This window comes from Frateuria terrea (assembly GCF_900115705.1).
GTDB classification, from domain to species: domain Bacteria; phylum Pseudomonadota; class Gammaproteobacteria; order Xanthomonadales; family Rhodanobacteraceae; genus Frateuria_A; species Frateuria_A terrea.
In genome coordinates this window covers 1-106,861 of the sequence record NZ_FOXL01000010.1, presented here as the reverse complement: position 1 = coordinate 106,861, position 106,861 = coordinate 1, and the positions used below count along the sequence as shown (strand labels likewise).

Below are 106,861 nucleotides of genomic sequence, written 5' to 3'. Positions count from 1 at the left end.
AACCCCTGCTCACCGCCTATCTCATGCGGGACGAGCTGAAACGGCTGTGGTTTTACCGTCGGCCGGGCTGGGCCAAGCAAGCATGGGAACACTGGCTCGAACAGGCCATGAGCAGCGGCATCGCCGCGCTGGCGCTGTTCGCGCAACGGCTCAAGGCCTATCTGCACGGCATCCTTTCCCGATGCCGGTACCCGCTCAACACCAGTGTCGTCGAAGGCATCAACAACACGATCAAGGTCATCAAGCGCCGGGCCTACGGCTACCGGGATCAGGACTATTTCTTCCTGAAGATCCGTGCCGCCTTCCCCGGCATTCCGCGATGAACCAAAAAAAGGCCCGCATCGCTGCGGGCCTTTTGTCGCCAGGTGCACGGGTCGGTTCTAGAACGGAATGTCGTCGTCGTCGAAACCGCCACCGCTCTCGGCCGGAGCCGGGGCGTTCTGGCGCGGGGCGCTGTCGTAGTCGTTACCGCCGCCGCGAGACTGGCCGCCGCTGTAGTTGCCGCCGCCCTGGCGTTGGCCGCCTTGCGGGCGCTCGCGGAAGCCACCGCCGCCACCGCCACCACCGCCTTCACCGCCCATGCCACCGAGCATCTGCATGTCGCTGGCGACGATGTCGGTGCTGTAGCGCTCGACGCCGTTCTTGTCGGTGTACTTGTCGGTGCGCAGCGAGCCTTCGATGTAGACCTGACGACCCTTCTTCAGGTACTCGCCGGCGATTTCGGCGAGCTTGCCGAACAGCTTCACCCGGTGCCATTCGGTGCGTTCCTGCTTCTCGCCGGACTGCTTGTCGGTCCACTGCTCGGAGGTGGCCACGCTGAGGCTGCACACCGCGGTGCCGCCGCCGGTGTAGCGGACCTCCGGGTCAGCGCCCAGGTTGCCGACGATGATGACCTTGTTGATGCCGCGTGCCATGGGGGTTCCTCGCTGTTCTGGCGGCCGGCGCGCGCCCGCCTCGTCAAGAAATTCCCGCCGGCGGGCCGGCGGGGCGATCCCTATCATACCGGCCCGCCCCTTCCCGCGCGCCGGGGGTGTGTACGCGTCCGCCGCGTGTCATTGGCGGAACCACCCTATCCACCTGTCGGCAGCCCCCGTCCCCTTCGCAGGGAAGATCGGGCGGTTCAGCTTAGGCGATCTCCTCAGACCGCCGGCGACGCGCGCTGCGGCGCTGGCGCCTCGATCTGCACCCCTTCGACCGCATGGCCGGCCGCGGCCCAGGCATCCAGCCCGCCGCGCAGCGGACGCACCTGGCGATAACCCTGTGCCTTGAGCAATTGCGCAGCACGGGCGGCAGAGAACTCGTTGGGACAGTTGCAGTAGAGCACCAGCTCGCGCTCGCGCGGCACACCGGCCAGCAGCGCATCGAGGGCGAGCGGATCGAAGGCGAGCGCGCCCGGTATGGCGCGGCCATCGAGTTCGCGCGAGCCGGCGGCACGCACGTCGAACACCAGCGGCGGCCGCGCCGAGCGCAGCGCCTGCGCCAGCTCGTCCACCTCGATCCGAGCCATGCGCAGCGCCACCAGCAACCGCCGTCGCTGCCACCATTTGAGCAGGATGTAGGCCGCCAGCAGTGCCCCCAGCAGTTCGACCGCCAGCGTGCCAGTACCCTCGAGCGCTGCCAGCACGCGCTCCACGCCGTCGGCGAACAGATAGCCCAGCGCCAGCGCCGTACCCGCCCACAGCAGCGAACCGAGCACGTCGAAAAGCAGAAACACGCGCGGCGCCAGGCCGATCGCGCCGACCAGCGGTGGTGCCACGGTGGACAACCCCGGCACGAACTTGGCGACCAGCAGCACCGGCGCGCGCCAGCGCTGGAAGCGCAGCTCCGATTGCTTGACGCAGGAATCGGGCGAGAGCGAGATGCGGCAGAGCGTACGCATGACGCCAGCACCGTAGCGGCGCCCGGCTGCGTACCAGGCGAAGTCGCTGATCAGGCAGCCGGCCAGCGCCACCAGCAGCACGCCCCACAGCGGCAACCGTCCGGCGGCGGACAGCGCGCCGGCCACCACCAGTGTCGGCACGGCCGGCAGCGGCAATCCGGCCTGCTCGACCAGCACGTTGAGGAAAACCAGCAGCAGGCCGTATTCGGCGATCAGCGCGACGATCTGGTGGGCCACGGTCCGGCTCAAGTTGGGTGGATGCCGCCGCACATGGGGGCGACATACACCCTACGCAATCCCGTCAGGCCGCCTGTTCGGCAAGGGTCCGCGCGGCGATGCGGCGGGCGCCGAACGCCACCAGCGGCAACCAGAGCAGCGTGGCGGCCGCGGCGCACAGGAACACGCCGCTCACTCCCAACCGGCCAAGCGCGATGCCGCCGATGGCGCCGCCGACGAACGCGCCGATGAACTGGCTGGTCGAGTACGCACCCATCGCGGCACCCCGCAGGTGCGCCGGCGCCAGTCGCGAGACCAGGCTCGGCAGTGCCGCCTCGAGCAGGTTGAAGGCCGAGAAGAACGCGGCGGCCGATACGCCCAGCCAGGCGACGTGCCCGCCGGACCGTGCGAAGCCCAGCAACGCCAGCCCGATCGCGGCCACGCACACCAGCACGATGCGCAGGCTCTGGCCGATTTCCTTCATCCGGTGCAGCGCCGCGCCCATCACGAAGGCGGCGATCGCCATCACCGGCAGGTACAGCTCCCAGTGCCGCTCGACCGGCAGGTGCAGCCGATCGACCAGCAGCAGAGGCAGGCCCACGAAACACGCGGTCAGCAGCAGGTGCAGGAAGAACACCGAACCGTTGAGCACCAACAGCCGGCTGTCGCGCAGCATCGCCAGCACACCGCCCAGGCTGGCCGCGGCGGGCGCCCTGGCCCGCTCGGGCGTGGGCACGATCAGCCACAGCAGCGCCAGCGACGCCAGCGCCAGCAACGAGGTTGCACCGAACAGGCCGGGCAGCCCGGCGACCGCCTCCAGCGGCGGCCCCAGGATCAGCGCCAGCAGGAAGGCCACGCCGATCGACACGCCGATGATGCCCATCACCTTGCCGCGCTGGTCCTCGCGGGTCAGGTCGGCGGCCAGCGCAGTGCCGGCACCGGCCACCGCGCCCATGCCCTGCAGCGCGCGGCCGACCACGATCCCCAGCAGGGTGTGCGACATCGCCGCGACAAGGCCGCCGACGGCGAAGATCAGCAGACCGATGGTGATCGCCGGCTTGCGCCCGACCCGGTCGGACAACAGCCCCAGCGGGATCTGCAGCAGTACCTGGCCCAGCCCGTATACGCCCAGCGCCAGGCCGATCAGCAGGCCGCTGGCATCGGGCATCTGCTTCGCGTAAAGCGAGAACACCGGCATGATCAGGAACAGCCCGAACAGGCGCAGGCTGATCACGCAGGCCAGGGTGAGCGCGCTGCGGCGCTCGAGCGGCGAGAGCTTGCTCACCGGGACGGCTGGGAAAGACGGGGCATCTGCCCATTATACGGAGCCGCTCCGGCATGCGATTGCGGCGCCATGTCGCGCCGCCGCACGCGCCGGGCATGGCCCTATAATCGCCCGTCTTGCCACCCGGACACCCATGCACCCGATGCCCGCCGACGCCAGCCGAACCGCCGACTTCGCCGCCGTGCGCGAGCTGGCCGCCGCCGACATGCAGCGTGTGGACGCGCTCATCCGTGCGCGACTGGCCTCCGACGTGGTGCTGATCAACCAGATCGCCGACCACATCATCGCCGGGGGCGGCAAGCGCCTGCGCCCGATGCTGCACGTGCTGGCCGCCGGTGCGGCCGGCTATGCCGGCGCCCAGCACGTCAAGCTGGCTGCGGTGATCGAGTTCATCCATACCTCTACCCTGCTGCACGACGACGTGGTCGACGAATCCGACCTGCGCCGCGGCCGCAAGACCGCCAATGCGCTGTGGGGCAATGCCGCCAGCGTGCTGGTCGGCGACTTCCTCTACTCGCGCTCGTTCCAGCTGATGGTCGAGCTGGACGACATGCGCGTGATGCGCATCCTGGCCGACACCACCAACACGATCGCCGAGGGCGAGGTGCTGCAGTTGCTCAACATCGGCAATGCCGACGTCGACGAGGCGGCCTACCTGGCGGTGATCGAACGCAAGACCGCCGTGCTGTTCGCCGCGGCCACCGAACTGGGCGGCCTGCTGGGCGGTCTGCCGGCCGACCAGGTCGCCGCGCTGCGCCGCTACGGCATGGAGCTGGGCTACGCCTTCCAGATCGCAGACGACCTGCTCGACTACACCAGCGATGCCGACACGCTGGGCAAGAACATCGGCGACGACCTGGCCGAGGGCAAGCCGACCCTGCCGGTGATCTACGCGCTCGGGCAGGCTACGCCCGAGGACGCGCTGGCGATGCGCCGGGCGATCGAGCACGGCGACCTCAGCGCGCTGGACCGCGTGCTCGCCACGATTCGCCGCTGTGGCGCTCTTGAGCGTACGCACGAGCGTGCCGTGGCGCACGCCGACGCCGCGCGCGAGACGCTCACCGCCCTGCCCGCGTCGCCGTACCGCGACGCGCTGGACGCCCTGGCCGCCTACGCGGTCGAGCGCAGCGCCTGAGAAACATGCGGGGCGCGCAGCCGGCCGCTCCCGCGGGCTGCGTCCCGTGCCACAGTCGCTGCGGGAGCCGCCGATGAGGCTGCCGTCGCCGATGCCGCGCGGCAGGCTGGCGGCCCTGTTACTGATGCTGGTGCTTTCGCAGTCGCTGCCCGCCGCCAAGCCGCCGCCTTCGGGCTGGTCACGCTGGGACAGTCCCGCCCCGAGGCAATGCGCACGGCCATCGGGAAGCTGCCGTGATGTGGCACGGCGCGCAACTGACGTTGACCACCAGCATCGGCGTGGCCCATCTCAAGCCTGGCGAGCGCACCCACGAACTGATTGCACGCGCCGACGCGGCGCTCTAGCAGCCAAGCGCGGTGGCCGCGGTCGCGTGTCCGCCGCGCCGTAGCGATGCAGCCGCATGGTGGGCTTCAGCCCGCCGCCGCCACCCCACGGGCCCTCAGGGCCGCTTGGCGAAGGCGGCATCCAGCCAGTCGCGCATCATCCGGTAGCTGCGCGCCGCGGCGCGGGCGTCGTACTTGCAACCGGGCGAGTTCTCGCCGACCTCGGTGAAGCAGTGCACGGCGTTGCCGAGCACCACGAATTGCCAGTCGGCCTGGCTGGCGCGCATCTCGTCCATGAAATGGCCGGCGTCGGGCATGGTGCCCTGGTCGTCGGCGCCGTTCATGGCCAGCACGCGTGCCTTGAAATGATCGGGCAAGGCCGGCTGGCCCGCCTGCAGGGCACCGTGGAAGGACACCACCGCGGCCAGGTCGGCACCGCTGCGCGCCAGGTCCAGCACCGCCGAGCCGCCGAAGCAGAAACCGATCGCGGCGAGCCGGCCGAGGTCCAGCGGCGCGGTGCCCGCCTGGGCCTTGAGCTGGGCCAGCGCGAGGTTGACCCGGTGGCGCATCAGCGCACGGTCGGAGTACAGCGGCTTCACCGCGGTCTTGGCCTGGTCGTCGTTGGCCGGCCGCACGCCCTCGCCGTACATGTCGGTCAGCAGGATCACGTACTGCTTGCCGGCGATCATCTCGGCCTTGCCGACCGCCTGGTCGTTCACGCCGTACCAGTTGGGCACCATCACCAGGCCGGGCCGCTTGCCCGCGCCGGCGTCGTCGTAGACCAGCACGCTGTGGAAGCGGGTGCCGCCGTCGGTCCACTCGACGGAGCGATGCACCATCTTCGCCGAGGCAGCGAAGGCCAGGGGAAGCGAAAGCAGGGCGAACAGGATGCGACGCATGATGACGGCTCCGCAGGGGTAGGGTCGGCGCTCCGCGCCAGGGTCCACGGCCTCCGGCCGTCGGTTGGGAATCAGCGACCCGCGGCGTGCGCGGCGAGGCGGCGCTTGAGCGGCGCCAGCCGGTCCGCCAGCCGCACGCCCAGCGCACGCGCGGCCACCAGCGGCGGCGCCTGCCAGGCGTAGATGCGGCCCAGCGCATCGAAGCTCCACGCGTCCAGCGTGTCGGCACTGCGACGGCGGCGCGCGTAGCGGCGCAGCACGTGCGGCGCGGCGATATCGCGGCCGGCCTCGCGCGCGGCCACCAGCGTATCGCGCAACTCCGCTACGTCGCGAAGGCCCAGGTTGACGCCCTGCCCGGCCAGCGGGTGCACCGCGTGCGCCGCGTCGCCAAGCAGCACCAGGCGTTCGGCCTGGTAGGCATCGGCAAGCTGCAGCTTGAGCGGGAAGGCGGCGCGGCGACTGGTCGCGAGCACCCGCCCCAGCCGGAAGTCGCTAGCCACGCCGAGTTCGTCGCAGAAGGCCGCATCGTCGAGCGACAGCACCCGTTGCGCCTCGGCCTCGGGCAGCGACCACACGATCGAACTGCGGCCGTCGGACAGCGGCAGCAGCGCCAGCGGCCCGCCGGGCAGGAAGCGCTGCCATGCGGTGTGCTGGTGCGGGCGGTCGGTGGCGACATGCGCGACCACGCCGCGCTGGCCATAGTCATGCCCGTGCGTGTCCAGCCCGGCCAGCCGGCGCAACGGCGAGCCGGCACCATCGGCGGCGACCAGCAGGCGTGCCGACAGGCCGCCGGCATCCTCTGTGTCCAGTTCCAGCACCACGCGGTCCTCCAGGACCTGGTAGCCGCTCACCTGGGCCGGACACAGGCGCTCCACGCCGGCCGCCTCCAGCGCCTGCCAGAGGGTCCATTGCACCAGGTTGTTCTCGGCGATCCAGCCCAGCCACGCACGGCCTTCGGTGGCTGCATCGAAGTCGATCGACGCACCTGCGGCGGCCTCCCACACGTGCATTCGCCGGTAAGGCGCGGCGCGGCGGTCGCGAATGGACGCCCAGACCTCCAACTCGGCAAGCAGCGCGACCGACGATGCGGCCAGGCCGACCACCCGCAGGTCGACCTCGTCCTGTTCACGCCAGATCGCCGGCGGCCGGGCCTCCAGCAGGGCAGTGGCGAAGCCAGCGCGGGCCAGTGCCAGCGCCGCGGCGGCACCGACCATGCCGCCACCGACCACCGCCACGTCCAGCATCGGCGCGCGGCGGCGCGATTCGGGCCGGTTCATGGCGTGCGCTCCAGCACGGCCTGCGGCGGCTCGCCGCGGAAACCCATGCCGCGGCGAAGCAGCGCATCCTTCAGCGGCGGCACACGGTCGCAGGCAAGCAGTGCGAGCGAGCGCAATGGCGCCAGCCAGGGCTGCGAGAGGCAGGCCAGCTGCACCAGACCATGGCTCATCGCCATGGTGCCTTCGCGATCCGGCGCCCGCCGCGCCGCGTAGGCGGCCAACATGCGCTCGTTGCCCGGGTCGCCCGAGGCCGCCACCAGTTCGGCCAGGGTCAATGCATCGCGCAGGCCCAGGTTGAAGCCCTGCGCCCCGATCGGGTGCACGGTCTGCGCGGCGTTGCCGACCAGCACGGCGCGTGGCGCGGTGAGGCGAGCGGCGGCGACGCGATGGATGGCATAGGGAAAGCGTCTTCCCGGGCGGCCGAGCCGGCCCAGCCGCCAGCCGAAACGGCGCTGCGCCAGCGCCAGATAGTGGGCATCGTCCATGGTCGCCACCTCCGCGGCCTGCGCGCCCGGCACGGTGAGCACCAGGCCGCAGCGGCCTTCGGCCAGCGGCAGCAGGGCGACCGGCCCCTCGTCGCTGAACCGCTCATAGGCGCAATGGCCGTGTTTGCGTTCGGGCGTGACCGTACAGACGAACAGGGTCTGGCCGTAATCGTAGGTGTCGGCGGTGATGCCAAGTCGCTCGCGGACGAAGGATGCGGTGCCGTCGGCGCCGACCAGCAGCGGCGTATCGATGTGGCGCACGCCTTCGTCGCCGTGTACCCGCGCGCGCCAACCGTCGGCCAATGGCTCGAACGCCTCGAGCCTCGCCGGGGCGAGGCGTTGCAACCGCGTGCAGTCCTCCAGCCGGCGCAGCAGCGCAGCGCCCAGCTCGCGCGCGGGCAGCGTCCAGCCCAGCGCATTGACGCCGGCGTCCCGCGCATCCAGCCGCACGCTGCCGAACTCGCCTGCCCGGCTGACGTGGATGTGCTCGATCGCCGTGGCGCGCCCGCGTGCGTGCGCCCACACGCCGATCGCCTCCAGTCCGTTGACGGTGGCGCGGGCCAGCGCCAAGTTGCGTTCGTCGTAGCTGGGCTGCGCATCGGCGCGTGGCGACGCGGCCTCGACCAGCATGGCGTCGACACCGGCCGCATCCAGCGCGATCGCCAGGCTGGCGCCAACCAGGCCGCCGCCGACGATCAGTACGGGCCCGCGTGGGGAATGGGGTGCAGTCATGTGCGGATGATACGGCCGAACACGCGGGCCTCGCATGGGCCGGACGGGCTTCGGCTAAACTATCCGTTCGCCTTCTCCACCTTCACGCCGCCTGCATACGGAGCACCCTCATGGCTATGACGCGAACCCAGCGCCTCGGCATCTTCCCGGCACTCGCCCTGGTGATGGCCGTTACCCGCGGCGCGATGCACCTGCATCATTTCGAGGCGCTTCCGGACGCGTCCTGGGGCGTGTTCTTCCTGGCCGGCTTCTGGTTGCGCGGCGCCGGCCGCTGGGCCTTCCCGCTGCTGATGGCCGAGGCCGTGCTGGTCGACTACCTGGTGATCACCAGCCAGGGCCTGAACTTCTGGAGCCACTACTGCGTGTCGCCGGCCTACTGGTTCCTGGTCGCCGCCTATGGCGCGCTGTGGCTGGGCGGCAGCTGGCTGGCCCGTCGCCAGGCCGGCCTCAAGCTCTCCACGCTGGGCCTGGCCGTGGCCGCGCTGCTGGTCAGCGAGGCCGCCTGCTTCGTGGTCTCCAACGGCAGCTTCTACTGGTTGAGCAGCAGCGTGCCGGCGCCGCGCAGCATTGGCGCGTGGTTCGAGAACATGGGCGACTGGTACCTGCCGTTCCTGCAGGTGACGGCGCTGTACGTCGGCCTGGGCGCCGCGCTGCACGTGCTGGTGTCGCAGATGACCCGTGCGCTGGCGCACGCCCGCCACACGCACTGATGGGCAACCGCCTGTCGAAGATCTACACGCGCACCGGCGACGACGGCAGCACCGGGCTGGGCGACGGTTCGCGGGTGCCGAAGGATTCGGCCCGCGTGGCCGCTTATGGAACGGTCGACGAACTCAACAGCACGGTCGGCATGGTGCTCGCTTGCGATGGCGTGCCGCCGGAAGTGCGCGAGGCGCTGACGCAGGTCCAGCATGAGCTGTTCGACCTCGGCGGAGAGTTGTGCATTCCAGGCATGGCGATGGTGCAGGACCAGGACGTCGCGCGCCTGGAGACCGTGCTCGATGCGCTCAACGAACCACTGCCGCCGCTGAAGGAATTCATCCTGCCCGGCGGCGGCATGGCGGCCGCCTGTGGCCACCTGGCGCGCACCGTTTGCCGCCGCGCCGAGCGCGAGGTGATCGCGCTGGCGCGCGTCGAGGCGATCAGGCCCCAGCCGCAGCGCTACCTCAACCGCCTGTCGGACCTGCTGTTCGTGATTTGCCGCGTGCTGGCGCGCGCCGGCGGCCACGGCGAGGTGCTCTGGCAGCACGAGCGGCGCCCGCGCGGCTGAAGGATCGCCGATGCTGCGGCTCTACACCCACCCGGCCTGCCTGCAGCACGACCCCGGCCCCGGCCACCCCGAATCCCCCGCGCGCCTGCGCGCCGTGCTGGCGGCGCTCGACCGGGACCGCTTCGCCGCGCTCGACCGCATCGAGGCTCCACTGGCCAGCACCGAAGCGCTCGAGCGGGTGCACGACCCGGCGTACGTGGCGCGCATCCTTGCCAGCGCACCGGCCGAGGGCGTCTTGCGGCTGGATGAGGACACCGTGATGTCGCCCGCCTCGGCCGAGGCGGCGCTGCGTGCCGCCGGGGCCGTTGTCGCAGCCGTCGACGCCGCACTCGACGAACGCGCCAGTCGTGCGTTCTGTGCGGTGCGCCCGCCGGGCCACCACGCCACCGCCGACCAGGCGATGGGCTTCTGCCTGTTCAACAATGTGGCCGTCGGCGCCGCGCATGCGTTGGCCGAACACGGCCTCGAGCGCGTGGCGATCGCCGACTTCGACGTGCACCACGGCAATGGCACGCAGGACATCTTCGCGCGCGAGCCGCGCGTGCTGTTCGTCTCCAGCCACCAGTCGCCGCTGTATCCGGGCAGCGGGGGCGCGGACGAAACCGGCGTGGGTAACCTGCTCAACGCCCCGCTGCCGCCGGGCACAGGCTCGCTGGCGTTCCGGCAGACCTGGGACGAGCAGCTGCTGCCGCGACTGGACGCGTTCCGGCCCCAGCTCCTGCTGATCTCAGCCGGCTTCGACGCCCACCGCGCGGACCCGCTGGCGCAACTGGAACTGGGGGCCGACGACTACGCCTGGCTGACCTCGCGGCTGCTGGAAATCGCGCGCGCCCATGCGGGCGGCCGCGTGGTCTCGACCCTGGAGGGCGGTTACGACCTCGATGCCCTGGCCACCAGTGCCGTCGCCCACGTGATGGCGTTGGTCGGCTGAGCTGAACGCAACCGCGCGCCGGTCACCCGCGAGCGCCGCCCCGCTCCCGCAGAGGAATGGTCGCAAAGCGCGGTTCCTGCCGGCCATGCGGCCTTTCTGCTAGCTTTACGCGTCCTGACGAACCCCGACAGCCCACCGTGACGCCGAGCCCCACGACCCTGCGCGCCTTGCCTCCACACCGCCTGCTGGCGGTCGCCGCCGCCCTCGCCTTGGCCGGCGGCCCGGTCGAAGCCCAGACCACGGCGCCCGCACAGCCGGCCGTACCGGCATCGGAGGCCACGGCCAGCCGCGAAACCGTTTCGAGCTGCCCGCTGGGTGCGTTCCATTGCCCCCCGCGGCCGGAAAGCTTTGCGCTGTGCCGCCCCAACGCGCTGCTGGAGTTCTACGACCCCGCGCTGCCGCGTGATCCCACGCTGCGCGAAAGCTCCGACACGGCCGTCGACGCCGCCCATGTGGACAGCTCCAATCGTGCGATCTACCGGCTCTCCGGCAACGTGCGTATCGAGCGCGCCGACCAGCTGCTGCGCGCCGACCGGGTCGACTACAACGACACCACCACCGACTACGACGCGCAGGGCAATGTGCGCTACCAGGAAGCCGGCGAGCTGCTGAGCGCCGACCACCTGCGCGGCAACAACCAGGCCAACCACGGCGTCGCCGAGAACGTGCGCTACCAGCTGCTGCAGTCGCGCGGCAACGGCACCGCCGCCCGGGGCGAGCTGCTCGACGCCCAGCACAGCCGCTACAACCAGGTGACCTACTCCACCTGCGACGTCGGCCACCACCTGTGGGAAGTGCGCGCCAAGAAGCTGAAGATCGACAAGGCGACCGGCGTAGGCACCGCGCACGGCGCGACCATGCGCTTCGCCAACGTGCCGTTCCTGTACCTGCCCTACTTCACTTTCCCGATCGACAACCGGCGCAAGAGCGGCTTCCTGTATCCGACCTTCGGCAGCTCGAACCGCTCGGGCACGATGTTCTCCATCCCGTACTACCTGAACCTCGCGCCGAACTATGACGCCACGCTGGAACCGCGCATCTACACCCAGCGCGGCACGCTGCTGGCGGGCGAATTCCGCTATCTGCTGCCCGGCAGCGCCGGCCAGTTCAACGCGGAGTACCTGCCGAACGACCATGGCGAGGACCTCAACGGCGGTTCGTCGACGAAGGGGCGCGACCGCTGGCTGCTGAAGGTCGGCGACAACACGCATCTGATCGGACCGTGGTCCTTTGCCACCAGCATCAACCGCGCCTCCGACCGCAATTACGTGCGCGACTTTGGCAACGACCTCTACACCTCGTCGGTAGGCACCCTGGCATCCAGCGCCTACATAGGCGGCGGCGGCAACTGGTGGAATGCCTCCTTTGGAGCCGACAGCTACCAGAACGTCGATCCCTACCTGCCCGACACGGTGGTGCAATACAAGCGCTGGCCGCGAGCCACGCTCGGGCTCGACCTACCGCTCACGCACTGGCTGGATTTCGGCGCACAAACGGAAGCCGTGGCATTCCGCAAGGATGGCGTGGTCGAGGGCGATCGACTGGACCTCTATCCGTACTTCGCCGCCGATTTCCGCGGTGCGGCCTGGTTCGTCAGGCCCAAGCTCGCCTACCGCTACACCGCCTACCAGCTCGACAGCGGCTACCAGCGCTACGGCTACGGCGGCTTGCTGGTCACCAACCAGGTTTCGCCATTCGACAAACGCTCGCCCAGCCGCGCCCTGCCCATCGCCAGCCTGGACACCGGCCTGATCTTCGACCGCTCGACCTCGCTTTTCGGAAAGACCTACACGCAGACGCTCGAGCCCCGGCTGTACTACCTCTACGTGCCCTATCGCCAGCAGGACGACCTGCCGTTGTTTGACACCAACAGGATGTCGTTCGACTACTGGCAGCTTTTCGCGCCCAACCAGTTCTCTGGCGCCGACCGCCAGATGAACGCCAACGACCTGACCGCGGCACTGACTACCCGGCTGCTGGACGACGACGGTGTGGAACGGCTCTCGGCCAGCATCGGCCAGATCCACTATTTCGCGCCGCAACGGGTGCAACTCCCCAACGGCCCGGTCACCACCGCAGCTCCCACCGACTGGACCCGCTCGGACTACGTGGCCCAGCTTGGCGTACAGCTGAACGACCGCTGGCGCCTCAACAGCCAGTACCAGTGGAGCCCCAACACCCGCCAGACCGACTTGGGCTCGCTCGAGCTGCAGCGGCGCATCGGCGCGGACGGCATCTTCAATTTCTCCTACCGCTTCCGCCGCAACCTGGTCGAGCAGTACGACGCTTCGGCGATCTATCCGATCTCCGAGCGTTGGCGACTGCTCGGCCGCTGGGTCTACTCGGTCCGCGACCAGCGCACGGTCGAGGCGCTGGCGGGTGTGGAATACGACAGTTGCTGCGTCGCGGTGCGCGTGGTCGGCCGCCATTACGTGGTCAGCAGCGGCCCGATCACCGAACGCGGCAACAGCAACAACGCAGTGATGTTCGAGCTGATCTTCAAGGGCCTGGGTGCCTTCAACGGCCAGACCGAGGACGTGTTGCGGCGTGGTATTCTTGGCTATCAGTAACGGCCTGGCCGCGAACTTTCCGGCGCCGTTGCGATCCACGGTTGTCAGGCCGGCCTGAACCGGCCGCACGCTCCGTTCCCTCCAACCATCGCCTTCAGGCGAGTGAAGGTTTCCGACCGATGAAGCACCCTTCCGCGCTGCTCCTCCTCGCGCTCGCCGCGGCCACTGCGCTGCCCGTCCAGGCGCAGCTGCTGCCGCAGGCGCAGGCCGATGCCACGGCCTCCGGCACACAGCCGCTCGACCGCATCGTCGCGGTGGTCGACGAGGACGTCATCCTGCAGAGCGAACTGGACGACGCGGTGCGCTCGGTCAAGCAGCAATACGCCAGCAACCCCGGCCAGCTGCCGCCGGACGACGTGCTCGAGCGGCAGGTGCTCGACCGCCTGATCCTGATGAAGCTGCAGGTCAACAAGGCCAACGAACAGGGCGTGCGCGTCTCCAACGCCGATGTCGACCAGGCCGTGGCCGCGGTCGCCCAGCAGAACCACATGACGCCCGAGCAGCTGCAGCAGGCGGTCGAGCAGAGCGGACAGAGCTTCGCCGCGTTCCGCAGCCAGCTGGCCGACCAGGTGATGGTCCAGCGCCTGCACGAGAGCGTCGTGCGCGACTCGGTCAACATCACCGACAGCGAGATCAGCAACCTGCTCAACAGTCCGACCTACAAGGCGGGCGAAGTGCATTTGGCACACATCCAGATATCGATTCCCGCCGGCGCCAGCGCAAGCGACATCCAGGCCGCCCAGGCCAAGGCACAGCAGGCGATCGACGCGATCAAGGGCGGCATGGACTTCAACGCCGCGGCGATCCGCTACTCCGATGCGCAGGACGCGCTCGAGGGCGGCGACCTCGGCTGGCGCAAGATGGACGAGATCCCGCCAGCCTTCGCCGACACCGTCTCCGGCATGAAGCCCGGCCAGGTCAGCCCGGCGCTGCGCGGTCCCACCGGCTTCCACATCATCAAGCTGGTCGACCAGCGCGCGCCCAGCCGCCAGGTGGTCACCGAGTACCACGCCCGCCAGATCCTGATCCGCCCGAGCGAACTGGTCACCCCCGAGCAGGCGCAGCAGAAGGCGCAGGACCTGTACAACCGTATCGTCGACAAGCACGAGGACTTTGCCAAGCTGGCGAAGGAGAACTCCAAGGATCCCACCACCGCCAATGCCGGCGGGGACATGGGCTGGTTCCAGCGTGACCAGTGGGGCGGCACGATCGCCCAGCAGCTGGCCCAGCTCAAGGACGGCGAGGTCTCCCATCCGTTCCAGAGCGAGGCCGGCTGGCACATCCTGCAGCTGGAAGGCACGCGCAAGAGCGACGTGACCGAGGAAAGCGAGCGCAACCAGGCGCGCCAGGCGATCGGCAACCGCAAGGCCGAGCAGGCCTATGACGACTTCCTGCGCCAGCTGCGTTCGGATGCCTACGTGAACATCCTGGTGCCGGCGCTGAAGGATCCGGACGCGCGGGACAAGGGCTGAGCAAGCCCTTGAGCGCCGGCCTGCCCCGACTGGCCTTGACCGCCGGGGAACCGGCCGGCGTCGGTCCCGAGCTGCTGGTACGCCTGGCGGCCACGCCGCTGGCGGCCGGGCTCGTCGCCATCACCGATCGCGGCCTGCTGCTGCGCGCCGCCAGCCGCTGTGGCGTGCCGCTCCAGCTGCACGAGGACGACGGCCGGCCACATGCGCACGCGGCCGGCAGCCTGTGGGTGCGGCATATTCCGCTCGCCGTCGAAGAGCGTCCGGGCCATCCCGATCCGCGTAACGCCCGCCACGTGCTGGCCACGCTGGTCGAAGCGGCCGACGGCTGCCTTGCCGGGCGCTACGCCGCCGTGGTCACGGCCCCGCTTCAGAAGGCCACGATCAACGACGCCGGCATCCCGTTCAGTGGCCACACCGAGTTCTTTGCCCAGCGCACGGGCACCGACGTGGTCATGATGCTGGCCAGTCCGGCGTTGCGCGTGGCGCTGGCCACCACGCACCTGCCGCTGCGTGCGGTGCCCACGGCAATCACCGGGGAGGCGTTGGAGCGCACGTTGCGCATCGTGCATGGCGAACTGAGGGGCACGTTCGGCCTGGCCGAACCGCGCATCGCCGTGCTCGGCCTCAACCCGCACGCTGGCGAGGGTGGTCATCTGGGCCGCGAGGAACTGGACGTGATCGAACCTACGATGGCGAGGCTGCGCGCGCAGGGCATGCATTTGCTGGGCCCACTGCCGGCCGACACCGCGTTCGTGCCGGCGCAGCGCGGACGCTACGACGCGGTGCTGGCGATGTACCACGACCAGGCACTGCCGGTGCTCAAGAGCGAGGCCTTCGACCGCACCGTCAACCTTACCCTCGGCCTGCCCTTCATCCGCACGTCGGTCGACCACGGCACGGCGCTGGACCTGGCCGGAACCGGCCGCGCGGATCCATCCAGCCTGATCGCCGCGACGCAGATGGCCATCGAACTCATTGCACATCGCGCCTCGACGTCCCCCTCTCCCCTTCGGGGAGAGGGCAAGGAGTGAGGGGCCAAGGCTTGCGAGACACCCCATGAACGCCCGCCCCAAAAAAAGCTTCGGCCAGCACTTCCTGCACGAGAAGCGTTACATCGAACGCATCGTCAGTGCCATTGGGCCACGCGCGGACGACCGCGTGGTCGAGATCGGCCCAGGCGAGGGCGCGCTCACACTGCCGCTGCTGGCCGCCGCCGGCCGACTCACCGCCATCGAACTCGATACCGACCTGATCCCTGGCCTGCAGGCCCGAGCGGACGGCATCGGCACCCTGGAGATCATCCACGCCGACGTGCTCAAGGTGGACCTCTCTGCCCTGGCGCAGCGCCTGGGCGTGCCGCGCGTGCGCCTTGCCGGCAACCTGCCTTACTACATCTCCAGCCCGATCCTGTTCCACTGCGTCGACCATGCAGCAGCGATCGAGGACATGCACTTCATGCTGCAGAAGGAAGTGGTGGACCGCATGGCTGCCGAACCGGGTAGCAAGGTGTATGGCCGTCTGTCGGTGATGCTGCAGCTGGCCTGCCGCGTGGAGCCTCTGTTCACCGTGCCGCCGGGTGCCTTCCGTCCGCCGCCGAAGGTCGATTCGGCCGTAGTACGGCTGGTGCCGCTGGCGGCCCACGAGCGCCACGATGCCGATCCGCAACGCGTGCATGCGATCGTCAAGGCGGCCTTCGCGCAGCGGCGCAAGACCTTGTCGAACGGGCTCAAGACCTTGCTCGACAGCGAGGCGATCGCCAGCGCCGGCATCGATCCCAGGACGCGGGCCGAGACCCTCGCGCCGGAGGACTTCGTTCGCCTGGCCAAGCTGCCGATCTGAGACGCGCCGCCTACACGCGCGGGCCTGCACACAGGCCGTACAATCGACGCATGAATCCCAAACCCTCCTACACGATCGACGTGCAGGTCGAAACCCGCTTCGTTCCCGATCAGTCCAAGCCGCACGACAACCGCTATGTGTTCGCCTACACCGTGACCTTGCACAACGCCGGCGACGTGCCGGCGCGCCTGCTCACCCGCCACTGGGTGATCACCGACGCCAACGGCAAGGTGGAAGAGGTGCGCGGCGAGGGCGTGGTCGGCGACCAGCCGTGGATACGTCCGGGCGACCGCTACCAGTACAGCTCCGGCGCGGTGCTGGATACCGCCGTGGGCACCATGCGGGGCAGCTACCAGATGCTTGCCGACGACGGCACCCGCTTCGACGCGCCCATCCCGCCGTTCACGCTGTCCATACCGCGCACCCTGCACTGATGGAACGCACAACCGAGGGTTCGTCTGCGATGGACCGGCTCTGGATGGACGAGTTCTGATGGCGACATATGCAATCGGCGACGTGCAAGGCTGCTATCCGGAGCTCTCGCGCTTGCTCGACAAGCTCAGGTTCGATCCGGCGCGTGACCAGCTGTGGTTCTGTGGCGACCTGGTCAACCGCGGCGGCCAGTCGCTGGAAACGTTGCGGCTGATCCACGGACTTCGTGAAAACGTGGTGGTCACCCTCGGCAACCACGACCTCAGCCTGCTGGCAATCGCCCAACGCAAGCCAGACGCGCAGTCGCGAGTCAACCCGGAATTGCGCGAGGTGCTGTTTGCCGACGATGCGCCGGTGCTGTTCGAATGGCTGCGCAACCAGAAGTTGCTGCACCATGACGAAGCGCTTGGCTGGGGTATGGTGCATGCGGGAATGGCGCCGTCATGGACGCTGCGCCAGGCGATGCGCGCGGCACAGGAAGTCGAGCGCGAGCTGTCCAGCCCCCGCCATCCGCGTCTGCTGCGCAACCTGTTCGGCAACCGTCCTGCGGCGTGGTCCAGCCGGCTGCAGGGCATCGAGCGCTTCCGCGCAACCATCAACACGATGACGCGGATGCGCTATTGCGACGTCAACGGCCGCATCGATTTCGAAGCCAAAGGCTTGCCCGGATCGCAGAAGCCAGGCCTGTATCCCTGGTTCGCGGTGCCGGGCATGCGCCGACGCGAGGTGAAGATGGTCTGCGGCCACTGGTCGGCACTAGGCCGCTTTGCCGGGCTGGGCGTATACGCGATCGACACCGGCTGCGTCTGGGGTGGCCAACTGACCGCCCTGCGGCTGGATGAAGAGGATCCCCAGTACATCGCGGTGAACGCCGAGCCGCACCGCAAGCGGCCACCGGGCGGGGGCGACTGAACCCGCACCGGCCCTCCCGGAAAGGAGGGCCGCCCGGCTCGCTTGCGGACGACTCAAGGCGAGCCCCGGCGCCCCCTCATTTCACCCCACCATGGATAAGCGGGGGAGGAGCACAGGCACAGGTCAGGCCAGTTGGCCGTGGCAGTGCTTGTACTTCTTGCCCGAACCGCAGGGGCATGGATCGTTGCGGCCGATCTTCGGGCCTTCGTGGTGCACGGTACCCGCGCTCGCCGGTGGCGGGGCATCGTTGCCCAATGCATTGACCGGTGCGCCGCCGCCGCTGGCCAGCATCTGCTGCTGCAGGCGCGCTGCCAGGCGCTGCTGCTCGGCCTCCATCGCAGCAACTTCTTCCTCGCTGCGGATGCGAATGCGGGCCAGCATCTGCACGACTTCGCTCTTGATGCGATTGAGCATCTCGGAGAAAAGCTCGAACGACTCTTGCTTGAACGCCTGCTTGGGATCCTGCTGGGCATAGCCGCGCAGGTAAATGCCCTGGCGCAGGTAGTCCATGCTCGCCAGGTGCTCCTTCCACGCGTTGTCGACCACCGTCAGCATCACGTGCTTCTCGAGCTGGCGCATCGTGTCGGCGCCGATCTGCGCCTCCTTGTCGGCGAACGCCTGGTCCATCGCCTCTCGCACGTGCTGGCGGATCTGCGCAGCGTCGAGCTCGTGCTGCTGTTCGATCCACGCCTTCAGGCCGGTGGCGATGCCGAATTCGCTCTCCAGCGCACGCTCAAGCCCGGCGATGTCCCACTGCTCGTCGATGCTGTCCGGCGGCACGTGGCTATTGACGATCGATTCGACCACGTCCTCGCGGATGTCATTGATGGTGGCCGAGACGTCCTCGCCTTCCAGCAGCTCGTCGCGCTGGCGATAGATCACCTTGCGCTGGTCGTTGGCAACGTCGTCGAACTCCAGCAGGTGCTTGCGGATGTCGAAGTTGTGCTGCTCGACCTTGCGCTGCGCCTTCTCGATCTGGCGGCTGATCATGCGCTCTTCGAGCGGATCGTCCTCCTTCATGCCGAAGCGCTTCATCCAGCGCACCAGGCCTTCGCCGCCGAAGATGCGCAGCAAGTTGTCCTCCAGCGCCAGGTAGAAGCGCGAGGAGCCCGGGTCGCCCTGGCGACCCGAACGGCCGCGCAGCTGGTTGTCGATGCGACGCGATTCATGCCGCTCGGTGCCGACGATGTGCAGGCCGCCGGCGGCGATGACCTGCTCGTGGCGCTTCTTCCATTCGCTCTTGACGCGCTGGCGGTCGACTTCCGAAGCGTCCGCCGGCAACGCGGCGAGCGCCGCCTCGAGGCTGCCGCCGAGCACGATGTCGGTGCCGCGGCCGGCCATGTTGGTGGCGATCGTCACCGATCCGGGGGCGCCGGCCTGCGCCACGATCTGCGCCTCGCGCTCGTGCTGCTTGGCGTTGAGCACCTCGTGGGGCACCTTGGCCTTGGTCAGCAGTTCCGACAGAAGCTCGGAGACCTCGATCGAGGTGGTGCCGACCAGCACCGGCTGGCCGCGCTTGTGGCAATCCTTGATGTCCTCGATCACCGCGCGGTACTTGGCCGCCTGGCTGAGGAACACGATGTCCAGGTTGTCCTTGCGGATCATCGGTTTGTGGGTGGGAATCACCACCACCTCCAGACCGTAGATGGTCTGGAACTCGTACGCCTCGGTGTCGGCCGTGCCGGTCATGCCGGCCAGCTTCTTGTACATGCGGAACAGGTTCTGGAATGTCACCGTCGCCAGCGTCTGGTTCTCGCGCTGGATCGGCACGCCTTCCTTCGCCTCGACCGCCTGGTGCAAGCCATCGGACCAGCGGCGGCCAGCCAGGGTGCGGCCGGTGAATTCGTCGACGATGATGACCTCGCCGTCGCGCACGATGTAGTCGACGTCGCGCTGATAGATGCCGTTGGCGCGCAGCGCGGCGTTGAGGTGGTGCACCACCGCCAGGTTCTTCGGATCGTAGAGGCCGGTCTCGGGCTCGATCACGCCGGCTTTCTGCAGCAGTTCTTCGGCGTGCGCCATGCCCTCTTCGGACAGGTGCACCTGCTTCTGCTTCTCGTCGACCCAGTAATCGCCCGCGCCTTCCTCGGTCGGCTGGCGCACCATGTGCGGCACGATCTTGTTCACCGCCATGTAGAGCTGCGGCGAATCCTCGGCCGGGCCGGAGATGATCAGCGGCGTGCGCGCCTCGTCGATCAGGATCGAGTCGACCTCGTCGACGATCGCGTAGTTGAGGCCACGCTGGTACCGCTGTTCCTTCGACAGCGCCATGTTGTCGCGCAGGTAGTCGAAGCCGAATTCATTGTTGGTGCCGTAGGTGATGTCGGCGGCGTAGGCGGCGTGCTTGTCGCCATGGTCCATGCCCGGATAAACCACGCCGACGGTCAGCCCGAGGAAATTGTAGAGCTTGCCCATCTGCGCCGAGTCGCGGCGAGCCAGGTAGTCGTTCACGGTGACCACGTGCACGCCCTTGCCTTCCAGCGCATTGAGGTAGACCGGCAACGTGCCCACCAGCGTCTTGCCCTCGCCGGTGCGCATCTCGGCGATCTTGCCCTGGTGAAGCACCATGCCGCCGATCATCTGCACGTCGTAGTGGCGCATGCCCAGCACGCGCTTGGCACCCTCGCGCACGACGGCAAAAGCCTCGGGCAACAGCTTGTCCAAGGGTTCACCCTTGGCCAGGCGCTCCTTGAACTCGGCGCTCTTGGCCCGCAGTGCCGCGTCGTCCAGCTTCTCCAATTCCGGCTCCAGCGCGTTGATACGCACGACGGTCTTTGAAAGCTGGCGCAGCACCCGCTCGTTGCGGCTGCCGAAAAGGCTGGTCAGGGCACGATTGAACATCGATCTTCCGTCAGTGAAGGCTCAAGGCCCGCGGCGGCCGCGGGCGAAAGGAGACATGTTACTACAGCCGCTCCAGCTGGCCGGGATGGCGACGGGGGGCGAGCGATTCAAGAGGTGGCGTGCGGATGCCGCACGCCTTGCGCAGGGGCGGGCGACGCACGCCTGGTCGGCAGGAGCTCGCTCGGGGCGGCCCCTGCAAGTTGACCACTTCGCTCTAGCGGTGGCTCTTCACATAGGCCAGCGGATTGACCACGCGACCCTTGTACCAGACCTCGAAATGCACGTGCGGGCCAGTGGAACGGCCGGTCGATCCGGCCTGCGAAATCACCTCGCCCACGTGCACGCGCTGGCCAGGATGCACCAGCAACTTGCTGTTGTGCGCGTAACGGGTCATGTAGCCGTTGCCGTGATCGATCTCGACCACCTTGCCATAGCCGCTGCGCACGCCGGTGAAGGTGACCATGCCTTCGGCGACGGCGTGGACCGAGGAACCGAACGGCACGGCGATGTCCAGGCCGGTGTGCCGTGCGCTGTGGCCGTCGAACGGATCCGGGCGCACGCCGAAATACGAAGAGATGTAGCCCGAAGCGGGCATACCGGTCGGCTTGAGGTTGGAATCGATCTTGGCATCCAGCAGCAGGCTCTGCAGCGCGGACAACTGCGCCTGCTGAACGTCGAACTGGCTTGCGAGTTGGTCGATGCCGGCATCCAGGGTCGGCGGCAATGCATAGGCGCTACCGGCCGAGTCCTCGAGGCCACCCACCGCGGGCTGCTGGTCGAAGTTGAACTCGTCCGGATCGAGCTTGCCGACCTCGGTCAAACGCTCGCCCAGCGCATTGAGGCGGGTGGATTGGGCTTCGAGCTGGCCCAGCTTCACCGCCAACGCATCGAGCTCACGCTGGGAATCCTTGCGTACACCCGCCAACTGGGTGTCCTGCCGATGGATCTGCTGCTTGAGCTGGTGGATTTCGGCCAGCGCACGATCGCGCGGACTGGACACGGTCAACGCCACTGCAGCGCCAAGCACGCCACACCCGATCACCGCCGCCAACGCCAGACCCGCCAGCCGCCAGCGCAACCGCCGCTGGTTGAGATCGAAGGTCCGGGGTACTTTCCTGGAGCGGGATACGAGTATGATCTGCATTGATTTTTTCACTTCAGATGACGGCACCATGCAGCGCGCCGATCGCCCCGCTCCCCGCCCCGACCGTGGCCCCAAACCACTGGCCGAGTGCGGTTCGTTCGCCTCGCTGGCCAAGAAGGCCGGTGAGCTGGATGCGTTGGATCGTGCCCTGCGCCAGACGTTGCCGACACCCTTGCGCGAGCAGGTGCGATTCGCCCACCTGCGCAACGGCCGCCTCGTCTTCCTGGCGTCCTCACCGGCCTGGGCGGCTCGCCTGCGCCTGATGCAGACGCAGATACTCGCCACCGCGCGTGCCATCGGCACGAGCGCCAGTTCGGTCACCGTGAAAGTGGCCCCCCTCCGACCGGCCCCAACGGAACCGAATCGGTCAAAACCGCTTTCGCCTGCCGCAGCCGTCCATCTCAAAGCCGCCGCAGCATCAATCACAGACCCTGAACTGAGGGGACTGTTCCTCGAGCTGGCGTCCATCGCCGAAACCGCTGGATTCCCGGTCGCCAAGGACTGACTGGCGCGGGGCGCCGTGCCTTCGCGAAGTGCCCGGCGGGCACCGATTCCCCCTTGCCGCCCCGTGGCGGTAGAAGGTTTATAGCACGGTGGTAGGGCAGGTACACCCCGGGATGTGGCCGTAGCGTGAAGCCAGGCGTGTTCCGCGGGCGGCTTGCGTCACAGAAATGATGAAGGCCGCCCCTTGCGGGCGGCCTTCGGGATTACGGCCTCGGCAGGGTCAGATCGCCTGGGCCGGATGTGCGTAGGAGATCGGCGAGACGGCGGGGTCGTCCTTGTAGACCACCTCTTCCCACGCGGTGGGATCGGCGATCAGCGTGCGCAGCAGCTTGTTGTTGAGCTCATGGCCCGACTTGTGCGCGTGGTAAGCGCCGATCAGGCTGTGGCCGAGCAGGTACAGGTCGCCGATGGCATCCAGGATCTTGTGCTTGACGAACTCGTCCTCGTAGCGGAGGCCGTCCTCATTGAGCACGCGGTAGTCGTCGAGCACCACGGCATTGTCCATCGAGCCGCCCAGCGCCAGGTTGTGCTCGCGCAGCATCTCGATGTCGCGCATGAAACCGAAGGTACGGGCGCGGCTGACTTCCTTGACGAAGGAGGTCGTGGAGAAGTCGATCTCGGCGCGCGAGGTGCGCTTGGAGATGATCGGGTGATTGAACTCGATCGAGAAACCGACCTTGAAACCCTCGAACGGCTCGAAGCTGGCCCACTTGTCCCCTTCCTGCACCTTGATCGGTTTCTTGATGCGGATGAAGCGTTTGGCGACGTTCTGCTCTTCGATGCCGGCCGATTGCAGCAGGAACACGAAGGGACCGGCGCTGCCGTCCATGATCGGCACTTCCGGCGCGGACAGTTCGACGATCGCGTTGTCGATGCCCAGCCCGGCCATCGCCGAGAGCAGGTGCTCGACGGTGGAGACGCGCACGTCACCCTTGACCAGAGTGGTGGACAGGCGGGTGTCGCCCACGCAGTCGGGACGCGCATGGATGTCGACCGGCGGGTTGAGGTCCGTACGGCGGAACACGATGCCCGCGTTAGGTGCGGCCGGACGCAAGGTCATGTAGACCTTGTCGCCGGTGTGCAGGCCGACGCCGGTCGCACGGATGATGTTCTTGAGCGTACGCTGCTTGATCATTTTTATAGGTACCAGTGTGGGCAGCAGCCAATCAGGGGACGGATGCTAACACAGTCTTAACCTGCAGCAATAGCAAACCGTACCGTACAGTCTGGTCGCCTCTTTAGAATTCCTTCATCCGTGATCCCGGTCACGAGAGGGGATCAAAAGCCCGTTACCTCAGATAGTTATCGCGACACGCCCCCGGCGCCGGGAGGACGGGTATCCGGCGCAAGGGGGCGGACAGGCCAGCGGATCCCTGCCGGCCGGTGCGCGCGCCGGTCCACGGCGCGCTGCCTTCACTTCCAAATCACCCATCTGGACAGTCACGAAAACCACACAGGCGATAGATGCCTGCCGGACAACGTCATGCACTGACCAGTCGATCTGGTGTTTTGTTCAATTTTCGCAAGAGTCCCGGTGAGTGCCGCTTAGTCGGCCTGGCGGCGCAAGAAGGCCGGGATGTCCAGGTAGTCGAAGCTGGGATCGGCGCCCTTTGCCGGCGGTTCGGCCTTGTGCGAGGCGACCACGTCCGGGGCGGCATAATCGACCACCTCGTTGCCGGTACCGGTACGCAGCACCACCGGGCGCGGGCGCTGGCGCATCTCCACCTGCTGGGTGGCGACCGGACGCACCGGCTGGCGGGTGGCGGCGGCACGGTTGAGGCCGGTGGCTACCACGGTCACGCGCACGTCGTCCTGCATCTCCGGGTCCAGCGAGGTGCCAATGACGACGGTGGCGTCTTCGCTGGCGAAATCGTGGATCACGCGGCCGATCTCGTCGAACTCGCGCATGGTCAGGTTCGGGCCGGCAGTGACGTTGACCAGGATGCCGCAAGCGCCATTCAGGTTGACGTCCTCCAGCAGCGGGTTGTTGATCGCCGCCTCGGCCGCCGCCTGGGCGCGATCGTCGCCGCGGGCGGTGCCCGAGCCCATCATCGCCATGCCCATTTCGGACATGACCGTGCGCACGTCGGCGAAGTCGACGTTGATCAGGCCCGGCGCGGTGATCAGGTCGGCGATGCCCTGCACGGCGCCCTGCAGCACGTCATTGGCCGCCTTGAAGGCGTTGAGCAGCGTGACCTCCCGGCCGAGCACCGACAGCAGCTTCTCGTTCGGCACGGTGATCAGCGAATCGACGTGCTGGGAGAGGTCCTCGATGCCTTTCATCGCCACCTGCATGCGACGACGGCCCTCGAACGGGAATGGCTTGGTGACCACCGCCACGGTGAGGATGCCCTTCTCCTTGGCCAGCTGGGCCACGACTGGGGCTGCGCCGGTGCCGGTGCCGCCGCCCATGCCGGCGGTGATGAATACCATGTCGGCGCCGTCGAGCATCTCCTCGATGCGCTCGCGGTCCTCCAGCGCGGCCTGGCGGCCGACCTCCGGGTTGGCGCCCGCGCCCAGGCCCTTGGTGACATTGGCGCCGAGCTGCAGGTGGGTGCGCGAGCCGCAGTTCTTCATCGCCTGCGCGTCGGTGTTGGCGACGACGAACTCGACGCCCTCGATGTTGGCGCTGAGCATGTGCGCCACGGCATTGCCGCCGCCGCCGCCCACGCCGATGACCTTGATGACCGCGTTGGGTGCCAGTTTTTCGATTAGTTCAAACATTTCCCGTCCTCCGTAGAGCTTCGTTGTCGTTGTAACCGCAGGTCCGGCGTCCTGCCGGCCTGAGGTGGTGGGCGAACCTCCATTCGCCCCGCGCTGGCGCTCCGCGCCAACGCTTAGAAATTCCTGGTGATCCAGCCGCGCACCTTGTCGACGAGGCCGCCGACACTGCCGCCGACCGGGTGGCTGATGCGCGCGCCGCCGGAGCGCGCGCCATGCAGCAGCAGACCCACGCCGGTCGAATGCAATGGATTGGCCACCACCTCGCCCAGGCCCGTGACGTGCTGCGGCACGCCAATGCGCACCATCTTGTGGAAGATCTCCTCGGCCAGCTCGAGCGCGCCCTCCATCCGCGAGGCGCCGCCGGTCAGCACCACCCCCGCGGCGACCAGGCTGTCGTAGCCGGAGCGGCGCAGCTCGTCCTGCACCATCTCGAAGATTTCCTCGTAGCGGGCCTGCACGCTCTGCGCGAGCGACTGCCGGGCCAGGCGGCGCGGCGGCCGGTCGCCGACGCTGGGCACCTGGATGGTCTCCTCGGCGTGGGCCAGCTGCGCCAGCGCACAGGCGTACTTGATCTTGATCTCTTCGGCATGCGCGGTGGGCGTGTGCACGCCATAGGCGATGTCGTTGGTGACCTGGTCGCCACCGACCGGCAGCGACTTGGTGTAGCGGATCGAGCCCTGCGTGTAGATCGCGATGTCGGTGGTGCCGGCGCCGATGTCGACCAGGCATACGCCCAGCTCGCGCTCGTCGTCGGTGAGCACGGACTTGGCGCTGGCAACCGCCGAGGGCACCAGTTCGTCGACCGACAGGCCGCAGCGCTGGATGCACTTGGAGATGTTCTGCACCGCGGCAGCTGCGCCTGTGACCAGGTGCACCGAGGCCTCCAGCCGCACACCGCTCATGCCGACCGGCGAGCGGATGCCGTCCTGGCCGTCGATCCGGTATTCCTGCGACTCCTTATATAGAACCTTGCGGTCGGCCGGGATCGCCACCGCACTGGCCGCCTCCAGCACCTGCTCCAGGTCGCCAGGAGTGACCTCGCGGTCGCGGATCGCCGCGGTGCCGTGCGAGTTCTTGGTCTCCAGGTGACTGCCCGAAATCGAGGCGAACACCGAGCGGATGTCACAGCCGGCCATCAGTTCGGCCTCCTCCACCGCGCGCTGGATCGAGTGCACGGTCGATTCGATGTCCACCACCGAGCCGCGCTTCATGCCGCGGGAGACGTGCGAACCGATGCCGATCACCTCGATCGGTTCGCCCGGCTCGTACTCGCCGACGATCGCGGTCACCTTGTTGGTGCCGATGTCCAGGCCGACGACCAGCTGCTTGTCGTTGCGCGTCTTCATAGGGTCAGGCTCATGTGCGGGGCGTCCCCGCGGCAGGTACGGCGGCGTCGGGCCAGCGCACGGCGAATCCATTGGTGTAGCGAAGGTCGGCGTAGGCGAAGGCGGCGCCGTGGCCGGCCATCACCTGCGGGTAGACATCGAGGAAGCGGCGCAGGCGCTTGCCGGCCTGGGCGCGGTCGCCCAGCACGATCTGCGCGCCGCTCGCGGTCGCCAGGCTCCAGCTGCCGCGCTCGGACAGCGCCACGCCGGCGACCTTCAGTGGCGTGCCTGCCACGGCCTTGAGGGCATCGGCATAGAAGCCCACGACCTCAGGCATCTGCGCATCCGGGCCATGCAGGTCGGGCAGCGGCGCGGTTGCCGCGTCCTTGCCGCCGTCGAACAGCACACCCTGGCGGCTGATCAAGCGGGTGCCATTCCAGCGCGCGAATGGCTGACGCTCGTAGATGCGCAGGATCAGCGTGTCCGGCCAACGCTTGCGCGCCTCCACCGATTCCACCCACGGCAGCGCCGCAACCGCCTGCTGCACGGCATCCAGGTCCAGCGCAAAGAAGCCGTGGCCGAGTCTCGGCAACACGGCGGCGCGGATCTGGTCCGCGCTCACGTGCTTGAACTCGGCCTGCACGGTCAGCTGCGTCACCGGCCAGCGGTCGGCGGCAAACCAGCCGCGCAACACGCCCACGACCGGCAGCACCACCAGTGCGATGGCCAGGCACCAGGCAACGAGGCGGATGGCTCCCCTCACAGGTCCTCCCGGAAGCTGGTTTCCAGCACGCGCCAGCAGACGTCCTCGTATCCGATGCCGGCAGCCTTGCCCGCCTTGGGCACCAGCGAATGCGAGGTCATGCCCGGCGCGGTGTTCACCTCCAGCAGCCAGTTGCGGCCGTTGCGGTCGCGCATCACATCCACGCGGCCCCAGCCATGGCAGCCGAGTGCATCGAAGGCCTCGAGCGCCAGTGCACGCAGCTCATCCTCGGCTGCGCCCTGCAGGCCCGGGCAGAGGTATTGCGTGTCCTCGGCGACGTACTTGGCGTTGTAGTCGTAGAACGTGCCCTTGGGCACGATATGGATCGAAGGCAGCACCTGCCGGCCGAGGATGCCGACGGTCATTTCGTCGCCCTCGATCAAAGTCTCCATCAACAGGTCGCCCGGGTACCGCGCGGCCAGCTCGACCGCGCTGTCGAGTTGCCCTTCCTCGAACACGCGGGTGACACCCACGCTGGAACCTTCGCAGGCCGGCTTGACGATCAGCGGGAAACCGATCTGCCTGGCCGCGGCACGGACCGCTTGCGCGTCGGCGCCCCGCGGCAGTGCCACGAACTTCGGCGTCGGCAGGCCGAGCGACTGCCACACGCGCTTGGAGCGCACCTTGTCCATCGACAGCGCCGAGCCGAGCACGCCCGAGCCGGTATAGGGCACGTGGAGCGATTCGAGCGCCCCCTGCAACACGCCGTCCTCGCCGCCGCCGTGCTGGCCGTGCAGGATGTTGAACACGCGCGCGAAGTGGCCCGCGCGCAGGGCATCGAGCAGCGCCGGGATGCCGTCGATCGCGTGCGCATCGACACCGCGGCTCTTCAGTGCCGCCAGCACGTTGCGGCCGGAGTCGAGGGAAACCTCGCGCTCGGCGGAGCTGCCGCCCATCACCACGGCGACCCGGCCGAACTGGGCGGGATCTGTGATCCTGGTGGGCGTGATCTTCGGTTGAGCGTTCACTTGGCAGTCCTCAGGTGGCCGGCCTGCGCGAGTTCCACCGCCGCCGCGCCGATGTCGCCGGCACCGAGCAGCAGCAGCAGGTCGCCATCACGCAGCAGCGTCGGCAGGGTGTCCTTGAAATCGCGCGGGTGTTCGACGAGCACCGGATCGACCTTGCCGCGCGCACGCACGGCGCGCGCCAGCGCGCGGCCGTCGGCGCCGGCGATCGGCGCCTCGCCGGCCGGGTAGACCTCGGTCAGCACCAGCACGTCGGCCTCGGCCAGCACGTTGGCGAAGTCGTCCAGCAGGTCGCGCGTGCGGCTGTAGCGGTGCGGCTGGAAGCCAACCACCAGGCGCCGGTCCGGCCAGCCGCCACGGGCGGCGGCGAACACGGCGGCCAACTCGCGCGGATGGTGGCCGTAGTCGTCCACCAGCAGCACGCTGCCCTGCTCGAGCCTGAGCTCGCCACGACGATGGAAGCGCCGGCCAACGCCCTGGAAGTTCTCCAGCGCACGGGCGATCGCCTCGGCCTCGACGCCGAGTTGCCAGCCGATCGTGGCGGCCGCCAGGGCGTTGAGCACGTTGTGCCGGCCCGGCAGGTTGAGCGTTACCGGCAGCGGTGCGGGCCGGCCGGGCAGCTGCAGGTCGAAGTGCATCTGGAAGCCGTCCTGGCGCACGTTGGCGGCGCGCACGTCGGCGTCCTTCGAAACGATGCCGTAGGTCATCACGCGGCGCGTGGTGTCCTTCGCCAGCTTCGCCACTTCGTCGTCGTCCACACACAACACGGCCAGGCCGTAGAACGGCAGACGGTGCAGGAAGTCGGCGAAGGCCTTCTTCACCTGCGCGAAGTCGCCGCCGTAGTTTTCCAGATGGTCGGCGTCGATGTTGGTGACTGCGGCGATCACCGGCGAGAGCAGCAGGAACGAGCCATCCGACTCGTCGGCCTCGGCGACCAGGTATTGGCCGGTGCCCAGCCGGGCATTGGCGCCGGCCGCGTTGAGCTGTCCGCCGATCACGAAGGTCGGGTCGTAATTGGCCTCGGCCAGCACGCTGGCCACCAGGCTGGTGGTGGTGGTCTTGCCGTGCGTACCGGCGATGGCGACACCCCGGCGGAAGCGCATCAGCTCGCCCAGCATCTCCGCGCGCGGGATCACCGGGATCCGCGCCGCGCGGGCGGCGACGAGTTCGGGATTGTCCTGGCGGATCGCGCTGGAGGTCACCACCACGTCGGCATCGCCCACGTGCCCGGCTTCATGGCCGATGCGCACGTCGATGCCGAGCGCAGCCAGCCGCTGCGCGGTCGGCGAGTTGGCCTTGTCCGAGCCGGACACGGCGTAGCCAAGGTTGTGCAGCACCTCGGCGATGCCGCTCATGCCCACCCCGCCGATGCCGATGAAATGCACGCGACGGAACGTGGTCATCAGGTCTTCGTGCGCGAGCAGCCGGCGGGGCGTCATGCAGCCACCCCCGGACATGCTGCGTCGAGGCAGGCGGCAGCGATCGTCGCGGCCGCGTCCGGTTTGGCCTGCATGCGCGCGGCCTCGGCCATGGCGACCAGCCGTGCGCGATCGGCGAGCAGCGCAGCCAGGCGCTGCGCGAGGTGTCGTACGTCCAAATCGCGTTCCTGGATCAGTTCGGCGGCGCCCGCTTCCACCAGCGCCTGCGCATTGCCGGTCTGGTGGTCGTCCACCGCGTAGGGGAATGGCACCAGCACCGCGCCCAGGCCGGCCGCGGTGAGTTCGGCGATGGTCAGCGCGCCCGCGCGGCAGACGGCGAGGTCGGCCCAGCCATAGGCGGCGGCCATGTCTTCGATGAACGGAACGACCTCGGCTTCGACGCCAGCCTGCGCGTAGGCAGCGCGGGCCTCGTCCACACCACGGCTGCCGCACTGGTGGCGCACGTGCGGACGCTGGTCGGCCGGTAGCTGCGCCAACGCCTGCGGCAGGGCGAGGTTAAGCGCGCGGGCGCCAAGGCTTCCGCCCAGCACCAGCAGGTGCGGCTGTCCGGTGCGTTCGCCTAGACGTACCGACGGCGAAGGCAGCGCAGCGATGCTCGCGCGCACCGGATTTCCAACCCATTCGCCGTTCGGCAGCGCATCGGCAAAGCCGGCCAGCACGCGACGCGCGAAGCCGGCCAGCTTGCGGTTGGTATAGCCGGCCACGCGGTTCTGCTCGTGCACCAGCAGCGGCGTGCCGGTCAGCCGTGCGGCCACGCCGCCGGGTCCGGCCACATAACCGCCCATCGACAGCACGCTGCGCGGACGCACGCGGCGCAGCACGCGCAGCGAGGCGACGAGCGAGCGCGCCAGCATCAGCGGCGCCAGCAGGCGCGTCTTCAGGCCCTTGCCGCGCAAGCCACCGACCGCGATCGTGTGCAGCTCGATGCCGTGTGCCGGCACCACCCGCGTCTCCATCCCGCCGGCCGCGCCCAGCCATGCCACCGGCACGCCTTGCGCGCGCAGCACGTCGGCCACGGCCAGGCCTGGAAAGATGTGGCCGCCGGTACCGCCAGCCATGATCAGGACGGGTGCGTTGGAGGCGCTCATGCTGCCACCGCCTCGCGCTCGCGCGGCGATGCCACCGCAGCATTGGCATCCGCCACGGCCATCGCCGGCATACGTGTGGCCATCTGGCGCGCATCCAGCGCGCGGTTGATTTCGAACGTGGCGCGCAACAGCACGCCGGCCATGGCGCAGGTCATCAGCACCGACGAGCCGCCCGAGGAAATCAGCGGCAAGGTCAGGCCCTTGGTCGGCAGCGCACCGAGATTGACGCCGATCGACACCATCGCCTGCAGACCCAGCATCAACGACACGCCGAAGGCGACGTAGCCGGCGAAGCGCTGGCCGACTTCGACGCCCTTCAGACCCAGGTACAGGCCGCGCCCCACCGCCAGCGCAAACAGGCCGATGACCAGCGCGATGCCTGCCAGACCAAGCTCCTCGCCAATGACCGCAAGGATGAAGTCGGTGTGCGCCTCGGGCAGGTAGGAGAGCTTGAGCACGCTCGACCCCAGCCCCACGCCCGTCCACTCGCCGCGACCGATCGCCATCAGCGACTGGGTCAGCTGGAAGCCGTCGTTGAACGGATCCTTCCACGGATCCATGAACGAGGTCAGCCGCTTCATGCGGTAGCTCTCGCTGGTCGCGGCGATGGCCAGCAGCGGCATCAGCGGCAGCCCCATCAGCATCAGGTACAGCGGCCGCGCGCCGCCGAGCCACACCATGCCGATGGTGACCGCGATGATCAGCGTGGCCGAACCGAAATCCGGCTGCGCGAGCAGCAGCAGCACGATGATGCCGGCGACCAGCACCGGCCGCAGCAATCCCCAGAACCGGGTCTCGACGCTCTCGCGGTGGCGCACCAGGAAGCTCGCCACATAAACGACGAGGATCAGCTTGACCGCCTCGACCGGCTGGAAGCTCAACACGATCAGGTTCAGCCAGCGCCGCGCGCCATTGATGCGCATGCCGAAGTGCGGCACGAACACCGCCACCAGCATCGCTCCGCCGACCAGAAGCAGCGGGAACGCGTATTTCTCCACCTGCTTAAGTTCGGTGCGCATGGCCAGGCCGGCCAGCACCAGGCCGAGCGCCAGGTAGAACAGGTGTTTCTTCAAATAGTAGAACGCGCCGATGTGCTGGCTGTCGGCCACGGCAATGGAGCTGGAGGTGACCATCACCACACCCAGGCCGGCCAGTCCGACGAGCGCGACCAGCAACGGCAGGTCGAAGCTGCCGCGCGGCCCTTGCCGCTTGATCGCCTGGCTGGAACCGAAGCCGAACATCGTCAGCGCACCTTCAACGTGGCAAGGCCGATCAGCACCAGCACGACGCTGATGATCCAGAAGCGCACGATCACCCGCGGTTCGGGCCAGCCCTTCAGCTCGAAGTGGTGATGGATCGGCGCCATGCGGAAGATGCGCTTGCCGGTCAGCTTGAAGCTGGCTACCTGCAGCATCACCGAGACGGTCTCGAGCACGAACACGCCGCCCATCACGATCAGCACGATCTCCTGGCGCACGATCACCGCCACGCAGGCCAGCGCCGCGCCGATGGCGAGTGCGCCCACGTCGCCCATGAATACCTGCGCCGGGTAGGTGTTGAACCACAGGAAGCCCAGGCCCGCGCCCGCCAGCGCGCCGCAGAAGATCGAAAGCTCGCCGGCACCGGGGATCGACGGGATGCCCAGGTACTCGGAGAACACCTTGTTGCCGGCCAGGTAGGCGAACACGCCCAGCGCGCCGGACACGAGCACCGAGGGCATGATCGCCAGGCCGTCCAGGCCGTCGGTGAGATTCACCGCGTTGGAGAAACCCACCACCATGAAGTAGGCCACCACCACGAACAGCACGCCCAGCGGCACGGCCACCTGCTTGAACAGCGGCACGTACAGCGCGGTCTCGGGCGGCAGCTGGGCGGTCTTGTAGAGGAACACCGCCGCCGCCAGCCCGAACACCGACTGCCAGAAATACTTCCAGCGCGAGGCCAGCCCGCGGCTGTCCTTCAGCACGAGCTTCTTGTAGTCGTCGTAGAAACCGATTGCGCCGAAGGCGATCAGCACCGCCAGCACGATCCACACGTAGCGGTTGTGCAGGTCGGCCCACAACAGCGTGGCAATGGCGATCGCCAGCAGGATCATCACCCCGCCCATGGTCGGCGTGCCGGCCTTGACCAGGTGCGTCTGCGGGCCGTCGCTGCGCACCACCTGGCCGGCCTTGAGCGCGGCCAGCCGCATGATCAGGCCCGGTCCCAGCAGCAGCGACATCGCCAGCGCGGTGAGCGCCGCCATGATCGTGCGGAAGGTGATGTACTGGAACAGGTGCAGGGCGGTGAAATGCCGTGCCATCCAGTCGGCCAGCTCAAGCAGCATTGATCGGGCCTCCGGAGGCGTCGTGGGATTGTTTGAGTGCGGACACCACCTGCTCCATGCCGGCCGACCGCGAGCCCTTGACCAGCACCGTGAGGCCGGCATGCAACTGCCGCGCGAGCGAGTCGGCCAGGGCGGCCTTGTCCGCGTGATGCTCGCTGCCCGCGCCGAAGGCCTTCGCTGCCGCCGCGCTCAGCGGGCCGACCGCGAACAGCCGCTCGATGCCGGCTGCCTTCGCACGTGCGCCGATGCCTTCGTGCAGTGCGCGTGCCTCGGGGCCAAGCTCGGCCATGTCGCCGAGCACCAGCCAGCGCTCGCCGGTGGCCAGCGCGAGCGTGTCGATCGCCGCGCCGACCGAGCCGGGATTGGCGTTGTAGCTGTCGTCGACCAGGGTCCAGCCGCCGGGCATCGCTTCGCTGCGCAGCCGGCCAGGCACGCCTGGCACGTGCTGCAGGCCGGCGACGATCGTCGCCAGCGGCACGTCCAGCGCCAGCGCGATCGACGCCGCGGCCAGCGCGTTGGCAATGTTGTGGCGCCCAGCCAGCGGCAGCGCCACCTCGGCCTCGCCCTCGGGCGTGCGCAACAGGAAGCGCGAGCCGTCGACGCGCTGCTCGAGGATGGTCGCGCCGACGTCGACGTGTCCATCCAGGCCAAAGTGCAGCGTCGCGCGCGAGCCGGCCAGGCCTTCGAAGAATCCCGCGAAGGCGTCGTCGGCATTGATGATCGCCACACCGTCGGCCGGCAGCGCCTGGTACAGGGCGCCCTTGGTTTCGGCCACGCCCTCGAGGCTGCCCATCCGCTCAAGGTGCGCCGGTGCAATGGTATTGACGAGGCCAATGTCAGGCCGCGCGATGGCGGCGAGATAGGCGATGTCGCCCGGCTTGCCGGCGCCCATTTCCAGCACCGCGTATTCGCTGTCGGCAGGCATCGCCAGCAGGGTCAGCGGCAGGCCCAGCTCGTTGTTGTAGTTGCCCGCATTGACGTGCGTGCGACCGTGGCGCGACAGGATCGAGGCGGTCAGCGTCTTGACCGTGGTCTTGCCGTTGGAGCCGGTGATACCGACCAGGCGCACGTCGCGCTGCGCACGCACTGCACTGGCGAGGTCGCCGATCGCCAATTGGGTGTCATTGACCAGCACCTGCGGCAGGTCGACATCGACACGGCGGGTGACCAGCGCCGCGGCGGCCCCTCGAAGCGCGGCCTCGCGCACGAAGTCGTGGCCGTCGACGCGCTCGCCCTTGATCGCCACGAACAACTCGCCCGACTTCAGCCGGCGGGTATCGATCGCCACCCCGGCCACCTGCAGGTCGGGGCCGAGCAGGTTGCCGCCAGTCCATACCGCGATTTCGGAGAGACGCATCATGCGTGGTTCTCCCGGGCCGGACCGGCGAGCGCAGCGCGGGCGACGGCGAGGTCGTCGAACGGGCGCTTGCCGGCGGCGCCTTCCTGGTAGGTCTCGTGACCCTTGCCGGCGATCAGCACCACGTCGTCGGCGCCGGCCTGGGCGATCGCCAGGCCGATGGCTGCGGCGCGGTCACGCTCGACCGTGGCGGCGCGCTGCATGCCGGCGCGGATCTGCGCCACGATGAGATCGCCGTTCTCGCCGCGTGGGTTGTCGTCGGTGACGATCGCCAGATCGGCCAACCGCTCGGCGATCGCGCCCATCTGGGGACGCTTGCCCGCGTCACGCTCGCCGCCGCAGCCGAACACGCAGACCAGCCGGCCGGCGCAGTGCGCGCGCAGCGCGGTCAGCGCCTGTTCCAGCGCATCGGGCGTGTGCGCGTAGTCGACCACCACCAGCGGATGGCGACCGTCGCCGCCGAGGCGGTTCATGCGGCCGTTGACCGGCGTGAGCGCCTCGACCGCCTCGACGATGCGTGCGAACGGCTCGCCCAGCGCGCCCAGGCAGGCCACCACCACCAGCAGGTTGGCCACGTTGAAGCGGCCGAGCAGCGCACTGCGGATCGCGTGCGCGCCCCATGGCGTGCGTAGTTCGAAGCATAGCCCCTCGGCCGAGGTCACGACGTCGGCCGCGCTGACGTCAGTCGTGCCGCCGATGCTGGTGCGCAGTATGCGCATGCCGTTCGGCAGGCGATCGGCGAGCGCGCTGCCGAAGGCGTCGTCCACGTTGACCGCGGCGGCTTTCACCCCGGGGAGGGCGAACAGCTTGGCCTTGGCCGCTCCGTAGGCTTCCATCGTGCCGTGGTAGTCGAGGTGGTCGCGCGTCAGGTTGGTGAACGCCGCGACCTCGAAGCCGACCGCACCGACGCGCCCCTGCTCGAGCGCATGCGAGGAGACCTCCATCGCCACGTGCGTCGCGCCCTGGTCGCGGAACCGCGCCAACAGCCGCTGCACGCTGATCGCATCCGGCGTGGTGCGTTCGCCCTCGTCGAGTGCGCCGTACAGGCCGGCGCCCAGCGTGCCGATGCTGGCCGCGCTGCGGCCCAGCCGCGACAGCGCCTGGGTGATCAGCTGCACGGTCGAAGTCTTGCCGTTGGTACCCGTGACGCCGACGATGTGCAACGCGCGCGAGGGGTGGCCGTAATAGCGCGCGGCGATTTCGCCCAGGCGCGCGTGCAGGTCGTCGATCCACAGCACCGGCACGCCGGGCGTGAAACCCGCCACCGCCGGCGCTTCGGCCAGCACCAGCGCGGCGCCGCGCGCCACCGCCTCGGCGGCGAAGGCGATGCCGTGCGCGCGGGTGCCGCGCAGCGCGACGAACGCCTCGCCGGATTGCACCTGGCGCGAGTCGAGGTTGAGGCCGCAGATACGAAGATCGCCGAGCGCACCTGCGTCGGCGAAACCGTCCAGCAACGTGGAGAGCGGGAGCGTCGTCACGGCTCATCCTCCACGGGCGCGTCATCGATCGGCGTGTCGGTGGGCGGCTTGCTGCCGGCCAGGCCGTTCGGACTCATCAGGGGTCCGCCGGCGTACCAGCGTCCGATGTTGTCCGGCGGCACGTCGAGCAGGCGGAGCGCGCCCTCCATCACCCGCGCGAACACCGGAGCCGACACCATGCCGCCGTAGTAGCTGCGCTTCTGCGGGTCGTCGATGATCACCACGCCGACCAGCCGCGGATGGCTTGCCGGCACCAGGCCGGCGAAGGCAGCGGTGTAGTTGGTGCGCGAATAGCCGCCTGCTGCGGCTTTGTGCGCAGTGCCGGTCTTGCCCGCCACGATGTAGTTGGCGATGCGGGCGGTGGTCGCGGTGCCGCCCGGGGCGGTGACCGTCTCCATCATCTGAACGATCTCGTCGGCCACTTGTGGCGAGACGATCGCCCGGGGGTCGTTGTCGGCGCCCTTGATGAAGCTTGGCGTATGCATGACGCCGTGGTCGCCAAGTGTGGCGTAAGCGTTGGCCAGCTGCAGCGGCGTCACGTTCAGGCCGTAGCCGTAGCCCATGATCGCCTGTTCCAGCGGGCGCCAGTCACGGCCGATGCGCAGCAGGCCGGAAGATTCGCCCGGAAAGCCGCTGTTGGTGCTGTTGCCGAAGCCGAAGGCGCGATAAGTGTTGTACATCAGCGCCGTATCGAGCGTCATGGCGATACGCGCCGCACCCACGTTGCTCGATTTGGTGATCACGCCGGTCGGCGTGAGCAGCCCGTAGTTGTGCGTGTCGTGGATGTCGTGTCCCTGGAAGTACCAGTGACCTCCGGTGGTGTCGATCAGCGGACTGGTCGGCGTGTACTTGCCGCTGGACAAGGCGGCAGCCATCAGCACCGGCTTGATCGTCGAGCCAGGTTCGATCAGGTCGGTGACGGCACGGTTGCGGCGGTCGGAGAACTTGCTGCCGGCCAGCGCATTGGGGTTGTAGGTCGGCAGGTTGACCATCGCCAACACTTCGCCGGTAGGCACGTCCAGGATCACCATCGATCCGGAGGCCGCGTCGAACTCGGTCAGCGCATTCTTCAGCTCGTTGTAGGCAAGGAACTGAATGCGCCGGTCGATGCTGAGGGTCAGGTTCTTGCCCGGCTTGGGTTCGCGCACCTGCTCGACGTCCTCCACCACATGGCCCATGCGGTCGCGGATCACCCGCTTGGCGCCAGGCTTGCCGGACAGCCAGTCGTCGAAGGCGAGCTCGAGTCCCTCCTGCCCGTGGTCGTCGATGTTGGTGAAGCCGAGCACGTGCGCGGTCACCTCGCCGGAGGGGTAGTAGCGGCGAAATTCGCGCTGCGCATTGATGCCCGGAATGTCCAGGTCCAATACCGCCTGCGCGGCCTCCGGCGGCATCTGCCGGCGCAGGTAGACGAATTCGCGATCGGCGCGCTGGGCCAGGTGTTCCTTCAGTTCGCCGGCATCGACGCCGAGCGCGGCTGCGAGGTCGGGAATGCGGTCGGCATTTTCCAGCACCTGCGGCGGATTGGCCCAGATCGACATCACCGGCGTGGACACCGCCAGCGGCTCGCCGTTGCGGTCGAAGATGGTGCCGCGCGAGACCGGGATCTTCACCTCGCGCAGGAAACGTGCGTCGCCCTGGTCCTGGTAGAACTGCTTCTGCATCACCTGCAGGTCGAACGCGCGCGCAACCAGCCCGAGCGAGGCCAGCGACAGCACGCCAACCACCAGCAGCATGCGCCGGCGCGGGCTGGGGCCGGCGCCGCGGCGGCGGCCACCGGGGGATGGCTGCATCGGCCGGCGCGGATTCATCGGCGCACCAGCTGGATGTCTTGCGGCTTCGGCGTGACCATGCCGAGCTTGCTGCGCGCTTCCTGGTCGATGCGCCGCGGCTCGGCCCAGGTCGCCTGCTCCAGTTCGAGCCGGCCGTACTCGACGTTGAGTTCGTCGCGCTGGTTCTGCAGGCGGGTCAGGTCGACGAACAGCACGCGGCTCTCGTGGCGCGTCCATACCACGCCGATCGCGCTGGCCAGCACGGCCAGCAGCAGGATCACCAACGCGACGCCGGCAAGCGCCCTCATGCGAGTTTCTCCGCCACGCGCAACACCGCCGAACGTGCACGCGGGTTGACCGCAAGCTCCTGCTCGGATGGAAAACGCGCCTTGCCGACCGCAGCCAGCCGCGCGGGCTTCGCCGCCACCGGCGGACCACGCCGGCTGCCCTGCACGCGACCGGAATGATCACGAATGAAGTGCTTGACCGCGCGGTCCTCCAGCGAGTGGAAGCTGATCACCGAAAGCCGCCCACCGACCTTGAGCCGTTCCAGCGCCGCATCAAGGCCGCGCTGAACGGCATCGAGCTCGCCGTTCACGCGGATGCGCAGGGCCTGGAAGCTGCGCGTGGCCGGGTGCTTGCCGGGCTCGCGGCGGCCGATGGTGCGCTCGATCAGCGCGGCCAGCTCGCCGGTGCGCGCGATCGGCGCCTCGGCGCGGCGCGCCACGATGGCACGGGCAATCTTGCGGCTGAAGCGCTCCTCGCCGAAGGTCCACAGCACATCGGCAATCTCGTGCTCGTCGGCACGGGCGAGGAACTGCGCAGCGCTCTCGCCCTGCGTGGTGTCCATGCGCATGTCCAGCGGCGCGTCGGCCATGAAGCTGAAGCCGCGTGCGGCCTCGTCCAGCTGGGGCGAGGAAACGCCCAGGTCGAGCAGCACACCGTCGAGGCCGGCGGCGGTTTCATCCCACTCGGCCAGGTCCGCGAAATTGCCGTGGCGGATCGACACGCGCGCATCGTCTGCAAAGGCCTCGCGGGCGGCGGCGACGGCGGCAGGGTCGCGATCCATGAGCAGCAGCCGGCCGTCCGGCCCCAGGCGCGACAGCACCGCGCGAGCGTGACCGCCGCGCCCGAAGGTGCCATCCAGATACCGCCCGCCTGCCTGCACGGCAAGGCCCTCCACCGCTTCGCCCAGCATCACCGGGATGTGCCGCAACTCGGCCACGCCGCACTCTCCCGTCCCGTCTTCGTCCCGCACCGAAAGCACCGCGCCTTAGAGGCGCAGGTCCGCCATGTCGTCAGTGATGTCGTCTTCGCCGAGGGTCTGGCGGATCTTGGCCAGGTGCGCCTGTTCGCTCCACAGCTCGAACTTGTTGCCCATGCCCAGCAGAACAGCTTTCTTCTCGATGCCGGCAGCGGCACGCTGGCTGGCCGGCAGCAGGACGCGCGAGGCGCCATCCGGCTCGACCACGGTCGCCGCGCCCACCAGCTTCATCTGCAGGTTGCGATGCGGCGCCTTGACCATGGGCAGCGCGTTGACCTGGTCGCGTACCTTTTCCCACTCGGCGTAGGGAAACAGCCACAGGCAGCCTGTCTCGAACGGGCTGTAGGTGACCACCAGCCGATTGGCGCAGGCGCCCGCGACCAGCTCCCGATACGCAGTCGGGATGGCCAGCCGGCCCTTGTCGTCAACGGTGATGGCGGTCTCGCCCTGGAACACCCGAGTGGACTCCACTGATTCCCACGATTTCACACAGGGTCCCACGATACGTCTCGCCTTTTGAGACGTCAAGGGAATTTTGCTTGCGAATCAAGGAGAAAGGCGGAAGTGTGGACGTATTTCCAGCCGTTTCGGAGGAAGGTCGGCAAGGTGATTGAAAGCTGGGGAAATTTCCAAATCGTTTGTGCGTCAGATCACGGGCTTTTCGTGACCGGCAAGGAGGGGACATGAACTACCCGTTCAGGCCCTGGCCCGACCCACGCGGGAGCGGGCCGCGCGGCCGGAACGAAAAAGGGCCAGGGTGGCGCGATCCCTCGCGCCACCCTGGCCCTTCCCTGGCGACGCGCGGAGCGCGCGCCGCCGCAAGAGGCGGAGCCGGCCTGTAAGCCGGGTTCTGTACGCCTTGCGGCGCGACAGTCATTCCTCTCGGCCAGGCGTCGCCACCTGGCTCCAGCGACCTACCCGGGAACAACGCGGGCCGCGTTATCGTTCCCCTATTCGGTCTTGCTCCGGGTGGGGTTTACCGTGCCGTGCGGCGTTGACCCCGCACGCGGTGCGCTCTTACCGCACCCTTTCACCCTTACCTGTGCCCTTGCGGGCCATCGGCGGTCTGCTCTCTGTTGCACTGGCCGTCGGCTCGCGCCGCCCAGGTGTTACCTGGCACCCTGCCCTGCGGAGCCCGGACTTTCCTCGACGCACTTGTGATGCGACGCGACTGTCCGGCCGACTCCATCGCCGATTGTAGTGGAATGTGATGCATGGGCGGGCCCTGTCGCGCCCACGCGGTCAGCCGACGGCAGGTTGAGCGGCTCACGATGCTTCGTACAGGCTCTTGCGCGGCGCGCCAGTGATGGCCGCGGCGAGCCTGGCGGCTTTCGCCGGAGACAACTCCTCACGCAGCAGCGCAAACACCCGCTGTCCTTCGGCCAGCCGCGCGTCAGCCTCTTCGCCGCGCCCGCCGATGAGGATCGCGCACTCGCCACGCTGCTGGTCCGGGTCGCCAGCCACGCGCTCGGCCAGCTCATCAAGCGGCTCGCCGATCACTGTCTCGAACAGCTTGGTCAGTTCACGCGCCAGCACGGCCTCGCGCGCGCCGCCGAACACCTCGCGCATGTCGGCCAGGCTTTCGGCCACACGATGGGAGGACTCATAGAAGATGAGCGTCCGCGGCTCGCCCGCCAGCTCCTGCAGGCGGCTGCGCCGTGCGGCCGCCTTCGGCGGCAGGAAACCCTCGAAGACGAAACGGTCGCTGGGCAGGCCGGCGACCGACAGCGCCGCGATGGCAGCACAGGCACCGGGCACCGGCACGCAGCGGATGCCTGCCGCGCGCGCCGCACGCACCAGGCGGAAGCCCGGGTCGCTGACCAGCGGCGTGCCCGCGTCGGAAATCAACGCGACCGATTGCCCTTCCAGCATGCGCCGCACGAGACCGTCGACCACCTCGCGCTCGTTGTGCTCGTGCAGCGCCACCAGCGGCACGTCGACGTTGTGGTGAAGCAGCAGCGGCCGGCTGTGGCGGGTGTCCTCCGCCGCAATCACATCGGCCGCGCGCAGCGTCGCGATCGCGCGCGCCGAAATGTCGTCGCGGTTGCCGATCGGCGTGGCGACCACCGACAGATAGCCGGGCTGGACAGTAGGCATCGGAACTCCGGGGCAGTGTGCAAAGGGCGCGCGGCACGATCGGCTATGATCGCTCACCATGTCGACCACGACCAAGGGACACTCCATGCGATTGCTCCGCGCCGCCGGCCTCGGCCTGCTGATCGCCTTGGCCTCAAGCGCCTGCGTGCCGACCAAGGTGACCCGCTCGCCGCAGGAACTGGCCGCCGCGCAGCACGCCGAGCAGCTCGCCAGCCAGGGCCAGTTCGACCAGGCCGTGCAGGCCTATCTCGATCTTGCGCGACAGACCGGCGACGCCGACCACTACCGCGTCATGGCGGCAGAGGTGTACCGCGAGGAAGGCGCCATCGACCAGGCCACGCCGCTGCTCGACCAGGTGCACCGTCCACGCCTGGAGGCCGAAGACGCCGCCCGCTACGACCTGCTCCGCGCCGAACTGGCGCTCGCCCACCACGATGCGCACACCGCGCTGCAGCTGACCACCCAGCCCACGCCGGTGCCATCCGCACTCGAACTGCGCCTGCTCGAACTGCGCGCCCGCGCCATGGAAGCCAGCGGTGACCTGTGGGGTGCCGCGCGCACGCGCGTGCAGATGGATCCGCAGCTCGAAGGCCTGGACCACACGCAGAATCGCAAGCAGATCCTCGACCTGCTCGGCCGCCTGGGCGTCGAACCGCTCAAGCGCCGCGGCACTGCCATGCACCAGGGCGACCGCATGCTGCCCTGGATCAACGAGGCGCTGACCCAGCTCGGCGTGCCGGTGGCGCAGCCACAGCCGGACCTCGACCAGCCGGTCGGCACCATGCTGCCCGGCGCCAACGCGAACGTGCGCGAGGGCTATCGCATGCCCGCGAACGTGGCGTTGCTGCTGCCGCTGGGCGGCAACTTCGCCGGCGCCAGCGGCGCGATCCGGCAGGGCTTCTTCGCCGCCTATGCCGACACCGCCCGCAACAACGCGCCACGTGCCAACGTAAAGGTGTACGACAGCGGCGGCAGTGCCGACAGCGCGCTGAAGGCCTACCAGCAAGCCGCCAGCGACGGCGCCCAACTGATCGTGGGCCCGCTCACCCGTGCCGAAGTTGCAGCGGTATTCGGCCAGGCGCAGCTGCCCGTGCCGGTGCTTGCGCTCAACCATCCGGACGACAGGAGCCTGCCCGCTGCCGGCGCCACCGAGTTCGGGCTGCTGCCGGAGACCGAAGGCGCGCAGGCCGCGGACCACATGGTCGAACGTGGCCTCCACGGTGCCTACGTGATCGTGTCCGACGACGACTTCGCACAGCGTGCCGCCGGCGCCTTCAAGGCAGAACTGGAAGCGCGCGGCGGACACGTCGCCGGCATGGCCACGCTGCCGCCCGGCAAGGTGAACTACGCCAATGCCATTGCCGGCCTCAACATGCCTACGTCGGCCACGCCACTGGCCGGTACCGAGCCCGCACCGGCCATGTCGGCACCGGCCGCCGCCGGCAGCGTGGCGGTCGTCCCTGCTCCCGTGCCGACGGGCGACACGGGCATCTTCATCAGCATGCGTCCGGAACAGGCACGGCTGCTGCTTCCGCAAATGCACATCGCTCACGTTGGGCTGCCGGTATTTGGCACCTCGCACATTTACGCCGGCGTGGACGACGCGGCGGCGGACCGCGACCTGGACGGGGTGGAATTCTCCGATGCGCCGTGGCTGTTCGATGCCCAGCCTGGCCTGCCCAACCACGATGCGATCGCCGCCCAGCTAACCGCCGCGCGCGGCACCTCGGCCCGGCTGTTCGCGTTCGGCATGGACGCGTGGAATCTGGTGCCCTATCTCGACTGGCTGCGCGACCATCCGGGCAGCTACCTGCCTGGCGCCAGCGGCCAGCTGGCCGCCGACCAGTTCGGCCGCGTACGCCGCGTACTGGTCTGGGCACGCTTCCAGGACGGCCTGGCGCGCCCGCTGACCGGCAGCCTGCAGCTGGATGACGTGCCCTCGGCAGCGCCACCGGTGAACGAAGGCAGCAGCACACCGATGCCTGCCACTTCCACTGGCGTGCCTCCGTCCAGCTCGACCGGCCTGCCGCCCGCGGACCACTGATGCGTGCCGCCGGCGAAGCGTTCGAACAACGCGCCTGCCGCGAGCTCGAACGCGCCGGCCTCAAACCGCTGGCCCGCAACTACACCACGCGCCACGGCGAACTGGACCTGGTCATGCGCGAGGGCGATACAGTGGTGTTCGTCGAGGTGCGTTACCGCGTGCGTGCGGGGCACGGCGATGCAGCAGCCTCGGTCACGCGAGCCAAGCAGGACAAACTGATCCGCACCGCGCAGCTCTGGCTGGCGGCGCATGCCCAGCACGCCAATCGTCCCTGCCGCTTCGACGTTGTGAGCTACGACGGACCCGCCGCCGACGCGCAGATGCACTGGCTGAAAGGCGCCTTCGAAGCCGACTGAGCTTTCGGTCATGCCACTACCCGATCCCTTCCTCCACGCACTGCAATCGATCTTCGGCGATGACGTGCACACCGGCATGGCCGAACGCCTCGCCTACGCCTATGACAACTCGCGCCTGAACGCGCAGCCCGACGCCGTGGTTTTCCCGACCGAGCACACCCAGGTCGAAGCGCTGGTGTGTGCCTGCCGCCAATACCGCATCCCGCTCGTCGCGCGCGGTCGCGGCAGCAACACCACCGGCGCCACGGTGCCGGTCGAGGGCGGCGTCGTCGCCAGCTTCGAGCGCATGAACCGCATCCTGCGGATCGATCCGGCGAACCGCCTGGCCGTGGTCGAACCAGGCGTGATCAACGGCGACCTGCAGCGCGCGCTGGCACCACATGGGCTGTTCTGGCCACCGGACCCGAGTTCCTCGCCCTGGTGCAGCATCGGCGGCAACCTCGCCTGCAATGCGGCAGGGCCGCGCGCGGTCAAGTACGGCACCCCGCGCGAGAACACGTTGGGCCTGCGCGCAGTCGCCGGCACCGGCGAAGGCTTCCGTTGCGGCACCTTCACCAGCAAGGGCGCCACCGGCTACGACCTCACCCGCCTGCTGATCGGCTCGGAAGGTACGCTGGCGCTGGTGACCGAAGCGACGCTCAAGCTCACACCCAGGCCATCGGCCATCCGCACGCTGCGCGCGACCTACCGGGACGTCGGCACCGCCGCACAGGCGGTGGCGCGCATCATGGGCCAGCCGGTGACGCCCTGCGCACTGGAGTTCATCGACGAGACTGCGCTCAAGCTCGCACACGCGCATGCCGGTAACGACGTACCGCTGGCAGGCGCCCTGCTGATGATCGAGGTGGACGGCGAGCCCGACACGCTCGACGCTGCCGTTCATGCGGTTTCCGCCGCCGCGCGCGGCGAGGGCCTGGAGTCCCTGCACGTGGCTACCACCACTGAAGAAGCCCAGAAGCTCTGGGCCGCGCGCAAGGCGCTCTCGCCGGCGCAACGCACGATTGCGCCGGACAAGATCAACGAAGACGTGGTGGTGCCGGTCAGCCGCTTGCCGGAACTGGTGCTGGGCATCCGGCAGCTGGCCGCGGAGCATGACGTGCTGGTCGTGACGTTCGGCCACGCCGGCAACGGCAATCTCCACGTCAACCTGCTACCGCGCGACGCCGCCGAACGCGAGCGCGCACAGGCCTGCCTGGCAGCGGTCTTCGCACGGGTGATCGAGCTCGGGGGCACCCTGTCCGGCGAACACGGTATCGGCCGGGCCAAGCGCGAGTTCATGCCACTGGCGCTGCAGCCGGCGACGCTGCACCTGATGCGCGAGGTAAAGCGCGCCTTCGATCCGGACGGCATCCTCAATCCGGGCAAGCTGCTGCCCTGACGAAGCGGGCGAACGCAGCAAGGATTACCATGCATCGTTTCGCCTCATGCTCCCCATGCCCCGCTCCCCGCTCGACCGGCTGCTCGCCGAGATCCGCGCCTGTCAGATATGCGCTGCGCAGTTGCCCGACGGCGTGCGTCCGGTGCTGCAGGCCTCCGCCACTGCGCGGCTGTTGATCGTGAGCCAGGCGCCGGGGCGCAAGGTGCACCTGAGCGGCGTGCCGTTCGACGACGTCAGCGGCGACCGCCTGCGCGACTGGCTGGGCCTGGACAAGGCCGCGTTCTACGATGCCGCGCGGGTGGCCATCGTGCCGATGGGCTTCTGCTTCCCCGGCACTGCGCGCGGCGCCGACCTGCCGCCGCGACGCGAATGCGCACCCACCTGGCACCCGCGGCTGTTGCCGCTGCTGAAGAAGGTCGACCTGACCCTGGCGATCGGCCGCTTTGCGCAGGTGGGCCTGCTCGGCCCGCTGGCCGGCGCCAGCCTGACCGATACGGTGCGTGACTGGCGCATGCACCTGGCCGGTGGCGTCCTGCCGCTGCCGCACCCGAGCCCCCGCAACCAGCTGTGGACCAAGCGCAACCCCTGGTTCGCGGAGGAGTTGCTGCCGGTGTTGCGCGAACGCGTCGCCCGCATACTGCACTCGTAGGATCAGGCGCGGCGGCCGAGGATGAGGTGCAGGCCGAAGGCCACGAATACCGCGCCTGCGAAACCATCGGTCCAGCGCGCCAGCCGCAGGTAGCTGCGGCGCATCGCCGGCAGCGCGAAGAACGCGGCGACCAGCGTGAACCACGCAAAGGTCTCCACCACGATCAGCACCCACAAGCCCCAACGCGCAGCGGCGCCTGCGCGGTCGCCCAGAAAAGCGGAGAAGACGCTGCCGAAATAGACCACCACCTTCGGATTGGCCAGGTTGGTCAGCAGGCCCGCGCGCAGCGTGGCCAGTTCGCCGCCGGGCGTAGCCATGACCCCACCGTGCAAGGCGGGCGCCGGCGCGAAGGCGCCACGCAGCATGCGCAAGCCCATCCACGTGAGATACAGACCGCCAGCGACGGCGATCAGCTGCTGCAGCCACGCCAACCGGTGCAATACCAGTTGCAGCCCGAGCAACGCCAACGCCGACCATAGGCTGATGCCGAGGGTGATGCCGAGCACGCCGAACAGCGCCTGGCGTCGCGAGCGACTGACTGCGGTCTGCGAGACAAAGAAGAAATCCGGCCCAGGACTGAACAGCGCAACCAGATGAACGATGGCGATGGTGAGGAACAGATCCATGGAGGGTCCGGGCGACGGAATGACGCGCAAGTGTAGGCCTCCGGGCTGCTTCAACATCATGCGACCGGTGAGAGTGCGCTGCGCCGTGCCTTGCCCACCCGCATCCCTTTCTCTAACCTGCCGGACTTTGCGGCCAGGGCGTTCGTCCCCGGGCTTTTTGCGGGGGGAAAGCACATGCGGGACTTTGCGCCATGAACATCAAGCTGCGCCTGATCGTGATGAACTTCCTGCAATTCTTCGTATGGGGTTCATGGCTCACCACCATCGGCGCCTACTGGTTCCAGACCCGCCACTGGGGCGGCGCCGAGTTCGGCGCGATCTTCTCGACCATGGGCATCGCCTCGCTGTTCATGCCGGCGATCACCGGCATCATCGCGGACAAGTGGATCAACGCCGAGCGCCTGTACGGCGTGCTGCACCTGGGCGGTGCGCTGATGCTGTTCGTGGTGCCCTCGATCGACAACCCGGCCACGCTGTTCTGGGTGATGCTGGTCAACATGTGTTTCTACATGCCGACCATCGCGCTTTCGATCACGGTGGCCTACAACGCGCTGAAGTCGGAGGGCGTGGACATCGTGAAGGTGTATCCGCCGATCCGCGTGTGGGGCACGGTCGGGTTCATCGCCGCGATGTGGGCGATCAGCCTGCTGCACATCGAGATGTCGCCAGGGCAGTTCCGCATTGCCGGCGTCGCGGCCGTGCTGCTGGGCCTGTACGCTTTCTCGCTGCCGCCATGCCCGCCCCGCGACACCCGCCACACCTCGATGATCGACGTGCTCGGCCTGCGCTCGTTCGCGCTGTTCAAGAACTACAAGATGGCGGTGTTCTTCCTGTTCGCGATGGCGCTGGGTGCCGCATTGCAGTTGACCAACGCCTACGGCGACACCTTCCTGCACGACTTTGGCAAGGTCGACGCGTACAAGGGCCTGATCACGGTGCGTTACCCGAACATCGTGCTGTCGATCTCGCAGATGTCCGAAACACTGTTCATCCTGGCCATTCCGTTCTTTCTGAAGCGTTTCGGCATCAAGAAGGTCATGCTGATCAGCATGGTCGCCTGGGTACTGCGCTTCGGCCTCTTCGCCTATGGCAATCCGGCCGAACTGCTGTGGATGATCATCCTGTCGAACGTCGTCTACGGCATGGCGTTCGACTTCTTCAACATCTCCGGCTCGCTGTTTGTCGAGGGCCAGGCCGACCCGCAGATCCGGGCTAGCGCCCAGGGCCTGTTCATGCTGATGACCAACGGCGTAGGCGCGGTGCTCGGCAGCTCCATCAGCGGCCAGGTGATCGAGCGTTTCTTCACCGCTACGGACGGTGCCCTGCAGTGGCACGGCATCTGGCTGACCTTCGCCGGATATGCACTGGTGGTGGCGGTGCTGTTCGTGATCCTTTTTCGCCACGAGCACATCCCGGAGAACGCGGCGCGGGCGAACCTGGGTCACCAGGCAGGCATTTGATTCTCCTGACACAGTCCATGCCGAGCGTTGGCGCAACGCGATCTATCCGCTGCATGCGGGTACCACCGGACCGGTCTGGCGCACCGTCGTGATCGCCTCCGGGCTGCTGCCGCGGTTCCTCCTGGTGACGGGCCTGCTGTTCTGGCGGGCACGCACGGAGCGCGCGACCGGGGCCGCACCCCGCTCGTAGAAGCGGCGGCGATACAATGGCAGGATGCAGATCGGCCCGTACCGCATCGACCCGCCCGTGGTGCTCGCGCCCATGGCCGGGGTCACCGACAAGCCCTTCCGCCTGCTGTGCAAACGGCTCGGCGCGGGGCTGGCCGTGTCGGAGATGACCACCGCGGACCCGAAGCTCTGGCACACCCGCAAGTCGCTGCACCGCATGGATCACGCCGGCGAACCGGAGCCGGTCAGCGTGCAGATCGCTGGCTACGACCCGGGCATGCTGGCCGAGGCGGCGCGTTTCAACGTGGCCAATGGCGCGCAGATCATCGACATCAATATGGGTTGCCCGGCCAAGAAGGTCTGCAACGTATGGTCGGGCTCGGCGCTGTTGCAGGACGAGCCGCTTGTGGCGCGCATCTGCAAGGCGGTGGCCGACGCTGTCGAGGTGCCGGTGACGTTGAAGATCCGTACCGGCTGGGATCACGAACACAGGAACGCCCTGAGCATCGCGCGCATCGCCGAAGACAGCGGCATCGCCGCACTTTCGGTGCACGGGCGCACGCGCGCGGACAAATACGAGGGCGAGGCCGAGTACGACACCATTGCCGCGGTGAAGGCCGCCGTACGTATCCCGGTGCTCGCCAACGGCAACGTCACCAGCCCCGAGCGTGCCCGCCACGTACTCGATGTGACCGGCGCCGACGCAGTGATGATCGGTCGCGGCGCGCAGGGGCGCCCATGGATTTTCCGCGAGGTCGCCCATTACCTCGCCACCGGCGAGAAGCTGCCCGAGCCCACGCCTGCCGAGGTGGCCGCGATCCTGCTCGGCCACCTGGAACACCTCTACGCCTTCTACGGCGAGCACGCGGGTGTGCGCATCGCGCGCAAGCATCTGGGGTGGTATGCCAAGGATCGGCCGGAGAACGTCGCGTTCCGGCATGTGGTCAACCGGGCCGAGGGCGCCGGCGAGCAGTTGCGCCTGACCGCCGAGTACTTCGCCGGTCTCGGCGAGCTGCGGCGTGCCGCGGCTTGACTTCTCGCCGATAGGAGCCCTCTCCCGGGAAGAGGGAGCCAGGCGCACGTTTAGCCGTCCAGCCGTCCGCCGCCTGAACGGGTATGAAACCTTCACCCCTGGGTAGTACGCTGGCCTGCAATCTGCCACGGCCGCGTGTATCATGCGCGGCTTCTTTATCTCTGTATCCGAAAGGAAGGATATAACCCGCGATGAGCAACTACCTCTTCACCTCCGAGTCGGTCTCCGAAGGCCATCCCGACAAGGTCGCCGACCAGATTTCCGACGCCGTCCTCGACGCCATCCTGGCGCAGGACCCGCGCGCGCGCGTGGCGTGCGAGACGATGGTGAAGACCGGCGTGGCCATCGTCGCCGGCGAGATCACCACTTCCGCCTGGATCGACCTGGAGGGCCTGACCCGCAAGGTGATCCTGGACATCGGCTACGACTCCTCCGACGTCGGCTTCGACGGCGCTACCTGCGGCGTGCTCAACCTGATCGGCAAGCAGTCGCCCGACATCAACCAGGGCGTGGACCGCAAGAAACCCGAGGAACAGGGCGCCGGCGACCAGGGCCTGATGTTCGGCTACGCCACCAATGAGACGAAGGACTTCATGCCGGCGGCGATCTACTACTCGCACCGCCTGGTCGAGCAGCAGGCCAAGATCCGCAAGAAGAAGAACTCCCCGCTGCCGTGGCTGCGTCCGGACGCCAAGAGTCAGGTGACGCTGCGCTACGAGAACGACGTGGCCGTCGCCATCGACGCCGTCGTGCTCTCGACCCAGCACGACCCGGGCATCAAGCAGAAGGACCTGGTCGAGGCGGTGCGCGAGGAGATCCTGAAGCCCGTGCTGCCGGCGAAGCTGCTGCACAAGGGCACCAAATTCCACATCAACCCGACCGGCAAGTTCGTGATCGGCGGCCCCGTGGGCGACTGCGGCCTGACCGGCCGCAAGATCATCGTCGACACCTACGGCGGCTGGGCCCGCCACGGCGGCGGCGCGTTCTCGGGCAAGGATCCGTCCAAGGTCGACCGCTCGGCCGCCTATGCGGCGCGCTACGTGGCCAAGAACATCGTCGCCGCCGGCCTGGCCGACCGTTGTGAGGTGCAGGTTTCCTACGCCATCGGCGTGGCGGAGCCGACCTCGATTTCGGTGACCACCTTCGGTACCGGCAAGATCGCGGACGAGAAGATCGAGAAGCTGATCCGCAAGCACTTCGACCTGCGCCCGTACGGCATCATCAAGATGCTGGATCTGATCCACCCGATGTACCAGCAGACCGCCAGCTACGGCCACTTCGGCCGCCAGCCCTACGAGATGAAGGCCGCCGACGGCAGCACCTTCACCGCGTTCTCGTGGGAGAAGACCGACAAGGCCGAGGCGCTGCGCGCCGACGCCGGGCTGGGTGGCAAGCGCAGGTAAGCGCACCCTTGGTCAACAAAAACCCGCGGCTCGCCGCGGGTTTTTTTTGTCCGTCTGCTGCCATGCGGCCGACGGCAACCTCAGTCGTCGCTACCTTTCGAGGTCGTCCGCTTCGACTTGCGATCGGCAAGTTGCTTGGCCGCGTGATGGTGCGGGCGGTGGCCGGAGCGACGGGCGGCACCGCGGTGTTTCACACGCCGCGGTGCCGAAGCGGGCGCCGGATCGGCCTCGGCGCTGGCGATCGGCGAGAGCGCGGCCAGCACGCGGTGGGCCACGCCGGTAGGCGGTTGGCCCGCGGCGGCCAACGCAGCGGCCGCTTCGCTCTGCTCGAAGCCGGCGTCGAGCAGGCTGGCCATCAACGAATCGCGCTTGTTGGCCGTGCGTCCGCCCAGCACCACGGCGAACAGCCGATGGCCATCGCGCACGGCGGTGGAAGCCAGGTTGAAACCCGAGGCCGCGGTGTAGCCGGTCTTCAGCCCATCCATGCCGTCGTAACGGTCCATCAGGTGGTTGTGGCCGTGCACCACGCGACCTTCGAAGGTGAACTGCGTGGTCGAGAAGTAGTGCGCGTACTGCGGGAAGTCCCGGTAGAGCGCCATGGCGAGCGTCAGCAGGTCGCGCGCGGTGGACACGTTCCTCGGATCGGGCAGGCCTGAGGCGTTGTCGAAGTGCGTACCGGCCATGCCCAGCAGTGCCGCCTGGGCGTTCATCATATCGGCGAAACCCGTTTCCGTGCCGCCGATGCTTTCTGCCGCCACGGTAGCCGCGTCGTTGGCCGACTTGGTCACCATCGCCAGGATGCAGTCCTGCACCGTGATGGTCTGGCCCGGGCGCAGGCCCAGCTTGCTCGGTTCCCGGTCGGCGGCCCAGCGGGACACCGGCAGGTTGTCTTCGAGGGTGAGGCGGCCGGCCTTGAGCTCGCGGAAGGTGAGGTAGAGAGTCATCATCTTGGTCAGCGAGGCCGGATAGTTCTGTTCGTCCGCGTTGACCTGGCCCAGCACGCGCCCGGTGGTGGCGTCGACCACGATGGCCGCCTGGCCGGCGTGGGCCACGCTGGCGACCAGCCACAACAGGGTGATGGCCAACAGGGCGCCGAGGCGGCTGGACGAAAACGATTCTGGACTCACACCGGTATTCCCCGCCGCCGACGACGACGTCATGTCACGTAGAGCAGACCTTAATCCAGGCCGGCTTCAATATCCACCGAAAAGCCATAAGTTGGTCGTGCAAATGGCTGTTGTTCCGCCCTTTTGTGGCGAGGTTGTGCAACGCGTCCTGTCGAGCCCGCCTGGCGGGTGCTTCCAAGTACTGCTTCGCTTCGCACCACCGGCGGGGCGTCCCGTGGGGGCTTCCCTCGTCGCATGCGGAAACGCACCCCGGGCGCACTACTTGCCGACTGCCGCCAGCGCTTCCTCACGCACGCTGCGCATGCCTGCGTTGAGGGTATCGGGCTGCATCGCGATCACCGGTTGCAGGTAGGTCGCTAGCACGTGCTTCGCGGCCGCGGTGTCGTGCAGCTTGAGCAGGGTGACGTACAGCCGCGAAGCGCTCTCGATGGTGTGCGCGTCGGTGTTGCCGAGCGTGCGGGCGCGGCCTTCCAGCGCCTTGGCGTGGGCATCGCGCGCCAGCGCCCAGTGGCCGCCTCCCGCCTCGATGCGCCCGACCAGGTCGTAGGTCGCCAGCGTCATCGGATGGTCGTCGCCAAGCTGGCGGCGCAGCGCCGCAAGCACCTGCTCGCCCTGCACGCGGGCCTCGGCATGTTCGCCGTTCTCGCACAACAGGCTCGCCAGGCTGCCGCGGGCGTACAGGGTACTGATGTGGTCCGGGCCCAGGCTGCGGGTGCGGCCCGCCAGGACCGCGCGCTCCATGGCAATCGCCTCGGCGTAGCGGTCCTGCTTGGACAGCAGCCGCACCATGTCCGTCATCGCATCGAGCGTGTGCGGGTTGTCGGGGCCCAGCACACGCCGGTCGCCCTCGATGATCGCCTCGAGCCGCGTGTGCACCTGCGCCATGGTGGCCGGATCGAGCGCCAGCCGCACTTCGTTGGATGCAGCCAGCGCGCGCGCCTGCAGGGTCAGCGGATGGTCGGGGCCCAGGCGGCGCTCGCGGATCGCCGCGACGTCCTGCGCCAGGGCCAGCGAGCGTTCGTATTCGTTGTCCTGCGAATAGAGCAGCGTGGCCAGCGTGAGCGTGGTGGCGAGCGTTTCGGGATGTTCGGCGCCGAAGGTCTGGCGGTACAGCGGAACCAGTTGTTCCAGTTCCGCGCGCGCGCGGTCGCGCTGGCCCAGCAGGGTCAGTGTCTCGACACGGTCGCGGCGCAGGCGCAGCAGGCCCTCGTCGGTGGCAGGCAGGCGGCGCGCCAGGCCGGCGTAGAGCGCCTCCTGCTGGTCCAGCGCCTGCTTGAGGTGGCCCTGGGCGGCGAGCACGCGCGCGCGACCGGAAAGCGCGGCCACCTGCAGGGGGTCGGCCTGCGGCAGGGCCGCGGCGGCCGGCAGCGCACTGGCGTACACGCTTGCCGCCTGTTCCAGCTGGCCGCCCCGGTAGAGCGCCTCGCCGAGGTCCACACGAGCGGAGACCAGCGCTGCCGCAGCCGCCGGCAGCTGCTGCTCGCGCACCTGTACCACCTTGCGCAGCTCGGTGGCCGCGTGGCCGTAGCTGCCGATGGTCAGCAACACGCGCGCCAGCGACTGGCGCAGATCCGCGCCGAGCAGCGGAGCATCGGCGAAATCCTTGTCCAGCCGGGCCAGCGCATGGCTCACCACGTAGGTATCCAGTGCGTCGCGCGCCGGCCCGGAAGCGGCGATGCCGGCGAACGCCTGCTCCAGCTGAGCGCGGTCCGTCGTCTGCGCCGGCATGCCATCGAGGCGCGCCAGGACCAGCGTGCGCTCCCCATGGGTCAACGCATGGCCCATCGCGTCGATGTCGACGCTCTGCAGCATCGACTGCTGGAAGTCGACCATGCGCTCCAGGTCGTGCTGGCGCTGCTCGGCCAGACGCTGCGCCGCGCGGGTCTGCGCCAGCGCCATCAGCGAGGCGGTGAGGCCGGCCAGCACGGCGGCCAGCACCATGCCTGCGGCTGCCAGCGGCCAGCGATTGCGCTGGGCGAATCGGCGCAACCGGTACCACTGCCGTCCCCGGCGTGCCTTCACCGGACGCCGCGCCAGGTAGTGACGAAGGTCCTGCGCGAACTCCGCGACGCTGGCGTAGCGCTGGCTGACCTGCCGGCGCAGCGCCTTGAGCACGATCGCGTCGACGTCCGCCGGAATCGAGCGCCAAGGGCGGTGCTGGTCGGCCGGCGCCTCCCGCAGGCTGCGGCTGGGCGCCTGCACCTGGCCGCCGACGATCGCGTTGGACAGCAGGTGCGGGGTGACCAGGTGCTGGTACGGCCGGCGGCCGGCGATCAGCTGGTAGAGCACCACGCCCAGCGAATAGACGTCCGCTGCGGTGGTCAGCGGTTGCTGTTCGATCTGCTCGGGACTGGCGTAGGCGAGCGTAAGCGCATGCGCCGCGGTCGCGGTCGCGAGCACCTGGCCGCCTTCCTCGATGATGCGGGCGATGCCGAAGTCGAGCAGCTTGGGCGTGCCGTCGGCGGTGACCAGGATGTTGGCCGGCTTGATGTCGCGGTGGATGACCAGGTTGCGATGAGCGAACTCGACCGCGTCGCAGACCTTCAGGAACAGTGTCACGCGCTCGTTGAGCGACAGTGCGTGCGCATCGCACCACTCGTCGATGCGCCGCCCCTCGACATACTCCATCGCCAGGAACGGCCGACCGCTGTCCATCATGCCGCCGTCGAGCAGGCGCGCGATGCCGGGATGCTCCAGCCGCGCCAGCAGGCGGCGCTCCTGGCTGAATCGCTCGTGCAGGATCGGCGAGCCTTCGTTGGCGGCGTGCAGGAACTTCAGCGCGACCTGCTGTGAAAAGCCCTCGTCGCAGCGCTCGGCCAGATAGACCATGCCCATGCCGCCCTCGCCGAGCAGGCGCACGATGCGGTAGTTGCGCGGCGCAGTGGCCTGCGCCTGGTGGCCGCTCAGGTCCGGCGCCGCCGCAGCCGGGGCAAAGGGCAGCGTCGCAGTGTGGGTGCGTTCGATCGCATCGAGCATCCAGCGCACTTCTCGCGCGAGCTCGGCGTCTTCGCCCACCTCTTGGTCGATCAGCGCATCGCGTGCGGACGCATCCACGTCCATCGCCGCCATGGCGATGCGCTTGGCCTCGACATAGCGGTCCGTCAGCTGCCTTGCCATGGCGACTCCCCCCGGGTCCGGACGTCCATTATGGCGCCGAATTCACGGAGGAATCACATTGCGCGCAAGGCGGCTTTCAGCGGCCCCGGTCCTTCCCTTGAGCAGGATGGCTAGACCTTGGCCAGGATCCGCACGTCTGCCGAGCCGCCGGCCCGGAATGCCACGGTGCGCGAGCCGATCCGCTCGAAGCCGAGGTCGATGCTGTCGCCGCCCACGTCCAGTTTGTGCAGGGTCAGGCGGTCGACGCCGGCGGGCAGGCTCGGGCGGTCGATGCGCACCTCGCCGCGGCGGCCATCGACGGTGACGCCCAGGCACGCCTGCAGCATCATGAACACCGAACCGGCCGCCCAGGCCTGTGGCAGGCAGGCGACCGGGTAGGCGATCGGCGGCTCACCGGTGGCGCGGGGAAAGCCGCAGAAAAGTTCGGGCAGGCGCATGCCGAAATGCACGGCCGCCTCGAAGGTCTCGCCGAGCAGGCGCACGGCATCGTCCCGCTCGCCGTAGTGCGCCATGCCGGCAGCGCAGATGGCCACGTCATGCGGCCACACCGAGCCGTCGTGGTAGGACATCGGGTTGTAGCGCGCCTGTTGCATCGCCAGGGTGCGCACGCCCCAGCCGCTGTCGAAGGGCGCCGAGCGGAACTGGCGGATCACCTTCCGCGCTCGCCACAGCTTGGGCAGGCCGACATAGAGCAAATGGCCTGCGTTGGAAGCGCGCACGCGGCACAGCGTGTCGTTGCCGTCGCGGGCGATGCCGTAGTTGCCCATCTCCTCGTCCCAGAACAGCTCCTCCACCGCCTTGCGCATGGCGAGCGCGCGGTGGCGCCACTGCGCCGAGGCGTCGTCGTCGCCCCGCCGCTCGGCCAGCCGTGCCATCGCGATCAGCGCGGCATAGACGTAACCCTGCACTTCCACCAGCGCGATCGGCGCCGGCGGGATGGTGCCGTCGGCGTGGAACACCGAATCCTCGCTGTCCTTCCAGCCCTGGTTGAGCAGGCCGCCCTTCTCGCCCTGAGCGTAGGTAAGGAAGCCGTGCGGGTCCTTGTCGCAGGTGCGCTCGATCCAGCCCATCGCGGCAGTGAGCGCAGGCCAAAGCTTGTCGATGAACACTTCGTCGCCGGTGCGCTCGGCATAGGCACCGGCGAGCATCACGTACAGCGGCGTGGTGTCGACGCCGCCGTAGTAGCGGCCGAACGGCACCTCGCCGAGCTCGGCCATTTCGCTTTTGCGCGTCTCGTGCATGATTTTGCCCGGCGCCGAATCGCGGAAGGCCGAGGTCTCGTGTGCCTGGTGCTCGGCGAGGTAGCCGAGCACGCCACGCGCCAGGCTGGCGTCCAGCCACAGCAGCTGCATCGCCGTGATGATGCCGTCGCGCCCGAACGGCGTGGCGAACCAGGGAATGCCTGCGCAAGGGTACGGCCCGGTGGGGAATTCGCTGACCAGCAAGGCGATGTCCGCGCGCGAGCGCTCCAGCCAGGCGTTGAACAGCCGCGCATTGCTGCGTGGGCGAGCCCCATGGCCGCGGCGCCGGCGCATCGCCCGGCGTGCCTTGGCGGCGGCGGCGCGGAAGCGCTCGCGGCTGGGTTGCGCGTGATCCGGGCCGATTTCGACATAGAGCTCGGTGTTGCTCAGGCGCGGCAGCACCAGCCTGAGTTCGGCCGAATCACCGTCCAGCCGGTCCGGCAACGTGGACAGGCAGATCACCGAACAGCGCGTGACCCCGTCCAGGCCGTCGTAGCGCAGCGCCACCGACGTTTCGCCGACCTTCGGTTCGTGCAACGTGCCGCGCTTCTTCCGCGACGTGCCGCGCACCTCGAAGATGTCGCGGAAGTCGGCACCGAAGCGCAGCGCCAGCGTCACCTGCACCTCGCTGTCGCCGTAGTTGACGCAGGCGATGCGCTCGTACAGGCGCGCGTCCCATAGAAAGCGCATGCGCTGCAGGTGGATCACGCCCTGCGGCGTGGCGCGCTCGCCCATCGGCGGCAATGGCTTGTTGGAGAGGTTGGCGGTGAACAGCACGTTGTCGTGGCTGATCGCGGCGCTGAGCAGCGAGGGCGGTTTGCCGCCCAGGTCCAGGGTGAAGTGCGACAGCATGCGCGTGTCGTTGTGGAACAGGCCACTGGCATCGCCGCGGATATCGCCGTAGGCGTCGCAGACGACGAAAGTATCGCCGGACTTCAACGAGTACTGCCCGCGTGAGGTGCCGGCCGAAGGGGTTTCGTCGTCCTGCGTCGCTTCGCTCATCGTGTCGCCTCCCGGGCCACCGGCCAGGCCGGCAGCGCCGGCGCGACGCGGCAACGTCGTTCGTAGAGATCCACATAGTTGCTGGCCATGATTTCGGCCGAGAAGCGCCGCTCGAACGCGGCACGTACCTGATGGCGGTCGACCTGTGGCAGTCGCCGCACCGCCTGCACCGCCTCGGCCTCGCTGCCGACGATGAAGCCGCTGATGCCCTCGTCGATCACCTCCGGCACCGCACCGCAGTTCCAGGCGATCACCGGGGTGCTGCAGGCCATCGCCTCGATCATCACCAGGCCGAAGGGTTCGGGCCAGTCGATCGGGAACAGCAGCGCCGCCGCATTGCCCAGGAAGCGCTCCTTGTCGGCCTCGCCGATCTCGCCGATGAATTCCACCAGCGGATCGTCCAGCAGAGGCTCGATTTCCTCGCGGAAATAGGCGCGGTCGGCCAGGTCGACCTTGGCCGCGATCTTCAGCGGCATGCCGCTCAAGCGCGCGATCGCGATGGCACGGTCGGGCCGCTTCTCCGGCGATATGCGCCCGAGGAAGGCCAGGTAGCCCCCGGACGGCCGCGGATGCGGGCGGTGCAGGCTCTCGGGCAGGCCATGGTGCACGGTGCCCGCCCAGTTGGCGAAGTGCAGCGGCTGGCGCTGGTCGTGCGAGATCGACACCAGCGGATAGTGGGGCCAGCGCCGGTACACCTCGCCGAGATCCTTCAGGTCGAGCCGGCCGTGCAGGGTCGTCAGCGTGCGCCCGGCGCAATCCTCGAACATCGGGAAATGCAGCATGTCGACGTGGAAATGCAGCACGTCGAACTCGTCGGCGCGGCGGCGCACTTCCTGCAGCATCGACAAGTGCGCGGCCAGCTCGGATTTCTGCTGCACCGGGTCGAGGCGGATTGCCTGGTCGCGCACCGCCACCAGTTCGGCACGCGTGCGCGCATCGGCGCTGGAGAAAAGGGTGACGTCGTGACCGAGCTCGACCAGGGTGTCGGTGAGCCAGGCGACGATGCGTTCGGTGCCGCCATAAAGCCGTGGCGGCACGGACTCGCAAAGGGGGGCGATCTGGGCAATGCGCATGAATATCCTCGGCGCCCGAAGCCTCCGAGGTGGCGGGCGCGTTAAAAGACTGTGCGCGCCGCAGTCCGCTGGAACGTATCCGCTCGACCGTATCGCCAGGTACGTATCGTCTAGAACATATCGTCTAGAACGTATCGGCTAGAATCGGCGGATGTCCCTGATCCAATTGCAGCGCGTCGATTTCAGCATCGGCGGCCCCCTTCTGCTTGCCGATGTCGACCTGTCGATCGAGCGCGGCGAACGCGTCTGCGTCGTCGGCCGCAATGGCGAGGGGAAATCCACTCTGATGAAGTTGATCGCCGGTCAATTGCAACCCGACGATGGTGAAGTGAGGGTGCAGAACGGCGTCATCGTGGCGCGGATGGCGCAGGAAGTGCCGCAGTCGACCGCCGGCTCGGTGTTCGATGTGGTGTCCGAAGGGCTGGGCGACCTGGGGCGGCTGCTGGGGCGCTACCACCATTTGCTGGCCGCCGGCCTGCACTCGGACGACTCGTTCGCAGTGCTGGGCGAGGTGCAGCACGAGATCGAGACACGGCAGGGCTGGGACCTTGACCGCCGGGTGAACGAGGTGCTGGTGCGCCTGGAGTTGCCCGGCGAAACCGATTTCGCCGCGCTGTCCGGCGGCATGAAGCGCCGCGTGCTGCTGGCGCAGGCGCTGGTGCAGAAGCCGGACGTGCTGTTGCTGGACGAACCGACCAATCATCTGGACATCGAGGCGATCGGCTGGCTCGAGGGGTTCCTGAAGTCCTTCGACGGCTCGATCGTGTTCGTCACCCACGACCGCAGCTTCCTGCGCGCGCTGGCCACCCGCATCGTCGAGATCGACCGCGGCGCGCTCACCGACTGGCCCGGCGACTACGACAACTACCTGCGCCGGCGCGAGGAGCGTCTGCACGCCGAGGCCCAGGCCAACGCGCTGTTCGACAAGAAGCTGGCGCAGGAGGAAGTGTGGATCCGCCAGGGCATCAAGGCCCGGCGAACCCGCAACGAAGGCCGCGTGCGCGCGTTGAAGGCGCTGCGCCGCGAGCGTGCCGAACGGCGCGAGCTGGTCGGCAACGCGAAGATGACACTGGCCAGCGCGCAGGCGTCGGGCAAGAAGGTGATCGAGCTCGACCATGTGCACCAGGCCTATGGCGGGCGTGTGCTGATCGACGATTTCTCCACCACCGTCATGCGCGGCGACCGCATCGGCATCATCGGCCCCAACGGCGCAGGCAAGAGCACGCTGCTGAAGATCATGCTCGGCGAACTCATCCCCGAGCGCGGCACGGTGGAGCTCGGCACCGGCATCCAGATTGCGTATTTCGATCAGCATCGGGTGCAGCTGGACGAGCGGCTCAACGCACTGGACAACGTGGCGCAGGGCCGCGAGTACATCGAGCTCGGCGGGCAGCGCAAGCACGTGATCGGCTACCTGCAGGATTTCCTGTTCTCGCCCGAGCGGGCGCGCGCCCCGATCACCCGGCTCTCCGGCGGCGAACGCAACCGCCTGCTGCTGGCCAAGCTTTTCGCACAGCCGTCAAATCTGCTGGTCATGGACGAACCGACCAACGACCTGGACGTCGAGACGCTGGAGCTGCTCGAGGAGTTGCTGACCGACTACACGGGCACTCTGCTGCTGGTCTCGCATGACCGCGCCTTCCTCGACAACGTGGTGACCAGCACGCTGGTGCTGGAGGGCGATGGCCAGATCGGCGAATACGTCGGCGGCTACAGCGACTGGCTGCGCCAGCGGCCCGCCACGCCGGTGCCTGCCGCGGCGAAGAGCCCATCCGCGCCGGTCGCGGCTCCAGCTCCGGCGCCCGCGCCCGCAGCTGCCCCGGCCAAGCGCAAGCTGAGCTTTAAGGACCAGCGCGAGCTGGAGCAGCTGCCGCTGCGCATCGAGCAACTCGAAACGCAGATCGGCGAGCGCAGCGCGGCCATGAACGAGCCTTCCTTCTTTCAGCAGGATGGCGCGGCCATCGTGCAGGCCAATGAAGCGCTCGCCCGGTTGCAGTCCGAACTCGACAGCGCCTACTCGCGCTGGAGCGAACTGGAGGGCTGAGCCTCCAGCCTTTGCTCCCTCTTTCCAGAGGGGGGTCAAACTGAGCCTTGCACTCCCACGCCTTTGCTCCCTCTCCACCCCGGGGAGAGGGCTGGAGTGAGGGGCCGCTCTTGCGAAAGATCCCACCCGCAGGCCTGCGTGTGCGTTTCGTAGAGCGCAAAGCTCGACTTCCCCGCGAGCCCCCGGCGCCTCACCCAACGCTCCCCCGAAGGGGAGAGGACGCAGAAGCCCGGTTTCAGCCGATTTTCAGCCCAGCGGCAGCCACAGGCACGCCAGCGCGCCTGGCTGGCCATCGCTGCGCACCGTCAATGCAACCCCGCCGTCGTGCGCCTCGGCAATCTGCCGTGCCAGTGCCAGGCCGATGCCGGAACCACCCGGCTTGGTGGTGAAAAACGGGACGAACAGATTGTCGCTGGCGCAGGCTCAACCGGTGTTCTGCAAGCCTTGCGAAACACCGTTGACGCAGGCGACCAGCGCGCGCAGCAGCGCCTCGTCCTGGCTGCCGCCGGCGCGCCAGCGCTCGAGCAGGTCGACGGTCAACAGGCTCATGGGATCGACGTAGGGATTGCGCAGGCGGATCGAGACCGCCAGGCGCGGGTTGTCGGCCAGCAACGTGTCGTCGCCCTTGAGCTTGAGCAGCCAGCGGCGGGTGCGCTCGAATTCCTCGCCGATCGACGCGAAGAACGGCGCGTGCAGGTCGCCGGCCAGGCGCGAGAAGGCCTCGGCGATGTCCAGGTCGCATTTGGCCAGCACCATCGCCACGTCGTCCAGCGCATTGGCGAGGAACGGCCAGTCGCGCGCCATCTCGATGAGCCCCGGTTCACCGAAGTCGGCGGCGCCCTGCTCCAGCGCGCTGCCCAGCCCGTACCAGCCGGTGATGATCGAGCGGCACTGGGTCCAGGCGAATACCCAGGGAATCGCGCGCAGGTCCTGCACGCCGCGCATGCTGCGGCGGCTGGCCGGGCGCGAGCCGAGGGTCATGCGCTCGACCACGTCGATCGGCGTGGCACTGCGGAAATAATCGACGAAGCCCTCGCGATCGACCAGTGCGCGGTAGTGCCGGCGGCTGTACGCGGCGAGCACCTCCATGCGCTCACGCCAGGCTGCTTCGCGCGGTTCCTCCTCGCGCGGGCGCAGCGACGCGCGCAGCACGGCGCTTGCCGTTTGCTCGAGATTGCGCAAGGCCAGTGCGCGGATGCCGTACTTGCGGTGGATCACCTCACCCTGCTCGGTCACGCGCAGCACGCCGGCGACCGAGCCGCGCGGCGAGGACATCAGCGCCGGCGCCATGCGGCCGCCGCCGCGGCTGGCAGAGCCGCCGCGGCCGTGGAAGAAGACCAGGCGAATGCCGACGTCCTTCGCCACCTCCAGCAGTTCGACCTGGGCGCGTTGCAGCGCCCAGCGCGAGGCCAGCGTGCCGCCGTCCTTGCCGCTGTCGGAGTAGCCGAGCATCACCCACTGGCGGTCGCCGCGCGATTGCAGGTGCGCCCGGTAGACCGGGTCGCCGAGCAGCGCCTGCAACGTGGCTGGCGCATGGACAAGATCGTCGATGGTTTCGAACAACGGCGCGATGTCGAGCGGTACCGAGCTGCCAGTTTCGTCGCCCGGCGAAACACGGGATGACGCGACGGGCGCCACCAGGCCGCCATAGCGTGCCAGGGCCAGCACGGCGAGCACGTCAGCCGCCGAGCGGGCCATGCTGATGACATAGAGCCCGATCGCGTCGTTGCCGTAGCGCCGGCGCGCATCGCCCAGGGTGACGAACACGTCGTAGAGGCCGGTCACCACTTCGGCGTGGCCGATCGCGAAGCGCGCCTGGCCCGCCGCATAGGCGGACAGCTGCCGTGCGCGCTCCTCCGCCGGCTGGTCGGGCCATGCGTCGTCGCCCAGCAGCGCGGCCAGCGCATCGTCATGCACGCGCGAGTCCTGCCGCACGTCCAGCCGCGCCAGGTGGAAACCGAAAGTGCGCACGCGCCAGATCAGCCGGCGCACGGCATAGGCACCGGCATGCAGGCCGCGGTGGGCGAGCAGGCTGCGGTCGATCAGCTGCAGGTCGTCGAGCAGTTCCGCAGGCGAGGCATAGCCTTCGGCGTGATCGTTCTCCCCGGTCGCCTCCAGCCGCGCGCCGATCAGGGTGAGCAGGCAGCGGTAGGGCATGTCGGCATGGCGCGGCCGGATGCGCGCGGCGGCCTGCGGGAAACGTTCGCGGTAATCGGCCAGGCGCGCGGCGAGCTGCGCATCGACCGCCACCCGCCCCTCGGTCTGGCTGAGCAGCCGCGCCAGCCCGGCCACGTCGGAGACGTAGTGCTCCAGCACGTGCGCGCGCTGGGTGGCCAGACTGGCGGCGATGGTGTCCGCGCCAACGTTGGGATTGCCGTCCATGTCGCCGCCGACCCAGCTGGCGAAGCCGAGCAGGCGCGGCAACGGCGTGGCTACGCCATAGACCGACTGCAGTGCGTCGGCGAGCGACTCGTACAGTGCCGGCACGATGCGGTAGATCGGATTGGCCAGGTAGAAGCCGACGTGGTGGTGCTCGTCCTGCACGGTCGGCCGCACCGGCGAGGCCTCGGCGGTCTGCCAACCGGTGGAGAGCGCCATGTAGATGCGGTCCTCGTCCTCGGCCCGCTCCTGCGGCGTGCGGCCCGGGTCGAAGCCGTCGACCAGCGCGCGCACGATCGCCTGCTCCTTCTCCAGCAGCGAGCGGCGCACCGCCTCGGTGGGATGGGCGGTGAACACCGGCTCGATCCACAGCCGCGCGAGCCAGCCCAGCAGTTCGTCCGCGCCGACGCCCTCGGCCTTGAGCCGGCCCAGCACGTCCAGCAGCGATTCGGGCTGCGGCGCGCGGCCTTCGCGCTGGTAGTCGCGGCGGCGGCGGATGCGGTGCACGCGCTCAGCGGTGTTCACCGCCTGGAAGTAGGTGGCGAAGGCGCGCGCCAGCGCCTCGGCCTCGTCGGTTTGCAGATCGTCCAGCGCGCCGGACAGCGCGGCCACGGGTTCGCCTTCGCGGCGACGCCGAATGGCGGCCTGGCGTACCGCTTCGACGCGCTCGAAGAAAGCCTCGCCGCCCTGCTCGGCCAGCATCAGCCCGACCAGCCGGCCGAGCCTGCCGACGTCCTCGCGCAGGGGACCGTCGTGCGGCAGGTAGTCGACGTCGCGGCTGGCTTCCATGGGGATCCTCCGGTGGGCGTCCGTGAAGACTACCGCAGGATGATGCAGTGCAACACGATGAACGGCGCGAGAGGGTTTCGTGCACGGTCGCGCGCGCCTGCCGCCGCGCCTGCATGGGGCCGGTGGCACGTTATAATGCCTCCCTTTCGTGCCCACCGAGGGGCGCTGCGACCGTCGTGCGACGGCCAGGCTCGGCGGACATGTGCAGCAACGGCGCTCACCCATGCGGACCTTCGCCCGCACCGGCGCAGGTTCCCCAAAGAACCGGAGACAAGCATGAACGCCGCCATCCAGGCCCACCCGAACCACGACTACAAGATCCGCGACATCTCCCTGGCCGACTTCGGCCGCAAGGAGCTGGACATCGCCGAGCACGAGATGCCCGGCCTGATGTCGATCCGCCGCAAGTACGCCCCGCAGGCCCCGCTCAAGGGCGTGCGCGTGACCGGCTCGCTGCACATGACGATCCAGACCGCGGTGCTGATCGAGACGCTCAAGGACATCGGCGCCGACGTGCGCTGGGCCTCCTGCAACATCTTCTCCACGCAGGACCATGCCGCCGCGGCGATCGCCGCCACCGGCACGCCGGTGTTCGCCTGGAAGGGCGAGACGCTGGAGGAGTACTGGGACTGCACGCTCGACGCGCTGTCCTTCCCCGACGGCAAGGGCGGCTTCCTGGGTCCGCAGCTGGTGGTGGACGACGGCGGCGACGTCACGCTGCTGATCCACAAGGGCTACGAACTCGAAAACGGCAGCGACTGGGTCAACACGCCCTCGGGCAGCCACGAGGAGCAGGTCATCAAGAACCTGCTCAAGCGCGTGCACAAGGAGCGCCCGGGCTACTGGCACACCGTGGTCAAGGACTTCAAGGGCGTCTCCGAGGAGACCACGACCGGCGTGCACCGCCTCTACCAGCTGGCGCAGGAAGGCAAGCTGCTGGTCCCGGCGATCAACGTCAACGACTCGGTCACCAAGAGCAAGTTCGACAACCTGTACGGCTGCCGCGAGTCGCTGGCCGATGGCTTGAAGCGTGCGATGGACGTGATGCTCGCCGGCAAGGTCGCGGTGGTGTGCGGCTATGGCGACGTGGGCAAGGGCTGCGCGCATTCGCTTCGCGCCTATGGCGCGCGCGTGGTGGTCACCGAGATCGATCCGATCAACGCCCTGCAGGCGGCGATGGAAGGCTTCGAGGTCAACACGGTCGAGTCGACCCTCGGCCGTGGCGACATCTACGTCACCACCACCGGCAACAAGGACGTGATCCGCTTGGAGCACATGCAGGCGATGAAGGACCAGGCGATCGTCTGCAACATCGGCCACTTCGACAACGAGATCCAGGTCGATGCACTGAACGCCTCGGGTGCCGCGCGCACCAACATCAAGCCGCAGGTGGACAAGTACACCTTCAAGGATGGCCGTTCCATGTTCCTGCTGGCCGAAGGCCGCCTGGTGAACCTCGGTTGCGCCACCGGCCATCCGAGCTTCGTGATGTCCAACTCGTTCTCCAACCAGACCCTGGCGCAGATCGACCTGTGGGCGAACAAGGACACCTACGAGCCCAAGGTCTACATCCTGCCCAAGAAGCTGGACGAGGAGGTCGCGCGGCTGCACCTGGAGAAGATCGGTGTGAAGCTGACCACGCTGACCGCCGAGCAGTCGGCCTATCTGGGCGTGCCGGTGGAAGGTCCGTACAAGGCCGAGCATTACCGCTACTGAGCGATCCGCTTTCGCGAAATGGGGCCGCAGCGATGCGGCCCTTTTTTTCGGCTCAACTTCCGGCAAGCCCCGCCCCGCACCCCCACCCTCTCCCGGAGGGGAGAGGGAGCCTGTCGATGGCGCACCGAGCACCCGGCGGCCGGCCGCGTTGATCCCTCTCCCGCGGGGGGGAGGATTGGGTGAGGGCTGCTCTGGCGACGAAGCCGCCGGTCCATCTATCGCTTCATCGCGATGAACGTATAAGATGCGCGGCACGCACCACAGGGACTCCGCCCGATGCCGGCCATCAGCTTCGAATTCTTCCCGCCCAAGACCGACGAACAGCGCGCGCAGCTCGACCGCGCCGCGCAGGTGCTGAAGGCATACGCGCCGGACTATGTCTCGGTCACCTTCGGCGCGGGCGGTTCCACGCTGAGCTACACCGGCGACACGGTGGCGCGGCTGCATGGCGAACACGGCCTTTCGGTGGCGCCGCACCTGTCGTGCATGGGCGGCACGCGTGCGGAGATCGCCGCGCTGCTGGAAGGCTATCGCGCGGCCGGCTACCGCCGCATCGTGGCGCTGCGCGGCGACCTGCCCTCGGGCATGGCATCGCCGGGCGACTTCCGCTATGCGGCCGAGCTGGTGGCCTTCATCCGCGAGCACTCGGGCGAGCATTTCCGCATCGAGGTGGCGGCCTATCCCGAGACCCATCCGCAGGCCGAGGATGCGCTGCGCGACCTCGCCCACTTCAAGGCCAAGGTCGATGCGGGCGCCGACGGCGCGATCACACAGTACTTTTTCAACCCGGATGCGTATTTCCGCTTCATCGACGACGTGCGCCGGCTGGGCGTCGCCGTGCCGATCGTGCCGGGCATCATGCCGATCACCAACTTCAGCCAGCTCAAGCGCTTCTCCGATGCCTGCGGCGCCGAGATTCCACGCTGGATCGCCAAGCGCATGCAGGCCCACGGCGACGATGCCGAGTCGATCCGCGCACTCGGTGCCGAGGTGGTGGCGCAGCTGTGCCGGCGTCTGCTCGAGGGCGGCGCGCCGGGGCTGCACTTCTACACGCTGAACCGAGCCAGGGCTACGCAAGCGGTGCTTGCGCAACTGCACTGAAGCATGCTCGCCGGGCGGCTATGCTCGGCCGATGTCGACGCTGCGCCTCGCCGCCCTGCTGCTGTTGGTCCTGATCGCCGTGCCCGCACGGGCGCAGACGCCCATTTACCACTGCATTGCTGCCGATGGCCACCCGGTGTTCACCGACCAGCCGTGCGCCAACCTGCAGGCGACGCCTGCACCGCCCTCGTCAGGCACCGATGCCGCGCCCTCGCTACGCCCGCCGGCCACTACCTGCGCGGCGGACGCGGAGGAGTTGCGCGCGGCGGTGGTCGACGCCTTTGCCAATCGCGATCCCAATCGCCTGGCCGGCCTGATCCTCTGGGCCGGCTACGGCGAGCACGCCGCGGTGGCGGACATCCGCTCACTGGCCGCGTTGATGCAACGGCCACTGGTCGGCATCGAGCTGCCGGACGATGGCAGTTCGCAACTGGTCGTCCATACGGCGGTGGACCCTGGCGAGGGCAGCGGCGACACGCGGTTCGCTATCGAGCCGCATGCCGGTTGCCTGTGGCTGCGCCGGCCGTAGGCACGCGCGGGGGATGGCGCCCGGCGCTATCATGAGCGGTCCCCTGCAAGGAGAATCGTGATGGCGCAGCAATACCCCGAGTGGATCTGGCAGAACGGCGCGATCAAGCCGTGGCGCGAAGCCACCACCCACGTGATGTCGCATGCGCTGCATTACGGCTCTTCCGTGTTCGAAGGCATCCGCAGCTACGCCACGCCCGACGGTGCGGCGATCTTCCGCCTGACCGACCATCTCAAGCGCCTGTACCAGTCGGCCAGGATCTATGACATGGTGCTGCCCTGCTCGCAGGATGAGCTGGGCACGGCCTGCCGCGAGGTGATCAAGAAGAACGGCCTGACCGCGGCCTACCTGCGCCCGGTGGCCTATCGCGGCCTGGGCGGTTTCGGCCTCTCGGCGGAAACACCGATCGACGTCGCCGTGGCGGCCTGGCCGATGGGCCCGTACCTCGGGCCGGAGGCGCTGGAACAGGGCATCACCGCCTGCGTGTCGAGCTGGCAGCGCTTCGCGCCCAACACCATCCCGGCCGGCGCCAAGGCCGGCGGCAACTATCTTTCCGGCCAGCTGATCGCGCGCGAGGCGCGCCGGCTCGGTTTCGGCGAGGGTATCGCGCTGGCCAATACAGGCCTGCTCAGCGAGGGCGCGGGCGAGAACCTGTTCCTGGTCTTCGACGGCGTGCTGCATACCACGCCGGCCAGCGCATCGATTCTTACGGGTATTACGCGCGATACGTTGAAGACGCTGGCGCGCGAGGATGGCATCGAGGTAATCGAGCGCGACCTGCCGCGTGAGTACCTGTATCTGGCCGACGAGGTGCTGATGTGCGGTACCGCGGCCGAGGTCACGCCGATCCGCTCGATCGACGGCAAGCAGGTCGGCAACGGCAGCGCCGGGCGTGTGACGCGGCGGCTGCAGGAGTTGTACTTCGGCTTGTTCGACGGGCGTACCAACGACCAATGGGGCTGGCTGGAGCCTGTCTGAGCGGAGTGCGGCGTCGCCGGGCTTTGGCTCACCGGAGCGAAAAGGCCGCCCAACCGGGCGGCCTTTTGTTTTGGGTCACGAGCTTTTCCGCGAGCCCCGGCCCCTCACCCGACCCTCTCCCCGGAGGGGAGAAGGAGCGGGCCTCCGCCAGCTGACGATCAGGCGGGTTCGAACACCAGGCTGGCGATGGCGCCATTGGCACCGCTGCGCGGGCGCATCGATACCTGCCAGCCGTACAGGTCGCACAGCCGGCGCACGATGGCCAGCCCCAGCCCGGCGCCGCTGCCGCCGGCGCCCTCGCCACGCACGCCGCGCTGGAACAGCCGCTCGGCGTCCTCCGGCTTGATCCCGGGGCCGGTGTCGATCACCTCGATGCGGCCGCTGCCGATCTCCACCCGCACCATGCCTTCGAGCGTGTACTTGATCGCGTTGCCGATCAGGTTGGTGAGCGCGACCGACAGCACCGACGCCGGCGCGTTCACACTCACCGCCTCGTTCACCGTCAGCTCGATGTCCAGCGGCTTGTCGCGCATCTGCGGTCGCTGGCTCTCGATCACGTCGGCGGCCACCTTGGCCACTTCGGTGGTTTCGCCGCGCGTGGGCCCGCGCCGCTCGGCGCGCGAGAGCAGCAGCAACGCCTCGATCAGCTCGGTGGCCTGGCGCGAAGAGCGCTCGATGCGCTTGAGCCGCTCGCGCAGCTTGTCGGTGAGGTCCGGCGAACCTTGCAGCAGTTCGGTGGTGCTGGCGATCACCGCCAGCGGCGTGCGCAACTCGTGGCTGACGTCGGAGTTGAATTCGCGGTCCCGCTCGACCATCGCGGTCAGCCGCGCGGCGTATTCGTCCAGCGCCAGCGCCAACTCGCCCACCTCGTCGTCGGCAAAGTGGGGGGCCAGCGGCTCGGCCTTGCCGGCCTTGCGGAAGTCGCGCAGCCGAGCGGCCAGTTCGCTGACCGGCTTCAACACCTTGCGCGAGAGCCACAGGCCCAGTACCAGCGAAAGCAACCCGAACAGGAACACCGCGCCGATCACGCTGATCAGCAGCTGCTGCTTGCCCAGTTCCTCGCGCGTGACGTCGTAGCGGACGAAGCTGATGATGCCCTTTTCGCGGTACACGGCCAGCTTGTAGTGATGCCGCTTGCCGTCTTCGCCCTGCTCGATGATGTCGTGCACGCCGTTGTCGTTGGCCAGGTTCTGCCACGACAACGGCAGCTTGTAGAGCGTGCGGTCGCTCTTGGTCGTGCCGGTCAGCAGGCGCGAACCGGGACCGGGCGCGTCCGGATGCTCCTGGGCGAAGTGGTTGGCGTACTTCGCATCGTCCATCAGGCTGGAGTTGACCAATTGGTCCTCCACCCGCGAACGGATGTTCAGCGCCGCAAACGCAAACAACGCGCTGAGGCCGAAGCCGAACAGCGCGAAGGAGACGATCAGGCGGAACCGCAGCTTACGCCTGGACAGCATCCGGCTCGACCATGCGGTAACCGATGCCGTGGCGGGTGTGGATCAGCGGCTTGTCGAACGGCTTGTCGATCGCCGCGCGCAGGCCGTGGATGTGCACGCGCAGGGAATCGCTGTCGGGCAGTTCCTCGCCCCATACGCGCTGCTCCAGGTCCTGCCGGGTGACCACCGAGGGGCTGGCCTCCATCAGCGCCTGCAGCAGCTTCAGGCCGATCGGGTTCAGCTGGATCGACTTGCCGTCGCGGCTGACGGTGAGCGTGTCCAGGTTGTAGGTGAGGTCGGCCACCTTGAGCACGCGGCTCTGCGGACCCTTGCCACGGCGCGCCAGCACTTCCAGGCGCGCGGCCAGTTCCTGCAGCGCGAACGGCTTGGTCATGTAGTCGTCGGCGCCGGACTCGAAACCGGTGAGCTTCTGCTCCAGCGCGTCGCGCGCGGTCAGCATCAGCACCGGAGTCTGCTTGTGCGCCTCGTGGCGCAGCTTGCGCGCCACGTCCAGGCCGTCCATGCCCGGCAGGGTGAGATCCAGCACGATCACGTCGAAATCGTGCACCACCGCCAGGTGCAGGCCGGTCACGCCATCGCCGGCGAAGTCGACCACGTGGCCGCGGTCCTCGAGGTAATCGCCGATGTTGGTCGCGATATCGCTGTTGTCTTCGATCACAAGGACACGCATGCGCCACTCCAAAGGCCACTGGCCCGCTTAAGGAAGCAAGCTTAACAAGCTTGCCGTACGGGCGGCCGGCTGCTGCGGCCAATAAAAAGGCCCAGATGCCCGACTCGCGTCGCTGCACCTGGGCCCAAGCTTACTGCCCCGATACCGAATCTGCCGGTTCCGGACCCAAGGCCGGCGCCAGCACATTGCAGTGGAGTCTTTATAGGGCCCGTCCGGTTACGGTGCAGTTAATCCCGGCTCACGCGCCTGTTAACCGACAGGCCCGGCGCGCCCGTTCTAGTGCCGCGGGCGTGAAGAAAAGCTCAGGCGCCCGCCTGCTCCTCCAGGTGCCGGATGATATGGCCGGAAACATCCACGCCGGTGGCCGTCTCGATGCCCTCCAGGCCCGGCGAGGCGTTCACTTCCAGGAGCAGCGGGCCGCGCCTGGAGCGCAGCAGGTCCACGCCGGCGATCCCCAGGCCAAGCGCGCCGGCGGCCCTGATCGCGATGCGCTTTTCCTCCGTACTGAGGGTCGCCTTCACCGCGCTGCCGCCGCGGTGCAGGTTGGCACGGAAGTCCCCGGGGCTGGCTTCGCGCTGCATGGCGGCGATCACCTTCTTGCCGACCACGAAGCAGCGCAGGTCACTGCCGTTGGCCTCGGCGATGAACTCCTGCACCAGGAAGTTGGCGTACAGCCCGCGGAAGGCCTCGATCACGCTCTGCGAGGCGCTGCGCTTCTCGGCCAGCACCACGCCGGTGCCCTGGCTGCCTTCGTTGAGCTTGATGACGTGCGGCGGCTCGCCGAGCATCGCGAGCACGTCGTTGGTGTCGTCCGGGTTGTCGCCGAACACGGTCACCGGCATGTCCAGCCCGTGCGAGGCGAGGATCTGCAGGGCACGCAGCTTGTCGCGCGCGCGCAGCACGGCGTCGGAGGAGTTGGGTGTGTACACGCCCATCATTTCCAGCTGGCGCAATACGGCGGTGCCGTAGAAGGTGGTGGTGGTGCCGATGCGCGGGATCACCGCGTCGATCTCGCGCAACGCCTTGCCCTTGTAGCGGATCGACACGTTGTCCGGGGCAATGCGGACGTAGCAGCGCAGTGGGTCGAGCACGCGCACCACGTGGTTGCGTTCGCGCGCGGCCTCGACCAGGCGACGGGTCGAGTAAAGCCGCGTGTTGCGCGAGAGGATCGCGATCTTCATGGGCACTGGCCGTGGTGGCGTTCGTGGACGAGCCGCAGCGCCGGCTCGGCGAACGCGGGTTGCGGACGTGGCAGGGTGTAGGAAAGCGAGGGATCGACCACGAAGCGCCCGAGCAGCGCGCTGCGGCCCAGCAGCATGGGAAACAGCATGTGCCGGCGATCGGTAAGGCTGATCTCGATGGAGAAGCGCTCGCCGGCCAGCAGCACCTCGCTGCGCACGAACCAGCGCTCGGTGCCGTGCCCGCCGGTGTCGGTGACCATCCGCCGGCCCGACGCGGGCGCTTCGCACCGCACCACGCGGCGCTGGTGCCGGCCGAGGGTAAGCGAAAAGCGCAGCCAGGTGGCGCCGTCGCGCTCGACGGCCTCCAGCGCATCCACGTGCAGCGCGCTCGAGCGCGCACCCGTATCGAGCTTGGCCTTGAGCATGCCGATGCCCAACTGCGGCAGCGCCAGGCGTTCCCGCCAACCAAGGGTGATCAGGTCTGTCATGGGCTGGGCACGGAGTGGAAAGCCCGTCACCTTCCACCGGCCAGGTGGAGCGAACGTGAGGTCAACCGCCGACCAGTTCGAGGTAGGGCGGAAGAGTGGCCACCGTGTTCGCCTCTGTCGGGCATGAATGCTTTCCACGGAACGAGGACGGACATCTGCCAATCGCCCGCTTCCGGCGCAGCCCGAGCGGTCCCCACCCGATGCTCCGATACGGCCGATTGCAGACCGGGAGCGGAATGGAGCGGGTGAAGGGAATCGAACCCTCGTCAGTAGCTTGGGAAGCTACAGCTCTACCATTGAGCTACACCCGCTTGTGGCCACTGATGGTAACCCGGGAAGCGGGAGTTGGGGAACGGGGTTTGCTCGGGCGACGATCCGGTTCATGCCCTGCCCGCACCGGGCATGAACCGCACATGGCGGCCGGCTGAACCGTCGGCCCACCCGGCCGTTGCGCAGTGGGCGGCCGGCCCATAATCGGTCATCGCCTCGTGAGGCTGGCCGTTCTATCGCGAGGACACGGCGGAGGAAATCCCATGCGTGCACCTTCGAAACTGCAGCTCCTCTGGCGCGCCTGCGCCGCCACCCTGCTGCTGTGCGCGGCCGGTGTCCTGCCGGCGCAGGCAGCGGCCGATACCGCGGGCGATCCGCCGGACCGGGTCGCCCGCCTTTCCTATATGGAAGGCGATGTGGGCCTGCTGCCTTCCGGCGCGCAGGACTGGGGCGAAGCCGGCATCAACCGCCCGCTGACCACCGGCGACCGGCTGTCCAGCAGCACCGGCGCGCGCGCCGAACTGGAACTGGACGGCGCCGCCCTGCGCCTGGACGGCGGCACCGACGTAGGCTTCCTGCAGCTGGATGACCAGCTGGCCCAGCTCGAGCTCACCCAGGGCACGCTCAGCCTCACCGTGCGCCAGCTCGACGAAGGCCAGAGCTACGAGATCGACACGCCGACCGTGGCGCTGGTGGTCGACCACCCGGGCAGCTTCCGCGTGGACGTCGGGGCCGACGGCCAGGCCACCCGCATTACCGCCTTCGACGGCAACGCCACGGTGTACGGCCAGAACGATGCGCAGCGGCTGGTGGTCGCCGGCCGCAGCTACCGCTTCGCCGACTCCGCGCTGGCCGACGTCGCCGTGGAAGACCTCGCCGGTGGCGACGACTTCGATGCCTGGAGCGACGAGCGCGATCGGCGCTACGCCGATTCCGACTCGCGCCGTTACGTTTCCGACGACGTGATCGGCTACCAGGACCTGGACCGGTACGGCGACTGGAGCAGCGATCCGGAGTACGGGCAGGTGTGGTACCCGGCGCACGTCGACACCGGCTGGGCGCCTTACCGGGACGGCCACTGGGCCTGGGTCGGCCCGTGGGGCTGGACCTGGGTGGACGATGCGCCCTGGGGCTTCGCGCCCTACCACTACGGCCGCTGGGCCTGGCGCAGCCGCGGCTGGTGCTGGGTGCCCGGCCCGATCGGCTGGCGCCCGGTGTATGCGCCGGCGCTGGTCGCGTTCGTCGGTGGCGGCCATTGGCGCGCGTCGGTGGGCAGCGGCGCCCCGATCGGCTGGTACCCGCTCGGACCGGGCGACGTCTACGACCCGTGGTACCGCGGCAGCCGTCGCTACTACACGCGGATCAACGTGACCAACATCCACATGCGCGACCGGGCGGTCAGCGAACGCGTCGACCGCCGCTACCGCGACTGGCACCGCGGCATCGCGCCGCCGGTGCGTGCGCTGCACGGCAAGGGACCACGCGGCTTCACCGCCGTGCCGGCGCGCAATTTTGCCAACGCCGACCGCGTGCAGCGGCATCGGCTGAACATCGATCCGGACAAGCTCGGCGGCGCCCGGCTGCTCGGCCGCGCGGCTACGCCGAAACCCACGCCACACAGCTTCGCGCCGCCGCGTCCGCCGCGCGCTGGCGCGCTGCCGGCACAGGGTTTTCGTCGCGCCGTGGTGGCACGGCATGCGCCCAGTGCCGAACTGGTGGCCGACCGCGCCACCCACGCCCGGCCGCTGGCGGCGCCGGCGCACGTGCGCGTGCTGCGCCCGCATGCCGATACGCTCCCGGCAGTCGCGCGCATCGTCCCGGCCCGTGGCCTCGGCCAGGCACGGGAAGCGCCCCGCGTCCCGATCCAGGCCGGCGGGCGCGACGTCCGCACCGCAGGCGTACCCGCTCGCATGGCGCCGCGCGAGATGCCGCTGCGGCCGGGCGAATTGCGCTCGGCGCGCTTCGTGCGTGCGCATGAGGCAGGCGAGCCCGCGCAGCCGCGCCCGGGCGTGAGTTTCATCTCCACCGCCCGCACCGATCGCGATCGGGCGGCACCGACGTTGCCGCAGGTGCCGCATTTCGAGCGTGCGGATGCATCGCGCACTCCGGTCCGCCGACCGGACGCGGAGGCCGGCCCGCGCTTCCAGCGTGCGCCGGACTTCGACGCCCGTGCCCGCGCGGCGCGCATCGAGGACGCACGGCGCGAGCCCATGCCGCGTCCATCGCCGGTACGCGGCATGGACCGCCCCACCCAGCCGGCGCACCTGCGCGCGCCGGATTTCGACGCGCAACTGCACGCCCGCGCGGCAGCCCCGCCGCCGCGCTTCCAGCGCTCGCCGGACTTCCGCCAGATGCGACCGATGCCGCACGCGGCGCCCATGCAGCGTTCAGCGCCGCCGCCACGCCAGGCGCAACCCGCGCAGTCGCAGGCGCCCGCGCCGCATCCCCGGCACGAGCCGGCGCATCGCTTCGATCCACAGCACTGATCGTGGAAGCGGCGCCCTCGCGGCGCCGCCGCTACAATGCGCCGCCCCGCGACATGGCGCGACCTTCGCAAGCGCCATGTCCCCCGCAATCCAGGCGCACGCCGTGACCGACCCGTCCGAACATCCCGACCGCCCCCCGCACCTTCGCCGCATCCGCAGCTTCGTGCTGCGCGAGGGCCGCATGACGCCGGCGCAGCAGCGGGCCTTCGATGCGCACTGGGCACGCTTCGGCATCGACTACCACGGTGCCGCGCAGGACTTCGACGCCCGCTTCGGCCGCATCGCCCCGCGCGTGCTGGAAATCGGCTTCGGCAACGGCGAGGCGCTGGCCTGGGCCAGCGAGCACGATCCGCTGCGCGACTACATCGGCGTCGAGGTGCACGGCCCCGGCGTGGGCCGGCTGATGAACGCGCTGGCCGAACGCGCGGCGGCGAACGTGCGCATCTACAAACACGACGCGGTCGAAGTGCTCGAGCACGAGATCGCACCGGGCGCGCTGGCCGAGGCGCGCATCTGGTTTCCGGATCCCTGGCACAAGAAGCGGCACAACAAGCGGCGCATCGTGCAGCCGGAGTTCGTCGCGCTGCTCGCCTCGCGCATGGCGGCAGGCGGCCTGCTGCACCTGGCCACCGACTGGCAGCCTTACGCCGAGCACATGCTCGAGGTGATGGAAGCCGCACCCGCGTGGCGCAATGCCATCGCGCCCGGCCAGTATGCGGAGAAGCCGGCCTGGCGCATCGAAACGCACTTCGAGCGGCGCGGGCTGAAGCTCGGACACGGTGTCTGGGACCTGCTCTATCGAAGGGCGTGATGCGCTGCTCCTTCTTCTCTGCGGGGATAGGCTCGGAGTGAGGGGTTGCGCTTGCCTCGGCCTCATCGTCCGAGGCTTTCCAACAGCCTTGCTCGATCAAGCGACCCGCGAGCCCCGGCTCCTCGCCCTGACCTCTCCCCCAGAGGGGCGAGGGTTCAAGAATGTGTCACCGCGCAAGCCCGTGGTTCACCAGCCACTGCAACGTGCCGCTTATACTGGCGGGCAAACAGGGACGGGCCCGGCCGCGTGAGGCATCCACTGCACAATCCCATCCGCTTCCACCACCAGCCCTTCCTGGACGCTCGCTAGTGGCCCTCGCGCTCACCCCCGAAATGATCCTGGTACTCGGGCTGGTGGGCTTCACCATGCTGATGCTGGTGCTGGAATGGATCCGCGCCGACATGGTCGCGCTGCTGGTGGTGGTGGTGATCGGCCTGACCGGGCTGATTCCTTCGGACCGCGTATTCAACGGCTTCGCCGGCAACGCGGTGATCGCAATCATCGCGATCATGATCATGGGCGCGGGACTGGACCGCGCCGGCGTGCTCTCGCTGACCGCCAGCTTCGTGATGCGCATGGCGCGCGGCAAGGAATCGCGGCTGGGCGTGGTGATCAACTCGGTCACCAGCCTGTTCAGCGCGGTGATCCCGAGCCAGGCGCTGGCCGCGCTGATGATCCCGGTGACCAGCCGCCTGTCCGCGCGCACCGGCGTGCCGATCTCGCGGCTGCTGTTGCCGATGGGCTTCTGCATCCTGACCGCGACCAACACCACGCTGATCGCCAACTCGCCGCTGATCGTTCTCAACGACCTGATCGCCAGCGCCAACGCGAACCTGCCGCCCGGCGCGCACACCATTCCGAAGTTCGGCCTGTTCAGCGTGACCCCGGTGGGCCTGGTGCTGGCGTTGCTCGGCATCGGATATTTCTGGCTGTTCGCCCGCAAGCTGCTGCCCGAGCGCGAGGACGAACGCCTGAAGGTGACCCCCGGCCGCACCGAGAGCTACTTCGCCGAGACCTACGGCATCGGCGGCGAGACGGCCGAGCTCACCGTCACCGCCGAAAGCCCGTTGGTCGGCATGAGCATCGGCGAGGTGGAGCAGTTGCATGGCGCGCCACTGATCCTGGCGATCAAGAGCGGCAACGATGCGCGCATGGCGCCGCCGGTCGACTACGTGATCTGGGTCGGCTCGGTGCTCGGCGTGCTGGCGCCACGCGAGGAGATCAGCCGCTTCGCCAACAACCAGCTGTGCAAGGTCTCGCCGCGCATGCGCCAGCTGGGCGAGTTGTTCAACCCGACCCGCGCGGGCATCTCCGAGGCGGTGCTGCCGCCGTCATCGCGCTTCCTCAAGCAGAGCGTGGGCGATCTGCGCCTGCGCAAGCGCTATGGCATCTCGGTGCTGGCGGTGAACCGCGGCGACCAGGTGTTCCGCGACGACGTGCGCGGCGTGAGCCTGCGCGCCGGCGACACGCTGGTGCTGCACTCGAGCTGGCGCGACCTGGCGCTGGCGACCGAGGACAAGGACCTGGTGGTCGTCACCGACATTCCCAAGGAGGAGCAGCGCCCCGGCAAGATCTGGCAGGCGGTGGGTTTCTTCCTGCTGGCCAAGTGCCTGGCGCTGTTCACCCACCTGGACCTGTCGGTAGCGATGATGACCGGCGCGATCGGCATGCTGCTGACCGGCGTACTGAACATGGACGAGGCCTACAAGGCGGTCAACTGGAAGACGATTTTCGTCACGGCCTGTCTCATTCCACTGGGCTGGTCGATGGACGCCACCGGCACCGCGGCCTGGCTGGCGCAGGAGGTGCTCAACCACCTCGGCGGCGCCTCGCCATGGATCCTGCAGACCTGCCTGGCGGTGCTCACGCTGCTGTTCTCGCAGGTCATGTCCAACGTGGGCGCCACGGTGATGATGGTGCCGATCGCGATCAGCGTGGCGGTGGCCACCGGCGGCAACCCTTCAGCGTACGCGCTGATCGTCGCGGTATCCTCGTCCAACACCTTCCTGCTCAGCTCCGGCCACCCGGCCCTGATGATGGTGGCTGGCCCCGGCGGCTACCGCGGCAAGGACTTTCTGCGCGTCGGCGTGCCGCTCACGCTGGCGATGCTGGTGGCCACGCTGGTGATGATCAATCTGCTGTTCCGCTGACTGATTCTTCACTGAATCGCCAAGCGGCCGGGACAGGCCCGCGGCGCCTTCCTTGCAGGCCGGCGGCGCCTGTCTCCCATTGACGTCAATTGCACTGGTGCCTGCCTAGTCTTGCCGGAAGCCTCCTCACGGGGGCCAGGGAACGGGGATATCCGGTTTTGCCTGCTAACGCGGGTGGTGCCGTGCCAACTGGTGGGAAAGAACCGCCTGCGGCATGGCCCAATCAGGACGATGGGACTAGCCACTATGCAGTACTCCCGGATACTTGTTGCATGTCTGACGGCCGCCTGCGTTTCGTCGCTGGCGATCGCCATCCTGTATCGATTCGCCGAGTCCTGGGGCTTGGTGGATCGTCCGGATGAACGCAAACATCACGTAGGCCACATCCCCTTGATCGGGGGCCTGGCGGCATTCATCGGCGTGCTTGCCGGTGCGGTGGTCGACGGCCAGGCGCACCTGTTCACCAGCACGCTGCTGGCCACGGCGGCGGTGCTGGCGGTGGTGGGCGCGCTGGACGACCGCTTCGACCTGAGCGTGCGCACGCGGCTGCTGGTGCAGACCGCCGCGGTACTGACCATGGTCGCGGTGACCGGCGTTCACATCCACACGCTGGGCCATCTCTTCGGCAAGGAATTCGAACTGGGCGTGTTCGGCATTCCGCTGACGGTCATCGCGGTGATCGGTCTGCTCAATGCCTTCAACATGATGGACGGCATCGACGGCCTGGCTGGCACGCTGGCCCTGGTCAGCATCGGCGCCATCATCATGTACCAGGGCCAGCCGCAGTGGCCTGGCGTGATCGTGCTGGTACTCCTGGCCGGTGCGCTGGTGCCTTACCTGGCAGTAAACCTGGGCCTGGTGGGGAAGAAGATTTTCCTCGGCGACGCCGGCAGCATGGTGGTCGGCTACATCCTGGCCTGGACCTTGATCCACCTCAGCCAGAGCGTGCCCGACAACGAGCTTTCCACGATCGACGTGCTGTGGTGCGTCGGCTTGCCGGTGCTGGACACGCTGGCGGTGATGGTGCGCCGCATCCGCGAGGGCAAGAGCCCGTTCAAGCCGGACCGCGGCCACATCCACCACATGATGCTGCGCGCCGGCCTGGGACCGCGCACCACGCTGGTGGCGCTGGTGATGCTGGCGATCGTTCTGGCGCTGACGGGCATGCTCACCCACTCGCTGGCGCCCGGCAGCAACCTGCTCGCCTTCGGCGCGCTGACGCTCATCTACGTCACCACCACCAACCGTGTGTGGCAGCGCCAGCAGGCCCAAGGGCCGGCTCCGCGTCCCCTGCCCGCGCCCGCCCCCGTGCATACGGCACATGGCATGCTGACCAGCGCCCGCGTCCTCGCCTTCCCGCAGAAGCCCACCCGTGCCGGCCTGGGACGGCGGCCGGATGACGGATCCAAGCGCGGCGCGGCGGCGGAATGAATCGGATCCACTGCTGCCGATTCCCCGGCCTGGCGTAGACAGCGCACCAGCCAGCACTCGACGCGTAGCCGACGAACCAACGTCGGCTACGCGTCAGCGTGCGGGCAAGGCAGGACTCGCCGGAAACCACATGCGCGACCACTGCTGCGCATGGTGTGACGGAAGCCTCAGCGCGTCGGTTCACTGCCCGCCGCTTCACAGCCCATCCACCCGATCGCACCTAGTTTTTTTGCCAGCGTGCTCGACAGCAGCGTGCGGGGATCCCGCGAACGCGCCATTTCCGAGGGAGTTCTCCGAGTGACCAGCAAACCCGGCCTGGCCATGCAGACCAGCGCTGCGGGCCGGCCCATCACATCGGCAGTGCCTGGCTGGCGACATCACCTGTACCGCTTGAGCCGCAGCCGTTTCCTGCGCAACGTTGCGGCGGTGGCGACCGGCACGGCCGCCGCTCAAGCGGTCACCGTCGCCTGCGCGCCGCTGATCGCACGCCAGTATGGCCCGGCCGCCTTCGGCGTCCTGGGCAGCTTCACCGCCTTGCTGGGCGTCATCGGTCCGATCGCGGCGCTCAGCTATCCCATCGCCATCGTGTTGCCGGCGCGCGAAAGCGATGCCCGTGGGCTGGCGTGGCTGTCCGTGGCGATCGCGCTGACCAGCTCGGTGCTGGTCGAACTGGCGGTATTCGTCGTCGGTGGGCCGTTGGTCAGGCTGCTGCAGCTTGAGGCGATCGAACCTTTCCTGCCATGGCTGGGGCCGGCGATGTTCCTCGCTGCCTGCCTGCAGGTGGTCGAGCAGTGGCGTATCCGCACCAAGCAGTTCACCCTGACCGCGCGCGTGGCCGTGCTGCAGTCGCTGCTGATGAATGGCGCCAAGGCGGTGGCCGGCTTCGTCCAGCCGCTTGCCGCCACGCTGGTCGTACTGGCCACGCTCGGCAATGGGCTGTATGCGACGATGCTCGCGTCCGGCATGCGTGGAAGTTTGTTTCGCCGTGCCGGGCCGGGGCAGACGTCGCTGCGCGAGCTGGCATGCCGGCATCGCGACTTCGCGCTCTACCGCGCGCCGCAGATCGGGCTCAATGCCGCGGCCCAGGGCCTGCCCGTGGTCATGCTCGCCAGCCTGTTCGGCACCAGCGCAGCGGGCTTCTACACGCTCGCGCGGACGGTGCTTTCCATGCCCTTCCGTCTCATCGGCAAAGCCGTCAGCGACGTGTTCTATCCGCGCTTCACCGAAGCCGCGCGGCACGGCGCGGACCTGCGCCGACTGTTGCTCAAAGGCACCGGCCTGCTCGCCGTGGCCGGCATCGTGCCGTTCGGTCTGGTGGCGGTGTCCGGCCCATCGCTGTTCCGCTGGGTGTTTGGTGCAGCCTGGGCGCCCACCGGCGAGTACGCGCGCTGGCTAGCCATCTGGCTCTTCTTTGGTTTCCTCAATCGCCCCAGCGTGGCCGCCATCGCCACGCTGTCCCTGCAGGGCTTCTACCTGGTCTACGAAATCGGCAGCGTGGTGTTGCGCGCAGCGGCCATCTACGCAGGCTTTGCCTGGTTCCACAGCGACGTGGCGGCGGTGGCCGGGTTCAGCCTGGCCGGCGCCGTACTTAACGCCGCGTTGATTTCGGCAACGTTAGCCTGCAGTGGAGGAAGCAGGGCCAGCGTGACCGCCGGCCTGGCCGTGCCGGGGAGCGCCGCAGATGACGCCCCGAGACATGACAAGGCGTCTATGACAACCACTCAACGCTCCAGCACGCGGGAGAAACTGGCCGGCTTGCTGGCCTATCTGCCTGACCCGATTTTCTACCAGTACAGGTATTTCATTACCCACCGCCGCCTCTGCAACTTCAGGCGTCCCCGGTATTTCTCGGAAAAGATCTTCCATCGGATGCGGCATCCGCGGCCCTTCTTTTCGCGCCTGGCCGACAAGCTCGCTGCACGTGGCTATATCGCCGATCGCGTGGGCGAGCGGTATCTGGTGCCGCTCTACCACTCTTGCGAGCGGGTCTGCGTCGATACGTTCGATCGCCTTCCCGACACCTTCGTGATGAAGTCGAACCACAGCGCGGGGCAGGTCTACGTGGTGCACGACAAGCGCCAGGAAGACCTCGAGGCGCTGGCGACCCTGGCCAACAGCTGGCTGGACGGCGGGGTCACCGTGCGCAAGCGCGAGAAGCACTATCGCGCGATCCCCCCGAGGATCCTGTTCGAGAAGGCGTTGCTGGAAGACGGCAATCCGCCGGACGACTACAAGTTCAACGTGTTCAATCCGGGCGGCGAGCGCGCACCGTTCGTGTTCATCCAGTACATGCGCGGGCGCTTCGTGCACCTGACGCAGGACCTGTTCCTGGCCGACTGGAGCCCCGCGCCGTTCAAGCTGCAGAACCAGAAGTGCCACGGCGCGCTGAGTCCGCGCCCGCCGCTGCTGGAGGAAATGCTGAAGCTGGCGACCACCCTGGCCGAGCCACTGGGCTACCTGAGGGTGGATTTTTACGTGCATGACGGGCGCATCTATATAGGTGAACTCACGCTCACTCCTGGTGCCGGCTACTACGTGTTCGCGCCGCGCGACTGGGACCTCTGGCTTGGCCAGCGGTTCGGCTGGCCTGAGGGTCCCACGTCGGACTCCGCCTCGAGAGGCAACCGCTCGTCTCGCGACTACGCCGCCATCGCGGGCACGGTCGAGGGGCAATGATGCCAACGCCATCCATTCACAACGATCGCCCGCCCGGTAGCCAGGACGGCAGCCGGCCGTGCCATGCACGACCAGGCCAAACCGACGCCATGCGACAGTCGCGCAAGATACTGGTGTACAAGGGCGACCTTCTGCCCTACTCGGAAACCTTCATCCGCGAGCAGGTGCGCATGCTTGTGCGCTGGCACGGCGTGCTGGTCGGCGAGCGGCTTCTCCCCGCAGGATTGCCGCTGGACGAGCTGGATGTGCGCCTGGTCGGTTTCCGCAACCGGCTGCTCCACCGCTTGGCCCGGGCCAGCACCCGGCTGGCGACGCTGCCGCCGAACAAGCTGGCGCGGCTGCGCGCCGAACGGGCGCAACTGCTGCACGTCCACTTCGGCACCGACGCATACCTGATCTGGCCGGTGGCGCGGCAACTGGACCTGCCGGTGCTGGTCACCCTGCACGGCTACGACATCCATACGGACCGCCAGTGGTGGGAGTCCGGACGCGGCGGCTTCGTCCTGCGCGGTTATCCGAAGGGCCTGCTGGCTATCGCGCGCGATCCGCGCGTGCACTTCATCGCCGTGTCGCGCGCCATCAAGAAGCGCGCGATCGAGGTCGGCATTCCCGCCGGGAAGATCAGCGTCAACCACATCGGCGTGGACACGCGCCGCTTCGTCCCGGGCGGCCTGCCGCTGGCGCAGCGCAACGAGGTGCTCTTCGTCGGCCGCCTGGTGGAAAAGAAGGGATGCCAGTACCTGATCGAGGCCTTCAGCCAGGTGCAGGAGCGCTTCCCGGAGGCGCGGCTGGTGATCGTGGGCAATGGTCCGCAGAAGCCGAGGCTGCGCGCGCTGGCCCAGCAACTAGGCGTGCGTGTCGAATTCGCCGGCTCGCTCTCGCCAGGGGAGGTATGTGAACGGCTGCACCGCGCGCGCGTGTTCTGCCTGCCGAGCATCACCGCGAGCAACGGTGACGCCGAGGGCCTGGGCATCGTGCTGCTGGAAGCCCAGGCTGCCGGCGTACCGGTGATCACCTCCGCGCGCGGCGGTGCCGACGAGGGCATCGTCCACGGCAGCACCGGCTTCGCGCATGCCGAGAAGGACGTGGCCGCCCTCCGCGACGGCCTTGCGGCCCTGCTGGGCAACGACGAACTGGCCGCCCGGTTCGGCGCTGGCGGGCGGAAGCACATGGTGGAGAACATGGATATCCGCGACTGCGTGGCACGACTGGAAACCATCTATGACCGCCATGCGTCCACCTACCAGCCGGTCGCCCACTCGCACGCGCTCGAGCCGGAGGAACGCGGATCGGCCGCTTGATATAGGAGAGTCTCTCGCGTGGGCCGCCCGGCCCCGATGCGCCGGCAGGCCGGCCCATCATCGGCGTCCGGAAGGCCTGCGCAAGAGCACGGAAGTCCCAAAAAGAAGGGTTGCATCCGGTTGTCGGGGAAACGTCGTTCTTTGCACGCCCGTGCAACCGTACAGCCGCCCACGATGTGACGAAACGGAGTGAAGCCATGTTCATATCGGACAGAATCGTTTTTCTCGAGCTGCAGAAAACCGGATGCACGCACATCCGCGACCTGCTCGACGAGCTCGTGGGTGGAAGACTGGTCGGCAAGCACAACCAGGCGAGCCGGCGCCTGTTTTCCGAGGGGAGGATCTTCCTGGGGTCGGTCAGGGACCCGTGGGACTGGTACGTCTCGCTGTGGGCCTTCGGCTGCCACCGCAAGGGCACGGTGTTCGGCAACGTGACCAAGCATGGCATCAAGTTCAAGGGCCGCGGCTGGAGGACGAACCCGCTGTCGGCCGTTCACGAACTCCTGCAAAGCCGGCCCAACCGGATCGCGGACAAATGGAGGCGCACCTACCAGGACGTCAACGACCCCGGCGCCTTCCGCGAATGGCTGCACATGATGCACGACAAGGAATTCCGTCCGGACGTCGAGGGCTATGCCCAATCCGGCGTGGGCCAGGTCACGGGCTTCCTGACCTACAGCTACCTGAAGACGTTCGCCTGCAAGAAAGGCAACATGGATGCATTGAATGCCATCGCCACCAGCGACCAGCTGACCGATTACGAGGCAAGCAACTGCTTCATCGACTACTTCGTGCGCAACGAGCACCTGGAATCCGATCTGCTGGACGCACTCAAGAGCGCCGGATTCGAGTTCTCCCCGGCGACCGAAGCGAAAGTGCTCTCCCGTCCCAAGACCAACACCACGAGCCGGAAGCGGAAACTCGACTACTACTACGACGCGCCGTCGGAGCAGTTGATCGACTACTGGGACAGGCTGGTCGTGGAGAAATTCGGTTACGCGGTCCCGAGCATGAGGGAACACCCTGACGAACAGGCTCCCATCCAGCTGGCCAGCGGCACGCCGGCACGTGGTTCGTCGCTCGCGGCCAACTGAAGCAACGGCGGCTGCCGGATAGCGCCGACCACGGAGGACCGGGCGACGCCATGGATGGCGCCGCCTCAACCGCCCCCTCGCGCTCACGGGTCCGGGCGTACCGCTTGCCGCTCGCTTTGCTTTGGCAGGCAACGCCTGCTGTGTTCGGGAACGTGGCTACCGCACCGTCGAGCAAAAAAAACCCGGCGCACCTCCGTTGGATCGGAGATGCGCCGGGGTTTTGATGTCACCTCGGCAAGACCAAGACGTCCCGAAGCCTCGCCGTGGGGCGCCTACCCGGCCTACGGCCGGGAGGTTCCCGCCTCCATCTCATCCCAGCAAGGTATCGATCACCCGCTGCGCCAGCTCGTCCACGGCCAGCCCCTGTGTCTGCAGGTGCAGCTCGGGCTGCTCCGGACGCTCGTAGGGCGAGTCGATACCGGTGAAGTTCTTGATCTGGCCGGCGCGGGCCTTCGCGTACAGGCCCTTGGGATCGCGCTCGGCACACACCTCCAGCGGCGTGTCGACGAACACCTCGCGGAATTCGCCGTTCTCGAACAACCGCCGCGCCATGCCGCGTTCGCTGCGGAACGGGCTGATGAAGGACACCAGCACGATCAGTCCCGCGTCCACCATCAGCTTCGACACCTCGGCAACGCGGCGGATGTTCTCCACGCGATCCTCCTCGGTGAAGCCCAGATCGCGGTTGAGGCCGTGGCGCACGTTGTCGCCGTCGAGCATGTACGTGTGGTAGCCCATCGCGTGCAGGCGTTTCTCGACCACGTTGGCGATGGTCGACTTGCCCGAGCCGGACAGTCCGGTGAACCACAGGCAAGCCGGGGTCTGGCCCTTGATGCGCGCACGGGCCGTGCGGTCGACGTCGGTGTGTTGCCAGTGGATGTTGTCGGCGCGGCGCAGCGCGAAGTCGAGCGTGCCGGCGGCGACGGTGGCGTTGGTCTGCCGGTCGATCAGGATGAACGCACCGAGCTCGCGGCAGTCGGCGTACGACTCGAACGCGATCGCGTGGTCCAGGCCGAGGTTGCAATAGCCCACCTCGTTGAGTTCCAGGCGCTTGGCCGGCCGCTTCTCCTGCGTGTTCACGTCGACGCGGTGCTTGATCTCGGTCACCTGCGCCGTGACCAGGCGCGCGCCGATCTTCATCCAGTAAGGGCGGCCGGGCAGCAATGCGGCGCCGTCCATCCACAGCACGTGCGCGGCGAACTGGTCGGCCACCTGCGGCGGCGAGGAGATCGCCGCGATCACGTCGCCGCGGCTGATGTCGCGCTCGTCCTCGAGTTGGATCGCCACCGCGTCGCCGGCGACGGCGCGCGGCAGGTCGCCATCGGGCGTGACGATGCGCGCCACCCGAGAGCGCACGCCGCTGGGCAGCGCCACCACTTCGTCGCCCGGGGCGATCGCACCGGCCACCACCTGGCCGGCATAACCGCGGAAATTCTGGTTGGGCCGGCACACCCACTGCACCGGCATGCGGAAGCCGAGCTTGCTCACGGCGCGCTCGACCTGCACCGTCTCCAGGTGCTCGAGCAGGCTGGGCCCGTTGTACCAGCCCATCGCCTGAGAGCGGTTGGAGACGTTCTCGCCGTGCAGCGCGGACAGCGGCACGGCGGTGACGTGCTCGATGCCCATCTGCGCGGCGACCACGCGGTAGTCGCTCTCGATGCGCTTGAAGGTGCTCTGCGCGTAGCCGGCCAGGTCCATCTTGTTGACCGCCAGCAGCACGTGGCGGATGCCAAGCAGCCCGCAGATGTAGGTGTGCCGCCGGGTCTGCGTGAGCAGACCCTTGCGCGCATCGACCAGCACGACGGCGAGGTCCGCGGTGGACGCTCCGGTGGCCATGTTGCGCGTGTACTGCTCGTGCCCCGGGCAGTCGGCAACGATGAACTTGCGCTTGTCCGTGCTGAAGAAGCGGTAGGCCACGTCGATGGTGATGCCCTGCTCCTGCTCCGCGGCCAGGCCGTCGACCAGCAGTGCGAAATCCAGCTCGCCGTTCTGCGTGCCGTGACGCAGGCTGTCGCCCTCGAGCGCCGCGAGCTGGTCGTCGAACAGCAGCTTGGTGTCGTACAGCAGGCGCCCGAGCAGGGTGCTCTTGCCGTCGTCCACGCTGCCGCAGGTGATGAAGCGCAGCAGGCTCTTGGTCTCGTGGCGCTGCAGGTAATCGTCGATCGCGGTGACGGCGGCGCTCGACTGGCTGTCGGTGGTCTTAAGATCCATCAGAAATACCCTTCCTGCTTCTTCTTTTCCATGGAGGCCGAGGCATCCTGGTCGATGATGCGGCCCTGCCGCTCGGAGGTGCGCGCGATCAGCATTTCCTGGATCACCGCTGGCAGCGTGTCGGCCTCGGACTCGATCGCCGCGGTGAGCGGGTAGCAGCCGAGCGTGCGGAAGCGCACCTTGCGCATCTGCGGCACCTCGCCGGGTTCGAGCGGCATGCGGTCGTCATCGACCATGATCAGCTGGCCGTCACGCTCGACCACCGGCCGCTCGGCGGCCAGGTACAGCGAGGGCACCTCGATGTTCTCGCGGTAGATGTAGAGCCAGATGTCCAGTTCCGTCCAGTTCGACAGCGGGAACACGCGCACGCTCTCGCCCTTGTGGATGCGCGTGTTGTACAGGCTCCACAGCTCCGGGCGCTGGCTCTTCGGATCCCAGCGGTGCTGCGCGTTGCGGAAAGAGAACACGCGCTCCTTGGCGCGCGATTTCTCCTCGTCGCGGCGCGCGCCGCCGATGGCCGCGTCGAACTTGTACTGGTTGAGCGCCTGCTTGAGCGCCTGCGTCTTCATGACGTCGGTATGCACGGTGGCGCCGTGGCTGAACGGGTTCACCCCCTGCGCCACGCCTTCCTGGTTGGTGTGCACCAGCAAACGGCAGCCGGTCTCCTTCGCGCGGCGGTCGCGGAAGGCGATCATCTCGCGGAATTTCCAGGTGGTGTCCACGTGCAGCATCGGGATCGGCGGCGGCGCGGGGTAGAACGCCTTCAGCATCAGGTGCAGCAGCACCGAGGAATCCTTGCCGACCGAGTAGAGCATCACCGGGTTGGCAAATTCCGCGGCCACCTCGCGCATGATGTGGATAGCCTCGGTTTCCAGCCGCTTCAGATGCGATGAAGTGGCGAGTGACTGGATGTCGGCAGCGCCGGCGCGCGCTGCGGCGTCGCTGCGCGGGGTGCCGTTCTGATCCGGAATTGCAGCCAGGGCCATGGGCATGTTTCCTTGTCCGTGTGAAGACGCCAAAGTCGGCAATGCTGGGACTTTAGATATGGCGCCGTGAAAGAAATTGATAGATTCCCGTTATGCGCGCCAGCTATATCGGCCGCAAGCGCGATTCAAATTCCGAGCGAAAGCGCCAATCGGTTGGCGAGATAGGTTTTGGCTCGTTCGCGCCTGGCACGCCGTGAAGGATGGCGCGCCTCGAGCCGTTCGTAGCCGAAATCCTCCAGCACTGGGCCGGCGACCATATTCGCTAGGGCGATCTCGTAATCGGTGATCTGCGCCTTCCACGCCTCCAACGGCTTGTGCGAGACGCCGCCGAAAGCTTCGTTGCTGGTGCTGTTTCCCTGCCAGTGCTCACCCATCGAGGTGGGCCGCGTAAGCAGGTCCAGGTAGTCGATGTCCAGGAACGAAGCCACTTGGCGCATGGTCGCGGCGATGTGGCCGAGCAAGTCCTCGAAGCGGATGCAGAGGTAATCGGGTACCGCCAGCCGGTTGGTGAACAGGTGGTGATAGGAGTTGTGCAGGGAGCACGCCATCGGCCACAGATAGGGGAAGTTCCCCGTGTTCGCCTGCAGCATGCGGCGCAGCGCGACCACCGTGGCATAGGGATTGCGGACGATGTGGATGAAGCGCGCGCCGGGGAAATAGCGCGCAAGGACGTAGGCAAACTCGGCGTGTTCCACCGACTTCTCCACCAGCATGGACCCATCGCGCGGTGGCGTGCCGGCTGCGGCTTCATAGGCCGCGCGCATGTAGCCCATGAAGAACGCCGGCATGTCGGTCGGATCGAGGGCGCGCAGGCGCGGTTCGAGCACTTCCATGCGGTAGGCGAAGCCCGGTGCGTCCGCATACGGGTTGCCCGGGCGGGTATCGAGGCGGATCTGGTCGAGCATCCGTTCGACCAGTTCGTTGCCCTCGAGCCCGTGCGGCAGGTTGCGTCGACGGCGGTAGTTCACCCAGTGGTCGGTGAACTGGAACAGGTGCGTTTCCTTCGGCAGCACCGCCAGTTCCGGATGGCCGTCCAGAAGGCTGCGCAACAGGCTGCTGCCGCTCTTGTGCGAGCCGAGCAGGAATACCGGCGGGCGTTCGCCCGAAGGGCTCTGGCAAGTTTCCGGCGGCGTACCGCGCGGGTCCCTGCCGGCAGCCGGGATGGGCACAGGTCCGCCGGACGGGCGCCCTTGTCCGCCGTCGCGGTCTGCGAGCGAGTTCCAGTTCATGGCTCAGGGTTCCTTGCCGTAGCCAAGCGCCGACATGCCGTCGGCACACAGGTTTTCGATGGAGCGCAGGTTGGCGGCACCGAAGAAGGTCTCCAGCGCCGTGTGGTGGCCGCCGCGCAGCGGGAACGATCCGTCCACCGCGCCGCTGATGTCGGCCACCACCGGCATGTCGAGATCGTCGGCCAACTGTTCGATCACGCCGGTCTTGTCGGCCACGACGTCCTCATAGCGGACCAGGTGGATGGATGAGCGCGCGTCGAGGTAGCTGCGTACGCCCAGGCTCCATCGCTGCGCCAGCCGCGCGACGTAGTTGCCCCGTGTGATGCCCAGGCCATGGCCCTCGAAGATGGCCCGCCAGCGCTGCCGGCTGGCCGGGACGTAGCCATCGCGTGGGTCGAGCTCCTTCAGGTCGCCAGGGATCCCGAGGCGATGAAGGATGCTGCGGATGTTGTCGCGGGGGTCGCGCACGACGAACACCTGTTTCGATTGCGGAAAGCGCTCCTTCAGCTGCCGGTAGAGGAACGCAAAATCCGGGTCCTTGACGATCTCGGCCTGGAAGTAGGCGCCGAACCGGTCCACGAACTGGCCCGCGGTCAGTCGCCCCTCGAGGATGTCAGGCAGCAGGAACCCCTGCGCGTCGTAGTGCGCGACGCGCCAGAACGGGTCGTTGCTGGACTCGGTCCCGACGGCCTTGGCAAGCCATGCGGCGATTGCCGTGGTTCCCGCGTTCGGACTGCCGCCGATGATCACCGGCCGCGGAAATATGCTGGCCGTCCTGTGCTGGCAGAAACGCACCCAGCTGCGGCCGAAGCGTTTGGCGCGCCGCAGCGGGTGCGGGAGCTCACTGAGGAACCGGCGTACAGGCTCGGTCATGTTTCCATCCATGGGTCGGGTCCGGTTCCCGCCATGGGCGAGTACGGGATGTGGCCCCCGGCGCTGGCCCGGGAAGTCAAGCGGCGTCTGCGTCGGCGGCACGCGGGACACGGCGGCGTTCATCGATGCGCGAGTCGGTGGTAGATGCTCATGCCGCGCGTCTTGATGCGCGAGGACATGCGCATGCCGAACAGCGCCGCCAGCAGCGCGCTGCTGGTGTTGTAGCCGCGCCGGGAAAAGCCGAGCTTGCGGGCGCGGCCGCTCCACTGCGCACCGGCCTCGTCGTCGCCGCGGGAGTACGCGATCCAGGCCGTCTTGCAGCAATAGCGGCCAAGCTCCGTCCGATAGCGCTCGCGGGCCGGGGCTGCGCAGGCATCCACCCAGTCGCGGATTTGCCGGTAGGTCACCTCGGCGGCATGCATGACGTGCTCCGGATGCGCGTGGTGCACTCGATGCGGCGAGTGGTGCTGCCAGTACACGCCGTTGCCCTGGGTGCTCACGGCAACGCGCAGCCCGCGGGTCAGCGCGCGGATGACCAGCTCGCCATCCTGGTCCTTGCGCAGCTGCTCGTCCCAGCCGCCGATCGCGCGCAGGCTCTCGGCGCGCCAGGCGACACAGCACGGCGGGAAGAACTCCCGCGAAACCTTCCAGCGGAAGATGCGCTCGCCATTGTCCAGCGCGACGGGAACACGCAGCACACGGCGCTCGCTGCCGTTGCCGTCGTAGCGCCAGGGCCCGATGGCGAGATCGGCGCTCTCCTGGTCGAGCCGGTCGACCAGGCCGCGCAGCAGTCCGTTTTCAACGTAGTCGTCCACGTCGAGGAACATCACGTAGCGCGTCGTCGCCATCGACAAACCAAGGTTGCGCGCATGCGGCGCGCCGAGGTTGCGCTCGAGCGACACCAGGCGCACGCCCTCGAAGCCTCGCACCACGTCGGCGGTGCCATCGAAGACGCCGTCCTCGACCACGATCAGGTTCTGCGCAAGTGTCCCCTCCTCCAGCGCGGAGCCGATGGCGCGCGCCACCCAGCGCTCCGACCGGTAGGAAGGAATGACGATGGTCAGATCCGGTACCACGACACCTCCACTCATGTGCCTGCCGGCCCGCGCGGGCACCCGTTCTTCACGTTCGCTGGCGGGCTCGGCCTGATCGCACAATCATTCGCAATCGATGGTGAAGCAGGCGTAGGCGACGCAGACTCTTTCGTGCGCGGCGGTCGTTCGTGCGCCGAACAGGCGATCCGTCGCCGCGCCCCGCGCAAGCTGTACGAAAGCCGATCGGCGCCTCGCCGATAGACGAACGATTCACGCCAACTCACGGAACGTTGGTGGTTCGGCAGCAGCCGAGCCTGCTTCCCTCTCCCAGAGCCCCCCTTTCATATGAGTGACACGGACATCAGCGCCCACCACCGGCTGTTCGAGACCGAGCATCTGCAGAGGGATCTGCGCGGGCGCAGCGTGCGCGGCGCAGCGGTCACGCTGTCCAGCCAGGCTGCGCGCTTCGTCCTGCAGCTGGCGGGCATGGCGGTGCTGGCGCGGCTGCTCGCCCCTGCGGACTTCGGCGTGTACGGCAAGACCATTGCGCTCACCGGTTTCATCACCGTGCTGCAGTCGGGCGGGCTGTCGCTGGCGACCGTGCAGCAGGTGAAGATCAACCACGGGCAGGTCAGCACGCTGTTCTGGCTCAATGGTGCGCTGGGCCTGGCGATCGGCCTGGTCGTTGCGGCGCTCAGCCCCGCCATGGCCTGGTTCTACCGGGATCCGAGGGTGCTGTGGATCGGCGTGGGCATGGCCGGCGTGGTGCTCATCAACAGCCTGGGCGTACAGCACCGGGCGCTGCTGCAGCGGCAGATGCGCTTCACCCAGAAAGCAGGTGGCGAGGTGCTGGCGCTGCTCGCGGGCTTCATTGCCGCGGTGATCAGCGCGTGGATGGGCGCCGGTTACTGGGCCTTCGTCGTGCAGCAGTACGCCAATGCGCTGGTGACACTGGCGACGCTCTACGGCTTCTGCCGCTGGCTGCCGGGGTTGCCGCGCCGCGGCAGCGGGGTGCGGCCGATGGTGAAGCTCGGCGCCAATCAGAGCGGCTCGACCGTGCTCAACTTCGCCAGCCGCAACGTGGACAACATCCTCATCGGCCGCTACGTGTCCGATGCGGCGCTGGGCTTCTACACGCTCGCCTATCGCCTGCTGCTGCTGCCGATCCAGCAGATCAATGCGCCTTTCACCGCAGTGATGCTGCCGGTACTGGCCCGCCTGCAGGACCAGCCCAGGCGGTTCGCCCGCTTCTATTACAGCGCGCTGGGCGCGATCGTATTCGTCGGCATGCCGACCGTGTGTTTCCTGTTCGTGGATGCCAAGCCGCTCATCAAGCTGGCGCTGGGCGACCGCTGGCTTCCCACCGTACCGCTCTTCCAGGCACTGGGCGTGGCGGCGTTCATCGGCACCTTCAACATCGCAGCGGGCTGGGTCTACCTGGCGCTGGGCTACGCAGAGCGGCAATTGCGCTGGCAGCTCGTCTCCACCGGGATCACGCTGGCCGCCTTCTATGCGGGTCTTCCCTGGGGGGCCTTCGGCATCGCCGTGTCGTTCAGTGCCACCCGCGTACTGCTGATAGTGCCCGGGTTGCTCAATGCATACCGCGACACCCCGGTCGACCTGCGCTCGACGGCCAGGACGCTGGCGCGCCCTGCCCTGGCCTCCATTGGCGCGGCAGTGGTGCTGTGGGGAATCCATCCTGCAACCGCGCATTGGTCCGCAGCCTGGGTCGTCATCGTGGACGCGCTCCTCTACGCAGGCCTCTATCTCGCCGCCTGGCTGGTGGATGCGTCCGGTCGCGCCCACCTGCGCGAGTTTCTGACCATGGCCGAGGATCTGCGCCCCGGTGCGGCGGGGGCGGGCAAGCGACAGGCCTCCTGACGCCTGCCGGTCGCGGTGAGGGAGCGTGGCCGGGATCAAGTGAGGCCGGCGTGCCGGCCACACTGGCATGGTCGTTCGAGATTGGCGTTGCCGCTGTGGGCCACACGCACTGCGTCTTATCGTCCGGAACGGCCGATGGCTATCGTCCGCGGGCGGCGACCACGGATCCGGCCAGCCGCCCCCGAGCGCTCGCTCACGCCCGGTAGCTGTCCTCGCAACTCGCGCCGGCCTCCGGCCAGCCGAACCGGTCGCCCAGCTCCCTGTCCCAGGTTTGCGGAACGAACACGTAAGTGCCGGCCCCGGGGGTGACGGTCAGTTCGCCGACGTAGATGCGGCCGCAGTGAACGTAGAAATCGACGCGCAGGTAGCCGAATGGTTCGGCCAGCTTTCTCGCCAGGGTCAGCATTTCAGGCAGCTGTTCCACCTTTCCCACCGACGCCGCGCTCTCGTGGAGCAGGGGCAGTTCCAGCTTGAACGGTGCGGGCGACCAGTCGTCCAGGTACAGCTTCTGCTCGAGGTCCACGAAACGGCCGTGCATATGCTGGATGAAGACGAACGGCTCCCGCCCGGGCGTATTGAAGACGTTGAACTTGTAGTCGTCCGGAGCATGGCCGCCATCGAGCAGCGACTGCTCGAACACGATCCTCGGCGGAATCCGCAGGTAGTGCTTTTCGCGGCTCTTGAACGCCGAACAGGAGGCCAGCCACGCGTTGGCCAGATCGGCCAGCTTGCGGAGGTCTTCCTGGCTCTTGTCGCGGACGATCTTTACCTGCGAGAAGCCGTTGGTGGACTTCATCACGAAGGACTGCGGCAAGCTGTCGAACGTTTCGGGCGTTACCGCATCGCAGGAGAGCAGCACCGGCACCAGGTACTGCGGCCCGACCTTTTCGGCGATGTAATCCCGCGCCGCAAGCTTGTCCGCCAGCTGGGTAAAGACAGGCGACGGATAGCGCATGCGATGGAAGATCTTTTCAGAGAACCGCTTGGGGTTCCTGAAATTGCAGAGCCTGCCGTGGATCGAGAAATACTTGTATTGATAGAACAGCGCGTCGGGAAGCGAATAGAACACGCGCCGGGCGACCTTTCTCATCGCTGAGCTGGTGACTTTGTCGCCTGCAGCTTCCCGGGCCTTCCAGAAGTTTTCCGAGGGAATGGTGCACAAAGCCGGGTCCATCGATTCTACCTTGTGTCCCATGGGACTTCTCCCGCCTGCAATGGCAGGCGTCAACTTCACGACATGCCGCGCATGCGGCCGTGGATTGCTGCCGGCGCCCGCAACCGCTACGGGCGCGGGCGGGAAAGACCCTGCCGGCGCAGGCGATGGAGCAAGCCGCGACGAACCCAGTTCGCCATGCCGACGGTAGTGGCTACCACGTACTCCCTGCGGCTCAGCAGGCCCTGGCGAAGCAGCTTGCGGCGCAGGTCGCGCCTGGCACGATGAACGGCGACCACGTTGTCGCTGAGGCCGGTGGCGCCGTTCTCCCGCATGTTCCAGATCGCCAGCACCTGCTCGATCCTGGCGCAGCGATAGCCGGACAACGCGATCTGCGACCACAGCAGGTAGTCTTCCGAGTGCGAAAAGTTCTCGTCGAAGCGGAACGGCAGGTCCCGGCGCAATACCACCGAAGCGGTGGGAAACGGGTTGCGCACAAGCAACGTGCCGCGCCCGACGATGCGGGCCTGCGCCGGCTTCTGCGGGACGGGAACCGGCGTGCCGCGCGGCCGCACCAGCATCTGGTGTGCGATCAGCGCGATGTCGGGGTCGGCGTGGATGGCCGCCATCTGCAGTTCCAGCTTTTGCGGCCCCCAGCAGTCGTCGGCATCGAGGAAGGCGACATAGGGCTGTCGGGCCTTCTCCCATCCGGCGTTGCGCGCGCGCGAGGGCCCACCGTTGGTAGGCAGTGCAATCAACTTGATCCAGTCTTCGCCGTAGGCCCCGGCGATGCGGCGCATCGCGTCGAGCGTGTCGTCGCCGCTGGCGTCGTCCACCAGTAAGACTTCGGCGGGCGGCAGAGTCTGGGCCGCGATCGAGGCGACCGCATCATCCAGCGTGGCAGCAGCGCGGAAGCACGGGACGACCACGCTCACCGGCGCGTACTTGGCCGGGGCCCGCTTCCCCGGGGGCGCCGTTGCATCGAAAATGGCTTCAGAGCGATCCCGGGCATTCACGGCGGTGTCGTCCTTGCATGACGGACGACAAGCATCGTTGAGACGGCATCAAAGCACCGTCAAACGATCCGGGCTCATCCATTTGTTCTGGGCCGGGTACGCGCAGAAACCGTGGACTGCGTACCTCGTTTGGATGCGGCGTGCGCTTTTCATCACCCTGGCTGTCGGCAGTGCCGGTGACGGGCGCATCAACGCGCAGGCGGAACTGCGAAGTGCAGCGGCCATGAGGGCCGTGCGACGGGTCGGGACGCCGGCAACAAAAAAAGGGGCAGCCAAGGCTGCCCCTTTCGGAATCCGCACCGGGCATTCAGTGCGTGTAGGTGTTGTACTTCGCGTTGGAATAGACGTTGTTGGACACCGAAATGGCATAGGTGCCGGTGCCGATCTGCAGGTCGCGGGCCAGCGAACCGCCGGTCGACGTCGGCGACGAGTAGCGGGTGCTGTTGTACTTCAGCGTGTTGCCGGTGATCGACCAGTCGTGCGACTTGCCGCTCACGGCCACGGCGGCCAGGCCGTTCTGCGTCATGCTGTTGGCAGTCATCGTGATCGACGGCGAGGAGCTGCCGTATACGCCAAAGCCGTAGTTCTTGGTGATCGTGTTGCGGGTGATGGTCACGTCCGAGATGTTGTCGTGCATCTCGATGCCGTTGCCGCGGCTGCCGGAGAAGGTGTTGTGCTCCAGGCGGATGGCGTTGGCCGGGCCCTGGGTCTGCGGCTCGATGTCGATGCCGGCTTCGGGCTTGGCGCCGTTGCTGTTGCCGAAGGCGCTGTTGACGACATACACGTGCTGGGCCGGGCCGATCGACAGGCCCTGGCGGCGGTTGTTGCTGGAGGCCACGCTGATGACGGTCACGTTTTCCGAGCGCACCAGGTCATGCGTACGGGTCGAGCCTGCGCCGCCGATCCAGATGCCGTCGCCCCAGAAGTTGGAGACCTTCACCGCCTTGACGACCGTGTTGGTCGCGCCGGCCATGTAGATGCCGAAGCCCCACTCGCCGGTGGAACCCTTGTGCTTGGCACGGTCGCCCACCAGGTTGCCGCCGACGATGCGCACGTCGGTCACCTTCCACAGCTGGATCATGCGATAGCGCTCGGCGCTGTTGGGAATGACCTCGAGCGTGGCGCCGTTGTCCATCAGCAGGCGGGTGTGCGAGCGCATCTTGATGGTCTTGGTGGCGTCGATCATGTAGTGGCCGGCCGACACGTGCACGGTGCCGCCGCTGGCGGGCAGCGCGTTGATGGCGGCCTGGAAGGCGGCAGTGTCGTCGTGCACGCCATTGCCCAGCGCGCCCTTGCTGCGCACTTCGATGGTGGTCGGGCCCTGCACGTTCTGCGGGGTGGTGCTCCACCAGTTGGTCGCAAACGAGGGGGCGGCAGCCGCCGAAAGGGCCACGCCGGCGAGGACCAGCATCAACGGCTTCTTCACGAAATTCTTGACCGGAGCAGCAGCGCGGACGGAAGCGGCAAGCTTCTGATTCTTAACGAGAGTGTTCATGGTTAGGCAGGATCTCAGGCTTGTGTCGGGTAAGGCTTCGTCACGCGAAGCTCACGCAAAAAATGCGCGATCATCACGTAGCTAAGCAAGCTCGACAGAAGCCCCCTGCTGGCGAATCTATGACCAGGTTGGCAAAAGGGGGCCGGTGGCCCGCGTAGCCCGCGCTACCGGGCGAGACCCGCATCACATAAAGCCTGGCGAACCCACAGCCAGGCGCCTGACATCGTCACGACATGCCCGTTGGCCGCGGGGACGCGACGCGACCGGGTCGCCGTGTGCCACTGCATCCGGCTACGGCGCCGGCGCCGATCGCCGCACACGAAAAAAGGGCGCCGTATCGCTACGACGCCCTTCGGAATGTCCAGGGAAAGACGGCCGCTACATCAGTTATCGGCCACGACCCGGAAGGACTTGATCCTTATCGTGTCGCCCTTGGGTGGACGCCTGCCGCCGTCCGCGCGCACGAAGGAAATGCTGAGTTTGTCCAGTTGCATGGGAGCCAGGCGCCGCAGGGTGTCGCTGATGGGGAACACGAACTGCGCATCCTGCTTGCCGTGCCCTGCATCCATCCCCTGCATGCCCTTTCCCTTCATGGCAGCCTGCATCTGGGCCACGCTGATCTCGAACGGGCCCACCATGCCCAGCAGGTAGGTCTGCTCGGCCGGATGCACGCCAGCCGTCTCCGGCAGGTTGACGAAGATCTTGTAGAAATAACCACCCTGGTCGCCCAGCGCCGTGGTCTGCACCCCGTCCAGGACCAGCCGCAAGGCACCGGCGGCAGCCGTCTTGCTGGCCGCAGGCTGGAGCAGCATCGAACGCACGCGGTTGGTGTCCTGCGCCGACAGTGCCACGTCCACGTTGATCGAGCGGTCGTCCAGCGCCAGCGGCCGTGCCGTGCCCATGGCCATGGTCTGCACCGTGGCCGGCTTGAGCGGCGCCGAGCCTGCCGCGGCGAACGAGGACGAGCGGGACATGTACGAACCAGACGACGGAAGCGAGCTTGGCATGCTTTCGTCGTCGTACTGGTAATTGAGGTACTGGTGCGTGGTGGAGATCGTCCACGAGCGCGGCACCGGCTTGATCGCGCTGCCGTACTGGAACGAACCTGTCCAGTACGGATCGGATGCCGCCGGCATCTGTCGCCCGTTGCCCGCCTTGACCCAGGCCGCCCACAACCGGTCGATGTTCGCGTGGTGCACCCAGAAGATCGGGTCCCACGGCGACACCGACACCTGCCCCATGACGCCACCGATCAGGTTGTGCACCGGGTTGTGCGGCCGGGCCTCGATGATCGGCTCCAAGGCGTTGTCCATGCCGCGCGGGAAGTTGACCACGCTGTCGGCGAACGGATCGAGGCTGAGCGCCGCGGTGACGTCGCTGCCCGTGCGCCCCTTGCGGTACAGCGAAGAGGTCGTGTCGAGGAACTCCGGCGGCATCTGCGGCTGGGTGTAGTAGTCCCAGTAGGGGAGCACCAGCGCGTCGTCGCCAGAGGCCTTCCTCAGCCAGCCCTCGAAGCGCAACAGCAGCCCCCGGTGCCAGGCGAGGAAGTACGGCTTGCCGTGCGGGCAGAAGTTCTTGTGCACGTTGGCCCAGTAGGCCCAGCTGGCCGGGTTCGTGGTGTCGTTGATGCTGCGCATCGCGCGAACGCCGTTGACCATCGACTGGAAGGTCGGCCCGGTGCAGAAGACCTGCCAGTTCTGGCGTACGGCCACGCTCGTGGTGGACGTGGCTACCCGCGGCAACAGGGGCAGTAAAGCGAGCGAAGCCGACGATTGCAGGAAACGCCTTCTCGAGATCATGAATCCATCCTCCATGGCAACGCGCCTGGTACGGAATACGCGCCATCCGGCACCACGGAGCGAGGACTCATGCAAGGTCGTACGTGCGCGCCGCACGGGCGCGGGTCGGATGCCAGGATGGCTCGGTGCCGCTTAGGGGATGCGCGTTCTTCAGGCGGTTCCCCAGTGGACCGCAAGGCACGTCAAGCAGCGGTAAACGGGCTCGGCGTTTCGTCGTGACGATCGTTCTGCGAATGCCGCGCACTTCGTGACTTATTTCGAGGCGCGGATTTCGCCTCTGCGCCGCGCGCCCGACGGAACGGCAAGACCTTGCGCAGGCATACGTAAAACGTCCGTAAGTACGTACATGAACCGTACCCAATGGTTGAGCTTGTTACCACTGTGATGACACTGCATCGTTCGCGTCACTTTCATGTGACGAGAAGGTCAACCCCTGATGATGAATCTACACGACACCCAGTTTTCGGCGAAGCCGGCCACCGCCAAGCGCAAGTTCCAGAAGAACCCCTTGATGATTGCTGTAGCGTCGCTGGCACTGTCTGCCGTGGCACTTCCTGCTGCCGCTTCCAACTGGTGGAATGCCAACCCGGGCGTCTCGATCGGTTCGCGCACGATCAACGTCAAGACCAAGGGCGCGCTTGGCAATGGTTCGCACGACGACACCGCCGCCATCCAGGCCACCATCAACGCGCTCCCCTCCTCCGGCGGCACGGTCTACATCCCGGCCGGGCACTACATGATCAACGCCCTGAAGTCGATCAGCCTGCGCTCGCACACGAAGCTGCAGATGGACCCCAACGCCACCCTCGAGGTGATCCCCAATGGCTCGTCCCGCTACGAGCTGATCCAGGCGTTCAAGGTGAACAACGTGCGTATCGTCGGCGGCAAGCTGCTCGGTGACCGCACCAGGCACAAGGGCCGCACTGGCGAGTGGGGCTACGGCATCAACGTTTCGGGCTCCAGCCAGGTCGTCATCTCCAACGTCCACGTCTCCAACTTCTGGGGCGACGGCGTGTGGATCGGTGCCGCCGGCGCGACGCGCCTGCACAACCTGGTGCGCTCGAACTACATCACCGTCAACGGGCTGGTTTCCGACAACAACCGCCGCCAGGCGCTATCGATCGGTCCCTCGCAGCACGTCTACATCGTCAACAGCACGTTCAAGAACACCAACGGCACCAAGCCCCAGGCCGGCATCGACATCGAGCCGGGCGTACAGGGTCCGGTGGACACCATCCGCCTGGAGCACAACACGTTCTCGGGCAACCGCGGCAACGGCATCGAACTGCATGCCAACATCACCGGTATCACCATCGCGAACAACACCTTGGCCAGCAATTACGGCTTCGGCGTGCTTGCGGTCGCCGGTGGTCCGTTCGACCTGGGCAGCAACCACGCCACGCGCAACGGCCTGGCCGGCGTGGGCATGAGCGGCACGGCGCACAACGCCAAGATCCACAACAACACCCTGCAGTACAACAGCACGCGCTACGTTTCGCCGACCCGAGCCGGTGGCGCCACCTCCCGCGACATCCAGATCGGCAGCAACACGCGGGCCATCACGCAGACCGCCAACACGCTGTCGCCCAGGAAGTAAAAAAAGGGGCAGCCGGACGGCTCTCCTGAAAGCTCCAACCTTGCGCCGGGCAGTTCGCCGCCCGGCGCTTTTTCATGCGCTCGGCAGCCGGACCTGCATCGAGTCACGCGGCGCATCAGTGCCGAGCAGGCGCTCGTAGACATCCAGCGTGCGCTGGATGACCGAGCGCTCGTCGAACTCCGCGATCGCCTTCTCGCGCGCCTTCGCCCCCAGGCGCGCCAGCAATTCGCGGTCGTCGTCGAGCCGCGCGATCAGCGTGGCCAGCGCCTCGGCGCTGCGCGGCGGGACCACCAGGCCGTCGAAGCCATGCCGCGTGACCACCTCGCGGCATCCCGGCTGGTCGGTAGTGATCAGCGCCAGGCCGGCGGCCGCGCCCTCGATCAGGCTCTTCGGAACACCTTCCCGGTAGTAGCTGGGCAGCGCCATGACGTCGATGGTGGCAAGCAGCGCAGGCATGTCCTCGACATGGCCCAACCAGGTGATCGCACCCTCCTCGGCCCAGCGCCGCACCTGTTCGCCATCGACCGAACGCGGGTTGCCCGGATCGGGCGAGCCGGCGAGCACGAACTCGATGTCGCGGCCCTGCGCCTTGAGCAGCCTGGCGGCCTCGACGTACTCGCCGATGCCCTTCTCCCACAGCAGGCGCGCCGCGAGCAGCACGCGCAGCCTGCCGTCGCGGCCGGACATCGAGCTCGGCTGGAACCGTCGGGTATCGACGCCGGAGCTGCGGATGACGTGCACCCGGTCGCGCGCCACCAGTCGTGCACGGCGGAAGATGTCCGCGTCGTCGGGGTTCTGCAGCACCAGCAACGAGCGCCGGTGATCGAGCGTGGCGCGCATCAGCGCGCGCACCACCGGCCGCAGGGAGCGGGCCTTGAGATCGTTGCTGGTGAAGACGTAGCCCATGCCGGCGACCGCGTTGACGGTGGCCGGAACTCGCGCCATCCGCGCGGCCGCGCCGCCGTAGACGGCACACTTGACGGTGAAGTTGTGCAGCAGGTCCGGCTTCTCGCGGCGCAGCACGCGTACCAGATGCCGCAGCGTCATCGCCTCGCGCAGCGGGTTGAGGCTGGCGCGGTCCATCGGCAGCGTGATCCAGCGAAAACCGAGCCCCGCAAAGCGGTCGCCGAACTCGCCCGGTGGCGACAGCATGACCACTTCGTGGCCATCGGCCTGCAGGCGCCGCGCGGTGGAAAGCCTGAAGTTGTACAGATACCAGTCGGTATTGGCGTAGAAGACGAACTTCATCGAAACGGGTCCTTGTTGGCGCAGGGCGGATCGGTTTCCGCGCTCTAGAAGGTGTTGTCAGACGACCGGACGTTGGCGGTGTTCGCATCGATCCGCAGATCGGCGTCGCGCTTGCGGTTGCCTTTCGCACTTCCGGCCGAGACGAGCGCCTTGAGCATGCGGTGCACGTACCGGGTGCCGTTGGATTGAAGCGTATTGCCGGTGATCTTCGCGTCGCGGGTGCGCCCAGCAACGGTGACGCCAGTCAGGCCGTTGCCGGTGACGGTGTTGCCATCCACCCACAGATCGTTCATGTCCACCGCCAGCACGCCGTAGCCGGCGTTGTCACGGATCGTGCATCGGCGGATCACCAGCCCGGACACGTTCTTGTGGACTTCCACCCCGCAGCCGTTGTTGCCGGTGATCGTGCAGCCCTCGATCAGGACGTCGCTGGTCGGACCCTGTTTCTGCGGTTCGAGGTCGATGCCGGCCTCCGGCTTGGTGCCATGGGTATCGCTGAACGTGCTGTCGAGGATGCGCACGCGCGTGCACGGCCCGATCGACAGGCCCTGGCGGCGGTTGTTGGTCGACACCACGTTGCGCACCGTCACGTCCATGGACAGCTCCGCCGCGGCGCGCTTGCCCAGCGCGCCGATCCACATGCCATCGCCCCAGCAACCGGATATGTGCGTGCCGTCGACGGTCACGTTGCGCGAAGCGGAGATATTGATGCCGTATCCCCACTCGCCCTCGCTGCCCTGGTGCTGGTCGCGCTCGCCGACGATGCGGCCGCCGGTGATCCGCACGTCGTGAGCACGCCACACCCGCAGCACGTGGTAGCGCTTGCGCGCGTTGGGCAAGGCGGTCAGCTGCGCATCCGCGGCCATGTCCAGGTGCATGTTCGAACGCAGGGCGATCGACCGCGCCGCGTCGATCATGTAGTTGCCCGCCGGCACCCGGACCGTGCCGCCGCGAGCCGGCAGCGCATCGATGGCCGCCTGGAAGGCGGCGGTGTCGTCGCCCTTGCCGTCGCCACGCGCGCCCTTGGAGCGCACGTCGATGACGGTGTCGCCCGCCGCGGCGCCGGCCGCGCGCGACAGCGGCGCCAGCAGCGTCGCGGCCGCCAGGGCGGCTGCGCGCTGCAGGAAGGTGCGGCGCGGCGCTTGCGGAAGCATCGTCACTCGGTGGGCTCCGTCTGCGCCTCGGCATGCGCGCGACTGAGCAGCCATGGCAGGGTGACCGCCAGCAGGTAGAACTTCGAGGCGAAGAACTTGTTGCGCATGTGGCCCCGGTGCGTCTCCAGCCAGCGCGCGGCACCGGGCAGCAGGTCGCGCGCCTCGAGCGCGAATGCGTGCACCTGCTCGAAGCGCTCGCCGGCCAGGCCGCACAGGTCGAAGCGGAAGCAGCCTTTGGCCCTGACGTACGGCAACTCGCCGAAGCGACGCGCGATGTGCTTGCGCACCAGCGGCTTGTTGTGGCCTTCGCGGTCGATCAGGTGGGTGTCGGGCACCTCGCGGTAGACCCATTCGGCGAGCTGGCCATCGCAGAAGGGATAGGCCTGGCGAAGGCCGAGCGCACTGGTGGTGTACTGCCCCTTGGAGAAGCCTGCGCCGGCCTCGACGATGGCCAGGGTGACGCGCTTGCGCGCCTCGATCGTGCGGGCGCCGGCCAGCTCCTCCTGGAATACACGCAGGCGCTGGCGCGATTGCGCCGCCACCGGACGGCCGAGCAACCGGTCGACCTCCGCGTCGCTGAACCGCGAACCGGGAAAATAACGTTCGAAGGCGTCCATGCCGAGCGTTGCCAGCGCAAAGCAGGCCACAAAGCTGCGGCTGAGCGGGCCGGTGGCGAGCAGGCCATCGGGGATCGGCAGGCCACGGGCCATGCGGAACAGCATGCGCCGCTTGGCATCCACCGGCGTGCCGAAATAGATGTCCGAGCCGAGCCCGTCGACGACGCCGTCGCCGCCGGACAGGGCGACTTCCGTGGTCAGGTCGGCATACGACAGCAGGGCGAAGTCGGCCGACAGCAGCGGCATGTGCGGAACCATCGCCAGGTAGCGGTCGTAGGCGCGGGCCGGCTTGCACACCAGTGCCTCGTGGCGCAGGCCAAGCTCATGCGCGACCCAGCGCGCCGACTCCACTTCGTCTTCCTCGCGCCCGCCCAGGTAGGTGAGGCAGCAGGTATCCGGCCGCGCCTCGGCGACCGCGATGGCGAGCGAGCTGGAATCCTTGCCGCCGCTCTGCAGCATCCACGGCGCCTGCATGCCGGCGGTCGAACGGGTCACCGCCTCGCACAGCAGGCGATGGTAGGTCTTGAGCAGCGTGCCCTCGTCCACGGCCGTTTCGGCCGGACGCGCCGGTGCCGGCGAGGACCGGTAGTCGAAGCAGTACTCGGGCGCCTTGTGCAGGTCGCGCCGGGGATCGAAGCCCAGCGTGGCCACTTTGACGTCCCGATAGATCGAGTGCGGCGGATAGACGAACGCATTGCGCAGCAGGTCGGCGATCGACACCGGGTCGAGCGGCCGCTCGCCCGCCGCGGCGGACAGCGGCGCGAAATCCACCTGGCCACGATACGGCGAGGTGCTGAACATGATGCGAGGAGCGACGTCCTGCAGTACGGCCGTGGAAGTCGTCATGGCAATAGCTTCCTCAACGGGCTCCGAGGGGAGTCTGCAACAGGGGGGTGGCACGCCGGGCGCTTGGCGCGGCGGGGCGAAGGGCGATTCACAGCGCGATCCCGTGCGTGACGTAGTAGCAGAAGACGCCGCAGGCCCCGACCATCCCCATGCGCAGCACGACCGGATTGCGCAGCGGCGAGAACCGGCTGTCGCAGCAGATCGCGGCCAGGAAAATGGACACCGCAAGCCAGGCCGGCAGCAGGTAGCGGTTGGAGAAATTGCCCCAGCCGACCGCGAAGAACGGCAGCATGAGCACCAGGTAGATCGCCGTGCTGCGGTTGATCCGCTCGCGCACCGGCTCGCGCACCAGCGGCGCCACCATGAAGGGAAGCACGTACCAGAACAGCGAGAACACCGCGAAGTCAAGGCGCACGCCGGCGCGGAACGTCGAGCTCGCGTCGTATGCCATCACCATCGTGTAGACGCCGGGCACCAGCACGCGGACCAGGATCATGGTCAGTCCGCTGCAATAGGCGAGGAAGGCGGCGATCCCCGCGATCCGCTGCAGCTTGGGCTTGAGCAGCAGTACCGGGGCGAAGAACAGGTACAGCAGCGAGGAGTAATGGAAGCCCGTCGCCAGCAGCGCCCACAGCACGAACGCGCGCCATTGGCGCTGGTAGAACGCGAGTAATGCGGTGAACACCAGCAGCGATGCGAGCCCCTGTCGCATCACGTTGATCGTGGCGTTGGTCATCACCGGCGAGATGAACAGGAACAGGACCGCCGCGACCAAAAAGGTCGAGTAGCGCGTGTCGCTGTCCAGATAGTCGTGGTAGCGCCGGGTCGCCACCAGCACCGTGCCCATCATCACCAGGAACATCACGCTCAGGTAGCCGGCGAAGCTCATCCGCGTGGCCGCGAGCGCGACGCTTAGGTAGTAGAACACCGGCTCGAAGCGGCTGGGTATCGCGCCACGTTGGGTCAGCGTCTCGTAGAAGCCGGCGTACTGGGACGTGTCGGTGCCGATGTCGCCGCGGTTGGCGACCACGAAATCGACGATAACGACGACCGCCAGCACCAGCATGAACCCGAGCATGACGCGGGCATTGGTGTTCGACGGGGTGTCGGGGGCATCGCGCAGGGCTAGGGTCTGGCTCATGGTTCGGCTCGCCGATGGGGCATGGGGTTGGAGAAGCGGCGCGCATAGGTGAGCACCCGCCGGCGCGCGTGCCGGGCTATGCCCAGCGCGGCGGCGACGTGCATCCGCGCGCCTCCGATGAGGCCTTGCTGGTGCAGCGAGCGACGCACGTCGATCGCCGCCTTGTACATCGCGTCCATGTCGCCACTCAGGCCGCCGGCGCCGAACGGCGGCTTGTGCCAGGACGCGAGCACCGGCTCGATCCGGGCGCAGCGATAACCGGAGAGCAGGATCTGCGCCCACAGCATGAAGTCCTCCGCACGGCGGCGTCGCTCGTCGAAGCGGAACGGCAGGTCCCGCCGCAGCACCATCGATGCGGTAGGGAACGGACTTCCCAGCAAGGGCAGCCGGTTCGGCAGCACCCGCACCGGAACCGGGCGGCGCACCGGCGGCGGCGGCGCCGTGCGCGGCTGCACGTTCATGGCATGCGCCAGCAGGGCGATGCCCGGATCGGCCGCCAGCACTTCCATCTGGATGGCCAGCTTTTCCGGATGCCAGGTGTCGTCGGCATCCAGGAAGGCGATGTACGGCTGGGTGGCGTTTTCCCAGCCCAGGTTGCGCGCGCCGCTGGGGCCGCCGTTGCGCGGCAGCGAATGCACCTTGACCCAGCCGGGCGGATAGCTGGCGGCGACCTCGTGCAGGCGCTGGAGCGTGCCGTCGCCGCTGCAGTCGTCCACCAGCAGCACCTCGGCCGGCGGCAATCGCTGGGCGGCCACCGAGGCCACGGCCTCAGCGATGGTGTCGGCGCAGCGGTAGCACGGCACCACCACGCTCACCGGCGCGGCCTGGCCGGTGTCGGCGGCGCGCGTCGGCGCGGGCGGGTTGTCTGCGATCGTGGCGTGCATGGTGGCTCCCGGTCTCAGCACAGGCAGTCGGAAATGCGTGCCGTCGCGGCGCGCGCGGCCAGCTGCCACTCGACGGTGCGCTGTTCGAGCAGGTTGCGCAGCGCGTCCTCCCGCTGCACCAGGCGCTCCAGCGATTCCTTCAGCCGGGTGGCGGACAGGTTGCGCGCCTGTACCACCGTCTCCTGGTTGCCGAACAGGTCGCGGTTGATGCCGCAGGCCTTGACGCTGTAGGCGATGGAAACGGTCGGCACGCCGCTGGACAACGCCGCGATTACCGGATGCGCGCGCGCGCCGATGAAGAAGCGCAGGTAGCTGATGACGTATTTGGTCTGCGCGGCGTTGAAGCTGTTCGGCATCATCTTCACCGCGTCGCCCAGGTCCGCCAGCTGCGCCAGCAGCGGCTCCATATACTCGGCGTCGCCGCCGTGCGCGTCGTCGCGCAGCGGGTCGGCGTGGGGGATGAGCAGCACGCCCAGCCCATGCTTCTTCACCGCGTGGCGGATGAAGGCTTCCAGCTCCGCGTGGACGTTCTTGTCGCGCCGCTTGTGGCGCTCGACCATCCTGCTCACGTTGAGGCCGAGTACGTGGCCCTCGCCGCTGGGCCAGAATGGCTTGAGGTCGACCGGCTGCTTGCCGAGCATGAAGGACGGCTCGGCCATGCGGATCACGTTGCGCAGCCCGAGCTTGTGGATCAGGTAGTCGTGGCTCATCGATTCGCCGGCAGCCACGAAGTGCATGCGCGCCAGGTGGCGCGTCACCGGCCCGACGAACTCCGGTTCGCGCTCGAAGGGACCGACCGACGCGCCCCACAGCATCACCGGCTTGCCCATGTCCATGGCCCAGCCGTCCACGCTCATGATCGGTGTGGGAATGCGGTAGTCGAGCGAGTAATTGTCGCCGCCCACGGCCAGCACGGCGTCCACGCTCTCCAGCTGGCGGCGCAGCCAGCGCGGCATCGGGAATGGCCAGCCGGCCCGCTTGATCAGCGGCAACGGCAGGCTCTGCAGCTGCACCCAGTAGCGTGTCGGCGGCGGCAGGTAGGCGCGCACCAGGCGCACGCCGCAGTCGGCGGCATCCGGCCATTGCGCGCTGTCGCGCTCGATGTTGACCGAGGGCACCAGTACTTCGACGTCGCCGAACTGGTCCTTCAGCAGGTTGACCGTACTGCGCACGATGGCCTCGCAACCGCGATTGCGGAAGGTGCGCTGTCCGGAGAGGTAGAAGCGTTTCACGGGGAGCGTCCTGGCTAGGGGTGCGGGGGCTGGGACGACGGCATGGTTCCGGTCGGCGACCGAGCGAAGCGGCATCCGGCGGATGCCGCTTCGTCGCCCGGCGAGCCGGTGCGCCCAGGTCAGGCGCTGGCCGCCGACCGCAGCGAGGCCGCCGCAGGCACGCAGACCGAAGCGAGCGAACGCCCGCGCCCGATGCCGTAATAGGCCAGCCCCGCCTCCTCCACCTGCGCCGGGTCGTACAGGTTGCGTCCGTCGAAGATCGCCGGGTCCTTCAGCGTGTCGCGGATCTGCGCGAAGTCCGGCGCACGGAATGCCTTCCACTCGGTCACGATCGCCAGCACGTCGGCCCCTTCCAGCGCCGCGTAGGCGTCCTCGCACAGCGCGAGGTCGGCCCGCTCGCCGTAGATGCGCGTCGTCTCCGCGCGCGCCTCCGGATCGAACGCCCGCACCTTCGCGCCGGCCGCCCACAACTGCTCCATCAGCCGCCGGCTGGACGCCTCGCGCATGTCGTCCGTGTTGGGCTTGAACGCCAGCCCCCACAGCGCCACCGTCTTGCCCTTCAGCGCCCCGCCGTAGTGCCGCTCGATCAGCTCGAACAGCTTGCCCTTCTGTGCGTGGTTGACCGCCTCGACCGCGCCCAGCAGCTTCGCGTCGTAGTCCACCGTACGTGCGGTGCGCTCCAGCGCCTGCACGTCCTTGGGGAAGCACGAGCCGCCGTAGCCGGCGCCCGGATAGATGAAGTGATAGCCGATGCGCGGGTCCGCGCCGATGCCGCGGCGCACCTGCTCGATGTCCGCGCCGACCCGCTCGGCGATGTTGGCGATCTCGTTCATGAAGCTGATCTTGGTCGCCAGCATCGCGTTGGCCGCGTACTTGGTCAGCTCCGCCGAACGCTCGTCCATCACCACCGTGCGGTCGTGGTTGCGGTTGAACGGCGCATACAGCTTGCGCAGCACGCCGATCGCCCGCTCGCTGGAGCTGCCGATCACGATGCGGTCCGGCCGCAGGCAGTCCTCCACCGCGTCGCCTTCCTTCAGGAACTCGGGGTTGGAGACCACGTCGAACGGGATCACCGCGCCGCGCTCGGCCAGCGCCTGGGCGATCGTCGCGCGCACCTTGTCGGCGGTGCCCACCGGCACCGTCGACTTGTTGACCACCACCGCGTAGCGGCTCAGGTGCGCACCGATGCTGCGCGCCACCTCCAGCACGTAGCGCAGGTCGGCGCTGCCGTCCTCGTCCGGCGGCGTGCCCACGGCGATGAAGATCACCTCGCCGTGGTGCACCGCAGGCTCCGCCTCGGTGGTGAAGTCCAGCCGGCCGCTCTCGTGGTTGCGCCGGACCATCGGCGCCAGGCCCGGCTCGTAGATCGGCACCTCGCCCTGCCTCAGGCGCGCGACCTTGGCTCCATCCACGTCCACGCACAGCACGTGGTTGCCCATCTCCGCCAGGCAGGTACCGGTGACCAGGCCAACGTAGCCGGTGCCGAACAGGGTGAC

Annotated in this window: 83 protein-coding genes, 1 tRNA gene, 1 other RNA gene, 2 pseudogenes and 1 riboswitch; of the genes and pseudogenes, 34 read left to right on the top strand and 53 right to left on the bottom strand. The window is 68.2% G+C overall.

Annotation, left to right across the window (positions count from 1 at the left end):
• Positions 1-323, top strand: a 323-nt coding sequence (locus BMZ38_RS16345; protein ID WP_139202476.1) for a transposase, incomplete at its 5' end; no start/stop codon positions are given.
• Positions 324-380: 57 nt separating this feature from the next.
• On the opposite strand, the gene ssb is transcribed toward BMZ38_RS16345, so the two are convergent.
• The 3 genes from ssb to BMZ38_RS16330 form a co-directional block, all read right to left on the bottom strand.
• The gene (gene ssb, locus BMZ38_RS16340) at positions 381-914 is read right to left on the bottom strand and encodes a single-stranded DNA-binding protein (protein ID WP_091340228.1); all 534 of its coding nucleotides are present in this window, start codon (positions 912-914) and stop codon (positions 381-383) included.
• A gap of 224 nt (positions 915-1,138) precedes the next feature.
• On the bottom strand, positions 1,139-2,116 hold the full coding sequence (locus tag BMZ38_RS16335) for a DedA family protein/thiosulfate sulfurtransferase GlpE (protein ID WP_091340225.1): 978 nt from the start codon (positions 2,114-2,116) through the stop codon (positions 1,139-1,141).
• Positions 2,117-2,180: 64 nt separating this feature from the next.
• Positions 2,181-3,380, bottom strand: a complete 1,200-nt coding sequence (locus BMZ38_RS16330; RefSeq protein WP_091340222.1) for an MFS transporter — start codon at positions 3,378-3,380, stop codon at positions 2,181-2,183.
• 133 nt (positions 3,381-3,513) lie between these two features.
• Between BMZ38_RS16330 and BMZ38_RS16325 the strand changes: the two genes are divergently transcribed.
• Positions 3,514-4,515 (top strand): polyprenyl synthetase family protein, encoded by a 1,002-nt coding sequence (locus BMZ38_RS16325; protein ID WP_091340220.1) that lies wholly within the window; start codon positions 3,514-3,516, stop codon positions 4,513-4,515.
• Between the two features lie 439 nt (positions 4,516-4,954).
• Here BMZ38_RS16325 and BMZ38_RS16320 read toward each other — a convergent pair whose 3' ends face one another.
• From BMZ38_RS16320 to ubiH, 3 genes are all read right to left on the bottom strand, one after another.
• The gene (locus tag BMZ38_RS16320) at positions 4,955-5,737 is read right to left on the bottom strand and encodes a dienelactone hydrolase family protein (RefSeq protein WP_091340218.1); all 783 of its coding nucleotides are present in this window, start codon (positions 5,735-5,737) and stop codon (positions 4,955-4,957) included.
• 71 nt (positions 5,738-5,808) lie between these two features.
• Entirely contained in the window at positions 5,809-7,014 is a 1,206-nt protein-coding gene (locus BMZ38_RS16315) for an FAD-dependent oxidoreductase (protein WP_091340215.1), read from the bottom strand.
• Complete coding sequence (gene ubiH, locus BMZ38_RS16310) at positions 7,011-8,231, bottom strand: 2-octaprenyl-6-methoxyphenyl hydroxylase (RefSeq protein WP_091340213.1); 1,221 nt, start codon at positions 8,229-8,231, stop codon at positions 7,011-7,013. The genes BMZ38_RS16315 and ubiH overlap by 4 nt, the downstream gene beginning before the upstream one ends.
• A gap of 110 nt (positions 8,232-8,341) precedes the next feature.
• Between ubiH and BMZ38_RS16305 the strand changes: the two genes are divergently transcribed.
• From BMZ38_RS16305 to BMZ38_RS16265, 9 genes are all read left to right on the top strand, one after another.
• Entirely contained in the window at positions 8,342-8,941 is a 600-nt protein-coding gene (locus tag BMZ38_RS16305) for a hypothetical protein (RefSeq protein WP_175483804.1), read from the top strand.
• Positions 8,941-9,501, top strand: a complete 561-nt coding sequence (locus BMZ38_RS16300; protein WP_091340208.1) for a cob(I)yrinic acid a,c-diamide adenosyltransferase — start codon at positions 8,941-8,943, stop codon at positions 9,499-9,501. Before BMZ38_RS16305 ends, BMZ38_RS16300 begins: the two co-directional genes overlap by 1 nt.
• 10 nt (positions 9,502-9,511) lie before the next feature.
• On the top strand, positions 9,512-10,432 hold the full coding sequence (locus BMZ38_RS16295) for a histone deacetylase family protein (RefSeq protein ID WP_091340205.1): 921 nt from the start codon (positions 9,512-9,514) through the stop codon (positions 10,430-10,432).
• 137 nt (positions 10,433-10,569) lie between these two features.
• Entirely contained in the window at positions 10,570-13,002 is a 2,433-nt protein-coding gene (locus BMZ38_RS16290) for an LPS-assembly protein LptD (RefSeq protein WP_245747323.1), read from the top strand.
• A gap of 119 nt (positions 13,003-13,121) precedes the next feature.
• Positions 13,122-14,474, top strand: coding sequence for a peptidylprolyl isomerase (locus BMZ38_RS16285; protein WP_091340201.1), 1,353 nt, complete (start codon positions 13,122-13,124; stop codon positions 14,472-14,474).
• Positions 14,475-14,482: 8 nt separating this feature from the next.
• Positions 14,483-15,505 carry a 4-hydroxythreonine-4-phosphate dehydrogenase PdxA gene (gene pdxA / locus BMZ38_RS16280; RefSeq protein ID WP_091340198.1) on the top strand — a complete coding sequence of 341 codons (1,023 nt, stop codon included), beginning with the start codon at positions 14,483-14,485 and terminating at the stop codon, positions 15,503-15,505.
• Between the two features lie 25 nt (positions 15,506-15,530).
• Complete coding sequence (gene rsmA / locus BMZ38_RS16275) at positions 15,531-16,313, top strand: 16S rRNA (adenine(1518)-N(6)/adenine(1519)-N(6))-dimethyltransferase RsmA (protein ID WP_091340196.1); 783 nt, start codon at positions 15,531-15,533, stop codon at positions 16,311-16,313.
• A gap of 50 nt (positions 16,314-16,363) precedes the next feature.
• On the top strand, positions 16,364-16,747 hold the full coding sequence (gene apaG, locus BMZ38_RS16270) for a Co2+/Mg2+ efflux protein ApaG (protein ID WP_091340194.1): 384 nt from the start codon (positions 16,364-16,366) through the stop codon (positions 16,745-16,747).
• Positions 16,748-16,805: 58 nt separating this feature from the next.
• Positions 16,806-17,657 (top strand): symmetrical bis(5'-nucleosyl)-tetraphosphatase, encoded by an 852-nt coding sequence (locus BMZ38_RS16265; protein ID WP_091340192.1) that lies wholly within the window; start codon positions 16,806-16,808, stop codon positions 17,655-17,657.
• Between the two features lie 123 nt (positions 17,658-17,780).
• Here the strand turns inward: BMZ38_RS16265 and secA are convergent, their stop codons facing one another.
• Complete coding sequence (secA, locus tag BMZ38_RS16260) at positions 17,781-20,498, bottom strand: preprotein translocase subunit SecA (protein ID WP_091340190.1); 2,718 nt, start codon at positions 20,496-20,498, stop codon at positions 17,781-17,783.
• Between the two features lie 214 nt (positions 20,499-20,712).
• Complete coding sequence (locus BMZ38_RS16255) at positions 20,713-21,642, bottom strand: M23 family metallopeptidase (RefSeq protein ID WP_091340188.1); 930 nt, start codon at positions 21,640-21,642, stop codon at positions 20,713-20,715.
• On the opposite strand from BMZ38_RS16255, the gene BMZ38_RS16250 reads away from it, so the two are divergent.
• Positions 21,632-22,147, top strand: coding sequence for a DciA family protein (locus tag BMZ38_RS16250; protein ID WP_425431895.1), 516 nt, complete (start codon positions 21,632-21,634; stop codon positions 22,145-22,147). The genes BMZ38_RS16255 and BMZ38_RS16250 overlap by 11 nt on opposite strands.
• A 219-nt stretch (positions 22,148-22,366) precedes the next feature.
• Here the strand turns inward: BMZ38_RS16250 and lpxC are convergent, their stop codons facing one another.
• From lpxC to rsmI, 17 genes are all read right to left on the bottom strand, one after another.
• Positions 22,367-23,281, bottom strand: a complete 915-nt coding sequence (lpxC, locus tag BMZ38_RS16245) for a UDP-3-O-acyl-N-acetylglucosamine deacetylase (protein WP_091340187.1) — start codon at positions 23,279-23,281, stop codon at positions 22,367-22,369.
• A gap of 410 nt (positions 23,282-23,691) precedes the next feature.
• Positions 23,692-24,870, bottom strand: a complete 1,179-nt coding sequence (gene ftsZ / locus BMZ38_RS16240; protein ID WP_091340185.1) for a cell division protein FtsZ — start codon at positions 24,868-24,870, stop codon at positions 23,692-23,694.
• A gap of 113 nt (positions 24,871-24,983) precedes the next feature.
• Positions 24,984-26,216 (bottom strand): cell division protein FtsA, encoded by a 1,233-nt coding sequence (gene ftsA, locus BMZ38_RS16235; protein WP_091340183.1) that lies wholly within the window; start codon positions 26,214-26,216, stop codon positions 24,984-24,986.
• Between the two features lie 10 nt (positions 26,217-26,226).
• Complete coding sequence (locus BMZ38_RS16230) at positions 26,227-26,958, bottom strand: cell division protein FtsQ/DivIB (RefSeq protein WP_091340180.1); 732 nt, start codon at positions 26,956-26,958, stop codon at positions 26,227-26,229.
• Positions 26,955-27,926 (bottom strand): D-alanine--D-alanine ligase, encoded by a 972-nt coding sequence (locus BMZ38_RS16225; protein WP_281243909.1) that lies wholly within the window; start codon positions 27,924-27,926, stop codon positions 26,955-26,957. Before BMZ38_RS16225 ends, BMZ38_RS16230 begins: the two co-directional genes overlap by 4 nt.
• On the bottom strand, positions 27,923-29,362 hold the full coding sequence (gene murC / locus BMZ38_RS16220) for a UDP-N-acetylmuramate--L-alanine ligase (RefSeq protein ID WP_091340178.1): 1,440 nt from the start codon (positions 29,360-29,362) through the stop codon (positions 27,923-27,925). The genes BMZ38_RS16225 and murC overlap by 4 nt, the downstream gene beginning before the upstream one ends.
• Positions 29,359-30,450: an undecaprenyldiphospho-muramoylpentapeptide beta-N-acetylglucosaminyltransferase gene (gene murG / locus BMZ38_RS16215; protein ID WP_091340176.1), complete on the bottom strand. Its 1,092-nt coding sequence runs from the start codon at positions 30,448-30,450 to the stop codon at positions 29,359-29,361. Before murG ends, murC begins: the two co-directional genes overlap by 4 nt.
• Positions 30,447-31,691: a putative lipid II flippase FtsW gene (gene ftsW, locus BMZ38_RS16210; RefSeq protein ID WP_091340173.1), complete on the bottom strand. Its 1,245-nt coding sequence runs from the start codon at positions 31,689-31,691 to the stop codon at positions 30,447-30,449. The genes murG and ftsW overlap by 4 nt, the downstream gene beginning before the upstream one ends.
• A 2-nt stretch (positions 31,692-31,693) precedes the next feature.
• Positions 31,694-32,776 (bottom strand): phospho-N-acetylmuramoyl-pentapeptide-transferase, encoded by a 1,083-nt coding sequence (gene mraY, locus BMZ38_RS16205; protein WP_091340170.1) that lies wholly within the window; start codon positions 32,774-32,776, stop codon positions 31,694-31,696.
• The gene (locus tag BMZ38_RS16200; RefSeq protein ID WP_091340166.1) at positions 32,766-34,136 is read right to left on the bottom strand and encodes a UDP-N-acetylmuramoyl-tripeptide--D-alanyl-D-alanine ligase; all 1,371 of its coding nucleotides are present in this window, start codon (positions 34,134-34,136) and stop codon (positions 32,766-32,768) included. The genes mraY and BMZ38_RS16200 overlap by 11 nt, the downstream gene beginning before the upstream one ends.
• Positions 34,133-35,611 carry a UDP-N-acetylmuramoyl-L-alanyl-D-glutamate--2,6-diaminopimelate ligase gene (locus BMZ38_RS16195; protein WP_091340163.1) on the bottom strand — a complete coding sequence of 493 codons (1,479 nt, stop codon included), beginning with the start codon at positions 35,609-35,611 and terminating at the stop codon, positions 34,133-34,135. The genes BMZ38_RS16200 and BMZ38_RS16195 overlap by 4 nt, the downstream gene beginning before the upstream one ends.
• The gene (locus tag BMZ38_RS16190; protein ID WP_091340161.1) at positions 35,608-37,419 is read right to left on the bottom strand and encodes a peptidoglycan D,D-transpeptidase FtsI family protein; all 1,812 of its coding nucleotides are present in this window, start codon (positions 37,417-37,419) and stop codon (positions 35,608-35,610) included. Before BMZ38_RS16190 ends, BMZ38_RS16195 begins: the two co-directional genes overlap by 4 nt.
• Positions 37,416-37,688, bottom strand: coding sequence for a cell division protein FtsL (gene ftsL, locus BMZ38_RS16185; protein ID WP_091340158.1), 273 nt, complete (start codon positions 37,686-37,688; stop codon positions 37,416-37,418). The genes BMZ38_RS16190 and ftsL overlap by 4 nt, the downstream gene beginning before the upstream one ends.
• Entirely contained in the window at positions 37,685-38,605 is a 921-nt protein-coding gene (rsmH, locus tag BMZ38_RS16180; protein ID WP_091340157.1) for a 16S rRNA (cytosine(1402)-N(4))-methyltransferase RsmH, read from the bottom strand. Before rsmH ends, ftsL begins: the two co-directional genes overlap by 4 nt.
• Before the next feature lie 48 nt (positions 38,606-38,653).
• The gene (gene mraZ, locus BMZ38_RS16175; RefSeq protein WP_091340154.1) at positions 38,654-39,100 is read right to left on the bottom strand and encodes a division/cell wall cluster transcriptional repressor MraZ; all 447 of its coding nucleotides are present in this window, start codon (positions 39,098-39,100) and stop codon (positions 38,654-38,656) included.
• Between the two features lie 367 nt (positions 39,101-39,467).
• Positions 39,468-39,831: RNase P RNA component class A (gene rnpB / locus BMZ38_RS16170), an RNA gene on the bottom strand.
• A 79-nt stretch (positions 39,832-39,910) separates the two neighbouring features.
• Complete coding sequence (rsmI, locus tag BMZ38_RS16165) at positions 39,911-40,741, bottom strand: 16S rRNA (cytidine(1402)-2'-O)-methyltransferase (protein WP_091340152.1); 831 nt, start codon at positions 40,739-40,741, stop codon at positions 39,911-39,913.
• An 85-nt stretch (positions 40,742-40,826) separates the two neighbouring features.
• Here rsmI and BMZ38_RS16160 point away from each other — a divergent pair, with 85 nt between their 5' ends.
• From BMZ38_RS16160 to BMZ38_RS16145, 4 genes are read left to right on the top strand one after another with little or no spacing between them, the layout of a single operon-like run.
• The gene (locus tag BMZ38_RS16160; RefSeq protein WP_091340149.1) at positions 40,827-42,785 is read left to right on the top strand and encodes a penicillin-binding protein activator; all 1,959 of its coding nucleotides are present in this window, start codon (positions 40,827-40,829) and stop codon (positions 42,783-42,785) included.
• Positions 42,785-43,141 (top strand): YraN family protein, encoded by a 357-nt coding sequence (locus BMZ38_RS16155; protein ID WP_091340147.1) that lies wholly within the window; start codon positions 42,785-42,787, stop codon positions 43,139-43,141. Before BMZ38_RS16160 ends, BMZ38_RS16155 begins: the two co-directional genes overlap by 1 nt.
• Before the next feature lie 10 nt (positions 43,142-43,151).
• A complete protein-coding gene (locus BMZ38_RS16150) occupies positions 43,152-44,519 on the top strand; it encodes an FAD-binding oxidoreductase (protein ID WP_091340144.1) in 1,368 nt (455 codons plus the stop codon).
• 55 nt (positions 44,520-44,574) lie between these two features.
• Complete coding sequence (locus tag BMZ38_RS16145; RefSeq protein ID WP_091340141.1) at positions 44,575-45,168, top strand: uracil-DNA glycosylase family protein; 594 nt, start codon at positions 44,575-44,577, stop codon at positions 45,166-45,168.
• Between the two features lie 2 nt (positions 45,169-45,170).
• Here BMZ38_RS16145 and rhtC read toward each other — a convergent pair whose 3' ends face one another.
• The gene (gene rhtC / locus BMZ38_RS16140; protein ID WP_091340139.1) at positions 45,171-45,794 is read right to left on the bottom strand and encodes a threonine export protein RhtC; all 624 of its coding nucleotides are present in this window, start codon (positions 45,792-45,794) and stop codon (positions 45,171-45,173) included.
• 191 nt (positions 45,795-45,985) lie between these two features.
• Between rhtC and BMZ38_RS16135 the strand changes: the two genes are divergently transcribed.
• The 4 genes and pseudogenes from BMZ38_RS16135 to metK all read left to right on the top strand — a co-directional run bounded on the left by BMZ38_RS16135 (position 45,986) and on the right by metK (position 49,858).
• A complete protein-coding gene (locus BMZ38_RS16135) occupies positions 45,986-47,254 on the top strand; it encodes a nucleoside permease (protein WP_091340137.1) in 1,269 nt (422 codons plus the stop codon).
• A 19-nt stretch (positions 47,255-47,273) separates the two neighbouring features.
• Positions 47,274-47,444 (top strand): annotated as a pseudogene (locus tag BMZ38_RS17660) (PepSY domain-containing protein); the annotation flags it as partial.
• A 24-nt stretch (positions 47,445-47,468) separates the two neighbouring features.
• Entirely contained in the window at positions 47,469-48,455 is a 987-nt protein-coding gene (gene dusB, locus BMZ38_RS16130) for a tRNA dihydrouridine synthase DusB (protein WP_091340135.1), read from the top strand.
• A 191-nt stretch (positions 48,456-48,646) separates the two neighbouring features.
• Positions 48,647-49,858 carry a methionine adenosyltransferase gene (metK, locus tag BMZ38_RS16125; RefSeq protein WP_091340133.1) on the top strand — a complete coding sequence of 404 codons (1,212 nt, stop codon included), beginning with the start codon at positions 48,647-48,649 and terminating at the stop codon, positions 49,856-49,858.
• 80 nt (positions 49,859-49,938) lie between these two features.
• Here the strand turns inward: metK and BMZ38_RS16120 are convergent, their stop codons facing one another.
• From BMZ38_RS16120 to BMZ38_RS16105, 4 genes are all read right to left on the bottom strand, one after another.
• Entirely contained in the window at positions 49,939-50,985 is a 1,047-nt protein-coding gene (locus BMZ38_RS16120; protein ID WP_245747324.1) for a D-alanyl-D-alanine carboxypeptidase family protein, read from the bottom strand.
• A 258-nt stretch (positions 50,986-51,243) separates the two neighbouring features.
• Positions 51,244-54,102 (bottom strand): serine/threonine-protein kinase, encoded by a 2,859-nt coding sequence (locus tag BMZ38_RS16115; protein WP_091340129.1) that lies wholly within the window; start codon positions 54,100-54,102, stop codon positions 51,244-51,246.
• Between the two features lie 110 nt (positions 54,103-54,212).
• The gene (locus BMZ38_RS16110) at positions 54,213-56,345 is read right to left on the bottom strand and encodes an amylo-alpha-1,6-glucosidase (protein ID WP_091340238.1); all 2,133 of its coding nucleotides are present in this window, start codon (positions 56,343-56,345) and stop codon (positions 54,213-54,215) included.
• A complete protein-coding gene (locus BMZ38_RS16105; RefSeq protein WP_091340126.1) occupies positions 56,342-57,418 on the bottom strand; it encodes a glycosyltransferase family 4 protein in 1,077 nt (358 codons plus the stop codon). The genes BMZ38_RS16110 and BMZ38_RS16105 overlap by 4 nt, the downstream gene beginning before the upstream one ends.
• 151 nt (positions 57,419-57,569) lie before the next feature.
• Here BMZ38_RS16105 and BMZ38_RS16100 point away from each other — a divergent pair, with 151 nt between their 5' ends.
• Positions 57,570-59,462 (top strand): ATP-binding cassette domain-containing protein, encoded by a 1,893-nt coding sequence (locus tag BMZ38_RS16100; RefSeq protein ID WP_091340124.1) that lies wholly within the window; start codon positions 57,570-57,572, stop codon positions 59,460-59,462.
• 246 nt (positions 59,463-59,708) lie between these two features.
• Here BMZ38_RS16100 and BMZ38_RS16095 read toward each other — a convergent pair.
• Both BMZ38_RS16095 and ppc read right to left on the bottom strand, forming a co-directional pair.
• Positions 59,709-59,876: pseudogene (locus BMZ38_RS16095) on the bottom strand (ATP-binding protein); the annotation flags it as partial.
• Positions 59,877-59,885: 9 nt separating this feature from the next.
• Positions 59,886-62,630: a phosphoenolpyruvate carboxylase gene (gene ppc / locus BMZ38_RS16090; RefSeq protein ID WP_091340121.1), complete on the bottom strand. Its 2,745-nt coding sequence runs from the start codon at positions 62,628-62,630 to the stop codon at positions 59,886-59,888.
• A gap of 151 nt (positions 62,631-62,781) precedes the next feature.
• Positions 62,782-62,856, top strand: a riboswitch (S-adenosyl-L-homocysteine riboswitch).
• A gap of 50 nt (positions 62,857-62,906) precedes the next feature.
• Between ppc and ahcY the strand changes: the two genes are divergently transcribed.
• The 4 genes from ahcY to BMZ38_RS16070 all read left to right on the top strand — a co-directional run bounded on the left by ahcY (position 62,907) and on the right by BMZ38_RS16070 (position 66,954).
• Positions 62,907-64,346, top strand: a complete 1,440-nt coding sequence (ahcY, locus tag BMZ38_RS16085; protein WP_091340118.1) for an adenosylhomocysteinase — start codon at positions 62,907-62,909, stop codon at positions 64,344-64,346.
• 276 nt (positions 64,347-64,622) lie between these two features.
• Positions 64,623-65,447: a methylenetetrahydrofolate reductase [NAD(P)H] gene (gene metF / locus BMZ38_RS16080; RefSeq protein ID WP_091340115.1), complete on the top strand. Its 825-nt coding sequence runs from the start codon at positions 64,623-64,625 to the stop codon at positions 65,445-65,447.
• A gap of 31 nt (positions 65,448-65,478) precedes the next feature.
• The gene (locus tag BMZ38_RS16075; RefSeq protein ID WP_091340112.1) at positions 65,479-65,976 is read left to right on the top strand and encodes a DUF4124 domain-containing protein; all 498 of its coding nucleotides are present in this window, start codon (positions 65,479-65,481) and stop codon (positions 65,974-65,976) included.
• A gap of 60 nt (positions 65,977-66,036) precedes the next feature.
• Positions 66,037-66,954 carry a branched-chain amino acid transaminase gene (locus BMZ38_RS16070; protein ID WP_091340109.1) on the top strand — a complete coding sequence of 306 codons (918 nt, stop codon included), beginning with the start codon at positions 66,037-66,039 and terminating at the stop codon, positions 66,952-66,954.
• Between the two features lie 158 nt (positions 66,955-67,112).
• Here BMZ38_RS16070 and BMZ38_RS16065 read toward each other — a convergent pair whose 3' ends face one another.
• From BMZ38_RS16065 to BMZ38_RS16045, 5 genes are all read right to left on the bottom strand, one after another.
• Positions 67,113-68,411: a sensor histidine kinase gene (locus BMZ38_RS16065; RefSeq protein WP_091340105.1), complete on the bottom strand. Its 1,299-nt coding sequence runs from the start codon at positions 68,409-68,411 to the stop codon at positions 67,113-67,115.
• Positions 68,395-69,081, bottom strand: a complete 687-nt coding sequence (locus tag BMZ38_RS16060) for a response regulator transcription factor (protein ID WP_091340102.1) — start codon at positions 69,079-69,081, stop codon at positions 68,395-68,397. The genes BMZ38_RS16065 and BMZ38_RS16060 overlap by 17 nt, the downstream gene beginning before the upstream one ends.
• Before the next feature lie 302 nt (positions 69,082-69,383).
• Complete coding sequence (rimK, locus tag BMZ38_RS16055; protein WP_091340098.1) at positions 69,384-70,262, bottom strand: 30S ribosomal protein S6--L-glutamate ligase; 879 nt, start codon at positions 70,260-70,262, stop codon at positions 69,384-69,386.
• Entirely contained in the window at positions 70,259-70,750 is a 492-nt protein-coding gene (locus BMZ38_RS16050) for an ATP-dependent zinc protease family protein (protein WP_091340095.1), read from the bottom strand. Before BMZ38_RS16050 ends, rimK begins: the two co-directional genes overlap by 4 nt.
• 237 nt (positions 70,751-70,987) lie before the next feature.
• A tRNA-Gly gene (locus BMZ38_RS16045) sits at positions 70,988-71,061 on the bottom strand.
• A gap of 222 nt (positions 71,062-71,283) precedes the next feature.
• Between BMZ38_RS16045 and BMZ38_RS16040 the strand changes: the two genes are divergently transcribed.
• The 7 genes from BMZ38_RS16040 to BMZ38_RS16010 all read left to right on the top strand — a co-directional run bounded on the left by BMZ38_RS16040 (position 71,284) and on the right by BMZ38_RS16010 (position 82,969).
• Positions 71,284-73,506, top strand: a complete 2,223-nt coding sequence (locus BMZ38_RS16040; protein ID WP_091340092.1) for a DUF6600 domain-containing protein — start codon at positions 71,284-71,286, stop codon at positions 73,504-73,506.
• 76 nt (positions 73,507-73,582) lie between these two features.
• Complete coding sequence (gene trmB / locus BMZ38_RS16035) at positions 73,583-74,317, top strand: tRNA (guanosine(46)-N7)-methyltransferase TrmB (RefSeq protein ID WP_091340089.1); 735 nt, start codon at positions 73,583-73,585, stop codon at positions 74,315-74,317.
• Between the two features lie 332 nt (positions 74,318-74,649).
• Complete coding sequence (locus tag BMZ38_RS16030; protein ID WP_091340086.1) at positions 74,650-76,467, top strand: SLC13 family permease; 1,818 nt, start codon at positions 74,650-74,652, stop codon at positions 76,465-76,467.
• Positions 76,468-76,857: 390 nt separating this feature from the next.
• Positions 76,858-77,898 (top strand): MraY family glycosyltransferase, encoded by a 1,041-nt coding sequence (locus BMZ38_RS16025; protein WP_245747325.1) that lies wholly within the window; start codon positions 76,858-76,860, stop codon positions 77,896-77,898.
• 297 nt (positions 77,899-78,195) lie between these two features.
• Complete coding sequence (locus tag BMZ38_RS16020; protein WP_091340079.1) at positions 78,196-80,574, top strand: ATP-grasp fold amidoligase family protein; 2,379 nt, start codon at positions 78,196-78,198, stop codon at positions 80,572-80,574.
• Between the two features lie 89 nt (positions 80,575-80,663).
• Positions 80,664-81,875 carry a glycosyltransferase gene (locus tag BMZ38_RS16015; protein WP_175483805.1) on the top strand — a complete coding sequence of 404 codons (1,212 nt, stop codon included), beginning with the start codon at positions 80,664-80,666 and terminating at the stop codon, positions 81,873-81,875.
• A 197-nt stretch (positions 81,876-82,072) separates the two neighbouring features.
• Complete coding sequence (locus BMZ38_RS16010; protein ID WP_091340074.1) at positions 82,073-82,969, top strand: hypothetical protein; 897 nt, start codon at positions 82,073-82,075, stop codon at positions 82,967-82,969.
• Positions 82,970-83,278: 309 nt separating this feature from the next.
• Here BMZ38_RS16010 and cysN read toward each other — a convergent pair whose 3' ends face one another.
• From cysN to BMZ38_RS15985, 5 genes are all read right to left on the bottom strand, one after another.
• Positions 83,279-85,180 (bottom strand): sulfate adenylyltransferase subunit CysN, encoded by a 1,902-nt coding sequence (cysN, locus tag BMZ38_RS16005; protein WP_091340071.1) that lies wholly within the window; start codon positions 85,178-85,180, stop codon positions 83,279-83,281.
• Positions 85,180-86,166: a sulfate adenylyltransferase subunit CysD gene (cysD, locus tag BMZ38_RS16000; RefSeq protein ID WP_091340069.1), complete on the bottom strand. Its 987-nt coding sequence runs from the start codon at positions 86,164-86,166 to the stop codon at positions 85,180-85,182. Before cysD ends, cysN begins: the two co-directional genes overlap by 1 nt.
• A gap of 125 nt (positions 86,167-86,291) precedes the next feature.
• Positions 86,292-87,395 carry a sulfotransferase family protein gene (locus tag BMZ38_RS15995; protein WP_091340067.1) on the bottom strand — a complete coding sequence of 368 codons (1,104 nt, stop codon included), beginning with the start codon at positions 87,393-87,395 and terminating at the stop codon, positions 86,292-86,294.
• Between the two features lie 3 nt (positions 87,396-87,398).
• A complete protein-coding gene (locus tag BMZ38_RS15990; protein ID WP_175483806.1) occupies positions 87,399-88,268 on the bottom strand; it encodes a sulfotransferase family protein in 870 nt (289 codons plus the stop codon).
• A gap of 119 nt (positions 88,269-88,387) precedes the next feature.
• The gene (locus BMZ38_RS15985; RefSeq protein WP_091340062.1) at positions 88,388-89,359 is read right to left on the bottom strand and encodes a glycosyltransferase family 2 protein; all 972 of its coding nucleotides are present in this window, start codon (positions 89,357-89,359) and stop codon (positions 88,388-88,390) included.
• Positions 89,360-89,647: 288 nt separating this feature from the next.
• Here BMZ38_RS15985 and BMZ38_RS15980 point away from each other — a divergent pair, with 288 nt between their 5' ends.
• Entirely contained in the window at positions 89,648-91,183 is a 1,536-nt protein-coding gene (locus BMZ38_RS15980; protein ID WP_091340061.1) for a lipopolysaccharide biosynthesis protein, read from the top strand.
• A gap of 193 nt (positions 91,184-91,376) precedes the next feature.
• Here BMZ38_RS15980 and BMZ38_RS15975 read toward each other — a convergent pair whose 3' ends face one another.
• From BMZ38_RS15975 to BMZ38_RS15960, 4 genes are all read right to left on the bottom strand, one after another.
• Positions 91,377-92,357 (bottom strand): ATP-grasp fold amidoligase family protein, encoded by a 981-nt coding sequence (locus BMZ38_RS15975; protein WP_175483807.1) that lies wholly within the window; start codon positions 92,355-92,357, stop codon positions 91,377-91,379.
• Positions 92,358-92,464: 107 nt separating this feature from the next.
• Positions 92,465-93,271 (bottom strand): glycosyltransferase family 2 protein, encoded by an 807-nt coding sequence (locus tag BMZ38_RS15970; protein ID WP_175483808.1) that lies wholly within the window; start codon positions 93,269-93,271, stop codon positions 92,465-92,467.
• Positions 93,272-93,659: 388 nt separating this feature from the next.
• On the bottom strand, positions 93,660-94,763 hold the full coding sequence (locus BMZ38_RS15965; protein ID WP_175483809.1) for a right-handed parallel beta-helix repeat-containing protein: 1,104 nt from the start codon (positions 94,761-94,763) through the stop codon (positions 93,660-93,662).
• A gap of 467 nt (positions 94,764-95,230) precedes the next feature.
• Entirely contained in the window at positions 95,231-96,646 is a 1,416-nt protein-coding gene (locus BMZ38_RS15960; RefSeq protein WP_175483810.1) for a tyrosinase family protein, read from the bottom strand.
• A gap of 436 nt (positions 96,647-97,082) precedes the next feature.
• Between BMZ38_RS15960 and BMZ38_RS15955 the strand changes: the two genes are divergently transcribed.
• On the top strand, positions 97,083-98,243 hold the full coding sequence (locus tag BMZ38_RS15955) for a right-handed parallel beta-helix repeat-containing protein (protein WP_091340051.1): 1,161 nt from the start codon (positions 97,083-97,085) through the stop codon (positions 98,241-98,243).
• A 72-nt stretch (positions 98,244-98,315) separates the two neighbouring features.
• Here the strand turns inward: BMZ38_RS15955 and BMZ38_RS15950 are convergent, their stop codons facing one another.
• The 7 genes from BMZ38_RS15950 to BMZ38_RS15920 all read right to left on the bottom strand — a co-directional run.
• Positions 98,316-99,491, bottom strand: a complete 1,176-nt coding sequence (locus BMZ38_RS15950; protein ID WP_091340048.1) for a glycosyltransferase family 4 protein — start codon at positions 99,489-99,491, stop codon at positions 98,316-98,318.
• A 44-nt stretch (positions 99,492-99,535) separates the two neighbouring features.
• The gene (locus BMZ38_RS15945; RefSeq protein ID WP_175483811.1) at positions 99,536-100,645 is read right to left on the bottom strand and encodes a right-handed parallel beta-helix repeat-containing protein; all 1,110 of its coding nucleotides are present in this window, start codon (positions 100,643-100,645) and stop codon (positions 99,536-99,538) included.
• Between the two features lie 2 nt (positions 100,646-100,647).
• Positions 100,648-102,108 (bottom strand): asparagine synthase-related protein, encoded by a 1,461-nt coding sequence (locus BMZ38_RS15940; RefSeq protein WP_091340045.1) that lies wholly within the window; start codon positions 102,106-102,108, stop codon positions 100,648-100,650.
• An 88-nt stretch (positions 102,109-102,196) separates the two neighbouring features.
• Entirely contained in the window at positions 102,197-103,249 is a 1,053-nt protein-coding gene (locus tag BMZ38_RS15935) for an EpsG family protein (protein ID WP_091340042.1), read from the bottom strand.
• On the bottom strand, positions 103,246-104,133 hold the full coding sequence (locus tag BMZ38_RS15930; protein WP_091340039.1) for a glycosyltransferase family 2 protein: 888 nt from the start codon (positions 104,131-104,133) through the stop codon (positions 103,246-103,248). Before BMZ38_RS15930 ends, BMZ38_RS15935 begins: the two co-directional genes overlap by 4 nt.
• 14 nt (positions 104,134-104,147) lie before the next feature.
• Positions 104,148-105,365 carry a polysaccharide pyruvyl transferase family protein gene (locus tag BMZ38_RS15925; RefSeq protein ID WP_175483812.1) on the bottom strand — a complete coding sequence of 406 codons (1,218 nt, stop codon included), beginning with the start codon at positions 105,363-105,365 and terminating at the stop codon, positions 104,148-104,150.
• Positions 105,366-105,484: 119 nt separating this feature from the next.
• On the bottom strand, positions 105,485-106,861 hold a 1,377-nt coding region (locus BMZ38_RS15920; protein ID WP_217638763.1), incomplete at its 5' end, for a UDP-glucose dehydrogenase family protein.

Coding starts and splice junctions, on each gene's coding strand:
- ssb (WP_091340228.1), bottom strand. CDS start 914: ATGGCACGCGGCATCAACAAGGTCATCATCGTCGGCAACCTGGGCGCT.
- BMZ38_RS16325 (WP_091340220.1), top strand. CDS start 3,514: ATGCACCCGATGCCCGCCGACGCCAGCCGAACCGCCGACTTCGCCGCC.
- BMZ38_RS16320 (WP_091340218.1), bottom strand. CDS start 5,737: ATGCGTCGCATCCTGTTCGCCCTGCTTTCGCTTCCCCTGGCCTTCGCT.
- BMZ38_RS16315 (WP_091340215.1), bottom strand. CDS start 7,014: ATGAACCGGCCCGAATCGCGCCGCCGCGCGCCGATGCTGGACGTGGCG.
- ubiH (WP_091340213.1), bottom strand. CDS start 8,231: ATGACTGCACCCCATTCCCCACGCGGGCCCGTACTGATCGTCGGCGGC.
- BMZ38_RS16305 (WP_175483804.1), top strand. CDS start 8,342: ATGGCTATGACGCGAACCCAGCGCCTCGGCATCTTCCCGGCACTCGCC.
- BMZ38_RS16300 (WP_091340208.1), top strand. CDS start 8,941: ATGGGCAACCGCCTGTCGAAGATCTACACGCGCACCGGCGACGACGGC.
- BMZ38_RS16295 (WP_091340205.1), top strand. CDS start 9,512: ATGCTGCGGCTCTACACCCACCCGGCCTGCCTGCAGCACGACCCCGGC.
- BMZ38_RS16285 (WP_091340201.1), top strand. CDS start 13,122: ATGAAGCACCCTTCCGCGCTGCTCCTCCTCGCGCTCGCCGCGGCCACT.
- rsmA (WP_091340196.1), top strand. CDS start 15,531: ATGAACGCCCGCCCCAAAAAAAGCTTCGGCCAGCACTTCCTGCACGAG.
- apaG (WP_091340194.1), top strand. CDS start 16,364: ATGAATCCCAAACCCTCCTACACGATCGACGTGCAGGTCGAAACCCGC.
- BMZ38_RS16265 (WP_091340192.1), top strand. CDS start 16,806: ATGGCGACATATGCAATCGGCGACGTGCAAGGCTGCTATCCGGAGCTC.
- secA (WP_091340190.1), bottom strand. CDS start 20,498: ATGTTCAATCGTGCCCTGACCAGCCTTTTCGGCAGCCGCAACGAGCGG.
- BMZ38_RS16250 (WP_425431895.1), top strand. CDS start 21,632: ATGATCTGCATTGATTTTTTCACTTCAGATGACGGCACCATGCAGCGC.
- BMZ38_RS16255 (WP_091340188.1), bottom strand. CDS start 21,642: ATGCAGATCATACTCGTATCCCGCTCCAGGAAAGTACCCCGGACCTTC.
- lpxC (WP_091340187.1), bottom strand. CDS start 23,281: ATGATCAAGCAGCGTACGCTCAAGAACATCATCCGTGCGACCGGCGTC.
- ftsZ (WP_091340185.1), bottom strand. CDS start 24,870: ATGTTTGAACTAATCGAAAAACTGGCACCCAACGCGGTCATCAAGGTC.
- ftsA (WP_091340183.1), bottom strand. CDS start 26,216: ATGAAGACGCGCAACGACAAGCAGCTGGTCGTCGGCCTGGACATCGGC.
- murC (WP_091340178.1), bottom strand. CDS start 29,362: ATGACGCCCCGCCGGCTGCTCGCGCACGAAGACCTGATGACCACGTTC.
- murG (WP_091340176.1), bottom strand. CDS start 30,450: ATGAGCGCCTCCAACGCACCCGTCCTGATCATGGCTGGCGGTACCGGC.
- ftsW (WP_091340173.1), bottom strand. CDS start 31,691: ATGTTCGGCTTCGGTTCCAGCCAGGCGATCAAGCGGCAAGGGCCGCGC.
- mraY (WP_091340170.1), bottom strand. CDS start 32,776: ATGCTGCTTGAGCTGGCCGACTGGATGGCACGGCATTTCACCGCCCTG.
- BMZ38_RS16200 (WP_091340166.1), bottom strand. CDS start 34,136: ATGATGCGTCTCTCCGAAATCGCGGTATGGACTGGCGGCAACCTGCTC.
- BMZ38_RS16190 (WP_091340161.1), bottom strand. CDS start 37,419: ATGAATCCGCGCCGGCCGATGCAGCCATCCCCCGGTGGCCGCCGCCGC.
- ftsL (WP_091340158.1), bottom strand. CDS start 37,688: ATGAGGGCGCTTGCCGGCGTCGCGTTGGTGATCCTGCTGCTGGCCGTG.
- rsmI (WP_091340152.1), bottom strand. CDS start 40,741: ATGCCTACTGTCCAGCCCGGCTATCTGTCGGTGGTCGCCACGCCGATC.
- BMZ38_RS16160 (WP_091340149.1), top strand. CDS start 40,827: ATGCGATTGCTCCGCGCCGCCGGCCTCGGCCTGCTGATCGCCTTGGCC.
- BMZ38_RS16155 (WP_091340147.1), top strand. CDS start 42,785: ATGCGTGCCGCCGGCGAAGCGTTCGAACAACGCGCCTGCCGCGAGCTC.
- BMZ38_RS16150 (WP_091340144.1), top strand. CDS start 43,152: ATGCCACTACCCGATCCCTTCCTCCACGCACTGCAATCGATCTTCGGC.
- BMZ38_RS16145 (WP_091340141.1), top strand. CDS start 44,575: ATGCCCCGCTCCCCGCTCGACCGGCTGCTCGCCGAGATCCGCGCCTGT.
- rhtC (WP_091340139.1), bottom strand. CDS start 45,794: ATGGATCTGTTCCTCACCATCGCCATCGTTCATCTGGTTGCGCTGTTC.
- BMZ38_RS16135 (WP_091340137.1), top strand. CDS start 45,986: ATGAACATCAAGCTGCGCCTGATCGTGATGAACTTCCTGCAATTCTTC.
- dusB (WP_091340135.1), top strand. CDS start 47,469: ATGCAGATCGGCCCGTACCGCATCGACCCGCCCGTGGTGCTCGCGCCC.
- metK (WP_091340133.1), top strand. CDS start 48,647: ATGAGCAACTACCTCTTCACCTCCGAGTCGGTCTCCGAAGGCCATCCC.
- BMZ38_RS16115 (WP_091340129.1), bottom strand. CDS start 54,102: ATGGCAAGGCAGCTGACGGACCGCTATGTCGAGGCCAAGCGCATCGCC.
- BMZ38_RS16110 (WP_091340238.1), bottom strand. CDS start 56,345: ATGAGCGAAGCGACGCAGGACGACGAAACCCCTTCGGCCGGCACCTCA.
- BMZ38_RS16105 (WP_091340126.1), bottom strand. CDS start 57,418: ATGCGCATTGCCCAGATCGCCCCCCTTTGCGAGTCCGTGCCGCCACGG.
- BMZ38_RS16100 (WP_091340124.1), top strand. CDS start 57,570: ATGTCCCTGATCCAATTGCAGCGCGTCGATTTCAGCATCGGCGGCCCC.
- ppc (WP_091340121.1), bottom strand. CDS start 62,630: ATGGAAGCCAGCCGCGACGTCGACTACCTGCCGCACGACGGTCCCCTG.
- ahcY (WP_091340118.1), top strand. CDS start 62,907: ATGAACGCCGCCATCCAGGCCCACCCGAACCACGACTACAAGATCCGC.
- metF (WP_091340115.1), top strand. CDS start 64,623: ATGCCGGCCATCAGCTTCGAATTCTTCCCGCCCAAGACCGACGAACAG.
- BMZ38_RS16075 (WP_091340112.1), top strand. CDS start 65,479: ATGTCGACGCTGCGCCTCGCCGCCCTGCTGCTGTTGGTCCTGATCGCC.
- BMZ38_RS16070 (WP_091340109.1), top strand. CDS start 66,037: ATGGCGCAGCAATACCCCGAGTGGATCTGGCAGAACGGCGCGATCAAG.
- BMZ38_RS16065 (WP_091340105.1), bottom strand. CDS start 68,411: ATGCTGTCCAGGCGTAAGCTGCGGTTCCGCCTGATCGTCTCCTTCGCG.
- BMZ38_RS16060 (WP_091340102.1), bottom strand. CDS start 69,081: ATGCGTGTCCTTGTGATCGAAGACAACAGCGATATCGCGACCAACATC.
- rimK (WP_091340098.1), bottom strand. CDS start 70,262: ATGAAGATCGCGATCCTCTCGCGCAACACGCGGCTTTACTCGACCCGT.
- BMZ38_RS16050 (WP_091340095.1), bottom strand. CDS start 70,750: ATGACAGACCTGATCACCCTTGGTTGGCGGGAACGCCTGGCGCTGCCG.
- BMZ38_RS16040 (WP_091340092.1), top strand. CDS start 71,284: ATGCGTGCACCTTCGAAACTGCAGCTCCTCTGGCGCGCCTGCGCCGCC.
- trmB (WP_091340089.1), top strand. CDS start 73,583: ATGTCCCCCGCAATCCAGGCGCACGCCGTGACCGACCCGTCCGAACAT.
- BMZ38_RS16030 (WP_091340086.1), top strand. CDS start 74,650: ATGATCCTGGTACTCGGGCTGGTGGGCTTCACCATGCTGATGCTGGTG.
- BMZ38_RS16015 (WP_175483805.1), top strand. CDS start 80,664: ATGCGACAGTCGCGCAAGATACTGGTGTACAAGGGCGACCTTCTGCCC.
- BMZ38_RS16010 (WP_091340074.1), top strand. CDS start 82,073: ATGTTCATATCGGACAGAATCGTTTTTCTCGAGCTGCAGAAAACCGGA.
- cysN (WP_091340071.1), bottom strand. CDS start 85,180: ATGGATCTTAAGACCACCGACAGCCAGTCGAGCGCCGCCGTCACCGCG.
- cysD (WP_091340069.1), bottom strand. CDS start 86,166: ATGGCCCTGGCTGCAATTCCGGATCAGAACGGCACCCCGCGCAGCGAC.
- BMZ38_RS15995 (WP_091340067.1), bottom strand. CDS start 87,395: ATGAACTGGAACTCGCTCGCAGACCGCGACGGCGGACAAGGGCGCCCG.
- BMZ38_RS15990 (WP_175483806.1), bottom strand. CDS start 88,268: ATGACCGAGCCTGTACGCCGGTTCCTCAGTGAGCTCCCGCACCCGCTG.
- BMZ38_RS15985 (WP_091340062.1), bottom strand. CDS start 89,359: ATGAGTGGAGGTGTCGTGGTACCGGATCTGACCATCGTCATTCCTTCC.
- BMZ38_RS15980 (WP_091340061.1), top strand. CDS start 89,648: ATGAGTGACACGGACATCAGCGCCCACCACCGGCTGTTCGAGACCGAG.
- BMZ38_RS15975 (WP_175483807.1), bottom strand. CDS start 92,357: ATGGACCCGGCTTTGTGCACCATTCCCTCGGAAAACTTCTGGAAGGCC.
- BMZ38_RS15965 (WP_175483809.1), bottom strand. CDS start 94,763: ATGCTGGTCCTCGCCGGCGTGGCCCTTTCGGCGGCTGCCGCCCCCTCG.
- BMZ38_RS15960 (WP_175483810.1), bottom strand. CDS start 96,646: ATGATCTCGAGAAGGCGTTTCCTGCAATCGTCGGCTTCGCTCGCTTTA.
- BMZ38_RS15955 (WP_091340051.1), top strand. CDS start 97,083: ATGATGAATCTACACGACACCCAGTTTTCGGCGAAGCCGGCCACCGCC.
- BMZ38_RS15950 (WP_091340048.1), bottom strand. CDS start 99,491: ATGAAGTTCGTCTTCTACGCCAATACCGACTGGTATCTGTACAACTTC.
- BMZ38_RS15945 (WP_175483811.1), bottom strand. CDS start 100,645: ATGCTTCCGCAAGCGCCGCGCCGCACCTTCCTGCAGCGCGCAGCCGCC.
- BMZ38_RS15940 (WP_091340045.1), bottom strand. CDS start 102,108: ATGACGACTTCCACGGCCGTACTGCAGGACGTCGCTCCTCGCATCATG.
- BMZ38_RS15935 (WP_091340042.1), bottom strand. CDS start 103,249: ATGAGCCAGACCCTAGCCCTGCGCGATGCCCCCGACACCCCGTCGAAC.
- BMZ38_RS15930 (WP_091340039.1), bottom strand. CDS start 104,133: ATGCACGCCACGATCGCAGACAACCCGCCCGCGCCGACGCGCGCCGCC.